The 114,253-nt window shown below is 65.8% G+C and carries 97 protein-coding genes, 1 pseudogene and 2 riboswitches (1 of these 100 cut by a window edge); of the genes and pseudogenes, 46 read left to right on the top strand and 52 right to left on the bottom strand.

Annotation, left to right across the window (positions count from 1 at the left end; all coding sequences use genetic code 11):
* The 3 genes in view from A7Q26_RS19815 to A7Q26_RS19805 are tightly spaced (at most 17 nt apart) and all read right to left on the bottom strand, a layout consistent with a single transcriptional unit that may run on beyond the window.
* Window positions 1–307: the 5' end (the start) of a GH1 family beta-glucosidase gene (locus tag A7Q26_RS19815; protein ID WP_066863348.1), read on the bottom strand. The gene continues 1,151 nt to the left of window position 1, outside the view; the window shows 307 of its 1,458 coding nt (coding positions 1–307); the start codon lies at window positions 305–307; its stop codon lies beyond the left edge, outside the window.
* A 13-nt stretch (window positions 308–320) separates the two neighbouring features.
* Window positions 321–2,645, bottom strand: a complete 2,325-nt coding sequence (locus A7Q26_RS19810) for a glycoside hydrolase family 31 protein (RefSeq protein WP_066863345.1) — start codon at window positions 2,643–2,645, stop codon at window positions 321–323.
* A gap of 17 nt (window positions 2,646–2,662) precedes the next feature.
* Window positions 2,663–3,916 (bottom strand): alpha-L-fucosidase, encoded by a 1,254-nt coding sequence (locus A7Q26_RS19805; RefSeq protein ID WP_232313883.1) that lies wholly within the window; start codon window positions 3,914–3,916, stop codon window positions 2,663–2,665.
* Here A7Q26_RS19805 and A7Q26_RS19800 point away from each other — a divergent pair.
* The 7 genes from A7Q26_RS19800 to A7Q26_RS19770 all read left to right on the top strand — a co-directional run bounded on the left by A7Q26_RS19800 (window position 3,894) and on the right by A7Q26_RS19770 (window position 11,718).
* A complete protein-coding gene (locus A7Q26_RS19800) occupies window positions 3,894–4,580 on the top strand; it encodes a hypothetical protein (protein ID WP_232313880.1) in 687 nt (228 codons plus the stop codon). The two genes, A7Q26_RS19805 and A7Q26_RS19800, sit on opposite strands and share 23 nt — an antisense overlap.
* Window positions 4,577–5,854, top strand: coding sequence for an aldo/keto reductase (locus A7Q26_RS19795; RefSeq protein ID WP_084439224.1), 1,278 nt, complete (start codon window positions 4,577–4,579; stop codon window positions 5,852–5,854). Before A7Q26_RS19800 ends, A7Q26_RS19795 begins: the two co-directional genes overlap by 4 nt.
* The gene (locus A7Q26_RS19790) at window positions 5,851–7,053 is read left to right on the top strand and encodes a UxaA family hydrolase (RefSeq protein WP_066863340.1); all 1,203 of its coding nucleotides are present in this window, start codon (window positions 5,851–5,853) and stop codon (window positions 7,051–7,053) included. The genes A7Q26_RS19795 and A7Q26_RS19790 overlap by 4 nt, the downstream gene beginning before the upstream one ends.
* Window positions 7,050–7,781, top strand: coding sequence for an SDR family oxidoreductase (locus tag A7Q26_RS19785; protein ID WP_157102636.1), 732 nt, complete (start codon window positions 7,050–7,052; stop codon window positions 7,779–7,781). Before A7Q26_RS19790 ends, A7Q26_RS19785 begins: the two co-directional genes overlap by 4 nt.
* On the top strand, window positions 7,781–8,125 hold the full coding sequence (locus A7Q26_RS19780) for an L-rhamnose mutarotase (protein WP_066863335.1): 345 nt from the start codon (window positions 7,781–7,783) through the stop codon (window positions 8,123–8,125). The genes A7Q26_RS19785 and A7Q26_RS19780 overlap by 1 nt, the downstream gene beginning before the upstream one ends.
* A gap of 11 nt (window positions 8,126–8,136) precedes the next feature.
* On the top strand, window positions 8,137–9,744 hold the full coding sequence (locus A7Q26_RS19775; protein WP_066863331.1) for a DUF5597 domain-containing protein: 1,608 nt from the start codon (window positions 8,137–8,139) through the stop codon (window positions 9,742–9,744).
* Between the two features lie 102 nt (window positions 9,745–9,846).
* Complete coding sequence (locus A7Q26_RS19770; protein ID WP_066863329.1) at window positions 9,847–11,718, top strand: bifunctional sugar phosphate isomerase/epimerase/4-hydroxyphenylpyruvate dioxygenase family protein; 1,872 nt, start codon at window positions 9,847–9,849, stop codon at window positions 11,716–11,718.
* 19 nt (window positions 11,719–11,737) lie between these two features.
* Here A7Q26_RS19770 and A7Q26_RS19765 read toward each other — a convergent pair whose 3' ends face one another.
* The 4 genes from A7Q26_RS19765 to A7Q26_RS19750 form a co-directional block, all read right to left on the bottom strand.
* Window positions 11,738–13,036 (bottom strand): carbohydrate porin, encoded by a 1,299-nt coding sequence (locus A7Q26_RS19765; protein ID WP_066863326.1) that lies wholly within the window; start codon window positions 13,034–13,036, stop codon window positions 11,738–11,740.
* The gene (locus A7Q26_RS19760; RefSeq protein ID WP_066863322.1) at window positions 13,033–13,929 is read right to left on the bottom strand and encodes a shikimate dehydrogenase; all 897 of its coding nucleotides are present in this window, start codon (window positions 13,927–13,929) and stop codon (window positions 13,033–13,035) included. The genes A7Q26_RS19765 and A7Q26_RS19760 overlap by 4 nt, the downstream gene beginning before the upstream one ends.
* Before the next feature lie 28 nt (window positions 13,930–13,957).
* Window positions 13,958–15,310 carry an MFS transporter gene (locus A7Q26_RS19755; protein ID WP_066863319.1) on the bottom strand — a complete coding sequence of 451 codons (1,353 nt, stop codon included), beginning with the start codon at window positions 15,308–15,310 and terminating at the stop codon, window positions 13,958–13,960.
* 152 nt (window positions 15,311–15,462) lie between these two features.
* The gene (locus tag A7Q26_RS19750) at window positions 15,463–16,365 is read right to left on the bottom strand and encodes a LysR family transcriptional regulator (RefSeq protein ID WP_066863316.1); all 903 of its coding nucleotides are present in this window, start codon (window positions 16,363–16,365) and stop codon (window positions 15,463–15,465) included.
* A gap of 204 nt (window positions 16,366–16,569) precedes the next feature.
* On the opposite strand from A7Q26_RS19750, the gene A7Q26_RS19745 reads away from it, so the two are divergent.
* Entirely contained in the window at window positions 16,570–17,886 is a 1,317-nt protein-coding gene (locus tag A7Q26_RS19745; RefSeq protein ID WP_066863313.1) for an MFS transporter, read from the top strand.
* Window positions 17,887–17,940: 54 nt separating this feature from the next.
* Window positions 17,941–18,954 (top strand): LacI family DNA-binding transcriptional regulator, encoded by a 1,014-nt coding sequence (locus tag A7Q26_RS19740; RefSeq protein WP_066863310.1) that lies wholly within the window; start codon window positions 17,941–17,943, stop codon window positions 18,952–18,954.
* Window positions 18,955–19,070: 116 nt separating this feature from the next.
* On the opposite strand, the gene A7Q26_RS19735 is transcribed toward A7Q26_RS19740, so the two are convergent.
* Window positions 19,071–21,575, bottom strand: coding sequence for a TonB-dependent receptor plug domain-containing protein (locus A7Q26_RS19735; RefSeq protein ID WP_066863307.1), 2,505 nt, complete (start codon window positions 21,573–21,575; stop codon window positions 19,071–19,073).
* A gap of 186 nt (window positions 21,576–21,761) precedes the next feature.
* Here A7Q26_RS19735 and A7Q26_RS19730 point away from each other — a divergent pair, with 186 nt between their 5' ends.
* Window positions 21,762–23,303, top strand: coding sequence for a 2OG-Fe(II) oxygenase family protein (locus tag A7Q26_RS19730; protein WP_066863304.1), 1,542 nt, complete (start codon window positions 21,762–21,764; stop codon window positions 23,301–23,303).
* Between the two features lie 162 nt (window positions 23,304–23,465).
* On the opposite strand, the gene A7Q26_RS19725 is transcribed toward A7Q26_RS19730, so the two are convergent.
* The 3 genes from A7Q26_RS19725 to A7Q26_RS19715 form a co-directional block, all read right to left on the bottom strand.
* On the bottom strand, window positions 23,466–25,652 hold the full coding sequence (locus A7Q26_RS19725) for an alpha-galactosidase (RefSeq protein ID WP_232313879.1): 2,187 nt from the start codon (window positions 25,650–25,652) through the stop codon (window positions 23,466–23,468).
* 66 nt (window positions 25,653–25,718) lie between these two features.
* Window positions 25,719–26,636, bottom strand: coding sequence for an ROK family protein (locus tag A7Q26_RS19720; protein WP_198162994.1), 918 nt, complete (start codon window positions 26,634–26,636; stop codon window positions 25,719–25,721).
* Window positions 26,633–27,721 (bottom strand): glycoside hydrolase family 68 protein, encoded by a 1,089-nt coding sequence (locus A7Q26_RS19715; protein ID WP_066863301.1) that lies wholly within the window; start codon window positions 27,719–27,721, stop codon window positions 26,633–26,635. The genes A7Q26_RS19720 and A7Q26_RS19715 overlap by 4 nt, the downstream gene beginning before the upstream one ends.
* A 324-nt stretch (window positions 27,722–28,045) precedes the next feature.
* Between A7Q26_RS19715 and A7Q26_RS19710 the strand changes: the two genes are divergently transcribed.
* Window positions 28,046–30,823, top strand: a complete 2,778-nt coding sequence (locus tag A7Q26_RS19710; protein ID WP_066863298.1) for a glycosyl hydrolase 115 family protein — start codon at window positions 28,046–28,048, stop codon at window positions 30,821–30,823.
* Between the two features lie 230 nt (window positions 30,824–31,053).
* Here A7Q26_RS19710 and A7Q26_RS19705 read toward each other — a convergent pair whose 3' ends face one another.
* Window positions 31,054–31,965: a dienelactone hydrolase family protein gene (locus tag A7Q26_RS19705; protein WP_066863294.1), complete on the bottom strand. Its 912-nt coding sequence runs from the start codon at window positions 31,963–31,965 to the stop codon at window positions 31,054–31,056.
* 157 nt (window positions 31,966–32,122) lie between these two features.
* On the opposite strand from A7Q26_RS19705, the gene A7Q26_RS19700 reads away from it, so the two are divergent.
* The gene (locus A7Q26_RS19700; RefSeq protein WP_066863767.1) at window positions 32,123–33,136 is read left to right on the top strand and encodes an aldo/keto reductase; all 1,014 of its coding nucleotides are present in this window, start codon (window positions 32,123–32,125) and stop codon (window positions 33,134–33,136) included.
* Window position 33,137: 1 nt separating this feature from the next.
* On the opposite strand, the gene A7Q26_RS19695 is transcribed toward A7Q26_RS19700, so the two are convergent.
* From A7Q26_RS19695 to A7Q26_RS19680, 4 genes are all read right to left on the bottom strand, one after another.
* Window positions 33,138–35,252, bottom strand: a complete 2,115-nt coding sequence (locus A7Q26_RS19695) for a PKD domain-containing protein (protein ID WP_066863291.1) — start codon at window positions 35,250–35,252, stop codon at window positions 33,138–33,140.
* A 25-nt stretch (window positions 35,253–35,277) separates the two neighbouring features.
* Window positions 35,278–36,234 (bottom strand): acyl-CoA dehydrogenase, encoded by a 957-nt coding sequence (locus tag A7Q26_RS19690; protein WP_066863288.1) that lies wholly within the window; start codon window positions 36,232–36,234, stop codon window positions 35,278–35,280.
* On the bottom strand, window positions 36,231–37,415 hold the full coding sequence (locus A7Q26_RS19685; RefSeq protein WP_066863285.1) for an acyl-CoA dehydrogenase family protein: 1,185 nt from the start codon (window positions 37,413–37,415) through the stop codon (window positions 36,231–36,233). Before A7Q26_RS19685 ends, A7Q26_RS19690 begins: the two co-directional genes overlap by 4 nt.
* A gap of 124 nt (window positions 37,416–37,539) precedes the next feature.
* Window positions 37,540–37,854 carry a Rieske (2Fe-2S) protein gene (locus tag A7Q26_RS19680; RefSeq protein WP_066863283.1) on the bottom strand — a complete coding sequence of 105 codons (315 nt, stop codon included), beginning with the start codon at window positions 37,852–37,854 and terminating at the stop codon, window positions 37,540–37,542.
* 164 nt (window positions 37,855–38,018) lie between these two features.
* Between A7Q26_RS19680 and A7Q26_RS19675 the strand changes: the two genes are divergently transcribed.
* Together A7Q26_RS19675 and A7Q26_RS19670 are read left to right on the top strand one after the other, a co-directional pair.
* Entirely contained in the window at window positions 38,019–39,164 is a 1,146-nt protein-coding gene (locus tag A7Q26_RS19675) for an acyl-CoA dehydrogenase family protein (protein ID WP_066863280.1), read from the top strand.
* Window positions 39,164–40,078: an acyl-CoA dehydrogenase family protein gene (locus A7Q26_RS19670; protein ID WP_066863277.1), complete on the top strand. Its 915-nt coding sequence runs from the start codon at window positions 39,164–39,166 to the stop codon at window positions 40,076–40,078. The genes A7Q26_RS19675 and A7Q26_RS19670 overlap by 1 nt, the downstream gene beginning before the upstream one ends.
* A 49-nt stretch (window positions 40,079–40,127) precedes the next feature.
* On the opposite strand, the gene A7Q26_RS19665 is transcribed toward A7Q26_RS19670, so the two are convergent.
* Window positions 40,128–41,513 carry an aromatic ring-hydroxylating oxygenase subunit alpha gene (locus A7Q26_RS19665; RefSeq protein ID WP_066863763.1) on the bottom strand — a complete coding sequence of 462 codons (1,386 nt, stop codon included), beginning with the start codon at window positions 41,511–41,513 and terminating at the stop codon, window positions 40,128–40,130.
* Window positions 41,514–41,653: 140 nt separating this feature from the next.
* Entirely contained in the window at window positions 41,654–42,829 is a 1,176-nt protein-coding gene (locus tag A7Q26_RS19660) for a CaiB/BaiF CoA transferase family protein (protein WP_066863759.1), read from the bottom strand.
* 173 nt (window positions 42,830–43,002) lie between these two features.
* Between A7Q26_RS19660 and A7Q26_RS19655 the strand changes: the two genes are divergently transcribed.
* Genes A7Q26_RS19655 through A7Q26_RS19635 form a run of 5 tightly spaced genes read left to right on the top strand, consistent with a single transcriptional unit; the run spans window position 43,003 to window position 48,502 of the window.
* On the top strand, window positions 43,003–44,157 hold the full coding sequence (locus tag A7Q26_RS19655) for an acyl-CoA dehydrogenase family protein (RefSeq protein WP_232313878.1): 1,155 nt from the start codon (window positions 43,003–43,005) through the stop codon (window positions 44,155–44,157).
* Window positions 44,158–44,190: 33 nt separating this feature from the next.
* On the top strand, window positions 44,191–45,072 hold the full coding sequence (locus A7Q26_RS19650; RefSeq protein ID WP_198162993.1) for an HpcH/HpaI aldolase/citrate lyase family protein: 882 nt from the start codon (window positions 44,191–44,193) through the stop codon (window positions 45,070–45,072).
* A gap of 29 nt (window positions 45,073–45,101) precedes the next feature.
* A complete protein-coding gene (locus A7Q26_RS19645) occupies window positions 45,102–46,331 on the top strand; it encodes an acetyl-CoA hydrolase/transferase family protein (RefSeq protein ID WP_066863271.1) in 1,230 nt (409 codons plus the stop codon).
* Between the two features lies 1 nt (window position 46,332).
* Entirely contained in the window at window positions 46,333–47,100 is a 768-nt protein-coding gene (locus A7Q26_RS19640) for an enoyl-CoA hydratase/isomerase family protein (protein ID WP_066863268.1), read from the top strand.
* A gap of 40 nt (window positions 47,101–47,140) precedes the next feature.
* Entirely contained in the window at window positions 47,141–48,502 is a 1,362-nt protein-coding gene (locus tag A7Q26_RS19635; RefSeq protein ID WP_066863265.1) for an aromatic ring-hydroxylating oxygenase subunit alpha, read from the top strand.
* A 95-nt stretch (window positions 48,503–48,597) separates the two neighbouring features.
* Here the strand turns inward: A7Q26_RS19635 and A7Q26_RS19630 are convergent, their stop codons facing one another.
* The 5 genes from A7Q26_RS19630 to A7Q26_RS19610 form a co-directional block, all read right to left on the bottom strand.
* Entirely contained in the window at window positions 48,598–49,437 is an 840-nt protein-coding gene (locus A7Q26_RS19630; protein WP_066863262.1) for a TauD/TfdA dioxygenase family protein, read from the bottom strand.
* Between the two features lie 70 nt (window positions 49,438–49,507).
* Window positions 49,508–50,092 (bottom strand): TetR/AcrR family transcriptional regulator, encoded by a 585-nt coding sequence (locus A7Q26_RS19625; protein WP_066863753.1) that lies wholly within the window; start codon window positions 50,090–50,092, stop codon window positions 49,508–49,510.
* 68 nt (window positions 50,093–50,160) lie between these two features.
* Window positions 50,161–50,961 carry an SDR family NAD(P)-dependent oxidoreductase gene (locus tag A7Q26_RS19620; protein ID WP_066863259.1) on the bottom strand — a complete coding sequence of 267 codons (801 nt, stop codon included), beginning with the start codon at window positions 50,959–50,961 and terminating at the stop codon, window positions 50,161–50,163.
* A 23-nt stretch (window positions 50,962–50,984) separates the two neighbouring features.
* Window positions 50,985–51,737, bottom strand: coding sequence for an SDR family NAD(P)-dependent oxidoreductase (locus tag A7Q26_RS19615; protein ID WP_066863256.1), 753 nt, complete (start codon window positions 51,735–51,737; stop codon window positions 50,985–50,987).
* Window positions 51,738–51,858: 121 nt separating this feature from the next.
* Complete coding sequence (locus tag A7Q26_RS19610) at window positions 51,859–52,365, bottom strand: nuclear transport factor 2 family protein (RefSeq protein ID WP_066863253.1); 507 nt, start codon at window positions 52,363–52,365, stop codon at window positions 51,859–51,861.
* Window positions 52,366–52,563: 198 nt separating this feature from the next.
* On the opposite strand from A7Q26_RS19610, the gene A7Q26_RS19605 reads away from it, so the two are divergent.
* Complete coding sequence (locus A7Q26_RS19605) at window positions 52,564–54,024, top strand: carboxylesterase/lipase family protein (RefSeq protein ID WP_066863250.1); 1,461 nt, start codon at window positions 52,564–52,566, stop codon at window positions 54,022–54,024.
* Window positions 54,025–54,063: 39 nt separating this feature from the next.
* Here the strand turns inward: A7Q26_RS19605 and A7Q26_RS19600 are convergent, their stop codons facing one another.
* From A7Q26_RS19600 to ligK, 3 genes are all read right to left on the bottom strand, one after another.
* Window positions 54,064–54,942 carry an amidohydrolase family protein gene (locus A7Q26_RS19600; protein WP_066863247.1) on the bottom strand — a complete coding sequence of 293 codons (879 nt, stop codon included), beginning with the start codon at window positions 54,940–54,942 and terminating at the stop codon, window positions 54,064–54,066.
* 90 nt (window positions 54,943–55,032) lie between these two features.
* On the bottom strand, window positions 55,033–56,067 hold the full coding sequence (locus A7Q26_RS19595) for a 4-oxalomesaconate tautomerase (protein WP_066863245.1): 1,035 nt from the start codon (window positions 56,065–56,067) through the stop codon (window positions 55,033–55,035).
* Window positions 56,068–56,140: 73 nt separating this feature from the next.
* Entirely contained in the window at window positions 56,141–56,815 is a 675-nt protein-coding gene (gene ligK / locus A7Q26_RS19590; protein ID WP_066863243.1) for a 4-carboxy-4-hydroxy-2-oxoadipate aldolase/oxaloacetate decarboxylase, read from the bottom strand.
* A gap of 103 nt (window positions 56,816–56,918) precedes the next feature.
* Between ligK and A7Q26_RS19585 the strand changes: the two genes are divergently transcribed.
* The 13 genes from A7Q26_RS19585 to cobJ all read left to right on the top strand — a co-directional run bounded on the left by A7Q26_RS19585 (window position 56,919) and on the right by cobJ (window position 72,027).
* Window positions 56,919–58,070 carry a LysR substrate-binding domain-containing protein gene (locus A7Q26_RS19585; protein ID WP_066863240.1) on the top strand — a complete coding sequence of 384 codons (1,152 nt, stop codon included), beginning with the start codon at window positions 56,919–56,921 and terminating at the stop codon, window positions 58,068–58,070.
* Window positions 58,071–58,135: 65 nt separating this feature from the next.
* Complete coding sequence (locus tag A7Q26_RS19580) at window positions 58,136–59,029, top strand: NAD(P)-dependent oxidoreductase (protein WP_066863750.1); 894 nt, start codon at window positions 58,136–58,138, stop codon at window positions 59,027–59,029.
* Between the two features lie 69 nt (window positions 59,030–59,098).
* Window positions 59,099–60,124 carry an amidohydrolase family protein gene (locus A7Q26_RS19575; protein WP_066863237.1) on the top strand — a complete coding sequence of 342 codons (1,026 nt, stop codon included), beginning with the start codon at window positions 59,099–59,101 and terminating at the stop codon, window positions 60,122–60,124.
* On the top strand, window positions 60,121–60,573 hold the full coding sequence (gene ligA, locus A7Q26_RS19570) for a protocatechuate 4,5-dioxygenase subunit alpha (RefSeq protein WP_066863234.1): 453 nt from the start codon (window positions 60,121–60,123) through the stop codon (window positions 60,571–60,573). The genes A7Q26_RS19575 and ligA overlap by 4 nt, the downstream gene beginning before the upstream one ends.
* A 1-nt stretch (window position 60,574) precedes the next feature.
* Window positions 60,575–61,468, top strand: coding sequence for a class III extradiol dioxygenase subunit beta (locus A7Q26_RS19565; RefSeq protein WP_066863231.1), 894 nt, complete (start codon window positions 60,575–60,577; stop codon window positions 61,466–61,468).
* 90 nt (window positions 61,469–61,558) lie between these two features.
* Window positions 61,559–62,497, top strand: coding sequence for a Gfo/Idh/MocA family oxidoreductase (locus A7Q26_RS19560; RefSeq protein WP_066863228.1), 939 nt, complete (start codon window positions 61,559–61,561; stop codon window positions 62,495–62,497).
* Between the two features lie 140 nt (window positions 62,498–62,637).
* Window positions 62,638–62,881, top strand: a riboswitch (cobalamin riboswitch).
* 155 nt (window positions 62,882–63,036) lie between these two features.
* The gene (locus A7Q26_RS19555; protein ID WP_066863225.1) at window positions 63,037–64,083 is read left to right on the top strand and encodes a HoxN/HupN/NixA family nickel/cobalt transporter; all 1,047 of its coding nucleotides are present in this window, start codon (window positions 63,037–63,039) and stop codon (window positions 64,081–64,083) included.
* A 35-nt stretch (window positions 64,084–64,118) separates the two neighbouring features.
* Window positions 64,119–64,339, top strand: a riboswitch (cobalamin riboswitch).
* Between the two features lie 189 nt (window positions 64,340–64,528).
* Entirely contained in the window at window positions 64,529–65,566 is a 1,038-nt protein-coding gene (gene cobW, locus A7Q26_RS19550) for a cobalamin biosynthesis protein CobW (RefSeq protein WP_066863222.1), read from the top strand.
* 9 nt (window positions 65,567–65,575) lie between these two features.
* Window positions 65,576–68,815 carry a cobaltochelatase subunit CobN gene (cobN, locus tag A7Q26_RS19545; protein WP_066863219.1) on the top strand — a complete coding sequence of 1,080 codons (3,240 nt, stop codon included), beginning with the start codon at window positions 65,576–65,578 and terminating at the stop codon, window positions 68,813–68,815.
* Between the two features lie 38 nt (window positions 68,816–68,853).
* Window positions 68,854–69,924 carry a cobalamin biosynthesis protein CobG gene (locus A7Q26_RS19540; protein WP_066863216.1) on the top strand — a complete coding sequence of 357 codons (1,071 nt, stop codon included), beginning with the start codon at window positions 68,854–68,856 and terminating at the stop codon, window positions 69,922–69,924.
* A complete protein-coding gene (locus A7Q26_RS19535; RefSeq protein WP_066863213.1) occupies window positions 69,924–70,553 on the top strand; it encodes a precorrin-8X methylmutase in 630 nt (209 codons plus the stop codon). The genes A7Q26_RS19540 and A7Q26_RS19535 overlap by 1 nt, the downstream gene beginning before the upstream one ends.
* Window positions 70,554–70,558: 5 nt before the next feature.
* The gene (gene cobI / locus A7Q26_RS19530) at window positions 70,559–71,281 is read left to right on the top strand and encodes a precorrin-2 C(20)-methyltransferase (RefSeq protein WP_084439246.1); all 723 of its coding nucleotides are present in this window, start codon (window positions 70,559–70,561) and stop codon (window positions 71,279–71,281) included.
* Window positions 71,278–72,027 carry a precorrin-3B C(17)-methyltransferase gene (gene cobJ / locus A7Q26_RS19525; protein WP_066863207.1) on the top strand — a complete coding sequence of 250 codons (750 nt, stop codon included), beginning with the start codon at window positions 71,278–71,280 and terminating at the stop codon, window positions 72,025–72,027. Before cobI ends, cobJ begins: the two co-directional genes overlap by 4 nt.
* Here cobJ and A7Q26_RS19520 read toward each other — a convergent pair.
* A complete protein-coding gene (locus tag A7Q26_RS19520) occupies window positions 72,003–72,752 on the bottom strand; it encodes a cobalt-precorrin-6A reductase (RefSeq protein WP_066863204.1) in 750 nt (249 codons plus the stop codon). The genes cobJ and A7Q26_RS19520 overlap by 25 nt on opposite strands.
* On the opposite strand from A7Q26_RS19520, the gene A7Q26_RS19515 reads away from it, so the two are divergent.
* From A7Q26_RS19515 to bluB, 7 genes are read left to right on the top strand one after another with little or no spacing between them, the layout of a single operon-like run.
* The gene (locus A7Q26_RS19515; RefSeq protein WP_066863201.1) at window positions 72,751–73,956 is read left to right on the top strand and encodes a bifunctional cobalt-precorrin-7 (C(5))-methyltransferase/cobalt-precorrin-6B (C(15))-methyltransferase; all 1,206 of its coding nucleotides are present in this window, start codon (window positions 72,751–72,753) and stop codon (window positions 73,954–73,956) included. The genes A7Q26_RS19520 and A7Q26_RS19515 overlap by 2 nt on opposite strands.
* Window positions 73,953–74,318: a cobalamin biosynthesis protein gene (locus tag A7Q26_RS19510; protein ID WP_066863198.1), complete on the top strand. Its 366-nt coding sequence runs from the start codon at window positions 73,953–73,955 to the stop codon at window positions 74,316–74,318. Before A7Q26_RS19515 ends, A7Q26_RS19510 begins: the two co-directional genes overlap by 4 nt.
* Window positions 74,315–75,100 carry a precorrin-4 C(11)-methyltransferase gene (gene cobM / locus A7Q26_RS19505; RefSeq protein WP_066863195.1) on the top strand — a complete coding sequence of 262 codons (786 nt, stop codon included), beginning with the start codon at window positions 74,315–74,317 and terminating at the stop codon, window positions 75,098–75,100. The genes A7Q26_RS19510 and cobM overlap by 4 nt, the downstream gene beginning before the upstream one ends.
* Entirely contained in the window at window positions 75,097–76,404 is a 1,308-nt protein-coding gene (locus tag A7Q26_RS19500; protein WP_066863191.1) for a cobyrinate a,c-diamide synthase, read from the top strand. Before cobM ends, A7Q26_RS19500 begins: the two co-directional genes overlap by 4 nt.
* Window positions 76,401–77,156 carry a precorrin-6A synthase (deacetylating) gene (cobF, locus tag A7Q26_RS19495; protein ID WP_066863188.1) on the top strand — a complete coding sequence of 252 codons (756 nt, stop codon included), beginning with the start codon at window positions 76,401–76,403 and terminating at the stop codon, window positions 77,154–77,156. The genes A7Q26_RS19500 and cobF overlap by 4 nt, the downstream gene beginning before the upstream one ends.
* Window positions 77,153–77,758, top strand: coding sequence for a cob(I)yrinic acid a,c-diamide adenosyltransferase (gene cobO / locus A7Q26_RS19490; RefSeq protein ID WP_066863185.1), 606 nt, complete (start codon window positions 77,153–77,155; stop codon window positions 77,756–77,758). Before cobF ends, cobO begins: the two co-directional genes overlap by 4 nt.
* Window positions 77,755–78,402 (top strand): 5,6-dimethylbenzimidazole synthase, encoded by a 648-nt coding sequence (gene bluB, locus A7Q26_RS19485; RefSeq protein WP_066863182.1) that lies wholly within the window; start codon window positions 77,755–77,757, stop codon window positions 78,400–78,402. Before cobO ends, bluB begins: the two co-directional genes overlap by 4 nt.
* 24 nt (window positions 78,403–78,426) lie before the next feature.
* Here the strand turns inward: bluB and ccoS are convergent, their stop codons facing one another.
* The 10 genes from ccoS to A7Q26_RS19435 all read right to left on the bottom strand — a co-directional run bounded on the left by ccoS (window position 78,427) and on the right by A7Q26_RS19435 (window position 88,849).
* Window positions 78,427–78,573, bottom strand: coding sequence for a cbb3-type cytochrome oxidase assembly protein CcoS (gene ccoS, locus A7Q26_RS19480; RefSeq protein ID WP_066863179.1), 147 nt, complete (start codon window positions 78,571–78,573; stop codon window positions 78,427–78,429).
* Window positions 78,570–80,702, bottom strand: coding sequence for a heavy metal translocating P-type ATPase (locus A7Q26_RS19475; RefSeq protein WP_066863177.1), 2,133 nt, complete (start codon window positions 80,700–80,702; stop codon window positions 78,570–78,572). The genes ccoS and A7Q26_RS19475 overlap by 4 nt, the downstream gene beginning before the upstream one ends.
* Window positions 80,702–81,157 carry a FixH family protein gene (locus A7Q26_RS19470; RefSeq protein ID WP_066863175.1) on the bottom strand — a complete coding sequence of 152 codons (456 nt, stop codon included), beginning with the start codon at window positions 81,155–81,157 and terminating at the stop codon, window positions 80,702–80,704. Before A7Q26_RS19470 ends, A7Q26_RS19475 begins: the two co-directional genes overlap by 1 nt.
* Before the next feature lie 3 nt (window positions 81,158–81,160).
* Window positions 81,161–82,588: a cytochrome c oxidase accessory protein CcoG gene (ccoG, locus tag A7Q26_RS19465; RefSeq protein ID WP_066863747.1), complete on the bottom strand. Its 1,428-nt coding sequence runs from the start codon at window positions 82,586–82,588 to the stop codon at window positions 81,161–81,163.
* Window positions 82,589–82,735: 147 nt separating this feature from the next.
* Window positions 82,736–83,647 (bottom strand): cytochrome-c oxidase, cbb3-type subunit III, encoded by a 912-nt coding sequence (gene ccoP, locus A7Q26_RS19460; protein ID WP_066863172.1) that lies wholly within the window; start codon window positions 83,645–83,647, stop codon window positions 82,736–82,738.
* Entirely contained in the window at window positions 83,640–83,810 is a 171-nt protein-coding gene (locus tag A7Q26_RS19455; protein WP_066863169.1) for a cbb3-type cytochrome c oxidase subunit 3, read from the bottom strand. Before A7Q26_RS19455 ends, ccoP begins: the two co-directional genes overlap by 8 nt.
* Entirely contained in the window at window positions 83,807–84,556 is a 750-nt protein-coding gene (ccoO, locus tag A7Q26_RS19450) for a cytochrome-c oxidase, cbb3-type subunit II (protein ID WP_066863166.1), read from the bottom strand. Before ccoO ends, A7Q26_RS19455 begins: the two co-directional genes overlap by 4 nt.
* A 14-nt stretch (window positions 84,557–84,570) precedes the next feature.
* Window positions 84,571–86,232 carry a cytochrome-c oxidase, cbb3-type subunit I gene (gene ccoN / locus A7Q26_RS19445; protein ID WP_066863163.1) on the bottom strand — a complete coding sequence of 554 codons (1,662 nt, stop codon included), beginning with the start codon at window positions 86,230–86,232 and terminating at the stop codon, window positions 84,571–84,573.
* 214 nt (window positions 86,233–86,446) lie between these two features.
* Window positions 86,447–87,190: a Crp/Fnr family transcriptional regulator gene (locus tag A7Q26_RS19440; protein WP_066863160.1), complete on the bottom strand. Its 744-nt coding sequence runs from the start codon at window positions 87,188–87,190 to the stop codon at window positions 86,447–86,449.
* 75 nt (window positions 87,191–87,265) lie between these two features.
* On the bottom strand, window positions 87,266–88,849 hold the full coding sequence (locus A7Q26_RS19435) for a Na+/H+ antiporter (RefSeq protein ID WP_066863158.1): 1,584 nt from the start codon (window positions 88,847–88,849) through the stop codon (window positions 87,266–87,268).
* Between the two features lie 152 nt (window positions 88,850–89,001).
* Here A7Q26_RS19435 and A7Q26_RS19430 point away from each other — a divergent pair, with 152 nt between their 5' ends.
* Both A7Q26_RS19430 and A7Q26_RS19425 read left to right on the top strand, forming a co-directional pair.
* A complete protein-coding gene (locus tag A7Q26_RS19430; RefSeq protein WP_066863154.1) occupies window positions 89,002–90,663 on the top strand; it encodes a M28 family metallopeptidase in 1,662 nt (553 codons plus the stop codon).
* An 88-nt stretch (window positions 90,664–90,751) separates the two neighbouring features.
* Window positions 90,752–91,492, top strand: a complete 741-nt coding sequence (locus A7Q26_RS19425; RefSeq protein WP_443018174.1) for a ThuA domain-containing protein — start codon at window positions 90,752–90,754, stop codon at window positions 91,490–91,492.
* A 7-nt stretch (window positions 91,493–91,499) separates the two neighbouring features.
* Here the strand turns inward: A7Q26_RS19425 and A7Q26_RS19420 are convergent, their stop codons facing one another.
* The 7 genes from A7Q26_RS19420 to A7Q26_RS19390 all read right to left on the bottom strand — a co-directional run bounded on the left by A7Q26_RS19420 (window position 91,500) and on the right by A7Q26_RS19390 (window position 100,872).
* A complete protein-coding gene (locus tag A7Q26_RS19420) occupies window positions 91,500–92,372 on the bottom strand; it encodes an amidohydrolase family protein (protein WP_066863148.1) in 873 nt (290 codons plus the stop codon).
* Window positions 92,362–94,485, bottom strand: coding sequence for a PQQ-dependent dehydrogenase, methanol/ethanol family (locus A7Q26_RS19415; RefSeq protein ID WP_066863146.1), 2,124 nt, complete (start codon window positions 94,483–94,485; stop codon window positions 92,362–92,364). The genes A7Q26_RS19420 and A7Q26_RS19415 overlap by 11 nt, the downstream gene beginning before the upstream one ends.
* Window positions 94,486–94,528: 43 nt before the next feature.
* A complete protein-coding gene (locus A7Q26_RS19410) occupies window positions 94,529–96,091 on the bottom strand; it encodes an AMP-binding protein (RefSeq protein ID WP_066863144.1) in 1,563 nt (520 codons plus the stop codon).
* Between the two features lie 4 nt (window positions 96,092–96,095).
* On the bottom strand, window positions 96,096–96,845 hold the full coding sequence (locus tag A7Q26_RS19405) for a glutathione S-transferase family protein (RefSeq protein WP_066863141.1): 750 nt from the start codon (window positions 96,843–96,845) through the stop codon (window positions 96,096–96,098).
* Window positions 96,842–97,609 (bottom strand): glutathione S-transferase family protein, encoded by a 768-nt coding sequence (locus A7Q26_RS19400; protein WP_066863138.1) that lies wholly within the window; start codon window positions 97,607–97,609, stop codon window positions 96,842–96,844. The genes A7Q26_RS19405 and A7Q26_RS19400 overlap by 4 nt, the downstream gene beginning before the upstream one ends.
* 56 nt (window positions 97,610–97,665) lie before the next feature.
* Window positions 97,666–100,173 carry a TonB-dependent receptor gene (locus A7Q26_RS19395; protein WP_232313876.1) on the bottom strand — a complete coding sequence of 836 codons (2,508 nt, stop codon included), beginning with the start codon at window positions 100,171–100,173 and terminating at the stop codon, window positions 97,666–97,668.
* Window positions 100,174–100,416: 243 nt separating this feature from the next.
* The gene (locus tag A7Q26_RS19390) at window positions 100,417–100,872 is read right to left on the bottom strand and encodes a MarR family winged helix-turn-helix transcriptional regulator (RefSeq protein WP_232313875.1); all 456 of its coding nucleotides are present in this window, start codon (window positions 100,870–100,872) and stop codon (window positions 100,417–100,419) included.
* Window positions 100,873–100,986: 114 nt separating this feature from the next.
* Here A7Q26_RS19390 and A7Q26_RS19385 point away from each other — a divergent pair, with 114 nt between their 5' ends.
* On the top strand, window positions 100,987–102,456 hold the full coding sequence (locus tag A7Q26_RS19385) for a carotenoid oxygenase family protein (RefSeq protein WP_066863132.1): 1,470 nt from the start codon (window positions 100,987–100,989) through the stop codon (window positions 102,454–102,456).
* Between the two features lie 3 nt (window positions 102,457–102,459).
* Here A7Q26_RS19385 and A7Q26_RS19380 read toward each other — a convergent pair whose 3' ends face one another.
* Genes A7Q26_RS19380 through A7Q26_RS19360 form a run of 5 tightly spaced genes read right to left on the bottom strand, consistent with a single transcriptional unit; the run spans window position 102,460 to window position 108,775 of the window.
* The gene (locus A7Q26_RS19380; RefSeq protein WP_066863129.1) at window positions 102,460–104,067 is read right to left on the bottom strand and encodes an MFS transporter; all 1,608 of its coding nucleotides are present in this window, start codon (window positions 104,065–104,067) and stop codon (window positions 102,460–102,462) included.
* The gene (locus tag A7Q26_RS19375) at window positions 104,064–105,119 is read right to left on the bottom strand and encodes an amidohydrolase family protein (RefSeq protein ID WP_066863126.1); all 1,056 of its coding nucleotides are present in this window, start codon (window positions 105,117–105,119) and stop codon (window positions 104,064–104,066) included. The genes A7Q26_RS19380 and A7Q26_RS19375 overlap by 4 nt, the downstream gene beginning before the upstream one ends.
* A gap of 3 nt (window positions 105,120–105,122) precedes the next feature.
* The gene (locus tag A7Q26_RS19370; protein WP_066863123.1) at window positions 105,123–106,550 is read right to left on the bottom strand and encodes an NAD-dependent succinate-semialdehyde dehydrogenase; all 1,428 of its coding nucleotides are present in this window, start codon (window positions 106,548–106,550) and stop codon (window positions 105,123–105,125) included.
* Between the two features lie 4 nt (window positions 106,551–106,554).
* Entirely contained in the window at window positions 106,555–107,313 is a 759-nt protein-coding gene (locus A7Q26_RS19365) for a nuclear transport factor 2 family protein (RefSeq protein ID WP_066863120.1), read from the bottom strand.
* 37 nt (window positions 107,314–107,350) lie between these two features.
* Window positions 107,351–108,775, bottom strand: a complete 1,425-nt coding sequence (locus A7Q26_RS19360; RefSeq protein ID WP_066863736.1) for an MFS transporter — start codon at window positions 108,773–108,775, stop codon at window positions 107,351–107,353.
* 133 nt (window positions 108,776–108,908) lie between these two features.
* Here A7Q26_RS19360 and A7Q26_RS19355 point away from each other — a divergent pair, with 133 nt between their 5' ends.
* Window positions 108,909–109,811, top strand: coding sequence for an SDR family NAD(P)-dependent oxidoreductase (locus A7Q26_RS19355; protein WP_066863118.1), 903 nt, complete (start codon window positions 108,909–108,911; stop codon window positions 109,809–109,811).
* Here the strand turns inward: A7Q26_RS19355 and A7Q26_RS19350 are convergent.
* The 3 genes from A7Q26_RS19350 to A7Q26_RS19340 form a co-directional block, all read right to left on the bottom strand.
* Complete coding sequence (locus A7Q26_RS19350; RefSeq protein ID WP_066863115.1) at window positions 109,808–110,386, bottom strand: hypothetical protein; 579 nt, start codon at window positions 110,384–110,386, stop codon at window positions 109,808–109,810. The two genes, A7Q26_RS19355 and A7Q26_RS19350, sit on opposite strands and share 4 nt — an antisense overlap.
* A 213-nt stretch (window positions 110,387–110,599) precedes the next feature.
* A complete protein-coding gene (locus A7Q26_RS19345; RefSeq protein WP_198162992.1) occupies window positions 110,600–111,868 on the bottom strand; it encodes an MFS transporter in 1,269 nt (422 codons plus the stop codon).
* Between the two features lie 29 nt (window positions 111,869–111,897).
* The gene (locus tag A7Q26_RS19340; RefSeq protein WP_066863110.1) at window positions 111,898–112,683 is read right to left on the bottom strand and encodes a 2-keto-4-pentenoate hydratase; all 786 of its coding nucleotides are present in this window, start codon (window positions 112,681–112,683) and stop codon (window positions 111,898–111,900) included.
* A gap of 131 nt (window positions 112,684–112,814) precedes the next feature.
* Between A7Q26_RS19340 and A7Q26_RS19335 the strand changes: the two genes are divergently transcribed.
* Window positions 112,815–113,867 (top strand): LacI family DNA-binding transcriptional regulator, encoded by a 1,053-nt coding sequence (locus A7Q26_RS19335; protein WP_066863107.1) that lies wholly within the window; start codon window positions 112,815–112,817, stop codon window positions 113,865–113,867.
* Between the two features lie 62 nt (window positions 113,868–113,929).
* Window positions 113,930–114,253 (top strand): annotated as a pseudogene (locus A7Q26_RS19330) (hypothetical protein); the annotation flags it as partial.

The raw sequence follows: 114,253 nt of genomic DNA, 5'->3' as shown, positions 1-114,253 counted from the left end.
TGTCGTCCTGATAGCGGTGATAGCTGTCGCAGGCGACGTCGCCGGTGTCGCCATTGGCGACCTTGCCGGGGGTGTGGGAAAAGACGTCCCAGTTGGTGAGGCCGCGGCCATCTTCCTTCGCTGCGCCCTCGATCTGGTAGGCTGCGGTGGCGCAGCCCCAGAGAAAGTCGGACGGGAAGGAAAGCGCGTCCTGCGGGGCGGCGTTCGGCGCGGCCTGCGCGGTCGCAGCCGTGCCTCCGGTCAGCGTGGCGCCCAGTGCGGCTGCGCCCAGGCCCAGCCCCAGTTCACGGCGGTTGATACCCGTCATTTGTCTCGTCTCCTTATTGGCCGACGATCTGCACCAAGCCGGCGATCGCCTGGCCGGTGGGCAGCTTCGTCTTGCTCGTCAGCGATTTCGCGGCATCATTCCAGACCAGTTCGGCCTTACTGCCGCCCTTGCGATAGGCGTTGGTCGTGCCATCATCGTCATAAAGGGTGAAGCGGGCGTCGGCCCCTGGGTAGACCCGGATGCTTTCCAGCACCTGCTTCTCCGCCGTGCTCTTCACCTGTACGCCCATCGGCACGATCGACCCGGCCTTCACGAACAGGGGGATCCGGCTGATGGGCGCATCGACCTCGATCGTCTGGCCGCCTTCGAACTTCTGGTTGGTCCAGTAATCATACCAGGCCGTGCCGGCGGGCAGGTAGACGGAGCGTTTCGTCTGGCCCTGCTGCGTCACCGGGGCGACCAGGAAGGCCGGGCCGAACATATATTGATCGCCGATGTCGGAGACCTTCGGATCTTTCGGGAAGTCCATGAACAGGCCGCGCATGAAAGGTGCGCCCGTATCATAGGTATGGCGGCCGAGCGCGTAGACATAGGGCATCAGTGTGTAGCGCAGGCGCAGCCAGTCGGCCAGGATCGGCTCGGCCGCCTTGCCATATTCCCACAGCGCCGTGCCCGGCCGCTGGCCGTGGATGCGCAACGTTGGGGTGAAGACGCTATACTGGAACCAGCGCACGAACAGTTCGGGATAGTCGGGATAGTCCGGGCCCATCGCGGTGGCCCCGGAGGGATCGACGAGGATCGGATGTTCCGCCCTGGGGCCGCTGGGCCATTGCCAGCCGCCAATGTCACTGCCCCAATAAGCGAGGCCCGAGGCGGTGAAGTTAAGCCCGGCGGGCACCTGGCGCTGGAGCGCTTCCCAAGTGGACTTGACGTCGGAGGACCAGAAGAGGCCGCCATTGCGCTGCGACCCGAGATAGGCGGCTCTGGCGAGGATCATGTTGCGGAAGCCGGGACGGTCGCGTTCCGATCCTTCGGCTACGCCCGTGGTGTGCACCAGCGGGAAGAGGTTGTGATAGCGGTCGCCCGATCCCTTGGCATAGAAATAGCCGTCGGGCACCAGGTCCGGCTCGGTTTCGTCCAGCCAGAACCAGTCGAAACCCTGGGACGCGATATTGTCGCGGATCTTCCCCCAGAACCATTCGCGCGCCTCCGGGTTGGTGCTGTCGATGAGCGCGCCGGCGCGGTCGAAGCGCATCGGCAGGCCGTCAATGGGATTGCCGTCCTTGTCATGCAGGAACCAGCCCTTGGTCGCGAGCATCTCGAAATAGCGCGATTCGCGCTCGAAGCGGGGCCAGACGCTGATGATCGAGCGCATACCCATGGCGTTCAGCTTGTCGTTCATCCCCTTGGGATCGGGGAAATAGGTCCGGTCGATGTCCATCTGGCCCATGCGGGTCCAGTAGAACCAGTCGAGCACCATCACGTCGAGCGGCAGGTTACGCTGGCGATAGCCATTGGCGATGTCGAGCAGTTCCTTCTCGCTCTCGTAGCGCGCCTTGCTCTGGATCAGGCCGAAGCCCGCCTTGGGCGGCAGCGGCGTCGCGCCGGTGAGCTTTGCGTAACCGGCATAGAGATCGTCGGTCGTCTTGCCGGTGATGACGAAGAAGGAGACGCGCTCGCCCACCTGGCTTTGCCAGCGGGTCGTGCTGTGGAGGCCCGGCCACACCAAGGTGCGGGCCGGATTGTCCCAGACGATGCCATAGCCCTTGTTCGTCACCATGAAGGGGACGCAGACCGTCTCGCCAGCGGGCGCGTCGTAATGATGCTGGCAGTCGATCTGCTTGCCACGCAGATCCATGTAGCCTTCCTGGTTCTGACCCAGGCCGTAATAATGTTCGTCGGCCGGAGACTCGAAGCTTGCGCCGACCTTGAAGGTCTTTTCGCCATTGACCGTAACCGGTGCCATTTCCCAGCCGGTCATTTTCGTCAGGAGCGTGCCGCCCGCGTCGCGGACGGAAAGGCTGACCGGCGGCAGCGAAGGTGCGAAATAGCGCTCCATCTGCGTCGGCGCCTTGGGCCATTCCTTGGCATCGACCGTCAGGGTCAGCGCGGAGGAGGAGAATATGTCGCCGCTCGCATCCGCGCGGTGGGTCCAACCGGTCGCATCCGATCGGGCGTTCGGTCCATCACCGGGAGGCGCCTCGGCCAGCGCCTTGTCCAGCGCGATCGTCACGCGGACGATATTGGGGGCATAGGGCTCTATCGCCACCCGGCTGCCATGCCGGTCCAGCAGGGCCAAAGGTTCCGCCAGCGCCGGGGCCGCCATGGCGAGGCAGGAAGCGCCAAGCGCGAAGGCGGTGATATGTCTTGCGATCATTCCTGAATTCCCTGTCTTCAAACGAGGCCGCGACCGTCGATCCGGACGGCGGGCACGAAATTGATGCCGTGGGGCATGTCGAAACGGAGACCCGCGTCATCCTGGCGGAAGGCGAGCGGACCGCCGCCGAGCAGCGTCACCCGCTCGATCTGCCCGGCCACGCGCCCGTGCGCCAGTGAGCGGATGGTCGTAGGTCCGGCCGCACGGCCGAGGAACAGCGCGTAGAGCGCGCCCTTGTTGGTCGTGAAACGGATGTCCTGCGCGGTGAAGGGCTTGGCCTTTTCCTCATTCTGCATCCCCGCGATCAGCCGGGTCGGCCCTTCGCCATAGATGCGCCACGGCCGCGACCCGAAGATCGCCTCGCCGCCATGGACCATCCAGGCCGCCATGCCGTCCAGAACCTTCTCCGTCTCGCTGTCGATAGACCCGTCGCCGGGCTGCGGGATGGAGAGGAGGAGATTGCCGTTCTTCGACACCACATCGGCCAGTCGCTGGATTACCTCTTCCGCGCTCTTGTAGCTTTTGTCGCGCAGGCGGGCTTCGTTGTAGAACCAGTCGCCGATGCAGGTGTCGGTCTGCCACGGCTCGTCCCAAAGGCGATCGGCAAAGCCGCGCTCCACATCCTGCACCATGCCGAAGCGGGCATAGGGCTTGAGTTGCTTGCCGGTCAGCACGACGTCGATCTGGCCATGCCAGTCGATCGAACGGTTATAATAGTCCGCCGCCGCCTCGAGCCCGACCGGGCCGAAGGGCAGTTCATGATCGTCCATATAGACAAGGTCGGGTTTGTATTTCGCGACCAGATCGGTCTGGCGCAGCAGCCAGCGCGTGACGTAGGCCGGGTCGTCCTTTGGCCCCGTCTCGATCCACTGGCCGTTATTCGCGTCATGCCACTGGTTCATCGCCTCGATGCTGTCGATGCCGTCGGGCAACACGGCATGGCCGCCGGTGTAGAGTTCCTGCGGGTCGAGACCGTCCCACCACTGCCCCTTGCCATCCTCCTTGCGCAGGCGAAAGGCGTCGTAGCGCACGCCCTTCCGGTCGCCCGCCGGGTCATAGCCATAGGCGGGCTGATACCAGTGCCAGGCATGGGCGGCATGGTTGGATACGCCGAATTTCAGGCCAGCGCCCCGCGCCGCCTTTTCCCAGATGCCGACCACATCCTTCTTCGGCCCGACGCGCAGACTGTTCCAGGCGTGATAGCGGCTGTCATAGCAGTCCAGATTGTCGTGATGGCAGGCCAGCGCCATGAAATATTTCGCGCCCGCCATCGCGCTGGTCGTGCTGGGCTGGGCAGCGGTGCTGGCGGTCACGCGCTTCCCGCGCCCCGCGACCGAAGCGGACGGCGGGCGCGGCCCGGCGCTGGCCGGCTATGGCGCGCTCTTGCGCCGACGGCGCTACATGGCGGGCGTGGCGGCGCAATTTTTCTATGTCGGTGCGCAGGTCGGCATCTGGAGCTATCTGATCCGCTATGCGGAGAGCGTGCTGCCGGGCATCGGCACGCAGAAGGCCGCCTGGTTGCTCACCCTGTCGCTGGCGATCTTCATGATCGGGCGCTTCATCGGCGCGGCGCTGCTGGCGCGGTTCGATGGCGCGCGGCTGATGACGCTGTTTGCCGGCATCAACATTGCGCTGTCGCTGATGGCGGTCGGGGGCGGCGTTGCGGGCCTTGTCGCGCTGGTCGCGACCAGCTTCTTCATGTCGATCATGTACCCGACCATCTTCGTCCTGTCGCTGCGTGGACTGGGGCCGCTGACCAAGGCGGGCGCGTCGATGATCGTCATGGCCATCATCGGCGGCGCGGTGCTGACCATGGCGATGGGCCTGCTGTCCGACCTGGCCGGCACGATCCGCGCGGCGATGTTCGTGCCGGCACTCTGCTTCGCGGTCGTCGCCCTCTATGCCCGCGCGGCTCGATCGGAAGGATCTGCATGACCGATACCATCTTCCCAGCGCTGGGCATGGGAACCGCGCCGATCGGCAATCTCTACCGGGTTGTCGGCGAGCAGGAGGCGCGCGCCACCCTGAACGCCGCCTGGGATGCGGGTATAGCCTATTATGATACCGCGCCCCATTATGGCTTCGGCCTTGCCGAACGGCGTCTGGGCGCGATGCTGGCCGAGCGCGATCCGGCTGGGAAGGCGATCATCTCGACCAAGGTCGGACGCCTGCTCGTGCCCACCGGCGCGACGGGAGAGCGGCATGGCTTTGTCGATGCCGATCCGTATGAGCCGGTCTTCGACTATAGCCATGGCGCCGTGCTGCGGTCCTTCGAGGGAAGTTGCGCGCGGCTGGGCCGGGAGCGGATCGACCTGCTGCTGGCGCATGATCTGGGCCGCCAGACCCATGGCGACGCACATCCCGACCATTTGCGCGCCTTCCTCAACAGCGGCTATCGGGCGATGCGTGATTTGCGTGATGGCGGCGCCGTCGGGGCGATCGGCATCGGCGTCAACGAGGTTGCCATCTGCGACGAACTGCTGGACCATGTCGAGCTGGACATGATCCTGCTTGCCGGGCGCTATACCCTGCTCGACCGCGGCGCCCAGCGGCTGCTGGCGCGCTGCGCGGAACTGGGCGTGCAACTGATCGTGGGCGGCCCCTATAATAGCGGCATTTTGGCGCGGGACCTGGCCGGTCCGCTGCATTTCGACTATGCCGCGCCCAGCGAGGAGATCGTCGGCAAGACGCGGCGGCTGGCCCAGGCTTGCGCCGATTTCGGCGTCTCGCTCCCGGCGGCCGCCCTGCAATTTCCGCTTCGCCATCCGCAGGTCGTCAGCGTCATTCCGGGCCTTGTCGGGCCTGAGCAGGTCGCCGATACGATGACGCGATTGGCCACGCCGATCCCGGATGCTCTCTGGCCGGCGCTCGACATGGCGCTGGAGCCGGGATCCCCTGCCATGCTGGGGGACGATGCGCGGCTGATCCTGTTGCATCCGCAGGACAATGTGCTGATCTGCGTTCGCGCCATCGAGGCGGGGGATTTGTTGCCGGCATCAGGCGGCACCATTCCCGCTCGGGAGGGTATCGCCATCGGCCACAAGGTCGCGCGCGTGCCACTGAATGCCGGGGACAAGGTCATAAAATATGGCGCGCCGATCGGGTCGATGACCGCCGGCGCAGCGACCGGCGATTGGGTTCACATGCACAATATGAAGAGCGACTATATCAGCAGTCATACCCGCAGCGCGCTGGGGGAGGGGGCATGATCCAGGCCTGGCTCCGGCAGGATGGGCGCAAGGGCATCCGCAATGTCGTTGCGGTCGCCTATCTGGTCGAATGCGCGCATCATGTCGCGCGGCGGATCGTGGACAAGGCGGACGATCCCGACGTCCAGCTGATCGGCTTTCCCGGCTGCTATCCCAATGCCTATGCCGCAAAGGTGATGGAGGCGATTGCCACCCATCCCAATGTCGGCGGGCTGGTGATCGTGTCGCTGGGGTGCGAGAGCTTCAACCGCGAGCGGCTGCTGGCGGTGACACGGGCGAGCGGGCGGCCGGCGGAACTGTTGGTGATCCAGGAAAATGGCGGCACGGCGGCGACGATCGCGGCGGGGCTGGAGGCGGTGGCGCGGGTGCGCGCCGCCATCGCCGATGTGCCCCGCGTCGATATGGGTGTGGAGGAGCTGGTCGTCGGTACCATTTGCGGCGGGTCGGACGGGACCAGCGGCATCACCGCCAACCCGGCGGTCGGTCGCGCCTTCGACCGGCTGGTGGCGGACGGGGCGGCCTGCATCTTCGAGGAGACGGGCGAACTTGTCGGATGCGAGACGATTATGGCGGACCGCGCCCGCACGCCCGAACTCGCCGCCGCGATCGAGGAATGCGTGCAGAAGGCGGAGCGTTATTACACCATCATGGGCTTCGGCAGCTTTGCGCCCGGCAATGCCGAGGGTGGCCTGACGACGCAGGAAGAAAAGTCGATGGGGGCCTATTCGAAGTCCGGTTCCTCGACCATCGACGGCATATTGAAGCCGGGAGACGTGCCGCCGACCGGCGGGCTTTATCTGCTGGACGTCGTGCCGGACGGCGAGCCGCGTTTCGGCTTTCCCAATATCTCCGACAATGCCGAGATCGTCGAACTGATCGCGTGCGGCGCGCATCTGACCTTGTTCACGACCGGACGCGGATCGGTCGTCGGATCGGCGATCTCGCCGGTCATCAAGATCTGCGCCAATCCCGACACCGCCCGCCGCCTGGCCGCAGACATGGACGTCAATGCCGGCCGCATCCTGGAAGGGGAAGCGACGCTGGAACAGGTGGGTGCGGAAATCTACGACCGGGTGCTGCGCGTTGCCGCGGGTGAGCGCAGCGTCTCCGAATCCCTCGGCCATCAGGAGTTTATTTTGACCTACAAGGCTTTCGATCCTATCGGCCCCGACTGCCTGCCGGCGCAGGTGCGAGCATGAGCGGGCGCCTCGACGGCAAGGTCGCGCTGGTGACGGCGGCGGCACGCGGCATCGGCAGGGCGACCGCGCAGCGCTTCGTGGCGGAAGGCGCGCGGGTGATCGCGACCGATCGGGACCGCGATGCGCTCGAAGGGCTGGACGGATGCGACCTACGCGCGCTAGACGCAACCGACGGCGCGGCGGTGCGGGCACTGGCGGCGGAGGTCGGCGCGATCGACATTCTCGCCAATATCGCGGGCGTGGTTCATGCCGGCAATATATTGGAATGCAGCCAGGAGGATTGGGACTTTGCCCTCTCGCTCAACATGACCGCCATGTATCACAGCATCCGCGCCTTCCTGCCGGGGATGCTGGACAAGGGCGCGGGGGCGATCGTCAACATGTCCTCCATCGCCAGTTCGGTAAAGGGCATTCCCAACCGCTTCGCCTATGGCGCGAGCAAGGCGGGCGTCATAGGCCTGACCAAGGCGGTGGCGGCCGATTTCGTGGGGCAGGGGATCCGGTGCAACTGCATATGCCCCGGCACGATCGACACGCCGTCGCTCCAGCAGCGGCTGCACGACACCGGCGATTATGAAGCCGCCCATGGCGCTTTCGTGGCGCGCCAGCCCATGGGACGGCTCGGCCGGGCGGAAGAGATTGCGGCGCTGGTCCTCTATCTCGCCAGCGACGAGGCCGCCTTCACCACCGGCGCGGTCCATGTGATCGACGGCGGATGGGTCAACTGATGCGGCATGTGTTGCTGATCGACCTGACCGATGAGGCCGAAGCCATCGCGCAATATGAAGCGTGGCACGCCGCAGGGGCATTGCCGCCGGCGATCGGCGCCAGCATTCGCGCGGCGGACATCGTCGCGATGGACATTTATCGAAGCGGCAACCGGCTGGTCATGTTGATGGAAACCGGCCCGGATTACGACCCGGCGGCCAAGGCGGCCGTCGACGCCGCCGATCCTGCGGTGCAGGCGTGGGAAGCCCAGATGGATGGCGTCCAGCGGCCGCTGCCCTGGGCCGCGCCGGACGCCAAATGGACGCAGGCTACCCGCATCTTCTCCCTCGACCAACAGCCCTGAAAGGCCTTTGCATGATCCTTGCCCGGACCCTGACCGCCGCGAGCCTGTTGCTTGCAACCCCCGCGCTGGCACAGGGCGATGTCCCGCATATCGAAAGCAAGGCGGGGCGCCATGCGCTGATCGTCGACGGCGCGCCTTTCCTGATGCTGGGCGGGCAGGTCAATAACAGCAGCAACTACGCCGCTCCCCTGGCAAAGGTCTGGCCGGTGCTCGATCGGATCGGCGCGAACACGGTCGAGGCGCCCATTGCGTGGCAGCAACTGGAGCCGCAGGAAGGCAGGTTCGACTTCTCCTTCGTCCAGACGCTGCTCGACGAGGCACGCAAGCATGACAAGCGTGTGGTGCTGCTGTGGTTCGGCGCTTGGAAGAATACCGGCCTGGCCTACACGCCCGACTGGGTTAAGCTCGACAATCGCCGCTTCCCCCGGATGAAGACGAAGGAGGGCAAGGATCATGACGTCCTTTCGCCCCATGGGGGAGCGACGCTGGAGGCGGACAAGCGCGCTTTTCTCAAGCTCATGACCTATATCCGCGACCATGACGCCCAGAATACGGTCATCATGGTCCAGCCGGAGAATGAAGTCGGCTCCTACCGCAACCCGCGCGACCATGGCGCGGCGGCGCAGGCGTTGTTCGACGGGCCGGTGCCCGAGGCGCTGACGAAAAGGCTGAAGAAGCCGGCCGGCAGCTGGGCGACCGTATTTGGCGACCAGGCCGACCGCGCCTTCAACACATGGCACACGGCGCGCTATATCGAGGCGCTGGCCAGTGCGGGCAAGGCGATCAAGCCCTTGCCCATGTATGTGAACGCCGCGCTGGGCGACCCCTTCGCCAAGCCCGATCCACAAGCGCTCTCGAGCGGCGGGCCGCAGGGGGACGTGATCGACATCTGGAAGGCCGCAGCGCCCTCGATCGATCTGGCCGCCCCCGACATCTATGATCGCGCGAGCCGCAACGTCTTCAAGCATCTCGATCTCTACGCCCGTCCCGATAACGCGCTGATGGTCCCCGAAATTGGCAATGCCCGCGAATATGCGCGCTATTTCTGGGCGGCGCTGGGGCGCGGGGCGATCGGCTTCGCGCCGTTCGGCATGGATGACACCGGCTATTTCAATTATCCGCTGGGGGCCAAGAGCCTTGATGATGCGACGCTTGACGCGTTCGGCGCGAAATATCGGGTGGTGGCATCGGCGCCCTGGGCGAAGATCGCCTTCACCCATCCGGTCTGGGGCGCGGCGCGGCCCGATGATGCTGCCCCGATCAGCACCACCATGGGCGACTGGACGATCACCGCCAGCTTCGGCCAGTGGCAGTTCGGCCAGCGCGAGTGGTTTCCCAAGGCCGACCTGCCAGCCTGGGCGAACGAGCCGACCGGCGGCATGGTGGTCGCGCAGCTATCGGCCAATGAGTTCCTCTTCACCGGCGACCATGTTCGTGTCGGCTTCGCGCCGAAGGAGGGCAGCGCGCCGGGCGGGATGATCGTCAAAGTGGAGGAAGGCCATTTCGACAGGGACGCCTGGGTCATGGATCGTATCTGGAATGGCGATCAGACCGATTATGGGCTGAACCTGATCGACAAGCCGGTCTGGATCAAGGTGACGATGGGCCGTTACCGCTGATGCGGGCATAGCCCATAACGTCATGGCATGGGCAGGTGCGTCCTGCCCCCTTATCGTCAAGGCCAAACGGTGGGATGATGGCGTCTCGATGAGGGAGCCATCATGTCCAACGCCATTGCCACCGTTTCGCTCAGGGGTACGCTCGAGGAAAAGCTGCGCGCGGCGGCGTCGGCGGGATTTGCGGGCGTCGAGATTTTCGAGAATGACCTGATCGGGTCGTCGCTGTCGCCGAGCGATGTGCGCAGGATGCTCGATGATCTCGGCCTTGCCTGTATGCTCTACCAGCCGTTCCGTGATTTCGAGGGGATGCCGGGTACCTTGCGCCAGCGCGCGATGGACCGGGCGGAGCGCAAGTTCGACCTGATGGGCGAACTGGGCGCGGACCGCATTCTGGTCTGCTCCAACTGCTCGCCCGCTTCGCTGGGCGAGCGGGAGCGGATCGTCGATGATTTCCGCGAACTGGGCGACCGCGCCGCAAAGCGCGGCATCCTGGTCGGTTACGAGGCGCTGGCCTGGGGTCGGCATGTCTTCGACCACCGCGATGTCTGGTCGATCGTCGAGCAGGTCGATCATCCGAACATCGGCATCATCCTCGACAGCTATCATTCGCTGTCGCGCGGTATTCCAAATGAGAGCATCCGCACCATAAGGGGCGACAAGATCGTCTTCGTGCAGCTGGCCGACGCGCCGCTGCTCGACATGGACCTGCTTTACTGGAGCCGTCATTTCCGCAATCTGCCGGGCCAGGGGGGGCTGGATGTCGAAGCCTATGTCGCGGAGATCCTGCGCACCGGCTATGAAGGGCCGCTGTCGCTGGAAATCTTCAATGACCGCTTCCGGTCCAACAGCGCCGCGCTGGTGGCGGAGGACGGAAGGCGCTCGCTCGACTATGTGCGCGACGCGGCCTTGCGGCTGCTGGGCCGGGAGACGGCGATGCCCGCACCGCAGCCGATGCTGGGGGCGGAGTTCGTGGAGTTCACCGCCGATGGCGCAAGCTCGGCCCGGCTTGGCAGCACGTTCGCGGCGTTGGGCTTCACCCTTGCCGGCGAGCATCGGCACAAGAAGGTGACGCGCTGGCGCCAGGGCGGCGTCAACTTCGTCGTCAACGCCGAGCCGAAGGGCTTTGCCAGCGCCTATCGCACCGCCCATGGCCCCTCCATCTGCGCCATCGGCGTTCGGGTGGGGGACAAGGCGGCAGTCCTGGCGCGCGCGGCGGCGCTGGGCATCAAGGCCTATAGTCCCGAAGGACGTCCGGGCCGCATGGCGATGCCGGCGTTGCGGGGCGTCGGCGGCAGCCTGGTCTATCTGATCGACGACAATGAAGTGGAAGGGCTTTGGGCGCGAGAGTTCGTGGCGCTCGATGTCGAACCGGATGCGCCCGTCCATGCTCGTGGTTTCGATCATCTGGCTGCGGTGGTGCATGAGGATGAGTTCCTCTCCTGGCAACTCTACTGGCGCGCTCTGTTCGGGCTGGAGGCCAAGGCGGCACAGGATGTGATCGACCCCTCGGGGCTGGTTCACAGCCAGGCAATGCAATCGACCAATGGCGGGTTTCGCGTGACGCTCAACGCCTCCGATGCCCGCGAAACCTTGTCGTCGCGATTCCTGGGGCAGGGCATAGGTGGCGGTTATCAGCATGTTGCGATCGCCACCGACGACATATTCGCAACGGCGCAGGCGTTGCGCGACAGCGGCGCGGCGATGCTGACGATCCCGGCCAATTATCATGCCGACCTGGCGGCCCGCTTCGGGTTCGACGATGCGACGGTCGCCCGCATGGCGGAACTGGGCATCCTCTATGACGAGGATGCGGACGGCAACGGCTTCTGGCAGCTTTACAGCCGCGCCTTCGACAAGCTGTTCTTCTTCGAGTTCGTTCAGCGAACGCCCGGCTATGTCGGCTATGGCGCGCCCAATGCCGGCGTCCGGCTGGCAGCGCAAAACCGCTTCCGGGACGACATGGTCGTGGACTGACGTCCACGACCCTTCGCGATTACAGGATCAGCTTCACCGTCAGCCCCGCCACGACAGCATCGGCGTGGCGGCTGGTGGCACCCACGCGGTGGATATATTGCAGATTCGGGCGCAACAGCAGTTCGCGCGTCGCCTGCCAGCCGTAGAAAATCTCACCGCTAGCTTCCCATGTCTGCACGTCGACGGACTGGCCCAGCGATTGCTGGTCGCGCTGCCGGTCGGAGATGCGCGGATTGACGCGGGCATAGACCAGGCCAAGGCCGAAATTGTCCTTGGGCCGGCTGTCCCACAGGCCGCGCGCGACGAAGCCGCCACTCAGGAAGAAGGGGACGCGGGCGGTGTGCCGGTCGGACAGGGTCATGGTGCCGAACAGAGCCAGGCCGCGATCGCCCGCGCCGAAGCGGGCAATCATCTTCTCGCCCATGATCCAGGCGCTCCAGCGTTCCTGCCGCATGGCGGGCGATAGGCCCGAAAGCACATAGCTGTTGCCATTGACGTCGTCGCGAACATCGGCGCGGTCGGTCGTGTCGACGAGCCCGCCGACGCGGATCAGGCCGGGCAGCCCGCCTTCCTGCTGGCCGAATTTCCATCCCAGTTCGACCGGCAGAACGAAGCTGTCGAAGCGGGGCGCCAGCTTCCAGCCATTGCCGGTCTGGGCGCGGATGCTGTTCACCTCGAAGGCGGCGACGGTGACGGTCAGGTTCCGGGCGATCTCCTGCCGCGCGCGCAGTCCCCAGCGGGGGATGGGAAAGCCCGAGAAGCCGCTATTGTAAAAGAGCGTGGTCGGGCGCGGACAGAAGGCGAAATTCTGGAACTGGCAACCGGAGGGCAGCGTCGCAAAATCGTCGCCGGTATGATAGAGGCCGAATTTCAGGGCGGTCTTCCCGCCATTGAGCTGCTGTTCGTAGCTCAGTTCGGCCGGACGCAGATCCTGCCCGCCGCCGAACAATTCCTGCACCTCGAACAGATTGCCGATGCGGGTGGCGGTCAGATCCTCTCCCTTGCGGTGGATGATCGTGGCGATGAGCTTGCCGCCTTCCAGCCCGAACGTCTTTTCGGTGTCGACCACGGCGGAGGCGAGCAATTGCTGAGTATAGGCCGCCCCCTGGTCCTGCCCGCCGCTGATCGAAGCCGCGCTTTCCGACACATAGGAAAAGGTGAGTGTAACCCCCTTGTCCTTGAGATGCGTGCGCCAGCCGGGCCGGGTGACGGGTTCGGGAGCCGGCGTCTGGGGGCCGGCGGGCGGACCGGATTGCGCGACGGCGGCGACGGCGACCTGCACCGGCTGAACGATGGCGGGTGGCGTATCGGCGATCATGCGCGGGCGCTCCGCTGCGTGGCATGATCGAAATCGGCCATCATGCGCGCACTGTCGGGTTCGACCCCGGTGAAGCGGGCGAAGGCATGAGCAGCCTGCATCACCGCCATGCCGCCACCGTTGAGCGTTGCGCAGCCCTTGGCGGCGGCGGCCGCGAGCAGGGGCGTTTCGAGCGGGAAATAGATGATGTCCGACACCCATTGGTCGGGGGTCAACAGGTCGGGGTCGAAGGGCAGGCCGGGGTGGCTCTCCATTCCGATCGGCGAGGCCTGCACGACGCCGTCCGCGCCGGCGATCGCTTCGGCCGCCGTGGCCGCCACGCTGACGTCGGCCGTCGGGAAGAGGTAGCTCAGCCGATCGGCGAGGGTCACGGCGCGGTCCCGCGCCGGATCGAAGATGGCGAGGCGCGCCGCGCCGAGATCGAGATGGGCGTAGCCCACTGCCGCCGCCGCGCCGCCGGCGCCGATCATGGCGACCCGCCCGCGCGGCCGATCGCCAAGGCCAGCGAGGAAGTGGGCGCGATAGCCCGACCAGTCGCTATTGTCGCCATGCGTCCGGCCGTCGCGGAACAGGATGGTGTTGACCGCGCCCAGCGCCTTCGCGGCATCCGACAGGCTGTCGAGCAGGGGGATCACATCCTGCTTGAAGGGGTGCGTGACGTTGAGCCCGTCAAAGCCCATAGCGCCGAGCATGGGCAGCAACCGTGGCAGGTCGGCGGCGCCATAGCCCATCACTTCGCCGTCCAGGATGCGATAGACCATGGTCAGGCCGAGGGCGCGGGCCTCCGTCTCGTGCATTTCGGGGCTGCGCGATCCGGCGATGCCGCTGCCGATCAGGCCGCAGAGGATGGACGCGCGGGGCCGGCCCGCATCGCGCACGGGTTGCTGGAACATGAAATATCTTCCTTGAGAAAGGTCGGGGTCAGGCGGCCCTGGGCAGGCGGATCATCGCTGCGCAGATGCCGGCCAGCACCACCGGCACCGCGAAGATGCCGAAGATCACCGGCAGCGATACCTTGGCCGCCAGCAGGAAGCCGCCGAGCATCGGGCCGATGACCGCGCCGATACGGCCGACGCCCATGGCCCAGCCGATGCCGGTGCCGCGCGCTTCGGGGGGATAGAGACTGGCGGCCAGCGGATAGCAGCCGTTGAAGCCGCCCTGCACGAACACGCCGATCAGGAAGGCGGTGGCCAGCGTCGCCGCGAGCGGCATGGCGACCGATCCGAACACAACCAGGGCAGCGGCGGCGAGGGCCATATAGACCAGGATCAGCCTGCGCAGGTCGAAGCGCATCGCGACGAGTCCGATCGAGGAGGTGCCGACGAAGGCGCCAATATTGTAGATCGCGCCGGCATAGATGGCGTCCTTCGCCGGCAGGCCGGCCTCCACCGCCAGCTTGGGGATCCAGCTGATTACGAAATACAGCGTCATGAAGGCGAAGATGATCGCCAGCCAAAGAAGGATCGTGCTGGGCGCGCGGCCTTCGGTCAGCAGTCCGCGCACGCCGGCGTGGCGCGTTTCGCCGCCATTTTGCGCAGGCAGAGCGTCCAGCCGGGGCTGGCCGATCGAGGCGAGCAGGCGGTTCGCCTTGTCGAGCGCGCCCTTGGGCTGGCGGCTGAGGAGGAAGGCGATGGATTCGGGCAGCAACAGCCAGACGAAGGGAATGGCGATGGCGCAGAGCACGGCCGCGCCGAGCAGCATCGCCTGCCAGCCATGGGTGCCGACATGGCTGGCGACGACGAAGCCGGTGATGGTGGCGCCGACGGGATAGCCGGCCTGGAGGAAGCCCACCGCGAAGGTGCGATGCCGGGCGGGGGCATATTCGGCGGTCAGCGCGGCCATGCTGGCCAGCACCGTGCCGATGCCGATGCCCACGACGAAGCGGCTGGCGATCAGTTGCCAGACCGAGGTGGCGACGCCCGATGCGAACATCGCGAGCGTCATCATGACGAGCGAGGCGAGGATCAGCCTGCGGCGGCCGAAGCGGTCAGCCAGCGGTGCGATCAGCAAACCGCCAGCCGCCATGCCGGCGAGGCCGGCGCTGAATACGACGCCCAGGCTTTCAGGGCTGACCTCCCAGTCGGCGGACAGGGCCGGGGCGACATAGGACAGGATCAGCACGTCCATGCCATCGAGCATGTTGAGGATGAAGCAGATGGCGACAACCAGAATCTGGCGCCCGGTCCAGCTGGAATCGGAACCGTGCGACGGGGCGCTGTCAACGGTGACGTAGGGCCGCACGGAGACGCTGCCGGTGGCGGAATAGCTGGCCATGGAAATGACGCCTTTCATCCTCTCGGGGCATTGAGCCCCTGCTCTGAAAACCAGCCCGGTGGCCTGTCGGCTTCTATTCTGCGGGTGTGCCTTCATCGTCTGACCGGTAGGTATTTTCCACTATATGAAACGATGTTCTCTATGCTCTTATGTTATGTCCTGGCGGAGCGGAGCGAGAGCAGGATGGTCCGGGCGATCTCCTCGAACGTCTCGCCGATGATCGCGCGGGGCGATTCCAGATTGCGATTGATATAGACCGGAAGGACGCCGGGATCGTCGAACTCCAGGAAGCGGACCGTGTCGGCATGGGGCTGCATCGCGGTGAAGCTGTCGACCAGCGCGATTCCCATGCCGTTGGCGACGAAGGCGACGGCGGTTTCCGCAAAGCGGATATAGGTGGATACTTGGATCTCGCGTCCCGCCCGCTCGAACATGTCGGCGATGGCCCGGCCATGCGGCGTGTCGGGGCGGAAGGACTGTAGCTGTTCGTCCGCTATCTCCGCGACGCTGATGCGGTCGCGGCCCGCGAGCGGATGGCTGCTGGGGACCGCGCACACCATGCGCCCCGTGCCGATCCGGCTGGACAATATGTTGGGGTGGTCGATCGGAAAGACGGTGAGCGCATAGTCGCCCCGCTGCAACGCCAGATAGTCCGCCGCCTGCTCGACCGACAAGATGTCGAACTGGATGGTCAGCCCCGGATAATTGGCGGTCAGGCGCGCGAGCATGGGCGGCACGATCGAATGGCCGAGCGAGGGGGAAGCGCCGACGCGGAACAGCCTGTCCTCTCCCTTGGCGAGGCGGCGGATGACATGGGCGAGGTCATCGAACCCCTTGTAGATATGCTCGATTTCCTCGAACAGCGTGCGCGCCTCCTGCGTCGGCACCAGCCGGCCGCGGGTCCGGTCGAACAGCCGGAAATTCAGCCGGTCCTCCATATGGGCCAGCATCCGGCTGAGGCCCGGCTGGGAAGTGCCCAGCATCCGGGCCGCGCCGCTGATCGTCTTGGTGATCATGACGGCGCGGAACATTTCAATCTGGCGAACGGTGAGCATGATGCGCCATTATCGCATGATTAGGGCCGATCCCGCTAGTCCATGGCGGCGGTCGGCGGCGAAAGTCCGACAGCGACATGGACAGTTGCAGCGAAGATAACTTCCATCCGGGTAAATTCTCAGCAAACGATTGCGTAAACGGTATCGAGCCGATATGCTGGCCGAATCCGGGACCAAGCCGGCGACGACAGGAGAGAGGATCATATGCGGGATCGAGCCGGCAAGCCGAGGATGCGCCTCCTGCAGATCGTCGAGATGAATCTCGGCTTTTTCGGCATCCAGTTTTCCTTCGGCCTGCAACAGGCCAATATGGGACCGATCTATCGCTATCTGGGGGCCGATGAAGCCAGCCTGCCGCTGCTGTGGCTGGCCGGGCCGGTGACGGGCCTGCTGGTGCAGCCGATCGTCGGCGCGCTGAGCGACCGGACGGTCAGCCGCTGGGGGCGACGCACGCCCTATTTCCTGATCGGCGCTGTGCTGTGCAGCCTGGGCCTGCTGCTCATGCCCTACAGCCCGACGCTCTGGTTCGCAGCCAGCCTGCTCTGGATTCTGGACGCGGCCAACAATATCACCATGGAACCGTATCGCGCCTATGTCAGCGACCGGCTGAACGAGGAGCAGCGATCACTCGGCTTCCTGACGCAGAGCGCCTTTACGGGCCTCGCCCAGACCCTGTCCTATCTGGCGCCGTCGCTGCTGGTCTGGTGGGGATTCAGCGCCGACCTGGTCGATGCGAACGGGATTCCCGATATCACCCGCATCGCCTTCCTGATCGGCGCGGTGATTTCCATTTCGACCATCCTGTGGTCGGTGCTGCGGGTGCCCGAACTGCCGCTGGCGCCGGAAGAGATCGCACGGATGCAGGAAGACCGGCTGTCGCCGGGTACGGCGTGGCGCGATTTCGTCGCCGCAGTGCGCGAAATGCCAGCGCCCATGCGCCAGCTGGCGCTGTCGATGCTGCTGCAATGGTTCGCGATGTTCGCCTATTGGCAGTTCATCAGCTTCGCGCTGGCGCGCGCCCTGTTCGACACCGCCGATCCCGCGAGCAGCGGCTTTCGCCAGGCGGTGCTGCTGACCGGCCAGGCGGGCGCTTTCTACAATGCCATCGCCTGCCTGTCGGCCTTTGCCATGGTGCCGCTCAGCCGCCGCATCGGCCCGCAATATATCCATGCCGGAGCGGTCGCCCTGTCGGGCGCGGCGATGCTGGCCATTCCGGGGGCGGACAGCCATGGGCAGCTGTTCCTGCTGATGATCGGCATCGGCATCGGCTGGGCGAGCATGATGGGCAATCCCTATGTGATGCTGGCCAACAGCATCCCGCCGGAACGCACGGGCGTCTACATGGGCATCTTCAACATGTTCATTGTCATTCCCATGCTGCTGGAGACATTGATCGTGCCGGTCATCTACCGCCCCCTGCTGGGCGGCGATCCGCGCAACATCCTCACCATGGCGGGCGTGATGATGATCGCGGCGGGCGCGGCGACGCTGATCGTCCGCGGCCGCGCCGTTCGTGCCTGATCGGCTTCGCGGCGGCGGATTGTCCTATGTCGTTCATGGCCTTAGAAGAAGGGCATGACGGATAAATCTGATGGCCCGGTGAAGAGCATCACCGATCTCGCGCGTATCGCGGGCGTTTCGGTATCGACCGTCTCGCGCGCGCTGACATCGAAGGGAGCGCTTAACAAGGATACGCGGCAACGCATCCAGGATCTGGCCGCCCGCCATGGTTTCCAGCTCAATGTCGCGGCGCAGAATCTGCGGCTCGGGCGCACCGGCGCGATCGCGGTGCTACTGCCTTTGGGCCATGAGCGCGGACAACATCTGTCCGATCCCTTCTTCATGGCGATGCTGGGCTTCCTGGCGGACGAGCTGACCGAAAGGGGCTATGACCTGTTGCTGTCGCGCGTGTTGCCGACCGGGGACGACTGGCTCGACACTTTCATTCGCGGCGGCCGTGTCGACGGCGTCATCATCATCGGCCAGTCCGACCAGGGCGCGGTGCTGGACCGTACGGCGGCCCATTACAGCCCGATGGTCATCTGGGGCGCCTACGCCGCGCGCAACCGCTATCTGACGGTCGGTACCGACAATGAGGAGGGCGGCAGGCTGGCGGCGCGGCATCTGCTGGAGCGGGGGCGCAGGCGGCTCGCCTATTTCGGCAATGTTGCGGTGCCCGAGTTCGCCGCGCGGTATGAAGGGTTCCTTTCGGCGCTGCCGGAGGATGTGCGGGGGCAGGTCGATCTGGTCCATGCCCATGTGACGCCCGAAGCGAGCTATCGCGTCGCCGCCGACTATTTCGCGGCGGGGCATCGGCCCGACGGGATATTCGCCGCTTCGGACGTGACGGCAATGAGCGTCATCACCGCGGCCGCCGAACGGGACATCCGCGTTCCCGACCAGATGTCGGTGGTGGGGTTCGACGATGTCCCCCTGGCCCGGCTGGCCAATCCGCCGCTGACGACGGTGAGGCAGGACATTCAGCACGGCGCGGCGCTGCTGGTCGACCTGTTGTGCCAGCGGCTGGCGGGTGAGCAGCCGGAATCGATCCAGATCGCGCCGGACATCATCGTGCGCGAATCGAGCTGACCCGGCTCCCCCAAAACAAGAAAAGGCCCGGTTCACGAGGAACCGGGCCAGTATCGTCCGGAGGGGCCGATCCCGAATTGGGGGAGGAGAACGGCCCGGCTCCGGCGTCGGAGAGGTCAGAAGTTGTAGCGGATCGAGGCCGTCACCGTGCGGCCATAGACCGCGCTGTTCTGGAAGATGCCGCTCGTCGCGCTGATCGGCAGCAACTGGCCGCCGCCGCGATAGCCCAGCGTGTCGAAGATGTTGTTGGCGTTGAGGCCCAGTTCCAGATTTTCCACCGGCCGCACCTTGATGAAGCCGTTGAAGAAGGTCGTGCCGCGCACGGTGTAGAGGTTGAAGTCGTCGTTCGGCGCGCTCGTCTGGCCGCTGGCCGACAGGCCGACCGCGAACAGGCCCGCATCATAGGAAGGCGAGATCAGGTAGGTCAGCTTGGGGATGCCGCCGGGCCGGTTGCCGACCAGCGCGGCGGTCGCGCTGTCCTTGATCTTGGGATTCACCCATGTCGCATCGACCGCGAGATGGAATTTGTCGATGTTGAGACGACCGGTGAGTTCGATACCCCAGGACCGATAATCATTTGAGATATTGGGGTCGTTGTTCGGCGGAGGATTGTTGATCCGCGTGAAGTCATAGTTGTTTTCGGTGAGGGTCGAGCGAAAGCCGGTGATTTCCACCGAGTAATTGCCCGACCCGCCGACATAGCCACGATGCTTCACGCCGATTTCCTGCTGGTTCAGGAAATTGATGGCGGTGCTGGCGCCCTGGCTGTTGAGCGACCCGTCGGCATTGAAATTTCCGCCCAGCGTGCGGCGATCCGCATTGAAGCGGCCGCCCCGGCTGACGCGGGCGAAAATGCTGTTGTTGCCGTCGATCGCGTAGAGCGCGCCGATCGACCAGCTGGTGTAGCTGCGCTTGTAGTTGATCCGCTCGATCGGTCCGCCCGGCAGCATGGACGGCAGGGTCGCGGTGCCCGTTTCGTCGCTGACGACATAGTCCGGGCCGGGGACGCCGGCCTGCGCCGTGCCTTCGCCCCGCACCCGGTCGTACCGGATGCTGGCGTCGAGATCGAACCCACCGCCCGAATAATTGACCGACAGGAAGGGCGCGTCGTCGGTATATTTGAGGTCGACGGTACGGGCGCAGCATGGCCCCCAATTGTCGTTGAAGCCGGCCTGGCCCGCCGCCGTCAGCTGAACCCCGGTGGTCGAGAAGAGATTGAGCGGGGCCGGATTTTCGCCTTCGAGCGCGCTATACTGGCGATTGACATGCCAGTCCTGGACGATGTTCTGGCTCATGTGGAACCAGCCGGCCTGGACCGTGACCCGGCCCGCGCCGACATCGAACTTGCCCGTCAGCGCCAGATTGTTGGCGATGCTGCCCATGTCCTTCATCAGCGTGTTGATGTTCGGATTATTGTTGAGATAGGTGCCGGTATAGGCCTGCCCCAGCTGCGGGCCGGCGGCGTAGCGGATCGCGCCGACGGTCTGGCCGTTCACCGTCGACCCGAGCACGCTGGCGGTGGTGGCAACGTTCAGGAACTGCGTGGTGAAGCTGCCGCTCATGTCGGTATAGCGGAAATTATTGTCGACCGTCAGCAGGTCGCTCAGCTCATAGTGGAACTGCGCGCCGACCGACGTCACCTTGGGATGGATGCCGTTCATGTCGGCGGTGGAGAGCTGGCCGTCGCGATTCACATATTGGAACTGGCGGTTGTAGATGGAATAGGTCGACCCGTCGCGAGCGTCGAAATTGGGCAGCGGCTTGAAATCGGTGATCTTGTTGCCGTCGATCGTCACGAGCGAAGGCATGGTGGTGTTGGTCGGGGCATGTTCATCAAGCCGCTTGAAATGGAAGCGGATGAAACCCTTGCCGTCGTCGAAATCCTTGGTCAGGTTCGCCTTAACCTGATAGCCGCGCAGGACGTTGAAATCCTCGTTGGTGGGGCCGCCGCCTTCGCGGGCATAGCCGCCCACATGGAAGCGCAGCGTGTCGCTGATCGGGCCGCCATAGTCGAAGTCGATACGGGTCTCGCGGAAGCCGACCCCCTTGGACAGGGCGATCGCGCCGCCCTCCTTGTCGCCCGTCTTGCTGATATAGTTGACGACCGCGCCCGGCGCCTGGCTGGCGAAGGTGGAGGCGGAGCCGCCGCGCACGGCTTCGACCCGCTCGACATTCTGGTCGAAGCGCAGCCAATAGTCGTTGTTGCCGAACTGGATGTCACCGAACAGGGTGACGGGCAGGCCGTCCTCCTGCAACGCGACATATTCCGATCCGCCGGTGGAGACGGGGATGCCACGCACGCCGATATTGGCGTTGCCGCCGGGGCCCGCCGTGTCCGATGGCTGAAGGCCGGGGATCGAGCGCAGCACTTCGGCTTCCGACCGGGGCGTGAAATTCTGGATCGCGTCCTGGCTGATCTGGGAGACGGAGATGGACGAACGGAAGCGGGACTTGTCGCCCGCCGCGGCGGTGACGACGATATCCTCGCCGCTGACAGGGGCGGGCTGCTCGGCGGCCTGCGCTTCGGCGGGCGCCGCATCCTGCGCGTGGCCGGTCGCGGTCACGCACGCCATGGCCAGGGCGGCGGTGGAAATGCAGGTGTAGCGAAAATGAGTCTTCATGATCCCCTCCAGGAAAGGCCGCCGCGCATTGTCTGCGGTCGGTGACGGATTCTTGATAGGCTCATCTGCAAACCTTTGCAACGGATTTATGCAAACGTTTGCAGATTAAATTGGCGATGTCGCGTCGGACGCCGTATATCATGGCCGGCAAACAGGCTGACGGGTCGGGGCGTGGGGAGGGTCGGTGTGGAGAAAGACGCGGTTTTTTCAGACCTTGCGGCGCGACAGCCGTCTTTCAGGGCGGCGGATGCGGCGGCGTGGCTGATCGAAGCCGAGGCTGCGGCCTTTGCCGCGCTGCGCGCCGGAACGGCGGCGTGGGCGCTGCCTTGCTTCGATCGTCTGTCGGATCGGTGGCCCGACTCGGCCCGGCTGCATTGGCTACGCGCGCTGCTGCTGCGCGAGGAGCAGTCGCACGAGGCGGCGCTGCGGGCCGCGCAGGAGGCTGTCCGGCGAGCGGCGGATGATGCCCGCGCGCAGGCGCTGATCGCGCAGCTGCGCTACGAGACCGGGCGGACCGCCGCGGCCGATTTCGCGGCCGCGCGCCGGCTGGCGCCGGACGATCCGGGACTGATCCGGGGGCAGGCGGGCGCGCTCGCGGCTGAGGGTGAGGGGGCCGGGGCGTTGGCGCTGCTGGACCGGGCGCTGGCCGACCGCCCCGGCTGGGTCGAGGGACAGGCCTATCGGGCCACGCTGGGCCGGCTGTGCGGCATCAAGGGCCGGGAGGATGGCGGCTTCGCGGCGGCGGCGGCGCTCCAGCCGCGCAATCTGGCGCTCTGGATGGCGTGGTTCCATTGGCGCGCCAAGACGAAGGACTGGGCGGGCGCGCGCGACGTGCTGGCGCAGGCAAGGCGGGCGTGCGGGGATGCGCCCGCGATCGAGGTCGCGGGCCTCTATCTCGCGGCCGAATCGGGCGAGGCGCAGGATCGGCCCGACCTGTTCGATGGCCATGCCGCGAGTGGCGATCCCGGCCTGATGCTGGCGCAGGTGCGCCATGCGCTGCGCTGCGGCGCGCCGGACCGGGCGGCCGGGCTGGCATGGGCGCAAATCGGCACGCCGGCGGCGTCGCTGTTCTGGCCCTATCTGTCCCTGAGCTGGCGACTGCTGGGGGATGATCGCGCATCCTGGCTGGATCGGCCGGAGCAATTCATCAGCGTCAGCCAGATTGGTCTGGACATGGTGGCACTGGAGGAACTGGGTGCGCTGCTGCGCACGCTCCATGGCGCGGCGGCGCCCTATCCCGACCAGTCGGTGCGCGGCGGCACCCAGACGGACAGGCCGCTGCTGTTCCGGCATGAGCCGGTCGTCCGCCAGGTACGATCCGCGATCGAGGCGGCGGCGAGGGACTATGTCGACGCGCTGCCGCCGCCCGAACCGGGGCATCCGCTGCTGGGGACACCGCGCGGAGAGGTGATGTTCGCGGGAAGCTGGTCGGTGCGGCTCAGCGCCCAAGGCTATCATGCCGCGCACAGCCATCCCGCCGGCTGGATCAGTTCGGCGCTCTATGTGTCGTTGCCGGAACCGGCGATGCTGGGCATGGCGCCGGCGGGGTGGCTGCGTTTCGGGACGCCGCCGCCGGAACTCGGCCTGGATCTGGCGCCCTTCAGCGCGATCGAGCCGGGCGTCGGGCGACTGGTCCTGTTCCCCTCGACGCTCTGGCACGGGACCATCCCCTTCGACGATGGCGAGCGGCTGTCGATCGCCTTCGACGTGCGGACGCCGCGCTTCTAGTGGTCCGATCCTGACATTCGATACCGTTTGAACCCAGGTTACAGTCGAATGTCAGACTCTTTTCAGGACCACTGGAAATCATGGATTCTAGTGGATTTTACGATTTTGACATTTGCAGACCGATCCCGGCCGCCAAGGGATGCAAATGTCAAAATCAATCCACTAGCGAACGGCGTCGAACAGGAAGGCCGCGCCCTTATAATCCCCCTTCAGCTTCGCCTTCAGCCCCTGTTCCATCCAGTAGACGCCGCTCGCCTGGGCCGGCACGCCGTCCGGCAGCGCCGCGCCGTCGAGCATCCGCACCCGGTAGCGGCGCGCGGGGTCCAGCCCTTCGACCGTGATCGCCGCCACATTGTCGCGGAACAGGGAGCTGTGCAGCATCTGGAAGAGCACGGCCTGACCCTTGTCGGGGGAGACATAGACGGTGGCGGATGTCGCCGTGCCGGGCAGGGGTGAGGCGATGCGATACAGGTCGCCGCGCTGGACGGTCTGCCGGATGCTCTTGTACGCCGCGATCCACTTGCGCGCGGTCGCGAAGTCGGCGTCCTGCCAATGATCCAGATTGGCGCCGATGCCCAGGCTGCCCTGCATCGCGGACAGGAAGCGATAGTCGAGACTCGTTTCCCGGCCGTTGCCCCAATTGGGGCTGTCGGTGACCCATGCCATCATGATCGAGGGCGCATAGGCGCGGGTGAAGCCGTCCTGGATGAGGAGGCGGTCATAGGGATCGGTATTGTCGGAGGTCCAGCTCTGGTCGGTCAGGCCCATGATGCCAAGGTCGATCCGGCCGCCGCCGCCCGAACAGCCCTCGATCTCCAGCCCCGGATGGCGACGGCGCAGTTCGGCGAGAATATGGTAGAGATTGCGGACATATTCGACCTGCAAGCGCTGCTGATCCCCCGCTGCGGCCTCGGGCCAGCCGGCCTCCGTCCAGTTGCGGTTATAGTCCCATTTGAGGAAGGCGATGTCATTTTCGCTGACCAGCCGGTCGAGCACGGCCAGAAGATGGTCGCGCACGTCGGTGCGGGCGAGGTTGAGCACCAGCTGGTTGCGCCCCTCGGTGCGTGGCCGATCGGGAAAGTTCAGCACCCAGTCGGGATGCGCGCGATAGAGGTCGCTGTTGACGTTCACCATTTCCGGTTCGACCCACAGGCCGAAATCCATGCCCAGCGCCTTGACCCGGTCGATCAGCGGCTTCAGCCCGTTGGGGAATTTTCGGCGGTTGACCGTCCAGTCGCCAAGCCCCGCCTTGTCATCGTCGCGCGCGCCGAACCAGCCGTCATCGACCACGAAACGCTCCACGCCGATCCTTGCCGCCTTTTCGGCAAGCGCCATCTGCCCGGCCTCGGTCACGTTGAAGGTGGTGGCTTCCCAGCTATTGTAGAGGACCGGGCGAATCCTTGCCCCGGTCCCGCCGGGAATGATGTTCGCCCGCTGGAAGGCGTGGAAGCGCCGCGACGCGTCGCCCATGCCGCCGGCGGTATAGCCGCTATGGAAGACGGGCGTTTCGAGCGTCTCTCCGGGCCTGAGCGACCAGGCGAAGTCATAGGGATTATAGCCGCCGCTGATGCGTACCCGGCCCAGATTGTCGGCCCCCACGGCGATGCGGAAGGAACCGGACCAGGCGAGCGCGCCGAACCAGACGGGGCCGTTTGTTTCGCTTGTCCTGCCGTCCCGGCCGATGGCGAACCAGGGCTGGTTGCCATGTCCGGTCGAACCGCGGCGGCTTTCCAGTACGGTGAGGGCGGGGGTGACGGGCACGGCCATCTGCGACCATTCGGCGGCGTGGCGGCCGGTCAGATAATGAAGACGATAATCTTCGCCCGTGGGCAACATATAGGTGGCCGCAGCCATCTGGTCGATCCGGACCGGCCGGCTGTCGCCATTGCGGACGCTGGCGGAACGGGACAGGATGCCGGTCGCCGGGTCGATCGCGTAGCGGAGCGTGACGGTCAGCGGCCGGCGGATGTCCGCCAGTTCCACGGTCAGCGTCTCCCCCGCGACCTTGTGGCCGCGATATTTGAGCACCAGGTCGCGATTGCCGTCGGCGAACACGGCCTTGATGCCGGGTTCGCTCACCAGCCCTTCGCCCTGTCCGGGATATTCCTGGGGCGTGATCGATCCCGCCGGGTCGAAGCCCGACAATTCGCCGGGCGCCCTGGCCGCGAGGGGCGCGGCGGCATCCAGCGCGGCGCCCCAGTAGAGCGGTTGCAGATAGCCCTTTTCGTCCACGCCCACCGCATAGGTGACGCCGCCGCCGTCCAGCCGCATGGTTCGCCCGTCCGCGCTTGCCGTCACCTTGGCCCAGCCCGCCGCCGGCGACAGGAAAATCATGGCCATGGCCGTCATCGCCAAGCTCTGTCCGATCCGCATCCTCGTTTCCGCCTTCCTATGTTGTCCTGTCTGTTGGGCCGGCTATTCCGGCACGCCTTCCAGCGCGCTCCAGGCCAGGGCCACCGCGCCGAGCGGTCCGGCCTGATCGCCCAGCGCCGGGGCGCGGACGATCGCGGCGATGCTGTCCGGGGTAACGAACGGCAGATAGCCGTTGAGCTGCGCTAGCAGCTTGGCCCGCACCCTGTCCATCAGCTCCGGCCGGCCCATGCCGACGCCGCCGCCGATCAGTATCTGGCGCGCCGCCGTGGTGAGCAGCAGGGTGCCGACCAGTTGGGCGATGTCATGCGCGACATGATCCCAGCGGGGATCGTTGGCCGCGATCCGGTCGCCGGGCGCGCCGAACCGCCTGGCGAGCGCCGGGCCGCTGACCAGCCCCTCGATACAGTCGCCATGGAAAGGGCAGGCGCCCGCGAAATCGTCGCCCGGCGCGCGACGGATCTGGATATGGCCGAGTTCCGGATGCATCGCGCCGTGCAGCGGTCGGCCCTGCATGGCGAAGCCGCCACCCAGGCCGGTGCCGATGGTGAGGTAGCAGAGACAGTCCGACGGCGGGCTGGATTGCGCGCCCGCGCCCCAGCGCCATTCCGCCAGGGCGGCGCCGTTGACGTCGGTGTCGATGCGCGCGGGGCAAGGCAGGGCCCCTGCCAAGGCGCCAAAGATGTCCGCGCCGACCCATCCCGGCTTGGGCGTAGGCAGCATATGGCCGAAGTCGGGCGCGGTGCGATCCAGTCGCAGCGGTCCGAAGGAGGCGATGCCCAGCGCGGCGAACGGTTCCTCCGCCTGCCAGCGGTGCAGGATCGCGGCGGCGGCAGGCAGCGTTTCGTCCGCCGTGGTGGTGGCGATCGTCTCCCGTTCGAAAATTTCGCGTCCGCGCGCGCGCAGGACGAAGACCTTGGTCCCGCCCAATTCCACTCCCGCCAGCAGCGGCGCTGCATTCATGACACCAGGCCTCCCTTGTCGCCATCCAGCCGCAAGTGGACAAAGGGCGCGAAGCTGCCGCCGAACCGGCGTTCCGTCCCGCTGCCCCAGTCGTCCACGAAACTGGTGACGGACAGATCGGGTAATATCATCCAGCTATAGGCTTGTGCAGGCGCTTGTGGCGGATTGGCGAAAACCAGGCCGCTGCCGTTGATGGGCCGCCAGGGTCCGGCCAGCGTATCGCCGACCATGCCGTACAGGCCCGTCGGGCCGGTCGCCGCATCGGGATTGAAGACATGACGCTGGGTCGACCAGAAGAGATAATATAGCCCCTGATGATGGACGACATGCGGCCGTTCCAGTTCATTGTTCAGCCCGTCGGCCGAAATCAGCGGCGGCGCGATCGTCCAGCGATCGGGCTGGTCCGCCGAGGCGGACGCGAAACCGACGACGCCATTATAGGCGGACTGCGATCCCGCCAGCGACCCGGCGAAGAACAGATAATGGCGGCCATCGGCGGGATCGCGGAAATAGGCGGGATCACGAAACGCCTTGATGGTGCCGATCTGGCCGCCGCCGCTGGTCGGCATGTAGAAGGCGGGATCGGTCGGGATGACTTCCGTCAGGGCGTGCCAGCCGGTCAGGCGGCCATCATCCGCCAGGCGGGCGCGGGCACTGAACATGCGCTGGGCGAAGCCGGGCTCGGTCTCGCCGCGATAGCCGGCGGCGGTGAAGTAGAGGATGATTTCAGCGCTGGCCTCGTCGAATATGGCCGAACCCGACCATTCCCGGCTGCCGGGAGAGAAGCCTTCTGGCATCGCCGGACCAAGATGGTCCCAGCGCCCGTTTTCATGTCGAAAAAGATGGATGCGCGCATGGCCATGGCGTTCATCGGGATCGGCGAAATGGGGTGCCGCGAGCGCCATCCACAACTGGACGCCGTCCTGCAGCACGAGGGGCGTGCCGTCGCGCTGCTGCACCGGCCATGCGTCCCATATGTCGATAGCGGGCGATATGCGCGTGAAATCCCCGGCGTCGATCAGTTGCGAAGCCGGTGGAGCGGCGGAAATCGCGCCGACATGCGCGGCGGTCCAGTCTGTGGCCATAGACGGCGTCCTCTCGTGGGGAGGAGGATGCCCCCAAGCGTGCAGTCTTGGCGACATCCTCCCCCAAGGTGGAAATCAGGCTGGATACGGACCGGGGAGCGGCCGTTCGCAATCTGCTCCAACAGCGCGATAAGGCATTAGGCAAACGTTTGCAACATGTGTTTTGAAGTTCGGCACCGACATGTGGCGCATGGTCGGTGTGGCGATCGCCTGGCCGCCCTGAAAGTTTATCATGTGGAATGTCGGTTCACATTGAGAAAGTATATGAAGTGTTTTAGCTTTTGAACTGGCAGTCCATGCCGAACGAGCAGAGGGAAACAGGGGATGCAGGAAGCGGTTGTCAGGCGCGGGATCGGCGTCGCCCTGAGCGTCGTGGCCTTGCTGAGCAGTACGCCCGCATCCGCCCGCGAGGCGCTGCTGTTCGACGGCCGGAAGGTCGCCACGGTGATCCATTCCGATGACAGGCCGCTGGAACTGGCGGCGGCCATGCTTGCCCGCGACCTGCTGAAAGTGACGGGGATCGCTCCGCGCCGGTCGGCGGACCTGCAGGATTGCGCGACCCTGTGCATCGTCATCGGGAACAGGGGATCGGCGGTGATGGATGCGGTCGTGCGGGACAGTGGGCTGGATCTTGATTCGCTGAATGGCGAGTGGGAGCGTCATGTCCGCGTCCTCGTGCCCTCTCGCAGCCATCCGGGCCGCCAGTATCTGGTGATTGCCGGGTCGGACGTGCGCGGGGCGATCTGGGGCATGGTGGATCTGACGCGCGAGATGGGCGTTTCGGCCTGGGAGTGGTGGGCGGACGTGGCGCCGCAGAGGCGGAAAAGGCTGGCGGTCGATGGCGGCCATCGCCTGTCGAAGGCGCCATCTGTCCATTATCGCGGCATCTTCCTCAACGACGAGGATTGGGGATTGCAGCCCTGGGCGGCGCGCACATTCGAGCCGGAGACGGGCGATATCGGGCCCAAGACCTATGCCCGCATCTTCGAACTGATGTGGCGGCTGAAGGCCAATTTCATCTGGCCGGCGATGCATGACAGCACCCGGCCCTTCTACCAGATTGCGGGCAATGCGCAGGCCGCGCGCGATCATGCGATCGTCGTGGGCACGTCCCATGCCGAACCGATGATGCGCAATAATGTCCGCGAATGGGATGACAGGGCGCGGGGGGCGTTCAACTTCTTCACCAATCGCGACGCCATGATCGAGTATTGGCGCGTCCGCGCGGTGGAGGTGGCGCCGTTCGAGAATGTCTACACCGTCGGGCTGCGGGGCAAGCATGATTCCGAGATGGAGGGGGCCGCAACGCCCGGTATCGCCCGGGATGCGCTCGCCAAGGCGATCGGCGTGCAGCGCGGCCTGCTGGCCGCAGCCCAGGGCAAGCCGGCGGACCAGGTGCCGCAGGCCCTGACGCTCTACAAGGAGGTGCTGGACCTGTACGGGCTGGGCCTGAAGGTGCCCGACGATGTCACGCTGGTCTGGCCCGAGGATAATTACGGCTATATCAGCCAGTTGCCGACCGAGCAGGAACGGGCGCGCCGGGGTGGGTCGGGTGTCTATTATCATGTTTCCTACTGGGGGCGTCCGCATGATTATCTCTGGCTGGGCACCACCCACCCCGCCCTGATCCGCGAACAGATGGAGCGCGCCCGGCAGATGGAGGCGCGCCGCATCTGGATGCTGAATGTGGGTGACATCAAGCCGGCCGAATATCTGACCCAATATTTCCTCGATCTGGCGTTCGACCACGAGCTGTTCGGGCAGAGCGCGCGCGCCCATATGGAAACATGGCTGGCGAGACAGTTCGACGCGCCGCTGGCGGGCCGCATCGCCGACATCATGACGGACTATTATGATCTGGCCTGGGAGCGGCGGCCGGAGTTCATGGGTTTCAGCCAGGTCGAACCGACGCGGCCGATCCGGATCGGCGATCATGTCCGCACCGGCGGAAGCGAGGCATGGCGGCGGATCGACCGCTATGCCGATCTGGTCGCACGGGCGGAGGCGATGGCGACCCGCATCCCGGCGGATCGGCGCGATGCCTATTTCCAGCTGATACTCTATCCGGTGCGGGGTGCGGCCAGCATGAACGAGCGCAATCTGAAGCTCGATCTGGCGGCGCTCCATGCCCGGCAGGGCCGGCCCGTCGCCAACCGGCTGGCGCAGGAGGCGGAGGCCGCGCATGACCGGATTGTCGCGGATACGGCGGCCTATAATGACCAGCGGGACGGCAAGTGGCGCGGCATCATGAACATGGCGCCCCGCGACCTGCCGGTCTTCGCCCGGCCGGTCTTTCCCAAGGCGGATTTTCCCCGGAAGGCGGGCTGCGGGCTGGATGTGGCCGAGCTGAGTTTCGTCGAGGGGCGCCCGGCGCGCCACGCGCTGACCGTGCATGGCTGGGGCATGGACGGCGAGTGGCGGCTGGCGGACCAGAAGGGGATCGTGGCCGAGGCGACACATGGCGCACTGACGGCCGCCAACGGCTTTCAGCAGCGGATCATCCTGTCCTATGACGGCGGCGGCGCGATCAATTTCGGTACGCTGGAATGTGGCGGCAGGCGCCTGGCCGTCGCGGGGCGGTTCATCCGTGCGGGGCACGCCGCCGCCCCGGTCGAGATCGATCGCACCATTTCCCTGACCGCGGCGTCGCCGGCCGCGATGAACGAGGATTGGGAAGTCGTGCCCGGGCTTGGATCGCGGCAGGCTGCCTTGCGCGCGAAACTGAACCTTCCGTCGCGGGATGCGCCGGGGGAGACGCAGCCGTTGCGCTATGTCTTCGAGACGGGAAACGAGGCCGGGGCGGAATTGCGCGTCGTCGCCGTTCCGGTCCATCCGCTGACCTCCGCCAACGGCCTGCGTCTGGCGGTACAGGTCGATGACGGCCCGGTGCGGATACTGGATTTCGAGACGCACGGGCGCAGCGAGGACTGGAAGCACAATGTCCTGGGCAATATGGCTTTCAGGGGTATCGCGTTGCCGCAACTGGCCGAGGGCAGGCACGAGATCCGAGTCCATGCGCTCGATCCGGGCTTCCTGCTGGACCGGATCGACGTCCGGCTGGACGGCGCGGCCGACTTCTATGGCGCGCCGCCCTTGTCCTGAGCGGGAACGGTCAGAAAAATATCCCGCCGCCGAACCGGCGGGGCGGGGATGCGACCCTTTGGGACGTCAATAGTCGAAGCCGACGGTCACGCCATGGGTGCGTTGCGGACCAGACGGTTGCGATCAACGCGCCTTACCATCGGGGGACAGCAGCGCCTCCGAAATTCCGGTCAGCGGCGACTGCGCTCAGGCCGGTAAGACCGACCTTCCGGCCGTAACCGGCGCTGCGCTCATCCCAGCGTCCGTCGGAACAGGGCAATCGTCCGCGCCCAGGCGAGATCGGCGGCGGCCTTGTCGAAGCGCGGCGTGGTGTCGTTGTTGAAGCCATGCTCGGCGCCGTCGTAGATGAAGGCCCGATAGCGGATGCCGGCTTTCTTCAGCGCCTCTTCATAGCCGGGCCATGCGGCGTTGGTGCGCGCATCATTGCCGCCATAGTGGATGAGCAGTTCGGCCTTGATCGCCGGCACCTCCTCGATCGGCGGCGGGCTGCCATAGAAGGGCACGGCCGCCCGCAGGTCGGGAATGCGCGCGGCCAGCAGGTTGGCGATGCCGCCGCCGAAGCAGAAGCCGACAGCGCCCACGCGGCCGTTGCCGCCCGCCATCCCCTTCGCATGTGCAGCCGCGGCGATGAAATCCTCCTGGATTTTCGCGCGGTCCAGCGTCGCGAACATCGTGCGCGCCTTGTCCTCGTCGCCCGGATAGCCGCCCAATGTGGTGAGGGCGTCTGGCGCAACGGCGAGAAAGCCGTCAACGGCCAGGCGGCGTGCAATATCTTCGATATGTGGGTTGAGGCCGCGATTTTCGTGTGCGACGAGGATCACCGGCAGCCTGGCGTCGGTCCTGCCCACCGGTCGGGCCACATAGGCGCGGATCGTGCCGTTGCCCCTGGGCGACGGGATGTCGACATGGCTGACGGCGATGCGCCGGTCGTCGGGCGGGATCACTTGGCCGCGCGCGAAATCGGGACTGAGCGTGGTCAACATCGCGGTGGCGGCAGCGGTCCCGCCGACATGGATCGCGCATTGCTGGAGGAAGCCGCGCCGGTCGATCGTCCCATGGACATAGGCGTCGAACAGGTCGAGCACGGCGCGGGGATAATCGGCGGCGCGCCTGGATGAGGGCGTGTCGGATTCACTGGGCATGGGGCACTCTCCTTCGCCGGCCTTGATCCAGTCTTCCTGTCCGTCGCCGGCTTGTCCAGCCAAACATGATCGCCCGGCGCGCATGATGGGTGGAACCGGCGGCCAAGCCTCGCTATGGCGTGGCATCCCCGATCGGAAACAGGATCATCGCCTTCTCATGACTGTCTCGCCGTCGCGCCGCGCCATCGGCCCTTTCACCGTGTCTCCCATCGGCCTTGGCTGCATGAATCTCAGCCATGCCTATCTGCCCCGGCCGGAACCGCGGCAGGCGGAAAAACTGCTGCTCCATGCGCTCGACCACGGGGTCGATTTCTTCGACACCGCCGCGCTCTACGGCTTTGGCGCCAATGAAGAACTGCTGGGCCGCACGCTGATGGACCGGCGCGACGCATTCGTGCTCGCCAGCAAATGCGTGCTGGGGGGCAAGGACGGGCAGCGCGGCCTCGACGGATCGCCCGATGCGATCAGCGCGACGCTGGAGGATTCGCTGCGGCGGCTGAAGGTCGAGCATATCGATCTCTATTATCTCCATCGGCTCGACCCCAATGTGCCGATCGAGGAGTCCGTCGGCGCGCTTGTCCGCGCGGTCGAGGCCGGGAAGATCGGCGCGATCGGACTGTCGGAAATGTCGGCCGCGACGCTGCGTCGCGCCCACGCCGTCCATCCGATCGCCGCGATGCAGACCGAATATTCGCCCTGGACGCGCAATGCCGAAGTCGCGGTGCTGGACGCCTGCGTGGAACTTGGCGTCGGCTTCGTCGCCTTTTCGCCGGTCGCGCGTGGCGTGCTGGCGGGCGGAGTCGGACCGGACGGCGTGCCCAAGGGCGATATTCGCGGCGCCATGCCGCGTTTTCAGGCGCCGCACCTCGCGCGCAATCTGGAATTGGCGGCGCAGTTCAGGACGATCGCGCAGGACGCGGGCTGCACCATGGCGCAACTGAGCCTGGGCTGGGTGCTGTCGCGCCGCCCCAATATCGTCGCCATTCCCGGTACGACCAGCATCGCCCATCTGGACGAGGATCTGGCGACGCTGTCCTTCGACCTCTCCGCCGAGACGCTGGCGGCGGTGGACGCGCTCTTCACCTTCGAGGCGGTGTCGGGGCCACGCTACCCCAAGGCCGCGCAGGCGCAGATCGATACCGAGACCTGGCCGGGCGAACCGCTGGAATAGCCTATCGCACGACGACCCGGACGCGTCCCAGATTCTGGACACGCGCAAAGGGCGTTGCCGTGTCACCATGGCGTTCCGATGCGACGCGCAGGGCGGGGAAATAGACGCCTGGCCGGGTGAAGGCGTACCGCGCGGTCAGCCGGACGCTCGATGGTGATCCGGCCGGAAGGCGCGCGCTGACCGGAAAGCGGCCGTCGCCCTCGAAGTCCCATTCGGCCGAGACGATCTTTCCGGCACCCGGCGGAACTGCGATGGTTGCGCTGAACGCGACCGGCTCCCCCGGCCTCGCCGTCGCCATGTCGCCGCCCCGGACCGTCACGGTCGCGACCGGCTGGATGCCCTTGCGCGCCGCCGCGTCCGCCGGAACCAGCACCTGGCCATCGGCGATGCGATAGGCGGTGCCGGCCGGAGGCGCGACGCCCTCTTCCACCCAGGCGGCCAGATCGCGCAGCGCCTGTTGCAACATGCCGAGATAGCTGACCGTGCGGGTCGGATCCTCCTGCCGGCTGCTGTCGCCGTGCAGCGCGTGATCGGTGTACCAGAGCCGCACATGATCGTCGGTCGCCGCGCCCAGATGCGAGGCGATCCGCTGCCGATACCAGTCCGCCTGCCAGGGCATGGCTTCGCGGTCCCACAGATTTTCGACGATGATCATCTTGCCCTTGAAGCGGCCCGTCAGCTGCGATCCGGCGGTGGACTGGACGAAGAGCGGCCCGATGATCATGGGACGCTGGGGATAGATTGGCCGGCCATCGGGCTTGCGGAACTGATCCCAGACCGGAAAGTCCCGCCCCGGCACCTGGTGCCGGTGGTAGGTCTGCGCGGCGAGGAAGTTGCTGTTGTCGACCTGGACCGCATCGCCGGGCTTGAGGCTGGCTGCCAGCGCCGGGTCGGTCACGCCCAGGATCGCGATATCACCCTCGATCCGGCTGAGCGCCAGCCGCTTGCCCATGCCCGCGCCGGATGCGACGACCAGGTCGCCGCCGAGAAAATCGACCCTGGGCGGGGCGCTCGACAGGCGATAGGCGACGATCCGCTGGGCCTCGTTGCCCTGCAAGGCGGCAAAGGCATTGTCGACGCCGCCATCCTTGCGACCGTCGACGACGCTGGTCGAGAGACCCATGCGGGCCGCTTCCGCCGCGCTGATCGGTGCGGCGATGGCGGTCTTGTGCTGCACCCGCGCGCCATCGAAGCCATGGGGATCGTCAAAGCCCAGATAGCCCGCCTTGGTCCAGAAATCGTTGAAATAGGTGGGATCGGCCATCACCAACCCCTGATAGAGGGCGGCGAAGCCATGGACGCCCATGGTGCGGTAGCCGAACCAGGAGGGCGTCGGGAACCCCATGCGCGTAACCTCGCGCAGGGCGGCCGCCTCCTTCGCGTTCAGCCCGGCATAGGGATTGCCGCTGCCGCCCGGCTCCACGGCATCGACGATCTGCGGGAAACGGTCCTTCAGCAGACGCATCGCGTGCATCCGCACGGTGAACATGTTGGGGATCGCCATGGTCGATCCGATCACATAGGGCACCACCCCGTCCCAGACGCCGTCGCTATTTTCGATCGAACCGATCGTGCGGAAGCCGCCGCCGCTGCCGCCATAGGCATAGCCATAGGGTCGTTTGCCGCCATATATGGACTGCGCCACCACGCGGGAATAACGGGCCGCCGCCGCATTGGCGCGCCAGGCGGCGATGGTCGGATCGACCCCCTTGCCCGGCATCCCGACCTGATCGCGGCCGCCGCCGTTGGTCTCGACGAAATAGGCGCCCGATGCGATGGCGAAACCGATCTTGTCCTCTTCCGGCGTGCCTGGAAGCTGGGCGTTGTTCTCGCTGTCGGGAACGGGCGTGATATGCTGGAAGAAGCGGCCCTGATATTGGGCAGGCTCAGGGAAATAGAAGGAAAAGCGCGTCTGCGTGCCCTTGAACCCCCCATGGACGTAGCGGTGACGGACGGGAGCGTCGTGCCATTCATCCTTGTCGATATAGGGCTGGGCGAACAGCGCGTCCTCCACCGGCGGGGAGGCTGGTGGGGCCGGCGGAACGGGCGAGGGGGCGGCGCCCGTCGATCCCGCCATCAACAGGGCCAATGTCGCAGCAGTCGCCAGCGCCTTCATGTCCGGTCCCCTCCTTCCATCCTTGTCAGGCGATCGCCGCCGTCATGGCCCGTCGCCCCGCTTCCGCGTGCCAGTGATCCGCATCGCCGCCCAGCACGGCGTTCAGCATCGCCCGCTTGAGGAAGAGATGGCAGGGATGCTCCATGGTCAGGCCGATTCCGCCGTGCAGCTGGATCGCCTCCTCGGCGATCAGGCGATAGACGCCTGCCGCATGGGCCTTGAGCGCGCCCATCGCGATCCGGTCCGCCGCCGGATCCTCGGCGCGCGCCCAGAAGAGCGCTTCGGCCGCCGCCAGCGCGGTCTTCATGTCCGCGACGCGATGCTTGAGCGCCTGGAACAGCGCCAGCGGACGATCGAACTGGCGCCGGGTCTGAAGATAGTCGATCGTCATCGCGAGTGCGGCCTCCGCGCCGCCCAGGCAATCGGCCGTGAGGGCGATGCTGCGCAGCGTGGCGATCCGGTCGGCCAGCGCGGCCGCCTCCGCCCCCGCCACCAGCAGGATCGCGCGATCGTCGGCGACCGTTACGTCGAACAGCCGCCTGGTCCGGTCCCAGGTAGGCCGTTCCGTGACGGTGCAGCCTTCGATCGGCGCCAGCAGGATGCGCGCTTTGTCGGTCAGCACGATATGGCTTGCCCGGTCGGCATCGAGCACTGCCGTGGCTCCATCGGCCAGGGGCGCCGTCATCACCTCGCCCGCCATCGCCCGTTCGAGCAGCGCGTCCTGCCCGGTTGCGCTCAGCGCCTCAATCACCAGCATCTGGGCGATGGCCGGACCCGGCACCAACGCGCGGCCCAGCGCCTGATGCACCACTCCGACGGCTTCCAGCCCCAGCCCCAGGCCGCCCTGGTCCTCCGGGACGGCCATCATCAGCCAGCCCATCTCCGCGATCATGGTCCAGCTGCGATCGGCGTCGGGTACCAGGTCGGCCGGCGGAAAGGCGCGTATCGCAGCATCCTGCAATTCGGTGCGGGTCATGCTCATGCTGCATCCTCCCGCAGCGTCCAGCCTTTCGGCTCCCGCGGCATCCCGAGCAGACGTTCGGCGATGATGTTGCGCTGCACCTCGTCGCTGCCGCCTGCGATGGTCCAAGCATAGCTGTTCATGAAATCGGCCATCCAGTTGCCCGTTTCCATCCCCCCGCCATAGGTGATCGGGGCATGATATTGCGCGTCGATCCCGCCGATCCGCACCCCCAGATCGGTGAAGACCCGCAGCGTGCGGGCATAGGCGAGCTTGACGATCGAGGCGTCTCCCACCCGTTCCTCGCCCGCGATGCGGTTGGCCAGGAACTGGTCAGCCACCGCGCAGGTGGCGTCCACGCGGGTCGCCAGCTTGCCCAAATCACGCAGGATGCCGGCATCCTCCTGCCGCCCCGCCGCGCGGATGAGGTCGGCGATCCGCCACAGCGCGCCCTTCATCCGGGCGCTCAGTTCCAGCAGGGTCAGGCCGCGCTCGGACGCAAGGGTCGATTGCGCCACGGTCCAGCCCTGGCCTTCCTCGCCCAGCCGGTCCGCCACCGGCACCTCGACATTGTCGAGGAACAGTTCGGCGAACTCCTCGTCGCCATGGATCTGGTGGATCGGGCGGATGGTGACGCCGGGCGCCCGCAGGTCCAGCAACAAATAGGTGAGGCCGGCCTGCTTGGCGCCTTCGCTGCTCGTCCGCACGAGCAGCAGGCATTTGTCCGCGAACTGGCCCATGGTCGACCAGAGTTTCTGGCCGTTCACCACATAGACGTCGCCGCGCCGTTCGGCGCGGGTCCGCAGCGCGGCAAGGTCCGATCCGGCATTGGGCTCGGAAAAGCCCTGGCACCATATCTCGCCTTCCAGGATGCGGGGGATGTAACGCTGCTGCTGCGCCTTGCTGCCCCATTCGAACAGGGTGGAGGCGGCGTGATAGGTCGACATGAAGGAGAGGAGCAGGCGCGGCGTGTCGGCGCGGGCGAATTCCTCGTAGATGACCTTCTGCTCGGCCAGGCTGCGGCCGCCGCCGGGCCATCCGGCGGGCCAGTGCGGCACGGCATAGCCGCCCTCCACCAGCGCGGCGAACCAGCTGCGTTGCAGCTCCAGAAAGGCCGCCTCGCTCGTGCTGCGGGCGCGCCAGTCCCTGGGCGCATGATCGGCAAGCCAGGTCCGCACCTCCTGCCGCAGATTAGCCGCCATGTCGGTCAAGCTGCCACTCTCCTCGTTCGTTCATGCCTCTGTGCGTCGGCCGGGCGCCAATTGCGATGGCCGACGCGCCGGATGGCGCGCGATATCGGCAAGGCGATGAAGATTGCCGCGCGGCTCAGAGCGCCACCTCGATCATGCCGTCCACGATCCGCACCGCATAAGTCGCGATCGGCTCCGTGGCAGGGCCGGTCAGCGGCTCGCCCGTTTCCAGATCGAAGCGCGCGCCATGCGCCGGGCAGGCGATCCAGCCCAGCCGCATCCGGCCGCAGGCGAGCGGTTCCTGCGCATGAGAGCATAGGTTGTCGAGGGCATGAATCTTCCCCTCGAGATGGCACAGCATGATCGAGCGGCCGTCCGTTTCCACCGCCTTTGTCGCGCCATTCGGCACGTCCGCCAGCCGGGCGAGGGGGGTGTAGCGGATGTCGGTCATCGGCGGTCTGGTCCTTGTCGGTCGCGCCGATATTCTCGCGCCGAGCATCCCTTGTCCAAGCCCCGCCGCGCCATATCACCGGGGCGTTCTCTTGGGGGCTGCCCTGTTCTCGGCGCCGGGCTTTGGGTACCCGGAGACATGCGCCATGCCGGAAGAGCGATGCGATGAATTTTGAGTGGACAGAGAAAGAGGCTGGCTTTCGCCAGCGACTGCGCGATCTGCTGGCTGACTGGCTGCCGGAGGATTGGGAGCGTTTTTCGCAGCATGGTCCGGCGTCGCCGGCGCTCACCCGCTATGCGGAGGGCTTTTGCGGCAGGCTGGCGGAGGAGGGGTTGCTGATCCCGCACTGGCCCGTCGCGCTGGGCGGGCTGGGCCTTGATCCGTGGCACCAGGCGATCCTGGCCGAGGAGATGTGGATCGCGGGCGAACCACGCGGCGGCCAGTATATGAACGTCAACTGGATCGGCCCCACCCTGATCCGCTATGGGTCGGAGGCGCAGAAGGCGCGCTACCTGCCACCGATCGCGCAGGGGCGGGCGCTCTGGTGCCAGGGCTTTTCCGAACCCGGTTCCGGGTCGGACCTGGCGTCGCTGCGAACACGGGCGGTGCGCGACGGCGAGACATATCGCGTCAACGGGCAGAAGATCTGGACCAGCTATGCCGGCCTGGCGGACAGCTGCTTTCTGGTCTGCCGGACCAGCGACGATCGCAAGAAGGGCATATCCATCCTGCTGGTACCGATGGACACGCCCGGCATCACCGTGCGGCAGATCCCCTCGCTGATCGGCGAGGGCGATATTCATGAGGTATTTTTCGACGATGTGACCGTGCCGGTTTCAGCGCTTCTGGGCGAGGAAGGCCAGGCGTGGGAGATCATCGCCTATTCGCTGACCAACGAGCGGCTCGGCATACCGCGCTATGCGCTCGCGCGCGCGGCGCTCGACCGGGCCGTGGCGGAACTCAGGATGCTGGGTGACTGGCGCGGCGATGCGGTGAAGATCGAGGCGGCCCATGCGGCCGCCCTGTGCGAGGCCGCCCGCATGGCGAGCTATGCCCTGATCGACCGTCGCGCCAAGGGCGAGCCGATCGGCGCGGAATCCAGTTCCGCCCGGTTCGCGACAGTGATGGCCGAGCGGCGAGTGTGCGAGTTCGTCGTCGAATATCTGCCCGAAGCGCTGGCGGACGCCCATCCTTATCTGAAGATGCACCACCAGCGCGGCATCGTCGCCGGCATCGCGGCCGGTGCGGCGGAAATCCAGCTCAACATCATCGCCACCGATATTCTCAAACTGCCCAGGGAGCCGCGCTGATGGATCTGGCGCTGAGCGACGATCAGGTCGCCATTCTCGATGCGATCGACAGCCTGACACGGCCCTTCGCCGCGGCTTCCCTGCATGACTCCGGTTTTGCCTTGCCCGATGCGCCGCTGGACCGGGCGCTTGCGGAGGGAGGGTTTCTCGATGTCGGGTTCGACCCCGATCTGGGGATCGTCACGGCGGCGCTGGTCGTCGCGGCGCTGGCGCGCCTGCCGCAGGCGGTGGAGGCGGCGGCCAGCGCGGTCGTCCGGCCGTTGCTGGGGGATGACAAGCCCCGGCCGCTCTGCCTGGTGGAGGAGGGTCGGGAACATCGCCCGATCCGGTTTCTCGCGCCCGGCGCGACCGTGCTGATGGTCGGTGCCTCCGACGTGTCCTGCTTCATCGTGGCCGCGGATCAGGTGCGCGCCGAACCCGACGCACTCCACGCCTATCCGATGGGCAACCTGGTCGCCGCGCCCGTCGATCGCGCACGCCTGGCCCTTTCGCCGCAGGATGTGCTGACTCGCTGGCGCATCGCGCTGGCGGCGGAGGCTGCGGGCCTGCTTGGCGCGGCGCTGGACAGCACGGTCGCGCATGTGACCGATCGCCAGCAATTCGGCCGGCCGCTCGCGACCTTCCAGGCATTGCGGCACCGGCTGGCCGAAGCGCAGGTGCGCGCCAATGGCGTCCACTGGCTGGCGATGAAGGCGGCGGCCACGCTCGATCCGGCGGACGCCGCGCTGGCGGCGCTGCACGCCCAGGAATCGGCGCGCCTCGCGGTATACGACTTCCACCAGTTCCTTGGCGCCATGGGCATGACGCTGGAGCATCCGCTCCATTTGTGGACCTATCGGCTGAAGGCGTTGATCGGGGAGCTTGGGGGGCGCGGCGGGCAGGCGCTGGTCGCCGCCGAGGCGCTGTGGGGATAAGCGGCACGGGCGACGCGGAGATGGTCCGAGCCGCCCGCCGCCCGCGGGGTCAAAGGCCCAGGTCGAGAATCGGCCCGTCGAAATTGCCGGCCAGCTTCTGTGTCGCGGCGAGCAGGCTTTCCCGTGGCGCGCCCTTCAGATAGCCATCGATGATCCGCTGGTAATTGCTGATCAGCCCCTCGATATCCTTCGACAGTCGCATGAAGTCGAAGCCCTGCGCGTGAAGCCCCTTCTGCTGGATGGGGATGTTGGAATAATCCTGCCGGGGGATCTGCGGGAAACGGTCGCTGTCATGTGGCAGCATCACCGTCTCCATCACCGGCGGGGGTTCCTGGCCTTCGGGGAAATGAGTGAGCGACCAGAGTTCGAACAGGCAGCTTTCCGGTCCCAGCGGGCGGATGCGATAGGCCGCCATGCTCGAAAGGAAAGGCAGCAGGAAATAGTTGGGGAAGATGAACTCGACCGCCTTCACCGGAGTTTCCATCGCGATGCGGTTGAGGTCGGGCGCCGGTTCGCCGCGCACGCGTGCCGCTTCGGTGACGCAATGGTTGACCATCCCGAACCAGTGCATGATCGCCTGCTGCGGATCTTCGGGCAGTTCGACATCGACCAGCGTGCGCGCGACCGCGACATCCTTGGCGTGGCACATGCCGGCCATGCCGTCGCTCAGCAACTGCATATGGTCGACCTGGTCCTGGATATTTTCCTTCATCGACCGATGCATGTTGATCGGCACGCCGATCCCGCCCGTATCCATGCCGTACATGCTGTTGTAGAGGATCGGCACCTTCTGTTGCAGCTGCGGATGCGTCCGCATCACATGATAGCCTTCCATGAAGGCTTCCATCGCGATCTTCCAGTTGGCCGGCAGCACGGTGCCGAAGCACCATTCGGCGCGCATCCTGTCGGCATGGTAAGCGTCGAGCCCGGCCGCGAGCGGCCCCAGCTGGTCGCGCAGGGACGGCGCATCGTCATCGAAATTGATGAAGACGCAACCGATCGCGATCTCGCTGCGGCAGGGGCGCAGCGCCAGGTCGTCCTCGTCCAGCTGCCGCTCGCTGAACATATGGCGGCCGTAGACAAAGCTGTTCTTGCCCTCGCTGTTCCAGCGCCAGCCATGGAAGGGGCAGATGAAGCCCTTGCCCTTGCAATTGCCGTGCGGTCCTTCGGTCAGCGGCACACCGCGATGGCGGCAGGCATTGTGGAACGCCCGGATGCCGTCCTTCCCGCGCACGATGATGACCGACTTGCCGAGATTGCTATATTCGATCCAGTCGCCGATCTCCGGAATCTGCTCGACCCGGCACGCCATCTGCCAGACATGGGGCCACAGATGCTCGACCTCCTGCTGGTAGAAATCGGCGTCATAGTAGCGCGGCGTGGGGATGCGCTCGGGATCGTTCACCTCGAAGGGCACGTCGCGCGCCTTGGTCATCACATCCTCCGCCATGGTTCACCCTGTCGCTATCCTGTCCTGGGCACCGGAGCGTAAAGACTGGCGAAGGCGGTTCAAGGATGAACGGCCGGCCGGCCTGCTTCATCGCCGTGCCGATGGAGCGGGAGGCCCTGATCGATTCATTCCGGGACGACCGGATATTCCCGGTCCAGTTCGGCCAGCACATCCTGCGTATCCGTGCCCAGTCGGGGCGTCGGCCCGGCCACCCGGCCCGGCGTGCGCGAGAACCAGGTCGGCACGCCCGGATAGCGCACCGTGCCATAGGGCGCCTCGACGGATTCGAAGAAGCCGATGGCATTCAAATGCGGATTGTCGAACAGTTCGTCGGTGGTGCGCAGCGGCGCCGCCGGGATATGCAGCCGCTCCAGCAGATCGAGCCATTCCTGCGTCGTCCGTTCCAGGAAGGTCTCGCCCAGCAGCCCGTAGACGCGTTCGATCTGCTTCGCCCGCTTGGCCAGCGTATCGAAGGCGTCGCTGGCCCAGGGCGGCTGGACAGCCTGGATAAAGGCGTTCCAATGCTTGTCATTATAGACCAGCGCCGCGACATAGCCGTCCCTGGTGCGATAGGGCTTGCGGTTGCGCGCCACGACGCGGTGATAATGGGCCGGCCCGAGCGACGGGTCGAACATCATCCCGCTCGCATGTTCGGCCAGCATGAAGGAGGCCATGGTTTCGAACATGCCGACTTCCACTTCCTGCCCCTCGCCGGTGCGTTCGCGATGGAACAGCGCCATCATCGTGGCATAGAGCGCGGTCAGCCCCGACACCTTGTCCGCCATGATGGTGGCGGCGAAATCGGGCTGGCCGGTCATCAGGCCCTGAAGGTGCGGAATGCCGCATTCTGCCTGGATGGTGTCGTCATAGGCGGGCTTGTCGGCATCCGGACCGCGACGGCTGTACCCATAGCAATTGGTGTAGACGATGTCGGGGCGGATCGCGCTGACGGCGGCATAGTCGAACCCCAGCCGGGCGATCGCCTTGCCGCGCATGGAATGGATGAAGATGTCGGCGGTCGCGATCAGCCGGCGCAGCGTCGTGCGATCGGCCTCCTGCCGCAAGTCCAGCACTACGCTGCGCTTGCCACGGTTCACATTGGTGAACACGCCGCCCAGGTCGGGCGTCGGCCCGGCATTGATGTAGCGGGTCGCGTCGCCACCGTCTGGCGGTTCGATCTTGATGACGTCGGCGCCCATGTCCGCCATGATCTGCGTCGCATAGGGGCCGAAGACCATGGAGGTCAGGTCGACCACCCTGATGCCCGACAAGGGGCCGCCCCCGGCGGTGCCTGCGCTCATTTCGCTCTCCTGTTCCATGCATCGGGGCTAGGATAGGAAGGCGGAGAAATCCACGCGCAACCGCTTCGCCCCACCGATATGTCGCGGGCGTCCGATTGTGCGCTCCGTTGGCCGCTGATACCCCCGACGCGGATCGGGAGAGAAACAGAGGCGAAGCGTCCGTGGATTTTGCATTGACCGAAGATCAGCGGAGTATCCGCGAAAATGTGCTCCAGCATTGCGGGCAGTTTTCCGACGATTATTGGCTTGCGCGCGACCGGGACGGCGTCTTTCCCGATGATTTCTATGCCGCGATGGCCGGTGCGGGCTGGCTGGGCGTCGCCATGCCGGAATCGGTCGGGGGCGCGGGTCTTGGCATTACCGAGGCCGCGATCATGATGCAGGCGGTGGCCGAGGCGGGCGGCGGGATGACCGCGGCATCGACCATCCACGGCCCGGTGTTCAGCCTGGAGCCGATCGCGCTTTTCGGGACCGACGAGCAGAAGCAGCGCATGATCCCGCCGGTCCTGTCGGGCGCGGAAAAAATGTGCTTCGCCGTGACCGAACCCAATACCGGCCTGGATACGACCAAGCTCAAGACGCGGGCTGAGCGGGTCGAGGGCGGCTATCGCGTCAATGGCGAGAAGATCTGGATCACCAACGCCCATGTCGCGGACCGCATGATGCTGCTGGCGCGGACGACGCCCCTGGAGGAGGTGGCCAACAAGACCCATGGTCTCTCGCTCTTCTTCACCAGGCTGGATCGGGATCGTATCGAACATCAGCTCATCCCCAAGATGGGTCGCCATGCGGTTGGATCCAACATGTTGTTCATCAACGATCTTTTCATTCCCGAAGGGGATCGGATCGGGGAGGAGGGGCAGGGTTTCCGCATCATCCTCAAGGGACTGAACCCTGAGCGCATCCTGCTGGGCGCCGAGGCGATCGGCATTGGCCGCAACGCGATCCAGCGCGCCGCCCGCTATGCGCGCGAAAGGATCGTATTCGACCGGCCGATCGGCATGAACCAGGGAATCCAGCATCCGCTCGCCAAATGCTGGGCGCAGCTCGAGGCGGCGAACCTGATGGTGATGCAGGCGGCGACCAAGTTCGACAAGGGCGAGGATTGCGGCGTGGAAGCCAATGCCGGCAAATATCTGGCGGCGGAGGCCGCGTTCGAGGCCTGTCATACCGCCATGCTGACCCTGGGCGGCATGGGCTATGCGCAGGAATATCATGTCGAACGATTGCTGCGCGAAGTGCTGATTCCGCGCACGGCGCCGGTCAGCCCGCACATGATCCTGAATTTCCTGGCGGAAAAAGTGCTCGATCTGCCAAAATCCTACTGATTGCCCCGTTTCGTTAAAAAGGTGCCTGACCGAATGTCCGTGACCCCGCCCACCAAGATGCGTTCCTGGCTCTTCGCGCCGGGGGACAGCGAAAAGAAGATGGCGAAGGCGGCCGACAGCGCCGCCGATATTGCGCTGTTCGACCTGGAGGATGCGGTCGCGCCGGAGAACAAGGTTCTCGCCCGCCAAATGATCCACGATTTCCTGCGGACGAGGGACGGGCTGGAGCGTTTGTGGGTGCGGGTCAACCCGCTGGATGGGCCGCATACGCTGGCGGACCTGGCGGCGATCATGCCGGCCCGGCCCGGCGGCATCATGTTGCCCAAGGCCAATGGACGATCGGATGTCGAGCGTCTGGATCATTATCTGTCCGCGCTGGAGGTGGCGAACGGCATTGCGGAAGGATCGACCCCGCTGATCGTGCTCGTGACCGAAACGGCCGAGGCCATGTTCCATACCGGCGACTACAAGGGCGCGCCGCGTGTCGTCGCGCTCAGCTGGGGGGCGGAGGATCTGGCCGATTCGATCGGCGCCAGTTCCAATCGGAATGCCGACGGCAGCTATGGCTACACCTATGAACTGGCCCGCAGCCTTTGCCTGCTGGGCGCCGCCGCCGCCGGGGTAGCCGCGATCGAGACGATCCAGGGCGATTTTCGCGACCTGGACAGCTTGAAGAGTAGGGCTGAAAAGGTCCGTCGCGACGGGTATCGCGGAATGCTGGCGATCCACCCGGCGCAGGTGGACGTGATCAACGCGGCCTTCTCCCCCACAACCGATGAAATCGCCGAGGCGCAGGCCATCGTCGATCTGTTCGCCGCCCATCCGGGGGTCGGCACGATCGGTTACAAGGGGGGAATGCTCGATCGTCCGCATCTTAGCCGCGCCGAACAACTCTTGCGGCAGGTCGGGCCGTGACACGCGCTGCACCTGTCCATTTCGCCGATATGTTAAGGGCCGGCGATGCGATCGTCTTCGGCCAGGCCTGCGGGGAACCGACCAGCCTGGTAGAGGCGCTGATCGAGCAGGGCGCTGGGATAAGGGGCCTCACCGCCTTCATCGCGACCAGCTTTTCCGGCCTGTTCACGCCGGAAAGTGCCGAGAGCTTCGCCCTTTCGAGCATGGGTGCGATCGGGACGCTCCGGTCGATGACGAAGGCCGGCCGGTTGCAGATCATCCCTGTCCATGTCAGCCAGGTCGGGCCGCTCATAACCGCCGGGATCATCCCCTGCGACGTGGCGATGATCCAGGTCAGCCCGGCCGATGCCGACGGCAACCATAGTTGCGGCCTGATCAGCGATCATGTCCGCGCCGCGGTCGACAAGGCGCGGGTCGTCATTGCCGAAGTCAACGAAGCCGTGCCCTTCACCTGCGGCGAGAGCATATCCGCTTCGGCGATCGACATGGCGATTCCGGTCAATCGACCGCCGGTGGAGGTGCAGCCCGCCGCCATCGGTGCGGTCGACGAGGCCATCGCCGGGCACTGCGCCGCCTATATCGGCGACGGCGCGGTCATCCAGACCGGCATCGGCGCCGTGCCCGACGCGCTGCTGCGCCTTCTCAAGGATCGCAAGGATCTGGGCGTGCATTCGGGCATGATCGGCGACGGGCTCGTCGATCTGGTCGAGGCCGGGGTCGTCACCAACGCCCGCAAGGAAATCGACGCCGGCGTTTCCATCAACGGTGCGCTGATCGGCACCCGGCGCCTGTATGACTGGGTGCATCGCAACCCCGCCATCCGCATGTGCGCAACCAGCTATACCCATGATGCCGCGATATTGGGCCGGCTGTCCCGACTGGTGACCATCAACTCGGCGCTGGAGGTCGACCTGACCGGCCAGGTCAATGCCGAACAGTCCGGCTCCGCCTATCTCGGCGGCACGGGCGGCCAGGTCGATTTCGTCCGGGCTGGCGCGCGATCGCCCGGCGGACGCTCGATCATCGCCCTGTCGGCATCGGCCAAGGGCGGGACTGTCAGCAAGATCGTGTCCCAGCTTTCGGGTCCGGTCACGACCGCGCGCAGCGACGTCGACATCGTCGTCACCGAATTCGGCGCGGCGGAACTCAAGGGACAAAATCTGGCCGAGCGCACGCGCCGCCTGATCGCCATCGCGCATCCTGATTTTCGCGAAATGCTCGAGCGCGCGGCCCACATGATCCAGCAGCAGGGGTTCTGACATGAGTGACGCCGTCCTTTTCGAGACCCGCAGCGACGGTATCGCCATCCTCACCATCAATCGCCCCGAACAGCGCAATTGCCTCAGCCGCGACGTGCGAGAGGGATTGCGGGCGGCATGGGATCGGTTCGAACGCGACCCGACCCTGCGCATCGCCATTCTGACCGGTGCGGGAGACCGGGCTTTCTGCGCGGGCGGCGACCTCAAGGAGATGGTCGAGACCGGGATGAGGGTGCCGCCGCGCGACCTTTTTCCGCTGCCCTATGACAGCATAGAACTGTCCAAGCCGACGATCGCGGCGGTCAACGGGGTGGCTTTTGCCGGTGGATGGATGATCGCCCAGGCCTGCGACCTTTGTGTCGCCAGCAACACGGCGCGCTTCGCCATCACCGAGGTCAAGGTCGGTCGGTCTTCCCCATGGGCGGCGCCGCTCATTCACATGATTCCCCAGCGGATCATGATGGAAATCATCCTGACCGGAAAGCCGATCACCGCGCAGCGGGCCTATGAAATCGGTCTGGTCAATCGGCTTGCCGAGCCGGCGGCGCTGATGGACGCGGCGCTGGAACTGGCGGCGGAAGTCCTGGAAGGCGCGCCGCTCTCCGTCAAGGCGGGCCGCGACACGGTGATGCTGGCGACGGAGATGGGCCGTGCCGCAGCGCTCCAGGCTGCGCGGGCCGCGTCCGAACATGCCTATATGAGCGACGATGCGCAGGAAGGTCCGCGCGCCTTTGCCGAAAAACGCCGGCCCGATTGGCAGGGCCGCTGAACAGACAGGGCGGCCGCGCCGCCCGGAAAGCGAGGATGGCATGAACGAACTGAGCAAGGTCGCCCAGCCGGATGAGACCCTGATCGCGCCGGTCAGGGTTCCGGTCGAGGCCTATATTTCGAAGGATTATGCCCGCGCGGAACAGGACCGGCTCTGGCGCAAACTGTGGTTGCAGGCGGCGCGCATCGAGGACATTCCCAATGTCGGCGACTTCATCACCTACGACATATTGGAGGATTCGGTCATCGTCATGCGGACGGGGCCGGACGAACTGCGCGCATTCCACAATGTCTGTCCGCACCGGGGGCGCCGGCTGATCGATACGCCGGCCGGCGCGCGCAATGCGCGGGGCAATCGCACCAGCATCATATGCGGCTTTCATGGCTGGACTTTCGACCGGCAGGGCCAATGCACCTTCGTGAACCACCAGGACGACTGGCAGGGCAAGCTGACGGCCGAGAGGACGAAACTGGGCGATGTCCGCGTCGATAGCTGGGGTGGCTGGGCCTGGATCAATCTCGATCCCGATTGCGGGACGCTTGCCGACTATCTGGGCGTCGTGCCGGAAATGCTGGATCCCTTCCAGTTGCAGAATATGCGCTATCGCTGGCGCAAATGGATCATCTTCGATTGCAACTGGAAGGTGGCGCTCGAAGCGTTCAGCGAAACCTATCATGTCCAGACCACCCATCCGGAATTCAACGCCTTCGGCGAGTTCCGGGGATGGGCGCGCAAATATGGGCTGCACAGCAATATCGGCTATGACGCCCCGAAGAACATGGACGAGAACCAGGCGAAATTGCGCATCGGCTCGGGCGAGGATCCCCGCCTGTCCACGGCCGAAATGCAGCTTTTCACCTGGGAGAATGCCAATACCAACACGACCATGACGCTGGTCCGGGCCGCCGAGCGGCTGAAGGACGAACTGCCGGAGGGAACGCCCGCACCCCAGGTGCTCCAGCATTGGCTGGCAAGTGCGCGTGCCGACGACGAAAAGCGGGGGGTGTTCTGGCCCGTGGTCGATCCCGCCCACACGGCCAGGAGCGGCACCGCCTGGCAGATATTCCCCAATTTCCAGATCGGCCACGCGGTCAACAACATGCTCTGCTATTCGGCCCGGCCCTATGGCGCCGACCCAGACAAATGCATCTTCGAGGCAGCGGTCTACGAACTGTTCCCTGAAGGGGAGGCGCCACAGACGGAATGGACCTACACCGCAGCGGAGGAGTGGCCGCCGGTGCTGCAGCAGGACTTCACCAACATGGCTGCCGTCCAGCATGGGATGAAGAATGTCGGCTTTCGCGGCACCCAGCCAAACCCCTATATGGAACGGGCCGTGGCCAGCCTGCACCATAATCTGGCCCGCTACATGGGCACGGGCGACCCTGAACCGCTGGATTGAGCCATGGAGGGGGTGGTGGCACCGCCCCCTTTCCGGAACGGAAAAAGCCGCCGCCAGATCATGGCGGCGGCTTTTTCCTTGATCTTTCGGTCGGCTTACTCGAAGGGCTCTTCGCCTTGCAGCTTGGTGCGATGCATCATCCGGCCGCAATTGGGATCATAGGCCTCGGCCCGGTGCATGGTGCCGGTATTGTCCCAGATCACCAGGTCGCCGACGCTCCATTCGTGGCTGTAGCTGAACTCCTCCTGCGTCGCCCACTCGCGCAGGCCCACAAGGATTTCGGCGCTCCTGGCCGCGGGCACGTCCAGCACGCGATGCGCGGTGCAGCCCAGCACCAGCGACTTGCGGCCCGACCGATGGTTCCACACCAGCGGCAGCTCATTCTCACCGATCGCCTGCATCCCCTTGAGCTTGGCCAAGCTGGGTTCCGGTTCGTAATAGAAAACGCTGGCCCAGACCGAGTGGACGACGCGCAGCTTGTCATATTCGGCCTTCTGCTCGTCGCTCAAGGCGTCATAGGCGGCATAGGTGTTGCAGAAGCCGGTATTGCCGCCCCAACTGGCCGGCACCTTGCACGACAGCAGGGATGCCAGGATCGGCACGTCGTTCATCGTGCCGTCGATATGCCAATAGAGTGATCCCTTGAGATATTCGGCGCTCTGGGGATTTTCCTTCACGTCCAGCGTGATCTTGTGGATTTCCTCGCCGCCGCGGATCTCCGCCGCAAAGCCGCCAAGCGTCTTGGTGAAGGCGACCTGCTCTTCATCGGTGAAGTTGATCTTCGGAAAAACCAGCACGCCGCGCTGCTCGAGCAATTCGCGAATCTGCGGACCCAGATCACCCGCCAGCAATTCCTCCTTGCTGTTCAGGATTCGGCTGCCGATCCTGGGCTTGATCTCTTCATGGACGAAGCGCGTGATCGTGGTGGCGGACATGCCCGACTCTCCTTTCTTCCTCAACATTGAACACCTGTTCAGCATGGGTGGAAGAAAAAGTCAAGGCATCTCATTTTTTCGGAGGGAACAGGTCGTCCAGCCATTTTTCGACGGCAGCCCTCGCATCCTCATGTCCAGCGATGACACCGAGTCCGCCCTCCATGACGAGAGCGCGGCCGGCGGCCGCCAGTAACAGGCTGAGGCCGGCGGCCGTCACGCCGCGTTCGGCCAGCCGGGCGCCCGCCATGCGTTCCAGCGCTTCGACCTGCCGCGCGCGCATCTCCTCGCTATGGCGCGCGATCTCCGCGCGAATGGCCTTGCGGTGATTGGCGAGGGCGACAAATTCCATCGCCAGTCCGGTGCGGCTCGTGTCCACGAAGAAGCGCCAGAGCGCATGGACCGGGTCATCGCTGGCGAGCGCATCGGCGATCATCCGGTCGCTCTGCTCCGCGCCGCGGCGAAAGACAGCGAGCAGAAGATCGTCGGTCGTCGGGAAATAATAATGGACGAGCGATGGCGGCAGCGCGGCGCGGAGCGCGACGCGGCGGCTGCTGGCGGCAGCATAGCCATCATCGCGGATGACCTGTTCAGCGGCATCGAGGATGCGGGCACGGGTTTCGGAGCTTTCGGTTCCGACGCGGCGTTTCTGGACCATGGCCCGAGCATAGGTGTCGCCGCCGCCCGTGCAAGCCTGTCGGAAGATCGTGCGATCCCCCGCAGGCGTCACCGCGCGAAATCCTGCACCGAAATGCCGCTCATCGCGGTCCAGCCGGCGTCGTTGTTGAAGACCCCGCCAGTGGCGAAGCTGGCCTCGTCGCTGGCCAGGAAAAGCGCCATCCGCGCCATCTCCTCCGGATCAGCCATGCGGCCGAGCACGCCCATCCGATCGATCAGCGTGCTGGATGTCGGCAATCCCGCCCGTTCCATTTCCGCCCGCTGATGCTTGGCCATGGGCGTTTCGGTCGCACCGGGACAGAGGGCGTTGACCCGGATGCCGTACCGCCCAAGTTCCACGGCCGCGACCTTGGAGAGCGCGACCACGCCCGCCTTGGACGCGCAATAGCCGGCCGTGCCCGCGACTATCGACGCGGCGATGGAGGCGGTGTTGACGATCGATCCGCCACCCGCCTCGATCATGCGGGGCGCGACATGCTTTATCATCAGCCACACGCCCTTGAGATTGACTTCAAGACATTTGTCGAAGGCCGCTTCGTCGATCGAGAGGATCGATTGCTTGTTCTCCGTGTCCACGCCGGCATTGTTGAACAGGATGGTCGGGAGGCCCAGTTCAGCTTCGGTGCGGGCGACGATCGCGGCCACTTCGGCCGACCGGCTGACGTCCGCGCCGACCGCTATCGCCGTTCCGCCCTGTGCGCGGATGGCCTGCACGATCGGCGCGACGCGCGCCTCGTCGAGATCGACGGCCGCGACCGATGCGCCTTCCCGCGCGAAGAGCTGCGCCGCTGCTTCGCCCATTCCCCCTGCGGCGCCGGTGATAATGGCGACCTTGCCGTGGAGACGCATCGATCATCCCTTCCAGGCTGGCGTCAGTGGGAACCCATGTAGCGGCCGCCATTGGTACTAATCGTCTGGCCGGTGATATAGCTGGCCTCCTCCGACGCCAGATAGGCGCAGGCGGCCGCGATGTCCTCGGGCTTGCCGATGCGTTTCATGGGCAGGGTCTGGGCAAAAGCTTCGACGTCGATCGGCGCGGCGCGCAGCATCGGGGTGTCGATGAATCCGGGGGGCACCATGTTGAACGTCACGCCGCTCGCAGCGAATTCCAGCGCCAAAGCCTTTGTCATGCCCATGAGGCCCCCCTTCGACGAGACATAATGCCCCTGTGCGAAGGACCCGGACTGGACCGACGAGGAGGTGATGTTGATGACCCGGCCCCATCCGGCGGCGAGCATGTCGGGCAGCACTTCCTTGACGACCAGATAAGGGCCGCGCAGGTTGATGCGGATCACCTTGTCGAACAGGTCGTCGTCAATATCCATGAAGGGCGTGAACGGCGCTATGCCGGCATTGTTCACGAGGATCGCGACCGGCCCGAGCCGCGACCGGGTTTCCGCCGCCGCCGCATGGATCGCGCTCTTTTCGGCGCAATCCGCGGTGATCGCGATGGCGGTGCCGCCCGCTTCCTCGATCAGGCGCGCCGTTTCGGCAGCGCCTTCCCCATTGATGTCCCAGACTGCAATCTTTGCCGTATCCTCGGCCAGGCGAAGGGCGATGGCGCGGCCGATGCCCGATCCGGCGCCCGTCACAACCGCGACCCTGCCATTGAGTGAGCGTGTCATCGCAAATCCTTCCCGTCTATCGTCCATGGACGAATGGTGTTGTTGAACAGGTGATCAGCATTGGCGCGCCTCGACTGTCAAGCGCCCGCCGCCGAAGATCGCCTCCGCGTAAATCGAGGCATCAGTGTCGTGCGAAGAGCGCGGATCGGAGCATGGCATAGCTGACGTCGCGCGTGGGATCGGGCTTGGCGCCATGGTCGGCGGCCGGCTGGAGCAGCTTCATGTCGAACGTCACGTCGCGCCGGGCGAACCGCCATTGCCCATCATCCCTGCGGTAACGATCGACATAGCGCACCGACTGGATGTCATGCTGCAAACCGCCTTTGCCGTCCGGGATGAGGTGCCATGCGATGGCGTAGACCTCCCCTTCCGCCTCATCGCCGTCGACATGGACCAGATGATTGCACACGCAATGGCTGCCGATATGCATATGGGGCAGGGATGCTTCGAGGAAGGCGATATAGCCTTCGACAGGCCCATTATAATAGGGGCCATGATTGTCGATGGCGTCGATAGTGTAGAGGGAGCGCAGCAGCGCTATGTCCTTGCGGTCGACGCCACGCGAATAGAGCAGCGCCAACTGCCTTATTTCTTCCTTGGCGACCAGTTCGGCCAACAGGTCCATCATTCCTCTCCTCCTCGTTGCGGCAAAGGCTAATCCGAACGAGGGATGCAGGTCACTATGGCGCGCCGCAGTTCATGACCCCGGAGCATGTCCGACCATCCGATATCGGGAGGGCGATCAATCATCCGTTCCAGGGTTTCGGGACGGCGTCGCCTGCGCTTTAAGTCGTATCAGCAAAAAATGGGTGGGAGCGGAAAGCATATGGACAGGCGAATCGTCGCAACGCAGGCCGGGAGGGTCAGCGGTGTCAGCGCGGATGGCGTTTCGCGCTGGCTCGGCATTCCCTATGCGCAGGCCGGACGTTTTGCCGCACCTGTCGCCGTTCCGGCTTGGGAAGGCGCGAGAGACGCCTCCAGCATGGGGCCGCAATGCCCGCAAATGTATGGCAATTCCGCGAAACGGGCGCGGCTTTCACCTCCTGATTTCGACGAGAATTGCCTGACCCTCAATATCTACGTACCGGAGGGGCGCCCGGACGGAGAGCGACTTCCCGTCTACGTCTGGATACATGGCGGCGCATTTGTCGCGGGCAGCGGCAATCCCTATGACGGCTCCGGCATTGCGAGGGATGGCGGCATCATCGTCGTCACCATCAATTATCGGCTGGGCGTGCTTGGCTTCGTCAATTTCGGCGCGGCGCTGGATGACCCGTCCATCCCGTCCAATCTGGGCCTGCGCGACCAGATCGCAGCGCTGCAATGGGTTCAGCACAATATCGCGGCGTTCGGGGGCGATCCGTCGCGCGTCACGATCGGCGGCCAGTCCGCCGGCTCCATGTCGGTATCGCTGCTGCTGCACGCCCCTGACGCGAGGGGTCTGTTCCAGCAGGCGATCATGCAAAGCGGGGCGGTCAGCCTGCTGCACGGCCGGTCGCGCAGCGAGGCGATCGCGCGCGACTATGTGGCGGCTTTGGGCTTGGGCAAGGTGGGATCGCCCGATGTGCGCAGCCTGCCCCTGTCGCACCTGTTCGAGGCGCAGGCGGCTGTCGGTGCGGCGAATCCTGGCACCGTGCCGGCGGCGCCGTGGCTGGACGGCGATCTGGTGCCGGGGTCGCTGGAGGCGTTGCATAAGGCGCAGGCCGCGCCGGTACCGCTGCTCGCCGGCGCGACGGGGCTGGAGATCCGCCTGTTCGAACTCATGCCCGGAGAGATATTGCCGACAAGCTGGTCAGCGCTCGAAGCGCTGCTGGAGCGGCAGTTGGGCGCCGAGGCGATGCAGAAGATCGTCGCAGCCTATCCGCGCACGGCCGCCGGGCGCCGCGCGCTGGCCAGCGACGTCGCTTTCGCTATGCCGACCCGGCATTTTGCCGACCGGCACGCGACGCATAGCCCGACCTGGTTCTATCGGTTCGATTATGCCCATCCGATCGCGGGCGCGACGCACGGGTTGGACCTGACGCTGACCTGGCCGATGCGCGGCCTGCGTGCGGCGCTGGCGCGGGGCGGCCCCATGTCGGGTCGCCGCGCGGCGCTGGGCCGGCGGATGACCGATCATATCGCGCATTTTGTCCGGCATGGCGCGCCGGCGGACGGCTGGCCATGCTATGAAGCGACAGGCGGCCAGACGATGGTCTTCAATCTGGAGGACCGGATCACATCCTGTCCGGACGCGGAGCGCTGGCGCGCCTGGCGTGGACGGGACGTTGGCGTGGCGCTGGCCTGAGGCCTGTCGCTCCGCCTCCGCACCGACGCAGGCGGGCGATCAGGCGCCGATTTCCTCGGGCCAGTAGAGCCGCATCGGATTCTCGATCAGCAGCTTGCGCTGGAGCGCTTCGGTCGGCGCGATGCGCGGGATCATGTCGACCAGATGGCCGTCGTCGGGGATCGCATCCTGCATATTGGGGTGCGGCCAGTCGGTGCCCCAGAGGACGCGATCCTGATAGTCGGCTACCAGCGGCGCCACTGCATCGGCAAAGGCGTTCCAGGGGTCGCCAGTCTGGTCGAGGCGGTCGGGGCAAGTGGCCTTGAACCAGATGTCGTCCCGGCTGTTCAGGAAAGCGCGAAACGCCTTCATGTCGGCGCCGTCCGGTCCCTGGGTCACGTCCGGGCGGCCCATATGGTCGATCACCAGCGGCACCGGGATCGCATCCATGAAGGGACGCAGTTCTTCGAGAATATCCGCCTCGAAATATATGACGACATGCCAGCCCTTGGGCAGGCGCTTCGCCACTTCGAGGAACTTGTCCTTGGGCGCGTCATCGACCAGACGCTTGAGGAAATTGAAGCGGATGCCGCGCATCCCGCCGTCGTGCAGGGCCGCAAGGTCGGCTTCCGAGATGGCTGGATCGACCACGGCGACGCCGCGCGCCTTTCCGTTCGACCTGGCGATGGCATCGAGCGTGGCGGCATTGTCGGTGCCGTGGCAGCTGGCCTGCACGATGACGTTGCGGTCGAAGCCCAGATGGTCGCGCAGCGCAAACAGCATGTCCGGGCCGGCGTCTTCGGGGAGATATTTGGCTTTTGCGCTGAAGGGGAAGTCCGCCATCGGGCCGAACACATGGCAATGGGCGTCGATCGCGCCGGCCGGAGGGGTGTAGAGCGGCTTGGACGGATTGCCGTGCCAGCTGGTGATGCGGGTCATATCTCAAAACTCCGTTCGCCCCTGGCCTGTCGAAGGGCAATTCTTTCTTGAAGAAAAGTGCAGGGCTTCGACAGGCTCAGCCCGAACGGGTTACGAAAAAACGATGCCGTCCATCAATTTGCGCGCGGTGCGCAGCATGGCTGCGCTGGTGACGGCGCCGCTTTCATCCAGTTCCATGACGCAGGTCGTTTCCCCGGTGGGATGTTCGACCGAGAGCGTCTTGCGATTGCCGTCCGGGATCGACGCGACCTCGGCCGCGGGTGATCCCTCGATCAGGCAGGCGGTGGCGACGCTGACCGCGCCGAGCACGCCGATCGAGGCATGGGCGCGATGCGGGATGAAGCTGCGCACCGTGACCGCGCCGCCGTCGCGCGGCGGCGCGACCAGCATCATCTTGGGCACCGACTTGTCCGTGACGTCGCCCAGGTTCATTCGCTCGCCAACGGCAAGGCGGATTTTTTCGATGCGCGCCTTGAGGTCGCTGTCCTTGTCGAGCGTGTCGCGATCCTCGTAGCCGGTGACGCCGACATCCTGCGCCTTCATGACGACGCACGGCATCCCGTTGTCGATCAGGGTAACGCGCACGCCCTCCACTTCGTCAAAGGCGTTGCCGGTGGGCAGCAGCGCGCCGCAGGAGGAGCCGGCGGTGTCACGGAACTCCAGCGGGATCGGCGCGGCGCCGCCGGGGACGCCGTCGATCTTTGCTTCGCCGTCATAGCGGACCTGGCCATCGGGGGTCTGCACCGTGGCGATGGCGATCTGGCCGGTATTCTCCATGAAGATGGCGACGCCGGTCTCATCCTGCTGCGTGGCGACGAGGCCGCGCTCGATCGCGAAGGGGCCGATGCCGGCGAGGATATTGCCGCAATTCTGCGCGTCGGTGACGACGGCCTTATCGACGAAGACCTGGAGGAAGAGATAGTCGACATCGACGCCCTCCCGTTCGGATTTCTTAACGACCGCCACCTTGCTGGTGAGCGGGTCGGCGCCGCCCATCCCGTCGATCTGGCGCGGGTCGGGCGAACCCATGATCCGCAGCAGGAAGGCGTCGCGCGCGGCCGTGTCGGCCGGCAGGTCTTCAGCCAGAAAATAGCCGCCCTTGGACGTGCCGCCGCGCATCCACATGACGCGGGCGCTGGTCTGCGCGCCCGCTGCTCCGGGCGCAAAACCGGTTCCCGCTTTTGCGGAGGGGGCCGTGTCAGACATATTTCAGGCCCATTTCTTCGAGGCGCGGGCGCATATTGTAGATGTCGAGCCCGAGTTCGCCGGCCGCAAGGCGGACGCGCTTGGCTTCCTCGGCAGCTTCGCGAGCCTGCGCTTTTTCGAGCACGGCGGCGGCATCGGCGCGGGGGACGACGCACACGCCGTCATCGTCGGCAATGATGACGTCGCCCGGATTGACCAGCGCATTGGCGCAGATGACCGGGACGTTGACCGAGCCGATCGTGTTCTTGACCGTGCCCTGCGCATGAACCGCCTTCGACCAGACCGGGAAGTTCATTTGCGTCAGATCGCGCACGTCGCGCACGCCCGCGTCAATGATGAGGCCGCGGCAGCCGCGTGCCTGGGCCGAGGTGGCGAGCAGGTCGCCGAAATAGCCGTCGGTGCAGGGACTGGTGGGGGCCAGCAGGAGGACGTCGCCTTCCTTGAGCTGTTCGATCGCGACATGGACCATCCAGTTGTCGCCGGGCGCGGCGGAGATGGTAACGGCGCTGCCGGCGATGCGGGCGCCGGCATAGATGGGGCGCATGTAGGAGGCGAGGAGGCCGGTACGGCCCTGCGCTTCATGGACGGTCGCCACGCCGCACTTGGCAAGGCCATCAACGACGGCGAGTTCCGCCCTTTCGATATTCTGGACGACGACACCGGACATGGAACTGCTCCTTCTCCCAAGATGGACAGCGACATGGACAGCTTTGCGACAATGCTCAAATCCGATCTAGCGCAGCATCATTAAATTTTGCTAATTATCAAATATGCAGCCCGATCAGTTCAATATCCGCCATCTCGCCGCCATGGCAGCCGTCGTCGACCAGGGCAGCGTCAGCCTGGCGGCGCGCGCGGTCAATCTGACCCAACCGGCGGTGACACAGGGCATCGCGAAACTGGAGGCGCAACTGGGCGTGCGGCTGTTCGAGCGGCAGCCTGGCGGCATGGCCGCGCTGGAGGCTGCGTGGCGGCTGAAGCCGCGCATCGACGTGGCCTTGCGCCTGATCGGCAGCAATCGGGTGACCGCGGCGCAGGTGCGCGCTTTCGTCGCGCTGGCGCGGGCGGGAAGCTATGCGGCGGCGGCGGCGGCGACAGGCGTGGCGGAACCGTCGCTGCATCGCGCGGTCGGCGATCTGGGACTGGCGGTGGGCAGCCGGCTGGTCGACCGGCGAGGTCGGGGCGTGATGCTGACCAAGGCCGGCACGACGCTGGCCCAGCGGCTGCGACTGGCGCTGGCGGAATTGCGACAGGGGCTGGAGGAACTGGCCGACCTGAAGGGCGAGGAAGGCGGGCGCATCCTGGTGGGCGCGATGCCGCTGTCCCGCGCGCGTTTGTTGCCGGAGGCCATCGCCCGCTTCCGGTCGGACTTCCCGCAAGTCGACATATCGGTCCATGAGGGATCCCATGCGGAGTTGGTCGGGCCGCTGCGCGACGGCGAAATCGATATGATGATCGGTGCGTTGCGCGACCCGGCCATGGAACTGGACCTGGGTCAGCAATCCTTGTTCGAGGATCGGCCGACCATATTGGCGCGGCGCGGCCATCCGCTGGAAGCGGGGTGGGATGCCGACGCGCTGCGCCGTTTCCCCTGGATACTACCACCCGAAGGGACGCCGCTGCGGCAATTGTGGCGGGCGATGTTTGCTGAATTGGGCGGTGGCCTGCCGGCCGTGCCGATCGAGTGCGGGTCGGTGATGACGATCCGGCAATTGCTGGTCGGCGGCGATTATCTGACCCTGCTGTCGCATGATCAACTGGCGCTGGAACTGGAGGTCGGGTTGTTGGCGGACATTGGCCCGGCGCCAGGGGCGATCAGCCGGACGATCGGATTGACGACGCGGGGCGATTGGCGCCCGACCCGGCTCCAGCGGCAGTTCATGGAAGCCGTGGAAGCATCCGCCAGAGCAATGACTTCGTAAATTCTTATGAAGCAATGGCGGATTCGATTGGCGGGCTTTGGCGCGATGCGGCATCCGATGTCGCCATGGAGCAGGAAGTTGGTCTGATCGGGTTCGGTGAAGCGGGGTCCACCTTTGCGCGAGCGGGGGACTGGGCCGCGGCCGCCCATGTGTTCGACATACAGACGGACGATGCGACGGCGCGCGACGCGATGCTGGCGGCTTATGCCGAGGCTGGCGTGCTGCCCGCCCGTTTGCTCGAGGACGCGCTGGACGGGGTTTCGCTGGTGCTGTCGCTGGTGACGGCCGACCAGGCACTGGCCGTGGCGCAAGCGGCGGCGGCGCTGATCGTGCCCGGCACGCTTTATTGCGATCTAAACAGTGTTGCGCCGCAGACCAAGCAGGCAGCGGCGCAGGCGATCGAGGCGGCGGGTGGGCATTATGTCGACGTGGCGGTGATGGCGCCGGTCGATCCGGCGCGATTGAACGTGCCTTTGCTGCTGAGCGGCACGCGGGCCGGCGACGCGGAGGCGCGGCTGCGGGCGCTGGGCTTCGGCAAGACCCGCGTCGTGGGCGCGGATGTCGGGCGGGCTTCGTCGATCAAGATGATCCGGTCTGTCATGGTCAAGGGGATCGAGGCGCTGACGGCCGAATGCGTGCTGGCGGCGGCGCAAGCCGATGTGCTGGACGAGGTGCTGGCATCGCTCGACGCGAGCGAGAAGGCGCGGCCCTGGGACGAACGCGCGGATTATAATCTCGACCGGATGCTGGTGCATGGCACGCGCCGGGCCGCCGAGATGGAGGAAGTGGTCAGGACGCTGGAGGGCCTGGGTACCGGCGCCGCGATGACGCGCGGCACGGTCGCGCGGCAGCGGGCGATCGGCGGGCTGGGCGTGAAGGCGCCGCCCGAAGGGTTGGGCGCGAAGATTGGGGTGATTTCTGCCCCTGCGCCTCTTCTGAACCCGGCTTCGCGGGAATGACGGAATTTGCTGGGCGGGCGTGGTGCACCTGCGCTGGGCCGACGGATAAAGGTTGAGGAAAGAGACGCGATGAGCCTGATTATCGATTGCCACGGTCATTATACCGTATTGCCCAAGGGGCATGACGCCTGGCGCGAGGAGCAGAAGGCGGCGTTCAAGGCTGGTACGCCATGCCCGCCCTATCCCGAGATCAGCGACGCCGAGATTCGCGAGACGATCGAGGCGAACCAGTTGCGTCTCATCAAGGAACGTGGCGCCGACCTTACCATCTTCTCGCCGCGGGCGTCGGCGATGGCGCCGCATGTCGGCGATGAAGCGATGGCGAAGGAGTGGGCGATCCGCTGCAACGACCTGATCGCCCGCGTGGTGGCGATGTTCCCCGAAACCTTCGTTGGCGTGTGCATGTTGCCCCAGTCGCCCAAGGCGGACATGAGCAACAGCATTGCGGAGCTGGAACGCTGCGTCAACGAACTGGGCTTTATCGGCTGCAACCTCAATCCCGATCCGGGCGGCGGGCATTTCACCCATCCGCCGCTGACGGACAAATACTGGTATCCTTTCTACGAGAAGATGGTCGAGCTGGACGTGCCGGCGATGATCCATGTGTCGGGCAGCTGTAATCCGGCTATGCACGCCACCGGCGGCTATTATATCGCCGCCGACACCATCGCGTTCATGCAGTTGCTGGAAGGTGACCTGTTCAAGGATTTCCCGACGCTGCGCTTCATCATCCCGCATGGCGGCGGCGCGGTCCCCTATCATTGGGGGCGCTATCGTGGTCTGGCCGACATGCTCAAGAAGCCCGATCTGTCGACGCACCTGATGAACAATATCTTCTTCGACACCTGCGTCTATCATCAGCCGGGCGTGGACCTGCTGGCCGACGTGATCGAGAACAAGAATATATTGTTCGGGTCGGAAATGGTGGGCGCGGTGCGCGGCATCGACCCGACCACCGGCTTCTATTTCGACGACACCAAGCGCTATGTCGATGCGCTGGAGATCAGCGATGAGGAACGCGCCGCGATCTTCGAGGGCAATGCCCGCCGCGTCTTCCCGCGCCTCGACGCCAAATTGAAGGAGAGGGGAATATGATAACAGAAGATCCCAAGCATCAGGATATTCACGAATATCTGGCCGAGTTCGAGGATATTCCGGGAACCCGTGTCTACACTGCCAAGCGCGCGCGGCAGGGCTATCACATGAACCAGTTTGCGATGAGCCTGATGAAGGCGGAGAATCGGGAGCGGTTCAAGGCCGACGAGCGCGCCTATCTGGACGAATGGCCGCTGAGCGAGGAGCAGAAGCAGGCGCTGCTGGACCGGGACTATAATCGATGCCTCGATCTGGGCGGCAATGTCTATTTCCTGTCCAAGCTGTTTTCGACCGACGGGATTCCGTTCGCCGAGGCGGTCAGCACCATGACCGACATGGCGTTCCCCGAATATCGGGAGATGATGATGAAGGGCGGACGCTCGCCCGAGGGCGTGCGGTCGATCAAGGCCAATGAAGCGGCGGCTGCCGCCAAGAAAGAGGATCGCTGAGATGGCACGGATTACTGCTGGCGTGGCGTCGAGCCATGTGCCGCTGCTGGGCGTGGCGTCCGACTTCAACAAGGATCGCGACGATTATTTCGGTCCGATCTTTGCCGGTTATGACTGGACCCGCGAATGGGAAAAGGCGGAAAAGCCCGATGTCGTGATCCTGGTCTATAATGACCATGCGTCCGCCTTCGACATGAAGATCATCCCGACCTTCGCGATCGGTTGTGGCGAGCGCTACAAGTCGGCCGACGAAGGCTGGGGGCCGCGCGCCGTGCCGGACGTGGAGGGGCATCCCGACCTTGCATGGCACATGGCGCAGAGCCTGATCCTGGACGAGTTCGACATGACCATCATCAACGAGATGGATGTCGATCATGGCCTGACGGTGCCGCTTTCCATGATGTTCGGCAAGCCCGATGCCTGGCCCTGCAGGGTCGTGCCGCTGGCGGTCAATGTCGTCACCTATCCGCCGCCGTCAGGCAACCGTTGCTGGGCGCTGGGCGAGGCGATCCGCAAGGCGGTCGAGAGCTTCCCCGAGGATCTGAACGTCCAGATCTGGGGCACGGGGGGCATGAGCCACCAGTTGCAGGGCGCGCGCGCGGGGCTCATCAACAAGGAATGGGACAATATGTTCCTGGACGGGCTGATCGGCGAGAGCGATCATCTGCGCCGGATTCCACATATCGAATATCTGCGCGAGACGGGCAGCGAAGGCATCGAGATGGTGATGTGGCTCATCATGCGCGGGGCGCTGGGCAAGAAGACCCGCGCGCTGCACCGCCATTATCATGTGCCCTGTTCCAATACCGCGATCGGCCATCTGGTGCTGCGCCCGGATAATGGCGAAGGGCTGGACATGACCGGCAGCGGCGTGGCGGCGATCGCGGCGGAGTGAGGATCAGGCGGGAGAGTGCGGCATATGCCTCGCTCCCCCCACCCCCAACCCTCCCCTGAAGGGGAGGGGCCAATAATGGAGTAGTTTCCCATGCGTATAGCTCTGGCTGGTGCCGGCGCCTTTGGCGAAAAGCATCTTGATGGCCTCAAGAATATCGACGGCGTGACCGTCACGTCGATCATCGGCCGCGAACTGGACGCGACGAAGAAGGTCGCGGAGAAATATGGCATCGGCCATGTGACGACCGACCTGAACGAAACGCTGGCGCGCGATGACGTCGACGCGGTGATCCTCTGCACGCCGACGCAAATGCACGCGGCCCAGGCGATCGCGTGCATGGATGCGGGCAAGCATGTCGAGGTCGAGATTCCGCTGGCCGACAGCTGGAAGGATGCACAGGCGGTGCTGGCCAAGCAGCAGGAAACCGGCCTTGTCTGCATGGTCGGCCACACCCGCCGCTTCAACCCGTCGCACCAGTTCGTCCACAACCGCATCAAGGCGGGCGAGTTCAACGTCCAGCAGATGGACGTGCAGACCTATTTCTTCCGTCGCAAGAATATCAATGCGAAGGGCGAACCGCGCAGCTGGACCGACCATCTGCTGTGGCACCATGCGGCGCACACGGTCGACCTGTTCGCCTATCAGGCGGGCAAGATCGTGTCGGCGCACGCCATGCAGGGACCGATCCACCCGGACCTTGGCATCGCCATGGACATGTCGATCCAGCTGAAGAGCGAGACGGGTGCGATCTGCACCCTGTCGCTGTCGTTCAACAATGACGGTCCGCTCGGCACCTTCTTCCGCTATATCGGCGACACCGACACCTATATCGCCCGTTACGACGATCTGGTGAACGGCAAGGAAGAGCCGATCGACGTGTCGAAGGTCGCGGTATCGATGAACGGCATCGAATTGCAGGACCGCGAATTCATCAGCGCCATCCGCGAAGGCCGCGATCCCAATTCGAGCGTCGCCAAGGTGTTCGATTGCTATCGCGTGCTGGGCGAGCTGGAACAGCAGCTCGGCTGAGCTTGAAATCCCTTCGGGGTCGCAAGGAAGGGCGTGGCGGGTGACCGCTGCGCCCTTTTTGTGTTGCGCCTGCTATCGATGCAGCTTGGCAACGCGATGCGCCCAAGCTATGCCTCAGCCCGGCCGGTGGAGACGATCCGCCGGTCGTTGATCGCGCCGGTGCCCTTGCGAAGGGGCTGAAAATGGGAATGCGGTGAGAAGGCCTGGCCCCTTCGATTCCGCGGCTGTCCCTGCAACTGTGAGCGGTGAGCATGTTGCATAGGCTTTTCTGAAACAGGGAAAGCAGCCACTGGGCCGGACGCTAAATCATGCGAGGCCTGGGAAGGCCATGCAGCATCGCTATGACCCGCGAGCCAGGAGACCTGCCGGCGTCTGGTCGCTCTTGCCTGGTCCAGGGGATGGCCGTGGCACGGTATGCTCCGTCTGAGCGACGAAGAAGCGGCGGGGGCCGCATTGATGACGCGCGTCTGCGCCGGATGGCGTCCGGCGGAGCGCGCGGCCCCTGTCATGTCGCGCGACGCCGGAGTGTCTGTTCTGCCATGGTCCATCCCGAAATATCTTCCGCGCCGCGCCTGCGGCATCGCGTCACCGGGCTGATGGGCGCGCTGGTCGCGGCCAATGTCGCCGTCTGGCTCTGGGCCATCGCCCAGTTTCATGCCCAGCCGCTGATGCTGGGGACGGCGCTGCTGGCCTGGGGACTGGGCCTGCGCCATGCGGTCGATGCCGATCATATCGCGGCGATCGACAATGTGACGCGCAAGCTGATGCAGGACGGGCAGCGGCCCATTACCGTGGGTTTCTGGTTCGCGATCGGCCATTCCGCGATCATCGCCGTCGCCTCCGTCACCATCGCTCTCACCGCCAGCGCCCTGTCGCGCTTCGAGAGTTTCCGCGAGATCGGGGGCGTGGTCGCGACCAGCGTGTCGGCGCTGTTCCTGTTCACCATCGCGGTGATGAACCTGATGATCCTGCGGTCGGTATGGAAGAGCTTCGCCCATGTCCGGGCCGGCGGCGCCTATGTGGAGGAGGATCTGGACCTGCTGTTGGGCAATCGCGGCCTGCTGTCACGCCTGTTCCGCCCGATGTTTCGGCTGGTCCGCCGCAGCTGGCACATGGCGCCGCTCGGCTTCCTCTTCGGGCTGGGGTTCGACACGGCCACGGAAGTCGCGATCCTCGGCCTGTCGGCGAGCCAGGCCGCGGATGGCGTGGCGATCGGCACGGTCTTGGTGCTGCCGGCGCTGTTCGCGGCGGGCATGGCGCTGGTCGACACGGCTGATGGCGTGGTGATGCTGGGCGCCTATGAATGGGCCTTCGTCAAGCCGATCCGCAAACTTTATTATAACATCACCATAACCCTGATCTCGGCCCTGGTCGCAATCGTCATTGGCGGGATCGAGACGATGGCGCTGGTGGGCGACAAGCTGGGACTGGACGGAGCGCCCTGGCGGATAGCCGCGGACCTGGGCGAGCATTTCAACAGCCTGGGCTTCGCCATCATCGGCCTGTTCGTCCTGTGCTGGGCGCTCAGCTTCGGGATCTACCGCTGGAAGCGCTTTGACGAGATCGAGGTGCGGGTCGCGGGCTGAACGCCATTGGCTTGGACCGAATTTTGGTCTAGGGCAGGCTCATAGATCGCGCCGGTGCCCCGCGAGGGGCTTTAAATGGGAATGCGGTGCGAGGGGCCTGCCCCCTCAATTCCGCGGCTGTCCCTGCAACTGTAAGCGGCGAGCGCGATGCACATGTCCTCTTGTCGAGGGCGGCCACTGGACCCACTGGTCTGGGAAGGCGTGCATCAAGCCTTGACCCGCGAGCCAGGAGACCTGCCGGCGTCTGGTCGCTCTTGCCCTGGTCCAGGGGATGGCCGCGGCACGGTAGGTTCTTCCGTCTGAGCGACGAAGCTGTGCGGCTGGGGCTGCACGGTGCGGGATGCCGGGCGCGGTCGCGCCCGCCCGTCGTCGCGCGCCGGCTGGTGTCCAGGAAGGGCGTCGGCAAGCCCCCGCCCGTCGTCGTTCCGGCGCGCGGGAGAATGATATGGCCGATTTGGCCAAGCTGCCGGTCACGATCGTCACCGGCTTTCTGGGCGCGGGCAAGACCACGCTCATCAGTCATCTGATCCGCAATGCGGGCGGGCGGCGGCTGGCGGTCGTCGTCAATGAATTCGGCACGCTGGGCGTCGATGGCGACATCCTCAAAAGCTGCGCCATTCCCGATTGCCCGGCGGAGAATATCGTCGAGCTGGCCAATGGCTGCATCTGCTGCACCGTGGCCGACGACTTCATCCCTACGGTGGAGGCGCTGCTGGCGCTGGAGCCGCGTCCGGACCATATCCTGATCGAAACATCGGGACTGGCGCTGCCCAAACCCCTGCTCAAGGCGTTCGACTGGCCTGCGATCCGGTCGCGCATCACCGTCGATGGCGTGATCGCGCTTGCCGATGCGGAGGCGGTGGCTGACGGACGCTTCGCTCCCGATCTGGCGGCACTGGACGCCCAGCGGCGCGCCGATCCCGGCATCGATCATGAAACGCCCCTGTCCGAAGTATTCGAGGATCAGCTGGCCTGTGCCGACATGGTGCTGCTGACCAAGGTCGATCTGGCCGGGCCAGACGGCGTCGCCGCCGCCCGAGCGGTCATTGCGGCGGAAACGCCCCGGCCGCTGCCGGTGATCGAACTGGTCGATGGCGTGATCGACCCGCGGGTGTTGCTGGGGCTGGGCGCGGCGGCCGAGGATGACCTGGCGGGCCGACCCTCGCACCATGATGGCGAGGAGGATCATGAGCATGAGGATTTCGACAGCGTCGTCATGACTCTGGGCGAGATCGCCGATCCCGCCGACCTGGTCGCGCGGATCGAGGCGTTGGCCCGGACGCAGCGGATATTGCGGGTGAAGGGCTATGCCGCCGTTGCGGGCAAGCCGATGCGGCTGCTGGTGCAGGCGGTCGGCGCGCGGGTGCGGCATCATTATGACCGACCCTGGCGGCCGGGCGAAGCACGCGCAACGGCGCTCGTCGTGATCGCCGAGCATGATCGTATCGACGAAGCCGCGATCCGGGCCGTGTTGCAGGACTGAGCGTCGTCCATGCACGTCATCTTCCGCGAGACTCACGGGATCGAGGAAACGGCTGTCCCGCAGGATCTGGGGCAGGCGCCCGCCGATCTTGTGCTGCTGTCCTTTTCGGACAGCGACCTCGGCGCCTTCGCGGCGGGATGGCATCGGGCGCAGGGACGATTGCCGACCCTGCGGCTCGCCAATCTGGCCGCGCTGGCGCATCCCCTGTCGGTCGATACCTATGTCGAACGGACCCTGAGCGGCGCGAAGGCGATCCTGATCCGGCTGATCGGCGGCGCATCCTACTGGAGCTACGGATTGCAGCAGGTGGAGGCGCTGGCGCGCACGCGCGGGATCGTGCTGGCGGTGTTGCCGGGCGACGGGCGGCCCGATGCGCGGCTGGACATCGCGTCGACCGTGCCGGTGACGAGGCTGCGCACATTGGCCCGGCTGTGCGACGAGGGCGGCCCGGCGGCGGCGGGGGCGGCTCTCGGACTGCTGGCGCGTGAAGCGGGGCTGGATGGCCCTGTCGCCCCGGTTCCGCCATTGCCGACGGTCGGAGCCTGGGATGGGAATGTGACCTGTCCAGCGACCTTTACCTTGAGTCTGACTCGGCCGCGCGTCCTCCTCATCTTCTACCGCTCCTACCTGAGCGCCGCCGACACGGAGCCGTTCGAGGCGCTGCGAGACACCTTCGCCAAGCGCGGCTTCGACCTGATCGGGCTGTTCGCGCCTTCGCTGAAGCCGGTCGAGATTCGCAGCTGGATCGCGCGCTGGGTGCGGGCGCTTGCGCCCGCCGCGATCGTCAACGCCACCGCCTTCTCGGCGCGGGGCGAGGACGGCGCGACCCCGCTCGACGGCGCCGGCGTGCCGGTGTTTCAGCTGGCGCTGGCGACATCGGGGCGGCAGGCGTGGCAGGAGTCGCCGCGCGGCCTGTCGCCCGCCGACCTTGCCATGCATGTCGTGCTGCCCGAAGTCGACGGGCGGCTGTTCGCGGGCGTGGTGAGCTTCAAGGAGGCGCAGGCGCGCGACCCGGCGCTGGAGTTTGCGCGCGGCGCGCATCGGTCCGACCCGGCGCGAACCGCCGCGGTCGTAGAGCGGGTGGCCGGCTGGATCACCCTGCGCCAGCGCCCGGCGGGCGTGCGGAAGCTGGCGTTGATCCTGTCGACCTACCCCGGCAAGGCGCACCAGATGGCCCATGCCGTGGGTCTGGATGCGATCGCCTCCGCGCAGGCCATGCTGAGCGACCTTGCCGATGCGGGCTATGGCGTCGCGGCGGCGGGCGATCTGGTAGGCGACCTCCAGATCAAGCGGTTGCACTGGCCGCTCGCCGACTATTGCGCGGCGCTGGCGACATTGCCGGGGTCGCTGCGCGATGATCTCCACGCAGCTTGGGGTGCGCCGGAGGATGACCCGGCCGTGCAGGGCGGCATGTTCGCCTTTGCCGCCGTCCGCCGGGGCGCCGCGATCGTGGCGTTGCAGCCCGAGCGCGAGCGGAGCGCCGATCGGGCGGACAGCTATCATGACCTGACACGCTGCCCGCGCCATGCCTATGTCGCCTTCTATCTGTGGCTGCGCGCCGAGGGCGTCGACGCGTTGGTCCATATGGGCGCGCACGGCACGCTGGAATGGCTGCCGGGCAAGGCGGTCGCGCTGTCCGATGTTTGCTGGCCGGAGGCGCTCGTCGGGCCGACGCCGGTTCTCTACCCGTTCATCGTGAACGATCCGGGCGAAGCGGCGCAGGCGAAGCGACGGATCGGCGCCGTGACGATCGGCCATGCGCCCCCGCCGCTCGCGCCGGCGCAGGAAGGTGCCGGGCTGGGGCGGATCGAGACGCTGCTCGACGAATTTTCCAATGCCGATGGGCTGGACCCGGCGCGGCGCACGCGGTTGCAGGCGGACATCCGGGACGAGGCGCGGACCCGGGGGCTGGAGGCCGAGCTGGGCATAGATGACGCCATGTCGCCCGCCGAAGCGATCAGCCGGATCGACCGCTTCGTCTGCGACATCAAGGAAGGGCAGTTTGGCGACGGGCTGCATGTCTTTGGTCGGGGTGAGCAGGGGCAGGGCGAGCGCGCGGGCCTGCTGGCGGCGCTTGACGGACGGCGGGTGGCGCCGGGCCCTTCAGGCTCGCCGCATCGGGGGCGGTCCGACGTGCTGCCGACCGGGCGCAACCTCTTCATGGTCGATCCGCGCGCGGTGCCATCCCGTGCCGCCCATGCGCAGGGCGTGCGGCTGGCGGAGGAGCTGATCCGCCGCCATTTGCAGGACCGGGGCGATTATCCCAGGGGGCTGGTGGTCGACCTGTGGGGATCGGCGACGATGCGGACGGCGGGGGAGGAATATGCCATGGCGCTCCACCTGCTGGGCGCGGAGCCGGTATGGGACTTCGCGTCCGAACGGGTGACGGCGGTCGACATCCTGCCCCTCGCTATGCTGGACCGGCCGCGGATCGACGTGACGTTGCGCGTGTCGGGACTGTTCCGTGACGCCTTCCCGACGCTGCCGGTCCTGTTCGGACAGGCGGTGCGGGCCTTGTGCGGCAGGGACGAGCCGACCGACTGGAATCCCTTCGCCGGGAGGCCGCCGACACCGCGCGTCTACGGGCCGGAGCCGGGACATTATGGTCTCGACATGGGGGCAACGGCCGACACCTATACGGTCGAGGCCCGGCGCGCGGCGGGGGAGGCATGGCTCGCCGCATCGCGCCATGCGCTGGACGGCGGCGTGACGGACGCGGCTGGGCTCCGCGCCCGCGTCGCGGCGGCGGATGCCTTCGTCCATGCGCAGGACCTGCCGGAAACCGACCTGCTGCTGGCGGCCGATTATGCCGCGCACGAGGCGGGCTTTGCTGCGGCCCAGAGCGTGGTGGGCGGCAAGGCGGCGCTCTATCATCTCGACGCCCGCGATCCGGCGCGGCCAAAGACAAGAGCCTTGACCGAGGAGGTCGCGCGGGTCGTGCGGGGGCGGGCGGCCAATCCCCGCTGGGTCGACGGCATGATGCGGCATGGCTTTCGTGGGGGCGCGGAACTGGCGGCCACGCTCGACCATCTGGGCGCCTTCGCCCATCTGGCCGGGTGCGTGCCCGATCATCTGTTCGACCTCTATCATGATGCCACGCTTGGCCGGGAGGAGGTGCGTGCCTTCCTGGCACAGGCCAATCCCGGGGCGCTGGCGGCGATGCGGGCGCGCTTTTCGGCGCTGTACGCCGCAGGCCTGTGGCGCACCCACCGCAACTCGATCCTCGCCGCTCTGGAGCGCGCGCCGTGAGCGTGGTGAAGGGCCGGTGCCCCGACGCCTGGCACCCGATGGAAGCGGGCGATGGCCTGCTGGTGCGGGTGCGCCCGTCGCTGGGACGCCTGGACGGGGCTCAGCTACGGGGGCTCTGCGAAGCGGCCATGGCGTTCGGCAATGGCCTGATCGACCTTACCAGTCGGGCCAACCTTCAGATACGGGGGGTAAGCGCGCAGGCCTGGCCCTTGCTGGTCGAACGGCTGAAGGCGCTGGCACTTATCCATGCTGATCCGATTATGGAAATGCGGCGGGCGATATTGGTGTCGCCGGACTGGACCGAGGGCGACGACACAGTGGGGATCGCGCGCGAACTGGCGGCGCGGCTGGCGGAATTGCCGACCTTGCCCGCCAAGGTCGGCTTCATCGTCGATACCAAGGATGCGCCCTTACTTATTGGAGAAACGGGTGATTTTCGCATCGAGCGCGGGGCGCACGGTGGATTGATCCTGCGCGCAGACGGCCGGCCGACGGGCGTGGCTGTCGAACCCGGCGACGCAGTGGATCAGTTGATCCGGCTGGCGACTTGGTTCTTGGCAAGCGGCGGCGCGGATGCGGGGCGGATGGTGCGCCACCGCGCGCCGCTGCCAGGCTGGGCGCAGGGCGCCCTTGCGCCGGCACGCGTCGGCATGTCGATCCGCCCGGGGTCGCATCCGCTGGGCTTCGCCTATGCTGTGCCCTTCGGCACGGTCGAGGCTGCGACGCTGGCGCAATTGGGGAATGTTGCCGTGCGGCTGACTCCCTGGCGTATCCTGATTGTCGAAGGCGGCGCGGGGCGGACGATCACGGGATTGTCGAGCGATCGGGCCGATCCGCTGCTGCGCGTCGATGCGTGTCCCGGCGCGCCCCGCTGTCCGCAGGCCAGCGTCGAGACGCGGGCGCTGGCGCGGCGGATCGCGCCCCATGTCGCCGGGGGGCTGCATGTGTCGGGCTGCGCCAAGGGCTGCGCGCGGGCGGCGCCGGCCGAACTGTGCGTGACCGGGCGGGAAGGGCGATACGATCTGGCTCGCGATGCGCGGGCCGGCGCGCCGCCGCAGCGGGCGGGAATGGATGCAGCAGCCCTGCTTGATTATCTGGGAGCCGATTGATGCCCTATGTCTACGAAACCGATGGCGCGGAGATCTATCGCCAGTCCTTCGCCATCATTCGCGCGGAAGCGGCGCTCGATCGCTTTTCGAGCGAGGAGGAGCCGGTCGTCGTCCGCATGATCCATGCCGCCGGAATGGTGGAACTGGCGCCGCATATCCGCTTTTCCGCAGGCTTTGCACTGGCGGCTCGCGCGGCGCTGGCCAGCGGCGCGCCGATCCTGTGCGACGTGCGGATGGTGTCCGAAGGGGTGACGCGGGCGCGACTGCCTGCCGAGAACCCGGTGATGTGCACGCTGGGCGAGACATCGGTGCCTGAACTGGCACGGGCGATGGGTACGACCCGATCCGCCGCGGCGCTGGAATATTGGCGGCCGCACCTGGCGGGCGCGCTGGTGGCGATCGGCAATGCCCCGACCGCGCTGTTTCATTTGCTGGACATGCTGGCGGACCCCGCCTGTCCGCGTCCGGCCGCGATCATCGGCTGTCCGGTCGGTTTCGTGGGCGCGGCCGAATCCAAGGCTGCGCTCTGGGCGGAACAGCCCGTCCCCTGCTGCATCGTGGATGGCAGACTGGGCGGCAGCGCGATCACGGTCGCGGCGATCAACGCCCTGGCGAGCCGCGCAGAATGAGCGGGATGCCGGGCACCATCCATGGCGTGGGCCTTGGCCCCGGCGCCCAGGACTTGTTAAGCGTGCGGGCCGACCGGCTGGTGCGCGAGGCGCGTCATGTCGCCTATTTCCGCAAGGCGGGGCGGCCGGGACAGGCGCGGCGCATCGTCGAGGGGATGCTGCGTGCGGACGTGGTCGAGATCGCGATGGAATATCCGGTGACGACCGAGATTCCGCTGAGCGATCCGCGCTACAAGGCCTGCCTGTCGGCCTTCTACGCCGATTGCACCCGGAAGCTCGCGGCGCTGGCGTGGGCGGGCGAGGATGTCGTCGTGCTGTGCGAGGGCGATCCCTTTTTCTACGGTTCCTTCATGCATCTGCACAGCCGCCTGGCGGGCGCCGCGCCGGTGCGGATCGTACCCGGGATCAGCGGCATGGCCGGCGCCTGGACGGCGAGCGGAACGCCGATCACCTGGGGCGACGACGTGCTGACGGTGCTGATGGCGACGCTGCCCGAGGACGACCTGGCCCGTCGTATCCGCGACACCGATGCACTGGTGGTCATGAAGATCGGCCGCAACCTGCCCAAGCTGCGCCGTGCGGTTGCGGCGGCCGGGCGCGAGGCCGAGGCGTGGCTGGTCGAACATGCCGCCATGCCCGAACAGAAGGTGACGCCGCTGGCCGATGCGGACAAGGTCACGCCCTACTTCTCTATCCTGCTGATCCATGGTCAGGGGCGGCGGCCATGAGCGGGTGGATCGCCATCGCCGGGCTGGGACCGGGCAGCGAAGCGCTGGTCACGCCCGAAGTTACGGCGGCATTGACCGAGGCGACCGACGTGGTGGGCTATATCCCCTATGTCGCGCGGATCGCACCGCGCGATGGCCTGACCCTGCATCCCTCCGACAATCGGGTGGAATGCGAACGCGCCGCTCATGCGCTGGAGATGGCGGCGGCCGGCCGACGGGTCGTCGTTGTGTCCTCGGGCGATCCGGGCGTCTTCGCGATGGCGGCGGCGGTGTTCGAGGTGCTGGAGGCCGGGCCGGGCGCATGGCGCGATCTCGATATTCGCGTGCTGCCGGGTATTACCGCGATGCTGGCGGCCAGTGCGCGGGCGGGCGCGCCGCTTGGCCATGATTTTTGCGCCATCAACCTGTCGGACAATCTCAAGCCCTGGGCGCTGGTGGAGCGACGGCTGCGGCTGGCGGTGGAAGCGGATTTCGCCATCGCCCTCTATAATCCACGATCCAAGGCCCGGCCGGAGGGTTTCGTGCGCGCGCTCGACCTGCTGCGCGATGCGAGCGGAGACGACCGGCCCATCCTGTTCGCGCGGGCGGTGTCGATGCCTGAGGAAACGCTGCATGTCGTCCCCTTGTCGCAGGCAACGCCCGACATGGCCGACATGCGGACTTTGGTCATCGTCGGATCGAGCCAGACGCGGATGATCCCGCGCGATGGCGCGCCGATCCTCTACACGCCCCGGTCGGCGCCATGATCGAGCCAGCGCAGCACGGCCTGCGGATCATGCAGTTCCAGCCGGTCGGGCAGGGCGGGCCGATCGATCATCAGCACGGGCAGGCCCAGGTTGCGCGCGGCGGCCAACTTGGCCTGTGCGCCCGTTCCGCCGGCATTCTTGCAGAGGATGAGGTCGATCCGGTGCGCCTGCATCAGTCGCGCGTCGCCATCCATGTCGAAAGGCCCGCGATCGACGACCAGATGGTGATGGGGCAGGGCCGGCGGCGCGAGTGGCTGATCGACGAAGCGCAGCAGATAGAAATGCTGCGGGCGGACAGCGAAGGCATCCGCGTGCATCCGGCCGAGCGCCAGCATGATCCGCATGGTGGGGCCGTCGATCGCCTCCATCGCAGCCGTCAGGTCCGGGACATGGCGCCATCGGTCCCCGGTGGTGGCGGCCCATGGCGGACGGGTCAGGGCGACGTGAGGGATGGCGGCGATGCGTGCCGCCGCCACGGCATTGGCGCTCATCGTCGCTGCAAAGGGGTGGGTGGCGTCGACCAGATGCGTGACGCCCTGCGCGCGCAGGTGGTCCACCAGCCCCTCCACCCCGCCGAAGCCGCCGACCCGCACCGGAACGGGCTGGGGACGCGGGCTTTCGACCCGGCCGGCATAGCTGAGCGTCGCCTGATCGCCGCGCTGTGCGAGCAGGCGGGCAAGCGCGCTGGCTTCGGTCGTGCCGCCCAATATGAGGATGTTGCGCATGGCTGATAGTCCGGCACGGCCATGGCTGACGATCGTCGGCATCGGCGAGGATGGATGGGACGGCCTGGGCGCGCCAGCCCGCGCGGCGATTGATGCGGCGGAACTGGTCATGGGACCAGCCCGGCATCTTGCGCTGCTGGGCGAGCATAGGGCGCGGATGCTGCAATGGCCAGTCCCCTTCGCCGATGGCATCCCGCTGTTGTTGGCGGAGCGCGGCCGGCGGGTGGTCGTGCTGGCGTCGGGCGATCCTTTCTGGTTCGGCGCGGGACGTAGCCTGGCCCAGGAGCTGGGGCGAGCGGAATGGGTGGCCTGTCCGACGCTTTCCACATTCTCGCTGGCGGCGGCGCGGCTGGGCTGGGCGGTTCAGGACATGGCCTGCGTCCCGTTGCACGCGGCGCCGGTTACGCGGCTGCGGCCGGACCTCGCGCCGGGGCGGCGCATGGTAGCGTTGCTGCGCGATGGCGCGGCGGTGAGCGAGGTGGCGGCCTACCTGCGCGATCAGGGCTTCGGCGCATCGACCCTGCACCTGCTGGAGGCGCTGGGCGGTCCGCGCGAGCGGGTGCGGGTCGTGCGCGCCGACAGCCCGATGCCGGACGATATAGCGCACCCCGTCGCGATCGGGATCGACTGCGCGGGAGAGGGCAGGGTGCTGTCCTGCGCATCGGGCATCGCCGACGAATGGTTCGATCATGACGGGCAGATCAGCAAGAGGCCGGTGCGGGCGCTGACCCTGTCTGCTTTGGCACCACGGCCGGGCGAACTATTGTGGGACATCGGGGCGGGATCGGGGTCGATCGGGATCGAATGGCTGCTGGCCCATCCCGCCAATCGCGTCGTCGCGCTGGAGGGCGATCCGGTGCGCGCGACCCGGATAAAAGTGAACGCCACGGCGCTGGGCGTGGACCGGATCGACGTGCTGACCGGTCGTGCGCCAGACCTGTTGCCACACGGCGTGCCGGATGCGGTCTTCATCGGTGGAGGCCTGTCGGAGGCGCTGCTGGAAGCGCTCTGGGCGCGCTTGCCTGTGGGGCGGCGATTGGTCGCCAATGCCGTGACATTGGAGTCCGAAGCGCTGCTCGGCCGTTGGCACGCGGCCAAGGGCGGGCATCTGCTGCGGATCGACCTGGCGCAGGCCGCGCCGATCGGATTGCGGCGGGGGTGGCGCGCGAGCTATCCGCTGGTGCAGTGGAGCGTGACCCTGTGATCGTGGCGGGTTTCGGATTTCGCGCCGGGGCGGGTGCGGCATCGTTGCGCGCGGCGCTGGACGGCGCGGGGCGTGGCCTGCCTCCAGTGACGCTGATCGCGGCGCCCGATGACAAGTTGGCGCTGCTCGCACCGCTGGCCGAGGAACTCGGAGTGCCGCTGGCGGGCCTTGCACCCGATGCGTTGATGGCCGTGGCCACCCCGACCCGATCCGCCGCGAGCCTCGCGGCGCGCGGCGTCGGCAGCCTATGTGAGGCAGTAGCGCTGGCGGCCGCGGGACCGGGCGCATCGCTGATCGCATCCCGCTTCATCGCACCCGACCGGATGGCGACCTGCGCCATCGCCCGAGGAGCTTTTTCATGACGATATATTTCATCGGCGCCGGTCCCGGCGCACCCGATCTGCTGACCCTGCGCGGCCGGGACCGGATCGCGGCATCGCCGGTCTGCCTCTATGCCGGGTCGCTGGTGCCGATCGCCTTGCTGGACCATTGTCCGCCCGGCGCGCGCATCGTGAACACGGCGACGCTCTCGCTCGATGAGATCATCGCCGAAATGGCGGCCGCCCATGTGGCGGGCCTGGATGTGGCTCGGTTGCATTCGGGCGACCTGTCCGTCTGGTCGGCGATGGGGGAGCAGTTGCGCCGCCTGCGCGCGCTCGCCATTCCCTATGAGGTGACGCCCGGCGTGCCCGCCTTTGCCGCCGCCGCCGCCGCGCTGGAGGCGGAACTGACGCTGCCGGGCCTCGCCCAGTCGCTGGTGCTGACCCGCACCCCCGGCCGCGCCAGCGCCATGCCGGCGAGCGAAAATCTCGCCGCTTTCGGGGCGAGCGGCGCCACGCTGGCCATCCACCTGTCCATCCACAATCTGGCGCAGGTCGTGGCCGACCTGCTGCCGATCCACGGAGTGGACTGTCCGGTGGCGGTCGTTTGGCGGGCCAGCTGGCCGGACCAGAGGATCGTGCGCGGGACGCTCGCCACCATCGAGCAGGCCGTGGCGGGCAGCATCGAGCGCACGGCGCTGATCCTCGTGGGCCAGGTGCTGGCGGCTGAGCGCTTTGGTGAAAGCAGCCTGTACGCGCCCGATTACGATCGCCGTTTCCGGCCACAGTCGGCCGATTCACGTTTTGCGGGTATCACCGAATGAATGCGCCCGGACTGATGATCGCCGCACCGGCCTCGGGGACGGGCAAGACCACGGTCATGCTGGGTCTGTTGCGGGCGCTGAGCGAGGACGGGTTGGCCGTCCAGCCGTTCAAGAGCGGGCCGGATTATATCGACCCGGCCTTTCATCGCGCGGCCTGCGGGCGCGCCTCGTTCAATCTGGACAGCTGGGCGATGACGCCGGGGCTGATCGACACGATCGTTGCCCAGGCGACCGGAGCCGATCTGGCGATCGCGGAAGGATCGATGGGCCTGTATGATGGTGTGGCCAGCAGGGGCGGCGCCGGTCATGGCGCGAGCGCCGACCTGGCGCGGCGGATGGGATGGCCGGTCGTGCTGGTGATCGATGTATCCGGGCAGGCACAGTCCGCCGCCGCGACCACGCTGGGCTTTGCCCGCTTCGATCCCGGCTTGCCCATTGCCGGCGTCATCCTCAATCGCGTCGCCAGTCCGCGGCATGGACGGCTGGTGCGTCGCGGCATGGAGATGGCCGGCATCCCGGTACTGGGCGCGCTCCCCCGGCGCGGCGACCTCAGCCTGCCGGAGCGGCATCTGGGTCTGGTGCAGGCAGTCGAGCATCCCGATCTCGACCGGGCGATCGCTGATTATGCCGCCTTCCTGCGCGATCATGCCGATCTCACCGCGATCCGGCAGGCGGCCGCAGGCGTTGTTGTTGGGGGCGGCGGGGCGTTGCCGCCGCCTCCCGCCCAGCGCATCGCGTTGGCGCGCGACGAAGCCTTTTCCTTCATCTATCCGCACCTGCTGGAAGGCTGGCGCCGCGCCGGCGCCGAGCTACAGGCCTTTTCCCCCCTGGCAGACGAAGCGCCGGCAGCGGATGCCGATCTTGTCTGGTTGCCCGGCGGCTATCCCGAACTTCATGCCGGGCGAATCGCTGCGGCCTCGCGCTTCCTGGCGGGGCTGCGCCGCCATGCGGCGAACCGGCCGGTGCATGGGGAATGCGGCGGCTACATGGTGCTGGGCGAAGCGCTGGTCGACAAGGACGGGGGGCGTCACGCCATGGCCGGCCTGCTGGGCCTCGTCACCAGCTACGCCCAGCGCCGGATGCATCTGGGCTATCGTCACGCCGCGCTGCTGGCGCCGGTCGGGGCGCTGGCGGCGGGAACGGCACTGCGGGGCCATGAATTTCACTATTCGACCATCCTCGACCAGCCCGACGCGCCACTGGCGCACGTGACCGACGCCGATGGGGCGGCGGTGGCGGAAACCGGGTCGCGGCGGGGATGCGTCACCGGCAGCTTCTTCCACATGATCGCGCCCGCCGCATGATCGACCTGACCCTGATCGGTATCGGCACCGGCGATCCGGAGCAACTCACGTTGGCGGCGATCCGCGCCATGAATGCCGCCGACCTGATACTGCTGCCCCGCAAGGGCGAGGACAAGACGGACCTGATCGCGGTGCGCCGGCATATCTGCGCCAGCGTGCTGACGGGCGATACCCGGATCGTCGAGTTCGACCTGCCGGTGCGACGGGGGCAGGGCGATTATCTGGGCGCGGTGCAGGACTGGCATGACGCCATCGCCGCCTGCTGGGCCGAGCAGTTGGCCGTGCATCTGCCCGCTGGTGGCCGGTTGGCGCTGCTCGTCTGGGGCGATCCGTCGCTCTATGACAGCACGTTGCGGATCGCCGAGCGGCTCCGCGCCTTGGGCGTGGATTTGCGCGTGTCGGTGGTGCCGGGGATCAGCAGCCTACAGGTTTTGACCGCCGCGCACGCCATTCCCCTGAACGCTCTGGCGGAGCCGGTCGTTGTCACCACCGGACGGCAATTGCGCGACCATGGCTGGCCGGCGCAGGCCGACAGCGTCGCCGTGATGCTGGACGGCGGCTGCGCGTTCCAGGCGGTCGACCCGGCGGGCGTGCGGATATGGTGGGGCGCCTATTTGGGCATGGCGGGACAGACCTTGGTCGCCGGGGAATTGACGCTGGTCGCCCCCCACATCGTGGAGCAGCGCGCGGCGCTGCGCGCCCGGCACGGCTGGATCATGGACATTTATCTGATGCGGAAGGAGAAAGGATGACGCAGGACGCCGAAGCGCGCCACGCCGAGAAGATGCGCAAGAAACAGGCGGCGCAAGCGAAGATCATGGCCAACAAGACCCAGGAAAAGGGGCTGTTGATCGTCCATACCGGCAAGGGCAAGGGCAAGACCAGCGCGGCGCTGGGCATGGTCGTGCGCGCCATCGGGCATGGCATGAAGGTCGGCGTCGTGCAGTTCGTGAAGGGCGCGATGGCGACCGGCGAGAAGGCGGTGTTCGATGCCTTCCCCGACAATGTCGCATTCAAGCCGATGGGGGAGGGCTTTACCTGGAACACGCAAGATCGCGCGCGCGACGTCGCGATGGCGCGCATGGCGTGGGAGGAAGTGAAGCGGATGATCGCCGATCCGGCCTATGACATGGTGCTGGCCGACGAACTCAACATCGTGCTACGCTATGATTATCTGCCGCTGGACGAAGTGCTGGCCGCAGTCACGGAGCGGGATGCAATGAAGCATGTCATCATCACCGGGCGTAATGCGCCCGATGCGCTGGTCGAGGCGGCCGATCTGGTGACGGACATGGTGATGGTGAAGCATCCCTTCCGGTCTGGCGTGAAGGCGCAGAAGGGCATCGAATTTTGAACGCAGCGCCGCCCGATTTCGACGCCACTTTCCTGGAGCAATTCGACGCGCTGCTGTGCTGGCGCCGCGACGTCCGGCATTTCCGAACCGATGAAGTGCCGGAACCTGTCATGCAGGAGCTGCTGGCCAAGGTCAGCCTGGCACCGTCGGTCGGCAATGCGCAGCCCTGGCGGCTGGTGCGGATCGGATCGCGCGATCTGAAAACGCGGATTGCCGAGCATGTCGATCGGCAGCGCTGCGCCGCCGCAGATCGCTACGCGGACGCCGACCAGCGCGCTCACTATCTTTCGCTCAAGCTGCATGGCGTGCGCGAGGCGCCCCAGCTGCTCGCAGTCTTCTCCGACGAACATCCCGAAACGGGCCACGGCCTTGGCATCGCGACCATGCACGAGATGTTGCGCTATTCCACCGTCATGGCGATTCACACCCTGTGGCTGGCGGCACGGGCGCGGGGCATTGGCCTTGGCTGGGTGTCGATCGTCGACCCGGCGACGATCGCCGCGATGCTGGAGGTGCCCGACGACTGGCGCCTGATCGCCCTGCTCTGCATCGGTTATCCCGACGGACCATGCGCCACGCCAGAACTGGAACAACGGGGCTGGCAAGCGCGCGAGGCGCTGAAGGATCGTCTGTTCGAGCGTTGAGCGCCGGCCACGCGGGCTGTTTGCTTACTCCTCGTCCGGTTCGGCCAGGATACGCATGGCCGCGCCGTCCAGATCGTCGAACTGGCCGTTGCGCATGGCCAGAAAGAAGGCTGCCAGCGCGACCAGGCCGCAGATGAGCGCCAGCGGGACAAGAAGGACGAGGCCGGTCATCGGGCGCTCCCGTTCAGGCGCAGGGCGTTGGCGACTACGATCAGCGAGGAGAGCGACATGGCGACCGCCGCGACCAGGGGTGTGACCGCGCCGCCGATCGCAAGCGGCACCGCCAGCACATTATAACCGATCGCCAGCGCGAAATTCTGCTTCACCACCCGCACCGTCCGTCGCGCGGCGCGCAGCGTGACCGCCACTGGCGCCAGACGATCACCCAGAAAGACGATGTCGGCGGTCAGCTGGCTTGCGTCGCTGGCGGATGCGGGCGCCATGCTGGCATGGCCCGCCGCCAGCGCCGGCCCGTCATTGAGGCCGTCTCCCACCATCAGCACCCGCCGCCCCTGCCGCTTCAGTCGCTCGATCAGGGCCAGCTTTTCCGCAGGCCGCAGATGGCCGATTGCGGTGGTGCGGGTCGCGCGAGCGATCTCCTCCAGCGCCTCGGGCCGGTCGCCGCTGGCGATGAGGGTCTGGAGCCCGGCTTCGCGCAGGTCCGCGACCACCTCCAATGCATCGGGACGGATCGCATCGGCGAAGCAGAGCAGCGTCGCCGTCTCGCCGCGCCGATATTCGCTGGCCAGCCCGAACAGGTTGATGAGGCTGCGCGGGCGGGCGAGTGCGACGGCTTCGTTCCGGTATCGGGCGAACACGCCCTCGCCGGCGACCTCCCGAACATCCGCGATCGGGGCCGCTTCCATGCCGTCGAGCGCCTGGCGCAGGGCGTTGCTGAGCGGATGGCGGCTGGCGCGCGCCAGCGCCAGCAGGATGGCGCGATCTTCGTCGGCGAGCCGATCAAGATTGCACGGCACCGGGCGGCCGAGCGTCAGCGTGCCGGTCTTGTCGAAGACAATCTCGTCCACCTCCGCCAGCCGCTCCAGCGCCGACCCGTCCTTGACCAGCACGCCGCGCCGCATGAGCGCGCCGCACGCGACCACCTGGGCGGCCGGGACCGCCAGCCCGAGCGCGCAGGGGCAGGTGATGAGCAGAACCGCGACCGCGATCAGCAGCGCCTGATGGACGCCCGCTCCAGCGACCAGCCAACCGAGGAAGGACAGGGCCGCCAGCGCATGGACGCAGGGCGCATAAAGCCGTGCCGCCCGGTCCGCCAGCCGCACATAGCGCGACCTGCCCTGTGCGGCCTGTTCCATCAGGCGGGCGATGTCGGCGATCACGGTATCCGGTCCTGCCGCCGTGACCGCGACGCGGATCGGCCCTTCGATATTGAGCGCGCCGGCCTGCGCATCGTCGCCGGGACCGACACGGACGGGCGCGCTTTCCCCGGTCAGGAACGATATGTCCAGACCGCTGGTCCCCTCCAATACGCGCCCGTCCGCCGCCAGTCGCTCCCCCGCGGCGACCAGCATCTCCATCCCCGGCCGCAACGCATCGGCCCTGGTCCACACGCTGCGTCCGCCGGCTTCCAGCACCAGCGCGCCCGGCGCGGTCTGCCTGAGCAGCGCGGCGACGCCCGCCCGCGCCCGCCCGCGCATCATGCTGTCGAGGCAGCGGCCCGCCAACAGGAAGAAGAGCAGCATCACCGCCCCGTCGAACCAGGCGTGGTCGCCGCCGGTCAGCGTTTCAAAGAGACTCATCCCCGTCGTCAGCAGCACCCCGATGCTGATCGGCACGTCCATGTTGGTGCGCCGTTGCCGCACCGCCGCCCAGGCGGAGCGGAAGAAGGGTCGGCCCGCATAGGCGACGGTCGGCAGCGCGATGAGGGCGGACAGCCAGTGAAACATCTGCCGTGTCGCACCGTCCGCGCCGGACCAGATCGACACCGACAGCAGCATGATGTTCATCGCGGCAAAGCCCGCCACCGCCAGCGCCCGGACGAGCGCGCGATTTTCCGCCGCGGCAGTATCGACGGCAGGGTCGGCCAGCGGTTCCGCGTCGAAGCCCAGTGCGGCGATGGCGGCTTTCAACGCAGGCGGCGCCAGCGCCGGATCATGCCGGATCGCCACCCGCCTGGCGCTCATGTTGACTCGTGCGGAATCGATGCCGGGCACCTTGGCAAGGCCATTCTCGATCTTGGAAATGCAGCCGGCGCAATGGAGCGAGGGGACGGCGAACAGGCTTTCGATGGTGGCGGGAAGGGTGTGCGGCGCTGGTTGGAACAGGGGTTGGGTCGCCATCACATCACCTCCCGCAACAGATGCTGCGCGCCATGGTCGATGTCGAAGCGCAGCTGCCAGCGCCCGGCCGGCAGGGCGCGGTCGCTGGCATAGCGGCCCGGCGCCGTTTCGTGGAAGATGAGCGGAATGTCGGCCGCGCGACCGAGCGGATGCTCCGCCACCGCCGTCACCGGCGCACCGAGGATCGGCGCGCCTGAGCGGCCGGCCAGCGCCAGCGTCACCTGGCGGCGGTCGGTCAGCGCCACATGATCCTTCCAGCCAAGCTGGTCCTGCGCCCGCGCCTGCGTCAGATAGCGGTTGAACTTCTGGCTCTCGACATAGCTGTTGGCGACCACCGTCCCGCCAAAGGAGCGGATCGCGACCGTCGCCATCAGCAGATTCACGGCGATCACCACGGCGAAGAAGGCGACCAATATGCCGGTCATGTGCCAGCCGGTGAAGCGTCGGGTCTGCATGGGTCAGGGCCTTTCAAAACGGGCGGGTTCGCGCGCGTCGCCGCCTTCGCGGTCGGTGGCGGTCACGGTGAATCTGAAATCCTGCCGCGCGGGTCCGGCGGGAGGGGCGGCGATGAAGATCCGCAACTTGGCCACGCTGTCGGCCGGGACCGTGGCGGTGACGGACGGCGCGGCGGCATCGCGCGGCATGGCGTCGGTCCACAGCCTGGCGTCGGCCAGTCCTTCGACCTGGACCCGCACCGGGCGCGGCCGGGCCTCCATGTTGCGGACCTTGACCATATAGGCGTTGCGGATCGCGCCATCGGACAGCCGGACGAAGATGGGGTTGCGGTCCTGCTGCGCGGCGATGTCGATGCGGGTGCGCGCGCCGAGCGCGAACAGCATGGCCGTGCCGATCGACGTCCATATCGCTGCATAGGCGATAGTGCGCGGCCGCAGCAGCGTCTTCAATATCGGCCTGGATGGCGCGCCATTCTTCTCGGCCTCGGCATCCTCCTGCGTGCAATAGTCGATCAGCCCGCGGGGCCGGCCGACCTGAGCCATCACCTTGTCGCAGGCGTCGATGCACAACGCACAGGTGATGCAGCCGATCTGTGGCCCTTCGCGAATGTCAATGCCGGTCGGGCAGACCGCGACGCACTGATTGCAGTCGATGCAGTCGCCGAAATCGCCCGGATGCGCCTCCGCCTTCTTCAGGCTTGCACGCTTTTCCCCACGCCAGTCCTTGTAGGTGACGACCAGCGATTTTTCATCCAGCATCGCCGTCTGGATGCGCGGCCAGGGACACATGTAGATGCACAGCTGTTCGCGCAGGAAGCCGCCCAGGATGAAGGTCGTGGCGGTCAGCACGCCGACCGTTCCATAGGCGACGGGCGCGGCCGAACCCGTCCAGAATTCCCGCTGGAGCGTCGGCGCGTCCGCGAAATAGAAGATCCACGCGCCGCCGGTCAGGAAGGCGATGGCCAGCCATACGCCCCATTTGGCGAGGCGCCGGGCCGCTTTGGCGGCGCTCCATGGCGCCTTCGCCAACCTGATCTGCGCATTGCGGTCGCCGTCGATAAAGCGCTCGACATGCTGGTAGAGGTCGGTCCAGACGGTCTGCGGGCAGGCATAGCCGCACCAGGCGCGGCCCACCGCCGATGTCACCAGGAACAGCCCTATCCCCGCCATGACGAGCAGGCCCGCCACATAATAGAATTCGTGGGGCCAGATCTCGATGGCGAACATGTAGAAGCGCCGGTGGGCGAGGTCGACCAGCACCGCCTGATCGGGCGCGTAGGGACCGCGATCCCAGCGAATCCAGGGCGTCCCCCAGTAAATAGCCAACGTCACCGCCATGATCGCCCATTTCAGGCGGCGATAGAAGCCATCGACCGCCTTGGGATAGACGCCCTTGCGCTTCTCGTAGAGGTCGCCGGAGGCCGGAGGCATCAGCACGTCACCGATCCTCCCCTGCAAGGGGAGGGGGACCGCCGCCCGAGGCGGTGGTGGAAGGGTGTCGCCCTGTCGATGGCGCGACGCCCCTCCGTCATCGCGTCGCGATGCCACCCCACCTTCCAGAGGAGGATTTGCGGGGGGTCACTCCGCACCATTGGCCGCTTCCACCGGCGTCGCCTCGCCGCCGCCCAGGCTGTGGACATAGGCCGCCAGCATCCGGATGGTTGCCTTGTCGAGCTTGTCGTCCCAGCGCGGCATCACGCCCTGGCGGCTGTTCCATATAGTCTCCCGGATCGTGTCCGCATCACCGCCATAGAGCCAGATGCCGTCGGTCAGGTTGGGCGCGCCCAGAGTGCGGCTACCCTTGCCGTCCGCGCCGTGGCAAACCGCGCAATTGTCCGCGAACAGCCTGGCGCCGCGCTGCGAGGCTGCGCCGGGCTTGACCTGCCGGCTGATGACGCGGACATGGGCGACCAGGTCGTCTACCTGCGTGCCGGTCAGCAGCTGGTCGCGGCCGAAGGCGGGCATGATCGACTGGCGCGTCGCATCATGATCGGGATTGCGCACCCCGTCGACGATGGTCCTTTCGATGGTGGCAAGATCGCCGCCCCACAACCAGTCATCGTCATTGAGGTTGGGATAGCCCTTTGCCCCGGCAGCGCCCGAGCCATGGCACTGGACGCAATGGACCTTGAAGGCGGCGCGGCCGCCCTCGACCGCCGCCTGCATCAGGTGCGGCCGGCCGGGCAGGTCGGTGATCGACGTGTCCGCGATCGCCTTGTGGATCGGCGCGATCTGCGCCTCGCGCGCCGCAAGTTCCTGCTCCAGCGTACCCCGGCTCGACCAGCCAAGCGTGCCCCGCGTATAGTCGCTCACCAGCGGCCAGGCGGGATAGGCGATGCAATAGCCGATCGCGAAGAGGATGGTCGCATAGAAAGTCCACAGCCACCAGCGTGGCAGCGGCGTGTCCAGTTCGGCGATGCCGTCCCATTCATGGCCCTTGAGTTCGGTGCCGGTGGCGGTGTCGATCCGCTTGTCGCTTGCGTCAGCCATGGTCGGCCTCCGTCTCAGTCTCGGTGAAGATCATCGTGGCGGCGCGCTGGCTGTGCCGGCGGCCGCGGGGCAGGAAGTGCCAGCCGATGAGGATGAGGTAGCTGACCCCCATGAAGACCAGCCCCCAGCTGTCGGCGAAATGGCGCAGGGCGTCGTAGTTCATCGCGACCCCTCCTGCGGCGCCTTTTCCAGGGGCTTGGCCGCGTCGACATCGACCAGAGTGCCGATCATCTGGAGATAGGCGACCAGCGCGTCCATTTCGGTCAGCTTGTTCGGGTTGCCGTCGAAATCGCGGACCTGCGCCTTGGGATAGCGTGTGCGCAGGTCGGCGGTGTCGGCATCGGGATCGGCCTGTGCCATCAGGTCGTCGTTCGCCTTGGCCACGTCATCCTTGCTGTAGGGCACGCCGACCCGCGTCAGCGCGGTCAGGTCGCCGCGCATGTCGCCGGTCTTCAGCTCGCGCTCGCCAAGGAAGGGATAGGTCGGCATGATCGATTCCGGCACCACGGCGCGCGGATCCTTGAGATGCTGGACATGCCATTCGTCCGAATAGCGGCCGCCGACCCGCGCCAGGTCCGGCCCGGTGCGCTTCGACCCCCATTGGAAGGGATGGTCGTACATGCTCTCCGCCGCCAGGCTGTAATGGCCATAGCGTTCGGTCTCGTCGCGGAAGGGGCGGATCATCTGGCTGTGGCAATTGTAGCAGCCTTCGCGAATGTAGATGTTCCGGCCCGCCAGCTCCAGCGGGGTATAGGGGCGCACCCCCTCCACCTTCTCGATCGTGTTGTCGATCCAGAAGAGGGGCGCGATTTCCACGATGCCGCCAATGGCGACGACGATGAGGGAGGCAATGCCCAGCAGCGAGATATTGCGCTCCAGCCTGCCATGATCGAAATATTTGGAAACCATGTCCCGTGTCTCCCTTAGGCTGGCTGAGCGGCGATGAGGGGCTTGTCGGCGATCGCGTCATAGGCCGCGTCGCGCAGCGGCTGTTCCTCGCGCAGCGGCTTGCCCGCGATGGTCATGCCGATGTTCCAGGCCATGATGATCGCGCCGGAGAGGTAAAGCAGCCCGCCCGCCGCGCGGATGAGGTACATGGGCCACATCGCGCGCACGACTTCGGAGAAGGCGTAGACGAGATAGCCGTCGCTGCCATATTCGCGCCACATCAGCCCTTGCATGATGCCCGCGACCCACATGGCGGCGGCGTAGAGGACGATCCCCACGGTCGCGAGCCAGAAGTGCCAGTTGATGAGGCGCAGGCTGTAGAGCCGCTCGCGCTTCCACAGGCGGGGCGTCAGATAATAGAGGCAGGCGAAAGTGATGAGGCCGTTCCAGCCCAGCGCGCCGCTATGGACGTGGCCGATGGTCCAGTCGGTATAGTGGCTGAGGCTGTTGACCGCCTTCACCGACATCATCGGCCCTTCGAAAGTGGACATGCCGTAAAAGGCCAGCGCCATCACCATCATGCGGATGATCGGGTCGGTGCGGATCTTGTCCCAGGCGCCGTTCAGCGTCATCAGGCCGTTGATCATCCCGCCCCAGCTGGGCATCCACAACATGATCGAGAAGACCATGCCCAGCGTCTGCGCCCAGTCGGGCAGCGCGGTGTAATGGAGATGGTGCGGCCCCGCCCAGATATAGAGGAAGATCAGCGACCAGAAGTGGATGATCGACAGGCGATAGCTGTAGACCGGCCGTTCCGCCTGCTTGGGCACGAAATAATACATCATGGCGAGGAAGCCGGCGGTCAGGAAGAAGCCGACCGCATTATGGCCGTACCACCATTGCGTCAGCGCATCCTGCACGCCAGCAAAGGCGCTGTAGCTCTTGGACCCGAGCAGGCTGACCGGCATCGACAGATTGTTGACGATGTGCAGCATCGCGATGGTCAGGATGAAGCTGAGGTAGAACCAGTTGGCCACATAGATGTGCGGCTCCGACCGCTTCATCACGGTGCCGCCGAACACGACCAGATAGGCTACCCAGACGATCGTCAGCCACAGGTCCACATACCATTCGGGTTCGGCATATTCCTTGCCCTCCGTGATGCCGAGCAGATAGCCGGTCGCGGCGAGGACGATGAAGAGCTGATAGCCCCAGAAGACGAAATCGGCGAGCTTCGGCGAGAACAGCCGTGCGCGGCAGGTGCGCTGCACGACATAGAAGCTGGTCGCGATCAGCGCGTTGCCGCCGAAGGCGAAGATGACCGCCGAGGTATGGAGCGGCCGAAGCCGTCCGAAGCTGGTATATTCGAGACCCAGGTTGAGTGCGGGAAAGGCAAGTTGCAGCGCGATGTAGAGACCGGCCAGAAATCCCGCCAGACCCCAGAAGACCGTAGCGATCACGCCCCAGCGGATCACATCGTCATAATAGAGCCCCTGGTCGGCCGGCATCTTCACCAGCCCGCGCATGATGCCGGCATAGTCGGCGCTGCGCATGGCGGATATCGCCAGCCCCAGCGCCACCGCGCTGATGATCCCCATATGGACGGCGAAACCGCCGTCCGCCGCCGCCAGCATCGCTGCGAAGGCGGCGAGTGCGAGCGCGAACCAGCCGCCCGTCCTCAAAACCAATCTGTCCATGGACATTCCCCGCTTGAAGGCTTTGCGACGCCCCTGTCCGGAATGCCGCACCCATGGCCTGCGTCTGTCAAAAGTGGGAGGATGGGTCTTTACGGGAAAATGCGTAGGCCTGAGGGCGAAGAGGGGCGCGACATGCCCCATTCACTTCGTCGTTCCCGCGCAGGGAGGGAAGCCCATGAAATAAGAGATTGCGGTCGTTAAAGCCGGGCAGGCGCTAATCCGCGTCCGCCAGCCGCTCCAGCGCGGCCTTGTCGACCAGCCGAACGCCGCGTCGCCCGATCAGGTCGATCACGCCCGCGCGTTTCATCTCGGTCATCTGGCGCGACACCGTCTCGATCGTGATGCCCAAAATGTCGGCGATCTGCTGGCGCGAGAGGGGCAGTTCGATCACCCCGTCACAGTCGGCGCGCAGCCGCCGCCCCATGTCGAGCAGGAAGGTCGCGACCTTCTCGCGCGCGGTCTTGCGTCCCAGGAGCAGCATCCAGGCACGGGTACGATCGAGATCGTCCAACGTCCGCTGGAGCAGCCGGTGCTGCAATTCGCCATGCCGCATCGCGAAACCGTCGAACGCGCCGCGCGGGAAAAGGCAGAGCCGCGCATTGGTGAGTGCTGTAACGCTGTGTGGCGTGCGCGCGCCGAAGGGACGACCGATGAAGTCGGACGCATAGACCACGCCGACGATCTGCTCGCGCCCGTCGCCGGTCGAGGTGGCGAGCTTGAGCGTGCCTTCGATGACGTTGGCGACAACAGTGCTGTCATCCCCTTCCCACATCACCGTCTGCCCGGCATGGAGAGCCACCCGCCGCCCGATCCGGCTCAGCGCGTCGCGATCGGGATCGGAAAGGTCGGCGCAAATGGCATGATCGCGCACGACGCAACTGTCGCAGGACTGGCCGCCGCAGGCGCGGGCCATGGTCGGGAGGGCGGCATTTTGCGCCATGTCAAATCGCATGTCCATGATCGCTGCATGACGCGGCCGCAGGCGTCGACCTATCCGTAAATGTCCCTAAACCAGCGACGCCGCCATGGACCGTCAGGCCTTGGCGGACCAGGCGCTCAGTTCTTCCAGGTCAAGGTCGCGCTCCAGTTCCTGAAGGACATGTTCGTCGATGTCGCCGGCCCGGTGCAGGCGGAGCAGTTCGGCGCGGCCGGCGGCGATCGCTTCCAGGACCAGGTCGAAATGGGCATGGAGCCGATCGGCATAATGTTCTTCCTGGCCCGCATAGTCGGCGGATATTTCGGCCCGACGCTGGTAGCGGGTCAGGAGCTGCGGATGCAGCAGCGTTCCGTCCGCATCATAGGCCAGCGCCTCGACCCTGACGGCCTGGGCCTTCGCCATGGCGGCTTCCGCCTCGCTCATGCTGAGGCGCGGCCGTTCATGCTCGGTGTCGCTGAGGCCGGCCCAGCGGATGAGCAGGCCAAGCGTCGTCCCCTGGAGGAGAACGGTGCCGAGGATGACCCCGAAGGCGGCGACCAGCATGAAGTCGCGACCGGGGAAATCCTGCGGCACGCTGAGCGCCACCGCCAGCGTCACCACGCCACGCATTCCTGCCCAGCTCAGCACGGCGGAGCGCGCGGCGCCCAGTGGCGCGCGATGGGGCAGCCCCATCGCGCAGAAGAGGCGCAGGAGCGCGTCCGCTCCGAACACCCAGGCGAAACGTGCAACGATCAAGGCGAGCAGGATGACGAGTACGGGCACCGCCATGTCGTCGAGCACCACGCCGAAGCCGCCGACACGCTCCACCACGCCGCGCAGCGACGAGCCGATCAGCATGAAAACGGTCGCTTCCATCAGGAAGATCATGACCGCCCAGAAGGACGTGCCGCGCATCCGCACGGCGGCGGAAAACACGACATGCTGGTACCAGCCGCAGATGAGACCCGTCGTCACGGTGGCGATCACGCCCGAAACGTGGAAGGTTTCGCCGAGCAGATAGGCCGACCAGGGCGCCAGCATGGAGGAGGCGATCATCAGATATTCGTCGCCCAGTCGCCGCACCAGCAGCACCCAGGCTGCGCCGATCGCTGCGCCTACCAACAGGCCGCCGACCAGAAGCGCCAGGAAGCTGCCCAGCGCGTCGACCGCGCTGAAGCTGCCCGTCACCCCGGCGGCGATGGCGAAGCGGAACAGGACCAGGCCGGTGGCGTCGTTCAGCAGGCTTTCGCCTTCCAGCAGGATCGATAGGCGGCGGGGCAGCTTCACCCGTTGCAGCACGGCGCGCGCCGACACTGCGTCGGGCGGCGAGACGATGGCGCCCAGCGCGGCGCACGCGGCCCAGGGAAGCGAGGGCATCAGCAAATGGACCACCACCGCCACGAGAAGGGTGGTGAAGATCACCGCCCCGACCGCAAGCGACACGATGCCGAGCATGTGGCGCTTCATATGGCCAAGTGCGATGAACCAGGCGCCGTCCATCAGCAGGGGCGGCAGGAAGATGACGAGGACCAGTTCGGGATCGAGCGAGATGACCGGCAGGCCCGGCAGGAAGGCGAGCAGCGCGCCGCCCGAAAGCAGCGCGACGGCCGGGGGCAGGCCAAGGCGGTGTGCTGCGTAGTGGAGCGCGATGATGGCCAGCAGCATCGCCACGAGAAGTTCGAAATATTGCATCGGGTGCATGGGCTCGCTCTGGCTGACGCGGGTGGGATGACCCTAGCGCAGGGTCGCTTGCTGTCCAGCGCATAAGCGGTCGCTTATTGGTCGTACATATATCGACATGGCGTGCAAGATCGGCCAGATCATCGTCCATGCCGACCTATCGGAGATGGAATATGTCGCCAAGTTTCAAGATTCTGCGGTTCATGACCGGTGCCGCTCTGTTATCCGCTTCCGCCATGGCGGTGGCTGCTTCGGGCGCCGCGCCGCAGTTCGACGTCCAGCGCATCGTCACCGACATCAAGACGCTGGCCAGCGACGAATTTGAAGGGCGCGGCCCCGCGACCCCGGCGGAGGCCAAGACGATCGGCTATATCGCCGCGCAGATGAAGGCGGCGGGGCTGACGCCGGCCGGCGACAAGGACGGCTGGTTCCAGGACGTGCCGCTGCGCATGTCGAACATCACGGGCACCCCGGCACTGTCGATGACGATCGGCGGCGCGACGCAGCCTCTGGCGCAGGGCGGTGAGATCGCGGTGCGCGCGGCCGAGACGGGCCAGTCGTCGGTCAAATTCGCGGACTTGCCGCTGGTCTTCGTCGGCTATGGCGTCAAGGCGCCCGAACGCGGCTGGGACGACTTCAAGGGCGTGGACCTGAAGGGCAAGATCATGGTCGTGCTGGTCAATGACCCGGACTTCGAGGGGGGCGAGGGCGATTTCGGCGGCAAGCTGATGACCTATTATGGCCGCTGGACCTACAAATATGAGGAAGCCGCGCGGCAGGGTGCGGCCGGCGTGCTGGTGGTGCATGAAAGCGAGCCGGCCTCCTACGGCTGGGCGACCGTTAAGAACAGCAACACCAACACCATGTTCGACATCGTTCGCGCCGATCCCAAGGCCGCGCATACCCAGATGGAAGGCTGGATTCAGAAGGATCTGGCGGCCAAGATTCTGGCCGCGTCAGGGATCGATTTCGAGGCGGCCAAGGCGGCGGCCCGCAAAAAGGATTTCAAGCCGATTCCGCTCAAGGCGACGATGAGCGCGGATTATGCGGTGAAGTCCGAGATCATCACCTCTCACAATGTCGCGGGGCTGGTGCGGGGCAGCAAATATCCCGATGAGACGGTGATCTATTCGGCGCATTGGGACCATCTGGGCATCGGTGCGCCGGACGCGAAGGGCGATACCATCTATAATGGCGCGCGTGACAATGCGTCGGGCACCGCCGCGCTGCTGGAACTGGCGCGGGCCTATGCCAAGGGGACGAAACCCGAGCGCAGCGTGTTGTTCCTGGCGGTGACGGCGGAGGAAAAGGGGCTACTCGGCTCCGAATATTATGCCGACAATCCTTTGCGGCCGCTCGCGACGACGGCGGGCGTCGTCAATATGGACGGACCGTTCGGCGTCGAGAAGACGACGAATTTCAGCATTTCCGGTGCGGCCAGGCTGGACCTGCTGACCATGCTGACCGAGGAGGGCGAGAAGCTGGGCCGGCATTACACGCCCGACGCGCGACCGGAGGCCGGCAGCTTCTACCGCTCCGACCATTTCCCGATGGCGAAGCGCGGAGTGCCGGCGATTTCCTTCAATCCGGGACGTGAGCTGGTCAATGGCGGCGCTGCGCGCGGCAAGGAACTGGGCGACATCTACACGCGCGATCGCTACCACCAGCCCGCCGACCAATATGACGATAGCTGGGACACGGGCAGCTGGGCGGGGGATATGACCCTGCTTTACAATGTCGGGCGCCGGGTCGTCGATGGTCATGGCTGGCCGAACTGGTCCGCCGACAGCGAGTTTCGCGCGGCGCGCGACGTCAGCGCGGCGCAGCGCAAATAAGCAGGGCACCCGCGGTCGCCGGCCGGGCGATCGCGGGTGACATCATCGACGGGAGGTGGATATGAATCATGGGCTTCGGCTGCTCGCGATGTTGCTGGCGCTGATCTTTGCACCCGTTGCGCTTGCGCAGAGCCAGTACCGGCTGCTGGTGCTCTCCATCCCCAACACATATCATTATGAATATATACCGGTGGCCCGCGACAGCCTGGAGCGGCTCGCCAAGTTGCACGCATTCGAATTCACCTGGGCCAACCGGACGGATGTGTTCGACGGCGATCTCAGTCAATATGCGGCGGTGATGTTCCTGAATACGCCGGGGGAGGAATTGAATCCGGCGCAGCGCAGAAAGTTCGAGGACTATATGCGCGCGGGCGGCAATGCGATCGTGGTGCATCGCGCCGCAATCACGCCCCCCGGCCAATGGACGTGGTACGAGACGATGGTTGGTCGCAGCTTCGTCATTCATCCGATGTTGCAGACCGGGGTGGTGACGGTGGCGGACAGGGGCTTCCCCGCCAGCTTCGGCGTGCCGGATCGCTGGATATGGAGCGACGAATATTATGTCCTTTCCAATCCTCATGATGTCCGCATCAATCCGGTGCTCAAGGTCGACGAGAGCAGCTATGATCCGACGAAGATCTGGCCTGGGCAAGTCTCCAGGCCGATGGGCAAGGATCATCCGGTGGCCTGGTATCATCATCATGAAAAAGGCCGGGTGTTCGTGACCACATTGGGGCATGATGTGGAGATGTATCGCGATCCGAACTATCTCGCCCATCTGATGGGCGGCATCTATTGGGCCGCGACGGGGCGGGGGCAGCAGCGCTGATAATCCCCTAACCCAGGCCCAGCAATGTTACCGCATTGTCCTTCATGATGAGGGGCAGCACCTCTTCGCGGAAGCCGGCTTCGCGGGCCGCGTCGATCCATTTTTCCGGGCGGATCAGCGGCCAGTCGGAACCGAAGAGCATCTTGTGCTTCAACTGCGTGTTGGCATACTGGATCACCTGTTTCGGAAAATATTTGGGCGACCAGCCGGACAGGTCCATGAAGACATTGTCCTTGTGCAGCGCCATCGACAGGCTTTCGTCGGTCCAGGGCCAGCTGGGATGGGCGAGGATGATCTTCATGTCGGGGAAGTCGACCGCGACATCGTCCACCAATATGGGCTGACCATATTTCAACCGCACCCCGCCGCCGCCGCGCATCCCGGTGCCCATGCCCGAATGGCCGGTGTGGAAGATGGCGGGCAGTTTATATTCGGCGATCACTTCATAGATGGGATAGGCGACCCGGTCGGCCGGGTGGCAATCCTGCATGATGCCGTGGAACTTGAAGCCCTTGACGCCATAATTTTCGACCAGATCGCGGGCTTCACGCGCGCCGAACTTGCCCTTGCGCGGGTCGATCGACGCGAAGGGGATAACGATGTCGCTGTCGTTCGCAGCCAGTTCCGCCACTTCATAATTGCTGATCCGCTTGGCCCCGATCCCGCTTTCGCAATCGACGGTGAACAAGCAGAAGGCGATATTCTGCTGCCGGTAATAAGCGATCGTTTCGGGGATGGTCGGCCGCTTGCGATCCGCCTTGAAGTAAGCGGAGGCAGCGTCGAAATATTTGGCCATCACCGGGTCTTCGGGATCATGGCACGACACTTCGGCATGGACATGGACGTCGATGGCGATGACTTTGCTCGGATCAACGGGCATTGGGTGTGCTTTCCAGTGTCTTGTCCTCATTGGCTCGGTGAATGACATAGGCGCGAATATCCTCGATATCCTTGGCGGAGAAGATCGAGGCGAAGCTGACCATGCCATTATCCTTGAGCGCGCCGTCATGCACGATCATCTGCCATGTCGCCTCGTCGTTCAAAGTGGCGCTGTGGCGAAGGTCGGGGACGATGCTGCCCCCGACTGCCGCATCGCCATGACAAGTGCTGCAATAGCGGCCGAAGCGCGCCCCGCCCGCTGCGATCTCCGCAGCGCTGGCGGTGGAGGGCGGCGGGTCGAGCGGCATCTTCGCCAGCGGCGGAGCGGGGGGCAGGGCGGCCTTCCCGTCCAGCTTGAAAACCAGCAGGCGGCTGATATTGCGGCTGGGTCCGCTCTTGTCGGACAGGATGCCGGGCGCAAGCGCCCAGACTCCGCCCCAACCCGCCATCACCGCCACATATTGCTGCCCGTCCAATTCATAGCTGATGGGCGCTGCAACGATGCCGGTCTGTGCCGGGAAGGACCAGAGTTTGCGACCGTCCACGCTCGCATAGGCGTTGAAGTCGCCAGTCGCCGTCCCCTGAAAGACGAGGTCGCCGCCGGTCGCCAGCAGCCCCCCATTCCATGGCCCTTTGTAGGAGACGCGCCATTTTTCCTTCTGCGCGACCGGATCCCAGGCGATGAGCGCGCCCGTGGTCGCGTTCATCGCCGCCGCGCGCACGGCCTTGTCGGCCGGCATCGCGGCGGCCGCGATATCGACGCCGACATTGAAGCCCAGCTTGTTGGCCCTCCAGCCCTTTTCCGGGATATAGGGGAAGGCGGCGAGGTTGGCGGGAATGAAGACGGTCCGGCTCCTGGGATCGAAGGCCATCGGGTGCCAGCTATGCGCGCCGGTCGCGCCGGGGGAGCCGATGAAGGGCTTGCCGGTCCTGTAATAGCGGGCTTGCGGATTTTCGATCGGACGGCCGGTCTTCATGTCGATGCCGCTCGCCCAGTTGACCGGCACGAAATTCCTGGCCGACAGGAGCTTTCCGTTGGTACGGTCCAGCACATAGAAGAAGCCGTTCTTCGGCGCCTGCATGAGCACTTTGCGCTTGGCTCCGCCAATTTCCATGTCGGCGAGCATGATGTGCTGGGTGGCGGTGAAGTCCCAGCTGTCGCCGGGCGTGGTCTGGTAATGCCAGGCATATTCGCCAGTCTTCGCGTGGACCGCGACGATCGAGGACAGATAGAGATTGTCGCCCTTGCCCTCCGATCGGTAGGCCTGATTCCAGGGTGACCCATTGCCCACGCCGATGTAGAGCAGGTCCAGTTCAGGGTCATAGGCCATGGCGTCCCATACGGTGCCGCCGCCACCCTGTTTCCACCATTCCCCATACCAGGTGGCGGCGGCTTTCTTGAGATAGTCCGGTTCCTTCTCGGTGCCGGGCTGGGCCGGGACGGTGTAGAATTTCCACTTTTCCTTGCCGCTATCCGCGTCATAGGCCGCGACATAGCCGCGCGCGCCGAATTCCGCGCCGCCATTGCCGATAACGACCAGGCCGTTCACCACCCGCGGCGCGCCGGTGATGGTATAGTTTTTCGTCTGGTCCAGCGTGACGACGCTCCAGACCGGCTTGCCGCTCTTGCGATTGATGGCGAGCAGTCGACCGTCGAGCGTGCCAACGAACAATTTGTCGCCCCATGCCGCGACGCCGCGATTGACCGCGTCGCAACAGGCCTTGACCAGGGTCTCGCGCGGCACTTCGGGGTCGTAGGACCAGAGCAATTTGCCGCTGCGCGCATCATAGGCCTTCACAATGCTCCAGGCGGTCGAAACATAGAGGGTGCCGTCGATGAAGAGCGGTGTCGCCTCCTGCCCGCGATTGGTGTCCATGTCGGCCGACCAGGCGAGGCCAAGCTGGCCGATTGTAGCCTGATTGATCGCCGATAGCGGACTGAATCGCTGTTCGTCATAGGTGCGGCCGGTCGAGAGCCATTCGGCCGGCCTGGCGGCGATAATGCGTGCTGCGTCCACCGTTCCCGAACCCACGGCTTCGGTCTGGCTCGCGCCCTGCCCGCAGGCGGACAAAGCCAGGCTCGTTCCCAACAGCAGCGCAATCGCGACCCGCATCCTCTTCCTCTCCTTATGCGGTGCAGATGTTTGCATCCGTCACCTAATTGACCATCCGCGCGCCGGTCCACCACGCGGCGCGAAGGGCTTTCTTGTCCATCTTTCCGGCGGCGGTCCGGGGAATCGACGGGACGAAGGCGACGCTCTTGGGCGCCTTCACCCCGCCCAGCCGGGCCTTTGCATGGGCGATAATCTCTGTCTCCCCGATATTGTCGGCGACGACAATGGCGTGAACTGCCTCCCCCCATTTTTCATGGGGGATGCCGATGACCGCACATTCGCGCACCTGTGGCAGTTCGGTAAGGGCGGCTTCCACCTCCGCGGTGAAGACGTTGAATCCGCCGGACACGACCATGTCCTTCTTGCGGTCGACGATGTAGAGATAGCCGTCCGCGTCGCACCGAGCGATGTCGCCGGTATGATGCCAGCCATGGGTGCGGATTTCGGCTGTGGCCTGCGGCATCTCATAATATTCGCGCGAGACGAGGACGCCGCGGACCACCAGTTCGCCCGTCTCGCCATCGGGCAGGAGGTTGCCGTCCTCGTCCATGATGGCGACCGTCACGGGACGGGTCGGCCGGCCGCAACTTGCGAGTCGTTCGGGCCGGTCGCCGGCCGCTGCCGCGGCGACATCCTCAGGCGAAAGCCAGGTCACGATCATTGGCGATTCGACCTGACCATAGGCCTGGCAGAGGCAGGGACCGAAGAACTGAACCGCGCGGCGCAGTTTCTCCGGGGAAACGGGAGAGCCTACGAGGAGGAATATTTTCAACGACCTGGTATCGCTGTCCGGCAGTTCCGGCGCGTCGAGCAGGCTGTAGAGCGCAGTCGGGGGCATATAGACATGGGTGATGCCATGGCGTTCGATCGCGTCCAGAACGGCGGCCGCATCGAAGCCCGGCAGAATAACCTGCGCGGCGCCCAGAGACAGCGTCGCCAGCGCCACTGGCCCTGCGGCATGGGTGATCGGTGCGACAACGAGTGAGACTGGCGTGTCGGTCCTGCCATCCACCGCCGCCGCCAGCGTCTCGACCATCGTGCCCCAGCCCAGATTGGTGACGACCACCCCCTTGGACGGACCGGTGGTGCCGCCGGTGGGGAAGAGGCCGACGATATCGTCGGGCTTGCCGAACGGATCGGAAAAGTCGGGCAAGCTGTCAACGTCGCAGTTCGCGATGAACTGATCGAGCGAGGGATCGCCATCCTGCGCGCGGTCGAGGCAGACGAAACGGGAGAGGCTGGGCACCCGCGCCTTGAGCGCGGCCACATCCTTCGTCTGGCTGCTGTGATAGAAGAGCCAGCCGCAGCTGACATAGTCGAGATAGGCTGCATTGGCGTCGATCGCGTTGCGGGTATTGACCGGCACCCACTGGCCATTGGCGCGCCAGATCGCGAGCAGGGCGACCATCATGATTGCGCTGTTGGGGCCATAGAGTGCGATCGGCTGCTGATCGCGGAAACCCGCTGCATGGAGGGCGACGGCGATCCGCCGGGTCAGCGCCCCGACCTGGGCGAAGCTCAGCGTCTCGCCGCTTTCCGCGTCGATCAGGCAGGGGCGTTCGGGGTCACGATCATGGCCCCTGTCGAAATAGTCGATCGCGCGCATCGCATCAGCCCCAGCGGTTGATCTCCGGGCCGGGCGCCCAGATGGCTTCGGGGTTCGGGACGGTCGCGAGGTCGCGCGCCTGCCGCACGGAGGCGCGCGCGCGCAGGCGCATTTCCCAGGCGTCGGTCAGCGGAGCGGAGGCGAAGGCTTCGGGGACGAGAGGGCGCATTCCGGCGAGCCAGGCGAAGCTTTCAAGGTCGGCTATGGAAAAATCCCCTATCAGCCAGTCGCGTCCGTCGGCCAGTTGCGCTTCGATCTTTTCGACCGCCTGGACGATCTTGGCCCGGCTGTCGGCCAATTGCGTGTCACTTGCCCTGCCTTCGACGGCGTCCTGCCAGCGCTCGGCGAGATCCGCGCTGGCGATCCCGACAGGGACCGCGTGCGGGGGCGCGGCAGCATTGCCCAGCGCGGCGGCGGCCGGGGCGACCCGTTCGATCACATAGCGGCACCAAGCCATCATCTGCCATCGAGCGTAGGGATCGATGGGCCGGATGGGCGGGCCGTCTCCTGCCTCGTCCAGATAACAGGCGAGGAATACGCTGTCGGTCATGGCGACGTCGCCCACGACCAGCACCGGGCCTTCGCCCTCGATCGACTGGTCCACTTCGAGGGGATGGGGGAGGGCGGTGGAGTGTCGTTCACCCGCACGAAGGTCGATAGGGTGGAGGTCCAGGTCGACGCCTTTCTCGAAAGCGGCGGCGAGGACAGTGAAGCTCGGGCCGTTGGGCTGGCCATGATAGAGGATGCCGGTCATGCAGGTTCGCTTTCGAGCAAGGAAATGCGGCGGGCGAGATCAGTGCGGCCGAGCGCCCAGCAGGCGCGGGTCGCCGGCCGCGCGTAAATGGCGCGCAGCCAGCGCATGATGTTGGGCGTGAGCTGGTCGTTGCAGAGCTGCGGCTGCGACAGGGGCATGGCATAAGCGAGGTTGAAGCCGTTGATGTCGGCCAGACTGTAGCTGTCCGACGCAAGCCATGGGCGCTGTCCCAAGGCATTTTCCAGATAGCCGATGCCGAGGGCGACGCGGCGCTGCGATTCCGCCATTTCCTCTGGCGAGAAGGCGCCGTTGATCGCCTTGCGCCAGGCGGTGCGCCGTTCGGGCATGGGTATGCGGTCGATTGCGGCTTCCAGTTCGGCCGCGTCTTTCTGCCGCACGGAAGGGCCGACGAACACGCTCCATCCGATCATCGAGAAGCTGGGCGCCAGCCACTGGTCGAGGAACTTCATCCACCAGCGCGCGCGCCACCGGTCGACCGGATCGGCCGGCATCAGGCTTGGGCCGTCGAACGCCTCGTCCACATATTCCATGATGGCGGTGGATTCGGTCAGAACCTTGACCCCATGCGTCATGGCGGGAATGGTGCCGAGCGGGTTGACCGCCAGATAGGCGGGCCTGTGCTGGTCGAAGTTGAGCAGGTCGAGATAATGGCTGTCGAAGGCGACGCCTTTCTCGAACAGGGCCAGCATCGGCTTCCCCGAATTGGCATTGGGTTCCCAATGATAAAGCGTGACGTCGGTCATGCCTGGTGCATCTCCATGAAGCGAACCGGGCGACGAGGCGCCGCCCGGCCGGGAAGTCAGAATTTCTTTTTCACCGTCACCGCCCATTCGCGCGGATTGCCGGGGCGGCCTTTGCGGACACCCGCGCCCGCACCACGCAGGTCGAAGACGGAGAGGAAATAATATTTGTCGAACAGGTTGGTGACTTCGAGCGAGACGTCGAGATCCTCGTCCGCATTGGCCCAGGTCAGCCGCGCATTGGCGAGAGTGTAAGCGGGAACGAAATTGAGGATACGGGCGCCGTTCACCACCGACCCGCCGCCGAACTTCTTGTCTTCATAGGTGACATCGAAGCGCGGTGTCAGGCTGCCGGCCTTGTCCAGGTCGATCTTGTATTGCGCGCCCAGGCTGAACTTCCATGGCGGCGACACTGGCGGATCGTCGGGGGACACACCGCCCGGATTGGTGGGATAGGCGGCGGCGGGATTGAGGCTGTCGCCTTTATACTTGAAGTCGAGATAGCTTATCGAGGCGTCGATCGCGAGGCCATCGACCGGATAGGCGGACAGTTCCGCCTCGAACCCCTTGACCCGTGCGTCACCAGCATTGAGGCGTGCGGCGCAAGGCGCGCCGGGGCAGGTCAGCACCGGAATCTGGATGTCGACATAGTCGTTGATGAAGGCCGCAGCATTGAAACGGACGCGGCGATTGAAGAAGTCGCTCTTGAAGCCGATTTCATAGGCGGTCAGCTTTTCCGGGCGGAAGGCGATGACCTGGCTGCTGTTGAAGGGGCGCGGGTTGCTGCCGCCGCCCTTGAAGCCGGTCGACACAGACCCGTAGACCATCAGGCTGTCGGTCAGGCGATAATCGGCCGCGACGCGATAGTCCCAGCGCTTGGCGCTGTAATGGGCAGTGAGGCCCGACAGCGCAGTGACCGTTTCGGTGATGTTGCCATTGCCATTATAGTCGAGCGTGTCCGCGCCGGAATAGCCGAGGCCATAGGTTGCGCCGACCGGGTCGAGGAAATGATTGACCGTGCCGTCATAATTCAGGCGATAATAGGTCTGATCCTTGCTCTCGCTCGTGTAGCGCACCCCCCCGCTCAGGGTCAGCCGGTCGATGGGTTTCCACGAGATGTGGGCAAACACCGCCTTCGCGTCGGCATCGGTCGGGTCGGGCTGGCGGAATTGCAGCGGATAGACCGGGACATAGCGGATGTCCTGGAGCGAATCATAGGTCGACTTCTGCTTGAAATAATAGGCGCCGACCGTGCCGTTAAGCGCTTCACCCAGTTCCGCGTTCAGCCGGACTTCCTGGCTGAAGCTCCAGTTTTCCAGATAGTTGCGGCCGAAGCCGATATTGGCGGGCGAGATGTCGTCGTCCGAATCGAACTGGGTGTTGAAACTCCGGTAGCCGGTAATCGAACTCAGCTGGAAAGCGTCGGACAGGGCATAGTTGATCTGTCCGGACACGCCCCAGCCCTTGTAGAGACTGCGATCGGTCCCCTGAGTGGCGGCGAGCGGCGTGCCGGCCGCGCCGAAGGGGTCGACCGGGATCGGCGGAGTCCAGGTGCCGGCGGGCTGGCCGGTGCCGATATAGTTGCAATAGCGGCCGCAGATGAAGCGATTGTCATAGGGGACGCCCGGCGCTGCGTTGGTGTTGGGCGAATTGACCGGGCTGGTTTCCAGCAGCACTTCGCCTGCAATCGTATGTTCGTCGCGCGTATAGTCGCCGATGATCGTGACATCGAGCTTGTCGCTCGGCTCCCAGAACAGGATGCCGCGGATGGCCTGATAGCCGACGCCGCCCAGCTTGCTGATCGTGCAATCGCCGGCGGGCTGGGTCGAGGCGATACCGTTGCCCGGATTGGCGCAGCCATAGTCGATGCGGTCAACGAAACCGTCCTGCTGCTTGGCGACCCCCGAGATTCGCACGGCGAGCGTGTCGGTGATTCCGAAATCGGCGGCCGCGCGAATACCGATGCGATTGCGGATGCCGTAATTCACCTCGACGAAGCCGCCGCCATCGCCCGATGGCCGCTTGGAATAGAGCTTGATCGCGCCGCCTTCGGCATTGCGGCCGGCAAGCGTACCCTGCGGGCCACGCAATATTTCGACCCGGTCGAGGTCGAGCAGTTCGAACACCGCGCCGGTCAACTGCGGATAATAGACGTCGTCGATATAGATGCCGACGCCCGGTTCATAGGCGGGGTTGAAGTCGTTTTGCCCCACGCCCCGGATGGACGCGGTGATCGACGGGCCGAAGGAGGCGCCTTGCGGTTTCAAGGAGACGTTGGGCGCTGCATCGGCCATCTGCGCCAGGTTGGTCTGGCTCTTCGCCTCCAGCTCCGCCGCGTTGACTGCGGTGATCGAGATCGGGGTGTCCTGCAACCGCTGCGCGCGGAACTGCGCGGTGACGACGATGTCGGCGACGGTGCCCGCGGGCAGTGTGTCCTGTTCGGCCGCCTGCGGCGCGGGCGGGAGCGGCTGGGACTGCGCTAGCGCACTCGCCGGGGTGGTGATCGCAGCTATCGAAGCGGACGCCAACAGGGCGCGCGCCATCATTGCACGAAGATCGTGTTGCATGGGAAATCCCCTCTCCTAGACCGGCTTCAGATCCGCCCTGACCAGACGTGATCCGCCGTGAACGCCTTCCGTGATATTGTTAGTAAGGCATACAATTTTTATCGATGCAAGAGGCCGAATGCCCCTGCAGCCATGATAATGGAAATATTTGCCGATATTGGGAGAGGGCAAATAATATCGGTATTTCCGTTGGTAGTAGTGGAAGTAACAGGATCGAACCACTTGCTCGGTTCGACGGAAGTATCAGACGTAGACGCGACGCAATAGTTCGACCAGCATTGCCGTTTCCGCTGGCGTGAATCGCGCCTTCAGCCATTTCTCGTGCTCGGCGATGCAGGCACGCGCCTGTTCCAGCGAGGCGTGCCCGGCGTCAGTGAGGCTGAGCGTCTGGCGGCGGCGGTCCTGCGTCGACGCGCCCCGCTGAACGAAGCCACGGTCCTGCATCCGGTTGACGATCGCCATGACACTGGCCCTGTCCATCTTCAGGCGGCGGCCGATATCGGCCTGCGCGATACCGGGTTGGTCCTCGATCAGCCAGAGTACGGCCACCTGCTTCTGCGTCAGGCCCAGGTCGCTGAACGTATCGGTGAAATGCTGGTAGACGGCCGCGCTCGCCAGCCGGATGTGGAAACCGACAAGTCCGTCAATGCCGCTGAGACGAGGATCGGGAAAGAGGCCGAGCGGCTCCATAGCGTCCATGGTATTCATTGTAACAGTGTGCGGACTAAATAGTTTCGCGTCAATCCTGCGGCTTGAAAAGTTGTCAGTGTAACATACAATATCTCTGACCAAGAAGCAGGGAGAGGATCAGCCGTGGCGCATTTTCCGGACACACCGTCCTTCACGGGTTTCAACACGCCGTCGCGGATTGAGGGCGACGTTGCCGACCTGGACGTGGAAGGCGCGGTGCCGCGCGAACTGGACGGCGCTTTCTACCGGGTGCAGCCCGATCCGCAGTTTCCGCCCCTGCTCGGCGACGACATCGCCTTCAATGGCGACGGGATGATTTCCATGTTTCGTTTCCGGGATGGCAAGGTGGATCTGCGCCAGCGCTGGGCGAAGACCGACAAGTGGAGGCTGGAACATGAGGCGGGGCGCGCGCTGTTCGGCGCCTATCGCAATCCGCTGACTGACGACGAGTCGGTCAGCGGCAGGATACGTGGCACTGCCAATACCACAGCGTTCGTCCATGGCGGGCGGCTTTATGCGCTGAAGGAGGACAGCCCGGCACTGGTGCTGGACCCGGTAACGCTGGAAACCGACGGCTATACCCGTTTTGACGGCAAGATGACCGGCCAGACCTTTACCGCCCACCCCAAGATCGATCCCGCAACCGGCGACATGATCGCTTTCGGCTATGCGGCCAAGGGGCTGCTGACGCGCGACATGACCTATTATGAGGTCGCTCCCGACGGGACGCTCAAGCGTGAGCTATGGTTCGAACTGCCCTATTATGCGATGATGCACGACTTTGCGATCACGCCGGATTATGCGCTGTTCCATGTCGTGCCGAGCACATCCAGTTGGGACCGGCTGGAGCAGGGGTTGCCGCATTTCGGCTTCGACACGACGCTGCCGGTCTACCTTGGCGTGCTGCCGCGTCGGGCCGATGCGACGGCGAGCGACATACGCTGGTTCAAGCGCGACAATTGCTTCGCCAGCCATGTCATGAACGCCTTTCAGGAGGGGACGAAAATCCATTTCGACACGCCCGAGGCGAAGAACAACATGTTCCCCTTCTTCCCGGACATCCATGGCGCTCCGTTCAATCCCCAGGAGGCAGCGAGCTTCCTGACGCGCTGGACGATCGACATGGCGTCCAACGGGGAGGATTTTGCGGCGGTACGGCGACTGACCGACATGATGGGCGAGTTTCCCCGCATCGACGATCGCTATACCGGCCTGCCCTATCGCTATGGCTGGATGCTGGTGATCGATCCGACCAAGCCGGTGGAATTGAAGGGCGGCAGTCCGTCCGGGATGTTGATGAACACGCTGGGCCTGATCGACCATCGGACCGGCGAGGAGCAGAAATGGTGGTGCGGGCCGGTTTCCTCTTTGCAGGAGCCCTGCTTCATTGCGCGCAGCGCGGACGCGCCGGAAGGCGATGGCTGGATCGTCCAGCTTTGCAACCGGCTTGAGGAGCATCGCAGCGACCTGCTGCTGTTCGATGCGCTGGACATCGCCAAGGGACCGATTGCGGAGGTGCGAGTGCCGATCCGCTTGCGCTTCGGGCTGCACGGCAATTGGGCGACAGCGGAGCAGATCGGCCTGTCGTCCTGACGGTCAGACGGCCTCCCCCGCCGTTCGCGCGCGGGGGAGCAGCCTTTCATGGTCCCGCTCGACGCGCAGCAGCAGCAGCACCAGCAACAGCAGTATCAGGGGCGGCGCGACCCAATTGATCGACAGGATCGCCCCGCCGAGGTCGCCGCCCCGCGCATCGCTTATCATGCCCACCGCATAGGGACCGATGCCGAGGCCGAATATGGTCGAAACGACGATGTAGAGGCTGACCGTCAGCCCGCGCATCCGTGGCAGCACCTGTTCGAACAGGACGGCATAGAGCGGCGGCATCCACATGGTCAGCACCAGGCTGTAGAGGGTGAAGCGCAGGTAGAAGTCGCCGGCTTCGGGCGCCCGATAGACCCAGAGCGCCAGGCAGGGCGACAGCCCCATGGCGAACAGCGCCACCCAAACGCGGCGCGACAGGCGGTTCGCGCCGATCCGGTCGGACAATGGCCCGGCGATCAGAGGCCCGACGACGCCGAGCGCGGCGGACAGCAGCCCGAATTGCAGACCGGTGTCGGCAGGCGAGAGGCCGTAGCTATTCATCAGGAAGGACGGGGTAAAGCCCATCACTCCATAATTGATGACGCTCTGGAGCGCGCCCGCCGCGATGCAGAGCAGCAGCGAGGGATTGCGGGTGATGAGCGCGAAGGCGACCGGATCGCGGCCTTTGAGATTTTGCAGCAGGTTGGCAATGACGAAGGCGCCAAAGCCGATCACGCTCCATTGCACGACATGGGGGCTGATCGACACGCTGCCAAGAAGCAGAGGCGGACGGGGCGAGAAGGCTTCGGCCCAGCCGATCGCCAGCAGCATCGCGACGATAATCAGCGCCAGCAGGCCGATGTTCAGCGCCCAGTCCCGCGTCGTCGCCCGCATTCGCGCCAGGCTGAGCCAGTGAAACCCGGGCGTCACCGCGCCCAGCACGTCCAAGCTGGCGCGGAAGGGATGGGGATCGTGGGCGGTCGGAATGCCGTCCATTGCGCCGCGCTGCGGTTCGGGCAGGCGGCTCATCAGGGCGGCAATGAGGAAGCCAGGCGTCGCGGCCACAGCAAATGCGAATTGCCAGCCTTTCAGACTTAGCGGCGCGGCGCCCGCGGGATAGCGCGCGTCCCACCATTGCGCCGCCATACCGCCGATGATGAGCGACCCGCCCAGCCCAATGGCGATCGCCGCGGCCATCACCGCCATCACCATGCCGCGCTTCTCGCGGGGGAAATAATCGTAGGTAAGGCTGGTGCCTGCAGGCTGCGACGCCGCCTCGCCGATGCCGACGCACAGGCGTGAGAGCATCAGGGTGAAGAAGCCGGTGGCCAAGGCTGCGCCCCCGGTGGCGAGCGACCAGAAGCCGATGGTGATCGCCAGCAGCTTCGTGCGTATCCAACCGTCCGCCAGCCGCCCCAAGGGCAGCGAAAACAGCGCGTAGAAGAGCGCGAAGACGGTGCCGTAGAGCAACCCCATTTCCGCGTCGCCGATCTTGAGGTCCGCCTTGATCGCGGGGGCCAGGATGGCCAGGATGTTGCGGTCGAGCAGGCTGACCAGGTTGGTTCCGGCCACCAGCGCCAGTGCATAATAGGCCGTGGCGCGCGAAGGGGGCGCTGCGGTCACAGGTTGAACACACGCTCGGCATTGGCCTGCATCAGCTTGCGCTTGGCTTCGTCGGTAATGTCCAGCAGATCGTGGGTCCGCACCTCGTCCGCCACATATTCATAGGGATAGTCCATCGCATACATGACCCGGTCCTCGCCCAGCACCTGCTGCGCGAATTGGATCGCCGGTGCCCATGCCATGCCGCTGGTGGTCACGCAGACATTCGACCGCATATAATCGTGGATGCTTTTCTTGAGCGGCTTCATCCGCTCATAGCGCTGCGACCGCACGCCCGCCTGGTGCATATAGTCAAGGCGATAGAGCCAATAGGGCAAGGCTTCGCCCATATGGCCGACGACGATCTGCAAGTCGGGATAGCGATCAAAAATGCCAATGGTGATGAGCCGCAACAGGTGCATCCCCGTCTCGACGCCAAAGCCGAAGATCGCGCCGTCCAGCCCCGCGTCCAGCATCGGCCCGATCATCGCGTCGGGCGGGGTGGACGGGTGGATGTAAAGCGGCTGGCCGGTATCGGCGAGGGCGCGGAAAATCGGGTCGAACTTGGCATCGTCCAGATATTCGCCTTGGGTGTGGCTGTTGACCATCACTCCCTTGAAGCCGAGTTCGCCCGCGCCGCGCCGGATTTCGGCGGCGGACCAGTCCGGGTCTTGCGGCGCGATCGACGTCATGCCGACGAAGCGGGTGGGATGGGCGGCGCAGCGATCGGCGAGATGATCGTTGGCGCGGGCCACCATCGCCTTGGCCTCATCCGTGTCGAGTAGCGGCTGCACCCCCGGCGAAGTCAACGACAGGATCGCCACGTCGATGCCGGTCGCATCCATGTCCGCCAGCCGGCGGCCGCCCAGGTCGAGCAGCCGGTCAATTATCTGGGTGGCGCGCTCGGACGGCGACTGGGCATAGAAGCCCCAGAGCGACACCATGCCCCGGTCGGCGGTTCCATCGCGCACCATGCGGAGATAGGCGTCGATCTGCTCGCGCGTGGCGAAGGCTTCTTCAGTGGCAATGCGCAGATAGCCGCGGTCGCCGCCGGTCTTGAGTTCATGGCGCATCGCTTATCCTTCATGGATGGCTTTGGTGACGAGGCAGGCGTCGATCCCTTCCGGGCCGTCCTCCGCGCCGTGGCCCGACCATTTGACCCCGCCGAACGGTGAATCCGACCCGCCGATCATCGCTGTGTTGATGCCGACCATCCCGGCCTCGACTGCCCGCGCGATGCGGCGTTGCCGTGCGGCGTCACTGGTCCAGGCATAAGCGGCCAGGCCATAGGGCAGGCGATTGGCCTCCGCGATCATCGCGGATTCATCAGCATAGGCGTTGATGAGCGCGACGGGACCGAACGGCTCGTCGTTCATGATGGCGGCGTTCAGCGGCGTGCACGATAGCACGGTGGGGGCAAAGAAATAGCCCGCATTGCCGATCCGTTCGCCACCCGTCTCCAGCTTGGCGCCCTTGGCCACCGCGTCGCCGATCAGCCGGTCCATCGCGTCCAGCCGCCGCGCATTCGCCATCGGTCCCATGATGCTGGCAGCGTCCGATCCGTCGCCGACCGTTACCTTCTTCGCCCGCTCGACAAAGCCCGCAAGAAAGCGATCATGCACGCCCGTTTCCACGATGAAGCGGGTGGGCGACACGCATACCTGCCCGGCATTTCGATATTTGCCCGCCACCACCGTATCGAGCGCCCGCTCGATGTCGGCATCGGCGAAGACCAGCACCGGGCCATGGCCGCCCAGTTCCATGGTCGTGCGCTTGCAATCCTCCGCCGCCAGCTTCGCCAGATGCTTGCCGACGACGGTGGAGCCGGTAAAGCTCATCTTGCGGATGATGGGCGAGCCGAGCAGGTGGCGCGACACCTCGTCGGGCACGCCGAACACCGCCTGCGCGACGCCGCGGGGAAGGCCCGCGTCGAGCAGGCATTGGAGAACCCCCAGCGCGGATGCTGGGGTTTCCTCCGCCGCCTTCAATATGACCGAACATCCCGCCGCGATCGGCGCGCCCAGCTTGCGGCCGGGATTGCCGAGCGGGAAATTCCAGGGCGCAAAGGCTGCGACCGGGCCGACCGGCTCCTTCGTCACGGTCGATCGCTGCCCGGCCGGACGCACCAGCGCCCGGCCGTAGAGGCGGAAGACTTCGCCCGCGTAGAAATTGAACAGGCCGACATTCATCATCACTTCGATGCGCGCTTCGGCCAGCGTCTTGCCCTGTTCCAGCGTGGCGATGCGGGCCAGTTCCTCCTGCCGCTCGACCATCAGCCGGGCCGCGCCTTGCAGCACGGCCGCCCGCTCATAGGGCGTTGAATCGCGCCAACGGTGGAAGCCGCGCTGCGCCGCCGCCAGCGCCGCATCCAGATCCGCCGCATCGGCCAGCGGCAGGTCGGCGATCGCCTCGCCGGTGGCGGGGTTGACGACCTTATGGGTGCGTCGCCCGCCGCCCGACAGCCGCTGGCCATCGATCATAAGATAAAGGTCGGGATAGGCCATGGGGTCAGGCGCTCACGGCTTCGCGCGCCGCGCGTTCGCGGTCGATATCGCCCTGCCAACGTTCGGCGACGATTTCCTTTCCCGTTACCGGATGGACCATGTGGAACGGCACCATTTTGTGCGTCGGCCACAACCAATGATCTTCGATCAGCGCATCGGGGCCGGTCGGGTCTTCGGGCCAAGTGATCTTGGGGAAGGGCACATATTCGGCAGGCGTGTTCGCCCAGCCCTTGTCGAAATCGGCGTGCCATTGCGGCATGTAGTTCAATATCTCGATGCGCCAGATGCCGTCCACCTTCTTGTAGGTATTTTCGTAGATGCCGCCTTCCCACCACTGGCGCGCGCCGAGCATCGGGTTGGTAGGATCGGCATAATCCTTGTGCCGCCCCGCCTGCATCATCGACCGCGCGCGGGCATGGGCGGTGATGCCATCAGGATCGATATCGACAATGTCCTGCAACTGCGGATGGTCGAGCAGGAAGCCGTCGATCGGTCCGTTGGTGCCATGGGTGAAGCGCGCCTGGAAGCGCTCGACATAGAGACGGCGGATGCCCGCCTTGCCGCGCCAGACGCCCCCGAAAAAGCGGACTTCGCCGTCGTCGGTAAACAGATCGACTGTTTCGTTATAGAGGCATTTGTCGATCAGATAGCCGTAGAGATGCTGGAGCTTTCGCACATCCAGCTCATCCTCGCGCCGTTGCAGACGAGTCGCGAGGTCAGCGACCGACTGTTCCAGGCGGGCGATGCGGTCGGCGTCGGACATGATATTCTCTCCTATTATTGTATGTAATACTTACGAATTACGCGACTTCGGCGGCCAGCCGCTCCACTTCCTCACGATAGGGGCGGATGGCGCGGACCATGCAGAGGGTGGCGATCGGCAGAAGCACGCCGGCCGTCAGAACCAGCGACTTCCACAGTTGGCTGGGGTCGCCGATGACATAATCCTGCACCAGCCCGACCAAGAAGCTGCCCATCGCCCCGAAAAAGGTGAACATGAACAGGTAGATGGCCGTCACCTGGCCGCGCATGGCGTTGGGGGCGACGCGCTGGATCGCCGCGTTCTGCGGCACTGCGCCGGCAATGCCGAACATCGCGCCGAAGCTGGCGACGCCCAGCGAGGCATAGCCATTGGGCATCAGCGGGGCGAGGATGGCGCATATCGTCACACAGCCGAAGAAGATCGCGGCGGCGCGCACATTGGCATCGGCATGACGCTTGGCCAGCCATTCGACGAAGATGCCGCCCAGCAGCAACCCGGTCAGAGAGGCGAGCAGCGTCAAGCTCCCCATGACAGCGCCGATTTGTGCCTCGTTCCAGCCATAAGTGCGGATCATGAAGGGAACGCGCCAGAATTGCAGGCCGAACACCTCGATCGCGCTCAGCGCGAGGCCTGCGAACAGCGGATAATAAACACGACGCTTGGCATGGATCGCCCGGGCGGCGTCCAGCCCGGTGAAGGTCAGGATGCGGCGGCCCAGCGATGCGTCAGCCGGCGGCGTGATGCTTCCGATCGGGGGCGTTTGGCGCGGTGGCTCCCTGATCGTCAGGAACAGCAGCGCGACCAGCAGGGCCGGCAGCCCCAGCCAGATCATCAGCCATTGCCAGCCCAATATGGTCAGGCCCCCGTGCTCGGTTGGCGCCCACCCCGCCGCCGTCGCGATCAGAAGCCCGCCGATTGCCGGCCCCAGCGTCGTGCCGCCAATGAAGCCGAATTGCAGCAGCGCAAAGGCGCGGGTGAGGATGCGGGGCGGAAAGGCGTCGGCCAGGAGAGAGTAGGAGGAAGGTGCATGGGCCGATCCCCCCGCCGCCAGGAAGACCCGGGTTCCGACGAACTGGCCGAAGGTCTGGGCGATGCCGCCGAGCGATGTGATGACGCCCAGCGCTGCGCACCCGCCTGCCAGAACATATTTGCGCGGAAAGATGTCCGCCAGGCGCGCCAGCGGGATGCCGACGAACAGATAGCAGATGATGCTGGCCGGACCGGCCAGGAAGCCAAGCTGCGAATCCGACAGTCCGAAATCCGCCTTGATCCGCTCCGCCAGCATGGCGAAGACGACCTGCTCGAAGAAGGTGATGAACGTGGCAAGGATGATGACGAACAGCGCCCAATAGGCGGCAGTCATCGAATAGGGTTGCAATCCCGGTCGGGCTGGATCCGGGGATGTCGTCTCATCCTCGTTCCACGGATTGTCGGTCGCAATAGGCGCGGGCGCCAGGGCCATGACCATCTCCTCTCCACTTCCCCCTTTGTTCACAGGGGTGAAATTTCGGCTTGGCGAATTTGTAAGTGAACTATACGAATATGGCGAGAGAAAAATGCACGCTCGTTATAAAGATGCGACGAAGGAGAATGGGATGCTGGAATTTGCAGGCCGCACAGCCTTTGTGACCGGCGGCGCGAACGGGATCGGCCTGGGCCTTGCGCGCGCCCTGCTGGCGCAAGGGTGCAAGGTCGCGATCGCCGACATTCGCGAGGATGCGCTGGCCGCCGCGCTCAAGACGCTCGACAATCAGGCGGTCACAGCTGTCCATGTCGACGTCGCGTCCCGCGCCGGCTTCGCGCAGGCGGCCGACCGGGCGGAAGCGGCGCTGGGACCGGTCAGCCTGCTGTTCAACAATGCCGGTATCAACCTGTTCCAGACCATCGACGAGTCCAGCTATGATGATTGGGACTGGGTCATGGGGGCCAATCTGCACGGCGTCATCAATGGTATCATGACCTTTGCGCCGCGCATGAAAGAGGCGGGGCTTGGCGGCCATATCGTCAACACCGCATCGATGGCGAGTTTCCTGTGCGGCGGTGCGCCAGGCATCTACAACACCACAAAATTCGCGGTGCGTGGCATGAGCGAATCCCTGCGCTACAGCCTGGCGCCGCACGGCATCGGCGTTTCGGTACTTTGCCCAGGTCTGGTTAAGAGCCATATCTACGCCAGCGACGAAGTCCGCCCGACGGGCCTCAGCGCCGATGCCAAGCCCGTGGACGGGGCAGCGGTCGAGCGGCTGGCCCAACTGCACCAGTTCGGCATGGAACCGGACGTCATCGCCGCGCGGACGCTGGAGGCGATGCGGGAAAACCGCTTCCACATCTTCCCGCATCCCGAATTTCGCGACGAACTGGCAACAGTGTTCGAAGAGATACTGGCGGATTTTCGGGACTATCCGCAGGATGTCGGTTTCGACCAGCGCGCCGGCTTCGAAAAGATGCGGCGGGAGAGCTACGCCAGGGCGCGGCAGGCAGCGCGCGAACGGGCTTAGGAGGCGAACAGGTCTCCCTGGCGCGGCCGGGGCGCCGCGGGCCGTTGCGCGGCAGGCGGTGCGCCGACCAGCGCCCGGGCACGCCCGGTCAGCGTATAGACAGCCTGGCGCTGCGCCCCGCGATTGAGATGATCGACGCGGAAGCCCTGATAATGGCGCTTGAGCAGGCCCGCCTTCACCAGTTCAGAGGCCGCGCGGCTGAGATTGGTCTTGCCCGATGCCCGTACCCGCGCCCGCACATCATCCTGCACCTGCGCGTCATCCGCTGCCATGTCGCCGGACAGTTTCCCGGCTTTACGCAGTTCCTCCCGCACCCGCTCCACCAGCGCCATGCGGCGCGGGTCGCGATGGCCCATCGGCGTCAGCGCGTCGCACAGCCAGTCGCGCAACGGGATGAGGGCGTCACCCACCCGCACGGACGGACCGGCGCTGCCGTCGGGGCGGGCGACATCGGCAATCAGCGTCAGCAACATGAACGCGTAACGGGGCCGTGAGCAGCAATGCGACAACTGGTCGAGAAGCAGCGAAATATCGCTGCCGCCAGCAATGCGAGAGGGGACGGAGCCATGAAACATAAGGTGAATCAAGCACAGTGCGGACTCCTTGTGAATCCGCTTTTTTGGCCGAGTCGCACTTTTGTCGGCTGTGACACTTTGCCCTCCGGTAAAGTGTCATGTCGGAAACTTTACCGGAGGCGAGGCCCGCCGGTGTGCCAATGCAAAAGGCGGCACCTTGGGGAGGCCGCCTTTTTGCATCTGCCAGATAAGGAGGAAGCGGCCTCCGCCTTGTCAGACGGTAACGCGTTCCAGCCGGGGGGAAAGCAGGTGAACTGCCGCCAGCGCAATGAAATAGGCGCTTCCAGCTACTGCGAAGAGCGGCGTGTAACTGCCAATACCATCAAGGATATAGCCGGCATATTTGGCCATCGCCATGCCGCCGACCGCGCCCATCGTGCCGCCGATGCCGACCACCGAACCCACAGCGCCCCGCGGGAAGATGTCCGAGGGGAGGGTATAGAGATTGGCCGAAAAGGCCTGATGCGCAGCGGTGGCTATGCCGATCACGAGCACGGCGAGCCACAGATTGTCGATTTCCTGCGCGAAGAAGATCGGCACCACCGCGAAGGCGCAGATCAGCATCGTCAACTTGCGCGCGGCGTTGACGCTCTTCCCGGCTTTCATGAGTCGGCTCGACAGCCACCCGCCGAAGATGCTGCCACCGTCCGAGAGGAGGTAGATCGCCACCAGCGGTGGCCCGAAGCTGACCAGGTCGAGACCGTAGCGGGTCCCGAGATAGCCGGGCAGCCAGAAGAGGAAAAACCACCAGATCGGGTCGATGCAGAACTTGCCGATCGCATAGGCCCAGGTTTCCTTTACCGTGGCGATGCGGCCCCACCCGATCTTCTGCACCGGGTCGGCGGGATCCTGTTGGATATAGGCGAGTTCGTCGGCCGAAACCTTGGGATGTTCCTCCGGCCGGCGATAGATGGCGAGCCAGGCGATCAGCCAGACGATGCCGAAAATGCCTGTGGCATAGAAAGCGACGCGCCAGCCATAAGCCACCGTCAACCAGGGGACGAGAAGCGGCGTCACGATCGCGCCGACATTGGCACCGGCGTTGAACAGGCCGATGGCGAAGGCGCGCTCCTTCTGCGGGAACCATTCGGCAACGGCCTTGATGCCTGCGGGGAAATTGCCGGATTCACCGACGCCGAGCCCGAAGCGGGCCATTGCGAACTGGGTCACGCCATGGACACCGCCATGCGCCATATGCGCGATCGTCCAGATCACGACCGCCACGGCATAGCCCATTCGCGCGCCAATCACGTCGACGATGCGGCCAAAGCCCAGATAGCCGACCGCATAGGCGGCCTGGAACCAGAAGACGATATTGGCATAATCGGTTTCCGACCAGGCCATTTCCTGGGCCAGCGTCGGTTTCAGCACGCCGATCATCTGCCGGTCGACATAGTTGATCGCGGTAGCCGCGAACAGCAGGCCGACTATCACCCAGCGATAGCGCCCGACCTGCGGCGCCTGCTTAGCAACTTCCTTCATCATCCTGCTCCGTTTCTGAAATCGGCCGCTTATCGCGGCTCTTGCGCGTCGATCCGGCAATGGAGGGTGCCGAGCGGCCCGAAATCCATCTCCACTTCCTGCCCCGGCCGCACCGGATGTACACCGGTGACAGCGCCTGTCGATACCCACCAGCCCGACTGGATGGCAATTCCCCGCGAGGCAAGATTTTCGAGGAGGAAGCGGACAGACCCCAAGGCGCCGTGTGAGAAGGCTGATGCGGCACCGGTGCCGACCTCCGTACCGTCGATGCGGGTCGTCACACTTTGCTCCGCATAGGCGCCGCTGGTCCAGTCCGGCACCGCCGGACCGATCAGCAGGCCATTGTTATTGCCGAAGTCGGACACCGTCACCGCCGGTCCCATCGCGTTGATGCCGACGAAGGGTGAACTGGCAATCTCGACGCCGATATGCACAGCATCGACATGATCGGCTGCCTCCTCCAGCGTGAAGTGTGTAATTCCCGCTGGCGGTGTCTTGCCGATCCGGAAGAGAAATTCGGCTTCGATCGCGCCGAAGCCGTCGGCGAAGACCAATCCGCGGGAATGGGATTCGATCGCCGCGACCGTGCGGGCCAAGATCGGGCCGGCGAGGCGATCGCTGCCATATTGGCCGGAAAGCGGGGGCAGGATGCGTCCGACCTTCCAACCGGCCACCCTGTCTTCCACGCGGGCCAGCGCCGCATCCTGGATGGCATAGGCTTCTGTCAGCGTGTCAGGCACCGTACCGGGATAATCCGCAAGGCCCTGTGCTGCCCTGCGTGCCGACAGAAAGCCTTTCGCGATGGCATCGGCCATGCTGCTGCTTGCGCTCACGCAATAATCCTTTCCTTGAACATAGCAGCTAGAGGTATAGGAAACCGGTGTCATTGACAAGCCATAGCCTGCAACGCCGCTGGCGCTGGCCGTCAACTGGGCTATAAGGCGGCATGGCCAAGCAGAAGCAGGATGAGGGGTCGACCCCCAAACTGACGATCAACGACATCGCGCGTATGTCCGGTGTATCCAAGAAAACCGTCAGTCGGGTGATCAACCGGTCACCGCTGCTCAACGGAGAAACGCGCGACAAGGTGGAGGCGATCATCCGGGAGACGGGTTATGTGCCCAACCCTCAGGCGCGGGCGCTGGCGCTGGGACGCAATTTCCTGATCGGGCTTATCTACGACAATCCCAATGCGCAAATGGTGTTGTCGATGCAGCGCGGCATATTGGAAGCGTTGCATGGGACGGAGTTCGAACTGGTGATCCGCCCCGTCGAGCGCGGGTCGAACCATGTCATGGACGATATTCGGGGCTTCGTGACACGTCAGCGCCTGTTCGGTGTCGTGGTCCTGCCGCCCATGTCTGAAAATGATGCGCTGGCACGGATGTTGGACGAGCAGGGTTGCCGCTATGTCCGCATGGGGTCGGCCATGCTGGACGATGCCGAACATATGGTCGCTTCCAATGATCGGGAGGCGGTGGCCGATGCCGTGCGGTATCTCATTGCCCAAGGGCATCGGCACATCGGCTTGATCGCCGGGCCGCACGGGTTCCGTTCCGCGCAGGAACGACGCGAAGGCTTCGAGCTGGCTTTGGCCGAGGCGGGCATCAGCCTGCCGCGTAGCCTTGTGGCGGATGGGCAATACACGTTCGAATCGGGCCTGTCCGCTTCGGAAAGTCTGTTCGACCTGACGCCCCGTCCTACGGCGATATTCGCCAGCAATGACGAAATGGCGGCCGGCGTTTTATATGCGGCGCGCCTGCGGGGCATCGCCGTGCCGGAGGAATTGTCGATCATCGGTTTCGATGACACGCCTGTCACGACCCGCGTCTGGCCGCCGCTGAGTACGGTTCGCTGGCCGATCGTGGCGATGGGACGCGCCGCTGCGTTGAAACTGATCGGCACTGCCATCGGTGAGGCAGGGGATGTCAAGGAGCCGTCCATGTTCAGTTCCACGCTGATCCGCCGCGGATCGGTTGCGCCGCCCGCCAACAATTGATACAAGCACAGAAATGACACCGGTGTCTAATGCTATGCCGGGATCAAGGACGAGGAAGCAGCATGTTCGAGAAGACCTATCACGCGACGCACCCAGACATGATGGAGTGCGTGGACAATGAGAGCCTGCGCGACCGCCATCTGGTGGGTGGCATGTTCGTCGAGGGTAAGGTCGTCCTCAACTACAGCCATAATGAGCGGTTCGTGATCGGCGGCGCGGTGCCGGCCGGTGGCAGCCTCAAGCTGCCCGACCAGACCGAACCGGCCTCGGCGGCGGGCCATCCCTTCCTGGAGCGGCGTGAAGCGGGCATCGTCAATATCGGCCCGCAACCGCCAAATCCAGGAAGGCATCCCCGCCGGCCGCTGGGGCGATCCCGGCGACATCGG

The sequence above is a fragment of the Sphingobium sp. TCM1 genome, from assembly GCF_001650725.1.
Lineage (GTDB): Bacteria > Pseudomonadota > Alphaproteobacteria > Sphingomonadales > Sphingomonadaceae > Sphingobium.
This window is presented reverse-complemented; position numbering and strand designations above follow the sequence as displayed.

Excerpts from the sequence above, each read along its gene's own strand:
- A7Q26_RS19725 (WP_232313879.1), bottom strand. The coding sequence starts at position 25,652 with ATGACGGCCATGGCCATGATTTTCCTGTCGCCGGCGGCGGGCTGGGCC.
- A7Q26_RS19670 (WP_066863277.1), top strand. The coding sequence starts at position 39,164 with ATGGATCTGGCGCTGAGCGACGATCAGGTCGCCATTCTCGATGCGATC.
- A7Q26_RS19355 (WP_066863118.1), top strand. The coding sequence starts at position 108,909 with ATGCTGGAATTTGCAGGCCGCACAGCCTTTGTGACCGGCGGCGCGAAC.
- A7Q26_RS19475 (WP_066863177.1), bottom strand. The coding sequence starts at position 80,702 with ATGGCGACCCAACCCCTGTTCCAACCAGCGCCGCACACCCTTCCCGCC.
- A7Q26_RS19470 (WP_066863175.1), bottom strand. The coding sequence starts at position 81,157 with ATGCAGACCCGACGCTTCACCGGCTGGCACATGACCGGCATATTGGTC.
- A7Q26_RS19420 (WP_066863148.1), bottom strand. The coding sequence starts at position 92,372 with ATGCCCGTTGATCCGAGCAAAGTCATCGCCATCGACGTCCATGTCCAT.
- A7Q26_RS19500 (WP_066863191.1), top strand. The coding sequence starts at position 75,097 with ATGAATGCGCCCGGACTGATGATCGCCGCACCGGCCTCGGGGACGGGC.
- cobF (WP_066863188.1), top strand. The coding sequence starts at position 76,401 with ATGATCGACCTGACCCTGATCGGTATCGGCACCGGCGATCCGGAGCAA.
- ccoS (WP_066863179.1), bottom strand. The coding sequence starts at position 78,573 with ATGACCGGCCTCGTCCTTCTTGTCCCGCTGGCGCTCATCTGCGGCCTG.
- A7Q26_RS19375 (WP_066863126.1), bottom strand. The coding sequence starts at position 105,119 with ATGCGCCATGAACTCAAGACCGGCGGCGACCGCGGCTATCTGCGCATT.
- A7Q26_RS19760 (WP_066863322.1), bottom strand. The coding sequence starts at position 13,929 with ATGTTCCAGCAACCCGTGCGCGATGCGGGCCGGCCCCGCGCGTCCATC.
- A7Q26_RS19680 (WP_066863283.1), bottom strand. The coding sequence starts at position 37,854 with ATGACCGACATCCGCTACACCCCCCTCGCCCGGCTGGCGGACGTGCCG.
- A7Q26_RS19705 (WP_066863294.1), bottom strand. The coding sequence starts at position 31,965 with ATGCCCAGTGAATCCGACACGCCCTCATCCAGGCGCGCCGCCGATTAT.
- A7Q26_RS19755 (WP_066863319.1), bottom strand. The coding sequence starts at position 15,310 with ATGGCCAGCTATTCCGCCACCGGCAGCGTCTCCGTGCGGCCCTACGTC.
- A7Q26_RS19425 (WP_443018174.1), top strand. The coding sequence starts at position 90,752 with ATGTTGCTGGCGCTGATCTTTGCACCCGTTGCGCTTGCGCAGAGCCAG.
- A7Q26_RS19560 (WP_066863228.1), top strand. The coding sequence starts at position 61,559 with ATGCGTATAGCTCTGGCTGGTGCCGGCGCCTTTGGCGAAAAGCATCTT.
- A7Q26_RS19370 (WP_066863123.1), bottom strand. The coding sequence starts at position 106,550 with ATGGCCTATCCCGACCTTTATCTTATGATCGATGGCCAGCGGCTGTCG.
- A7Q26_RS19440 (WP_066863160.1), bottom strand. The coding sequence starts at position 87,190 with ATGGACATGCGATTTGACATGGCGCAAAATGCCGCCCTCCCGACCATG.
- A7Q26_RS19365 (WP_066863120.1), bottom strand. The coding sequence starts at position 107,313 with ATGTCCGACGCCGACCGCATCGCCCGCCTGGAACAGTCGGTCGCTGAC.
- A7Q26_RS19540 (WP_066863216.1), top strand. The coding sequence starts at position 68,854 with ATGGAAGCGGGCGATGGCCTGCTGGTGCGGGTGCGCCCGTCGCTGGGA.
- A7Q26_RS19640 (WP_066863268.1), top strand. The coding sequence starts at position 46,333 with ATGAGTGACGCCGTCCTTTTCGAGACCCGCAGCGACGGTATCGCCATC.
- A7Q26_RS19390 (WP_232313875.1), bottom strand. The coding sequence starts at position 100,872 with ATGGACGCTATGGAGCCGCTCGGCCTCTTTCCCGATCCTCGTCTCAGC.
- A7Q26_RS19665 (WP_066863763.1), bottom strand. The coding sequence starts at position 41,513 with ATGACCAAGGCGCGCGACGTGCCCTTCGAGGTGAACGATCCCGAGCGC.
- A7Q26_RS19785 (WP_157102636.1), top strand. The coding sequence starts at position 7,050 with ATGAGCGGGCGCCTCGACGGCAAGGTCGCGCTGGTGACGGCGGCGGCA.
- A7Q26_RS19620 (WP_066863259.1), bottom strand. The coding sequence starts at position 50,961 with ATGCGTCTCCACGGCAAGGTCGCCATTATCACCGGCGCCGCAGGGGGA.
- A7Q26_RS19750 (WP_066863316.1), bottom strand. The coding sequence starts at position 16,365 with ATGCTCACCGTTCGCCAGATTGAAATGTTCCGCGCCGTCATGATCACC.
- A7Q26_RS19715 (WP_066863301.1), bottom strand. The coding sequence starts at position 27,721 with ATGGCCACAGACTGGACCGCCGCGCATGTCGGCGCGATTTCCGCCGCT.
- A7Q26_RS19630 (WP_066863262.1), bottom strand. The coding sequence starts at position 49,437 with ATGTCCGCCACCACGATCACGCGCTTCGTCCATGAAGAGATCAAGCCC.
- A7Q26_RS19395 (WP_232313876.1), bottom strand. The coding sequence starts at position 100,173 with ATGCAACACGATCTTCGTGCAATGATGGCGCGCGCCCTGTTGGCGTCC.
- A7Q26_RS19430 (WP_066863154.1), top strand. The coding sequence starts at position 89,002 with ATGTCGCCAAGTTTCAAGATTCTGCGGTTCATGACCGGTGCCGCTCTG.
- ligK (WP_066863243.1), bottom strand. The coding sequence starts at position 56,815 with ATGTCCGGTGTCGTCGTCCAGAATATCGAAAGGGCGGAACTCGCCGTC.
- A7Q26_RS19455 (WP_066863169.1), bottom strand. The coding sequence starts at position 83,810 with ATGAACTACGACGCCCTGCGCCATTTCGCCGACAGCTGGGGGCTGGTC.
- A7Q26_RS19795 (WP_084439224.1), top strand. The coding sequence starts at position 4,577 with ATGACCGATACCATCTTCCCAGCGCTGGGCATGGGAACCGCGCCGATC.
- A7Q26_RS19535 (WP_066863213.1), top strand. The coding sequence starts at position 69,924 with ATGCCCTATGTCTACGAAACCGATGGCGCGGAGATCTATCGCCAGTCC.
- A7Q26_RS19515 (WP_066863201.1), top strand. The coding sequence starts at position 72,751 with ATGGCTGATAGTCCGGCACGGCCATGGCTGACGATCGTCGGCATCGGC.
- A7Q26_RS19345 (WP_198162992.1), bottom strand. The coding sequence starts at position 111,868 with ATGAAGGAAGTTGCTAAGCAGGCGCCGCAGGTCGGGCGCTATCGCTGG.
- A7Q26_RS19335 (WP_066863107.1), top strand. The coding sequence starts at position 112,815 with ATGGCCAAGCAGAAGCAGGATGAGGGGTCGACCCCCAAACTGACGATC.
- A7Q26_RS19635 (WP_066863265.1), top strand. The coding sequence starts at position 47,141 with ATGAACGAACTGAGCAAGGTCGCCCAGCCGGATGAGACCCTGATCGCG.
- A7Q26_RS19650 (WP_198162993.1), top strand. The coding sequence starts at position 44,191 with ATGTCCGTGACCCCGCCCACCAAGATGCGTTCCTGGCTCTTCGCGCCG.
- A7Q26_RS19605 (WP_066863250.1), top strand. The coding sequence starts at position 52,564 with ATGGACAGGCGAATCGTCGCAACGCAGGCCGGGAGGGTCAGCGGTGTC.
- ccoN (WP_066863163.1), bottom strand. The coding sequence starts at position 86,232 with ATGGACAGATTGGTTTTGAGGACGGGCGGCTGGTTCGCGCTCGCACTC.
- cobO (WP_066863185.1), top strand. The coding sequence starts at position 77,153 with ATGACGCAGGACGCCGAAGCGCGCCACGCCGAGAAGATGCGCAAGAAA.
- A7Q26_RS19740 (WP_066863310.1), top strand. The coding sequence starts at position 17,941 with ATGACGGATAAATCTGATGGCCCGGTGAAGAGCATCACCGATCTCGCG.
- A7Q26_RS19700 (WP_066863767.1), top strand. The coding sequence starts at position 32,123 with ATGACTGTCTCGCCGTCGCGCCGCGCCATCGGCCCTTTCACCGTGTCT.
- A7Q26_RS19415 (WP_066863146.1), bottom strand. The coding sequence starts at position 94,485 with ATGCGGGTCGCGATTGCGCTGCTGTTGGGAACGAGCCTGGCTTTGTCC.
- A7Q26_RS19600 (WP_066863247.1), bottom strand. The coding sequence starts at position 54,942 with ATGACCCGCATCACCAGCTGGCACGGCAATCCGTCCAAGCCGCTCTAC.
- A7Q26_RS19585 (WP_066863240.1), top strand. The coding sequence starts at position 56,919 with ATGCAGCCCGATCAGTTCAATATCCGCCATCTCGCCGCCATGGCAGCC.
- A7Q26_RS19520 (WP_066863204.1), bottom strand. The coding sequence starts at position 72,752 with ATGCGCAACATCCTCATATTGGGCGGCACGACCGAAGCCAGCGCGCTT.
- A7Q26_RS19435 (WP_066863158.1), bottom strand. The coding sequence starts at position 88,849 with ATGCACCCGATGCAATATTTCGAACTTCTCGTGGCGATGCTGCTGGCC.
- A7Q26_RS19410 (WP_066863144.1), bottom strand. The coding sequence starts at position 96,091 with ATGCGCGCGATCGACTATTTCGACAGGGGCCATGATCGTGACCCCGAA.
- A7Q26_RS19610 (WP_066863253.1), bottom strand. The coding sequence starts at position 52,365 with ATGATGGACCTGTTGGCCGAACTGGTCGCCAAGGAAGAAATAAGGCAG.
- A7Q26_RS19790 (WP_066863340.1), top strand. The coding sequence starts at position 5,851 with ATGATCCAGGCCTGGCTCCGGCAGGATGGGCGCAAGGGCATCCGCAAT.
- A7Q26_RS19745 (WP_066863313.1), top strand. The coding sequence starts at position 16,570 with ATGCGGGATCGAGCCGGCAAGCCGAGGATGCGCCTCCTGCAGATCGTC.
- A7Q26_RS19625 (WP_066863753.1), bottom strand. The coding sequence starts at position 50,092 with ATGGTCCAGAAACGCCGCGTCGGAACCGAAAGCTCCGAAACCCGTGCC.
- A7Q26_RS19645 (WP_066863271.1), top strand. The coding sequence starts at position 45,102 with ATGTTAAGGGCCGGCGATGCGATCGTCTTCGGCCAGGCCTGCGGGGAA.
- cobW (WP_066863222.1), top strand. The coding sequence starts at position 64,529 with ATGGCCGATTTGGCCAAGCTGCCGGTCACGATCGTCACCGGCTTTCTG.
- A7Q26_RS19690 (WP_066863288.1), bottom strand. The coding sequence starts at position 36,234 with ATGAGCATGACCCGCACCGAATTGCAGGATGCTGCGATACGCGCCTTT.
- A7Q26_RS19805 (WP_232313883.1), bottom strand. The coding sequence starts at position 3,916 with ATGGCGGGCGCGAAATATTTCATGGCGCTGGCCTGCCATCACGACAAT.
- A7Q26_RS19780 (WP_066863335.1), top strand. The coding sequence starts at position 7,781 with ATGCGGCATGTGTTGCTGATCGACCTGACCGATGAGGCCGAAGCCATC.
- A7Q26_RS19735 (WP_066863307.1), bottom strand. The coding sequence starts at position 21,575 with ATGAAGACTCATTTTCGCTACACCTGCATTTCCACCGCCGCCCTGGCC.
- A7Q26_RS19800 (WP_232313880.1), top strand. The coding sequence starts at position 3,894 with ATGAAATATTTCGCGCCCGCCATCGCGCTGGTCGTGCTGGGCTGGGCA.
- ccoP (WP_066863172.1), bottom strand. The coding sequence starts at position 83,647 with ATGGCTGACGCAAGCGACAAGCGGATCGACACCGCCACCGGCACCGAA.
- A7Q26_RS19555 (WP_066863225.1), top strand. The coding sequence starts at position 63,037 with ATGGTCCATCCCGAAATATCTTCCGCGCCGCGCCTGCGGCATCGCGTC.
- A7Q26_RS19350 (WP_066863115.1), bottom strand. The coding sequence starts at position 110,386 with ATGTTTCATGGCTCCGTCCCCTCTCGCATTGCTGGCGGCAGCGATATT.
- A7Q26_RS19580 (WP_066863750.1), top strand. The coding sequence starts at position 58,136 with ATGGAGCAGGAAGTTGGTCTGATCGGGTTCGGTGAAGCGGGGTCCACC.
- A7Q26_RS19765 (WP_066863326.1), bottom strand. The coding sequence starts at position 13,036 with ATGATCGCCGATACGCCACCCGCCATCGTTCAGCCGGTGCAGGTCGCC.
- A7Q26_RS19400 (WP_066863138.1), bottom strand. The coding sequence starts at position 97,609 with ATGACCGACGTCACGCTTTATCATTGGGAACCCAATGCCAATTCGGGG.
- A7Q26_RS19340 (WP_066863110.1), bottom strand. The coding sequence starts at position 112,683 with ATGGCCGATGCCATCGCGAAAGGCTTTCTGTCGGCACGCAGGGCAGCA.
- A7Q26_RS19720 (WP_198162994.1), bottom strand. The coding sequence starts at position 26,636 with ATGAATGCAGCGCCGCTGCTGGCGGGAGTGGAATTGGGCGGGACCAAG.
- A7Q26_RS19695 (WP_066863291.1), bottom strand. The coding sequence starts at position 35,252 with ATGAAGGCGCTGGCGACTGCTGCGACATTGGCCCTGTTGATGGCGGGA.
- ligA (WP_066863234.1), top strand. The coding sequence starts at position 60,121 with ATGATAACAGAAGATCCCAAGCATCAGGATATTCACGAATATCTGGCC.
- ccoG (WP_066863747.1), bottom strand. The coding sequence starts at position 82,588 with ATGCCTCCGGCCTCCGGCGACCTCTACGAGAAGCGCAAGGGCGTCTAT.
- cobJ (WP_066863207.1), top strand. The coding sequence starts at position 71,278 with ATGAGCGGGTGGATCGCCATCGCCGGGCTGGGACCGGGCAGCGAAGCG.
- A7Q26_RS19675 (WP_066863280.1), top strand. The coding sequence starts at position 38,019 with ATGAATTTTGAGTGGACAGAGAAAGAGGCTGGCTTTCGCCAGCGACTG.
- A7Q26_RS19770 (WP_066863329.1), top strand. The coding sequence starts at position 9,847 with ATGTCCAACGCCATTGCCACCGTTTCGCTCAGGGGTACGCTCGAGGAA.
- cobN (WP_066863219.1), top strand. The coding sequence starts at position 65,576 with ATGCACGTCATCTTCCGCGAGACTCACGGGATCGAGGAAACGGCTGTC.
- A7Q26_RS19575 (WP_066863237.1), top strand. The coding sequence starts at position 59,099 with ATGAGCCTGATTATCGATTGCCACGGTCATTATACCGTATTGCCCAAG.
- A7Q26_RS19710 (WP_066863298.1), top strand. The coding sequence starts at position 28,046 with ATGCAGGAAGCGGTTGTCAGGCGCGGGATCGGCGTCGCCCTGAGCGTC.
- A7Q26_RS19775 (WP_066863331.1), top strand. The coding sequence starts at position 8,137 with ATGATCCTTGCCCGGACCCTGACCGCCGCGAGCCTGTTGCTTGCAACC.
- A7Q26_RS19615 (WP_066863256.1), bottom strand. The coding sequence starts at position 51,737 with ATGACACGCTCACTCAATGGCAGGGTCGCGGTTGTGACGGGCGCCGGA.
- ccoO (WP_066863166.1), bottom strand. The coding sequence starts at position 84,556 with ATGGTTTCCAAATATTTCGATCATGGCAGGCTGGAGCGCAATATCTCG.
- A7Q26_RS19595 (WP_066863245.1), bottom strand. The coding sequence starts at position 56,067 with ATGTGGATGCGCGGCGGCACGTCCAAGGGCGGCTATTTTCTGGCTGAA.
- cobI (WP_084439246.1), top strand. The coding sequence starts at position 70,559 with ATGCCGGGCACCATCCATGGCGTGGGCCTTGGCCCCGGCGCCCAGGAC.
- A7Q26_RS19360 (WP_066863736.1), bottom strand. The coding sequence starts at position 108,775 with ATGGCCCTGGCGCCCGCGCCTATTGCGACCGACAATCCGTGGAACGAG.
- A7Q26_RS19660 (WP_066863759.1), bottom strand. The coding sequence starts at position 42,829 with ATGAGCGCAGGCACCGCCGGGGGCGGCCCCTTGTCGGGCATCAGGGTG.
- cobM (WP_066863195.1), top strand. The coding sequence starts at position 74,315 with ATGACGATATATTTCATCGGCGCCGGTCCCGGCGCACCCGATCTGCTG.
- A7Q26_RS19810 (WP_066863345.1), bottom strand. The coding sequence starts at position 2,645 with ATGATCGCAAGACATATCACCGCCTTCGCGCTTGGCGCTTCCTGCCTC.
- A7Q26_RS19405 (WP_066863141.1), bottom strand. The coding sequence starts at position 96,845 with ATGACCGGCATCCTCTATCATGGCCAGCCCAACGGCCCGAGCTTCACT.
- A7Q26_RS19685 (WP_066863285.1), bottom strand. The coding sequence starts at position 37,415 with ATGGCGGCTAATCTGCGGCAGGAGGTGCGGACCTGGCTTGCCGATCAT.
- A7Q26_RS19565 (WP_066863231.1), top strand. The coding sequence starts at position 60,575 with ATGGCACGGATTACTGCTGGCGTGGCGTCGAGCCATGTGCCGCTGCTG.